This is a genomic window from Metabacillus flavus (assembly GCF_018283675.1).
GTDB classification, from domain to species: Bacteria; Bacillota; Bacilli; order Bacillales; family Bacillaceae; genus Metabacillus_B; species Metabacillus_B flavus.
Map to the genome: position 1 here is coordinate 1,204,178 of NZ_JAGVRK010000001.1, position 113,011 is coordinate 1,317,188.

Annotated in this window: 122 protein-coding genes, 1 tRNA gene, 1 pseudogene, 1 riboswitch and 1 other annotated feature (2 of these 126 cut by a window edge); of the genes and pseudogenes, 80 read left to right on the forward strand and 44 right to left on the reverse strand. The window is 43.6% G+C overall.

Annotated features, from left to right (window positions below; all coding sequences use genetic code 11):
• Both J9317_RS06220 and J9317_RS06225 read left to right on the forward strand, forming a co-directional pair.
• Window positions 1–386 carry the final stretch of a YitT family protein gene (locus J9317_RS06220; RefSeq protein WP_211557091.1) on the forward strand. Its footprint begins 457 nt before the window's first position, so only the last 386 of its 843 coding nucleotides appear in the window; the start codon falls outside the window, past its left edge; it ends in the stop codon at window positions 384–386.
• 10 nt (window positions 387–396) lie between these two features.
• Window positions 397–867: a BsuPI-related putative proteinase inhibitor gene (locus tag J9317_RS06225; RefSeq protein WP_211557092.1), complete on the forward strand. Its 471-nt coding sequence runs from the start codon at window positions 397–399 to the stop codon at window positions 865–867.
• Between the two features lie 29 nt (window positions 868–896).
• Here J9317_RS06225 and J9317_RS06230 read toward each other — a convergent pair whose 3' ends face one another.
• The 3 genes from J9317_RS06230 to J9317_RS06240 all read right to left on the reverse strand — a co-directional run bounded on the left by J9317_RS06230 (window position 897) and on the right by J9317_RS06240 (window position 2,149).
• Window positions 897–1,073, reverse strand: coding sequence for a DUF3813 domain-containing protein (locus J9317_RS06230; RefSeq protein WP_211557094.1), 177 nt, complete (start codon window positions 1,071–1,073; stop codon window positions 897–899).
• Window position 1,074: 1 nt separating this feature from the next.
• Entirely contained in the window at window positions 1,075–1,236 is a 162-nt protein-coding gene (locus tag J9317_RS06235; RefSeq protein ID WP_211562529.1) for a hypothetical protein, read from the reverse strand.
• 100 nt (window positions 1,237–1,336) lie between these two features.
• Entirely contained in the window at window positions 1,337–2,149 is an 813-nt protein-coding gene (locus tag J9317_RS06240; protein ID WP_211557096.1) for a Cof-type HAD-IIB family hydrolase, read from the reverse strand.
• A 171-nt stretch (window positions 2,150–2,320) separates the two neighbouring features.
• Here J9317_RS06240 and J9317_RS06245 point away from each other — a divergent pair, with 171 nt between their 5' ends.
• The 10 genes and pseudogenes from J9317_RS06245 (at window position 2,321) to J9317_RS06290 (ending at window position 13,603) form a co-directional block, all read left to right on the forward strand.
• Complete coding sequence (locus J9317_RS06245; RefSeq protein WP_431190673.1) at window positions 2,321–3,106, forward strand: prolyl oligopeptidase family serine peptidase; 786 nt, start codon at window positions 2,321–2,323, stop codon at window positions 3,104–3,106.
• A gap of 59 nt (window positions 3,107–3,165) precedes the next feature.
• Window positions 3,166–3,474, forward strand: coding sequence for a metal-sulfur cluster assembly factor (locus tag J9317_RS06250; protein WP_211557098.1), 309 nt, complete (start codon window positions 3,166–3,168; stop codon window positions 3,472–3,474).
• Window positions 3,475–4,051: 577 nt separating this feature from the next.
• A complete protein-coding gene (argC, locus tag J9317_RS06255) occupies window positions 4,052–5,080 on the forward strand; it encodes an N-acetyl-gamma-glutamyl-phosphate reductase (protein ID WP_211562163.1) in 1,029 nt (342 codons plus the stop codon).
• A gap of 95 nt (window positions 5,081–5,175) precedes the next feature.
• The gene (argJ, locus tag J9317_RS06260) at window positions 5,176–6,393 is read left to right on the forward strand and encodes a bifunctional ornithine acetyltransferase/N-acetylglutamate synthase (RefSeq protein WP_211562165.1); all 1,218 of its coding nucleotides are present in this window, start codon (window positions 5,176–5,178) and stop codon (window positions 6,391–6,393) included.
• 13 nt (window positions 6,394–6,406) lie between these two features.
• On the forward strand, window positions 6,407–7,186 hold the full coding sequence (gene argB / locus J9317_RS06265; RefSeq protein ID WP_211557100.1) for an acetylglutamate kinase: 780 nt from the start codon (window positions 6,407–6,409) through the stop codon (window positions 7,184–7,186).
• Window positions 7,183–8,337, forward strand: a complete 1,155-nt coding sequence (argD, locus tag J9317_RS06270) for an acetylornithine transaminase (protein ID WP_211557102.1) — start codon at window positions 7,183–7,185, stop codon at window positions 8,335–8,337. Before argB ends, argD begins: the two co-directional genes overlap by 4 nt.
• A 68-nt stretch (window positions 8,338–8,405) precedes the next feature.
• On the forward strand, window positions 8,406–9,458 hold the full coding sequence (locus tag J9317_RS06275; RefSeq protein ID WP_211557103.1) for a carbamoyl phosphate synthase small subunit: 1,053 nt from the start codon (window positions 8,406–8,408) through the stop codon (window positions 9,456–9,458).
• Window positions 9,451–12,452, forward strand: a pseudogene (gene carB, locus J9317_RS06280) (carbamoyl-phosphate synthase (glutamine-hydrolyzing) large subunit). The gene J9317_RS06275 and the pseudogene carB overlap by 8 nt, the downstream one beginning before the upstream one ends.
• The gene (gene argF / locus J9317_RS06285) at window positions 12,440–13,381 is read left to right on the forward strand and encodes an ornithine carbamoyltransferase (RefSeq protein WP_211557104.1); all 942 of its coding nucleotides are present in this window, start codon (window positions 12,440–12,442) and stop codon (window positions 13,379–13,381) included. Before carB ends, argF begins: the two are co-directional and overlap by 13 nt.
• Before the next feature lie 42 nt (window positions 13,382–13,423).
• Entirely contained in the window at window positions 13,424–13,603 is a 180-nt protein-coding gene (locus tag J9317_RS06290; protein ID WP_211557105.1) for a YjzC family protein, read from the forward strand.
• A gap of 135 nt (window positions 13,604–13,738) precedes the next feature.
• On the opposite strand, the gene J9317_RS06295 is transcribed toward J9317_RS06290, so the two are convergent.
• Window positions 13,739–13,924, reverse strand: coding sequence for a YjzD family protein (locus J9317_RS06295; protein ID WP_035409308.1), 186 nt, complete (start codon window positions 13,922–13,924; stop codon window positions 13,739–13,741).
• A gap of 210 nt (window positions 13,925–14,134) precedes the next feature.
• On the opposite strand from J9317_RS06295, the gene J9317_RS06300 reads away from it, so the two are divergent.
• From J9317_RS06300 to J9317_RS06310, 3 genes are all read left to right on the forward strand, one after another.
• Window positions 14,135–14,869: an alpha/beta fold hydrolase gene (locus J9317_RS06300; RefSeq protein ID WP_211557106.1), complete on the forward strand. Its 735-nt coding sequence runs from the start codon at window positions 14,135–14,137 to the stop codon at window positions 14,867–14,869.
• Window positions 14,870–14,906: 37 nt separating this feature from the next.
• Complete coding sequence (locus tag J9317_RS06305) at window positions 14,907–15,548, forward strand: hypothetical protein (protein ID WP_211557108.1); 642 nt, start codon at window positions 14,907–14,909, stop codon at window positions 15,546–15,548.
• A 78-nt stretch (window positions 15,549–15,626) separates the two neighbouring features.
• Complete coding sequence (locus tag J9317_RS06310) at window positions 15,627–15,812, forward strand: ComZ family protein (RefSeq protein ID WP_035409302.1); 186 nt, start codon at window positions 15,627–15,629, stop codon at window positions 15,810–15,812.
• A 235-nt stretch (window positions 15,813–16,047) separates the two neighbouring features.
• Here the strand turns inward: J9317_RS06310 and J9317_RS06315 are convergent, their stop codons facing one another.
• A complete protein-coding gene (locus J9317_RS06315; protein WP_211557110.1) occupies window positions 16,048–16,299 on the reverse strand; it encodes a hypothetical protein in 252 nt (83 codons plus the stop codon).
• 172 nt (window positions 16,300–16,471) lie between these two features.
• Here J9317_RS06315 and J9317_RS06320 point away from each other — a divergent pair, with 172 nt between their 5' ends.
• The 5 genes from J9317_RS06320 to J9317_RS06340 all read left to right on the forward strand — a co-directional run bounded on the left by J9317_RS06320 (window position 16,472) and on the right by J9317_RS06340 (window position 21,953).
• Entirely contained in the window at window positions 16,472–17,404 is a 933-nt protein-coding gene (locus tag J9317_RS06320) for a beta-ketoacyl-ACP synthase III (protein ID WP_211557112.1), read from the forward strand.
• Between the two features lie 40 nt (window positions 17,405–17,444).
• Window positions 17,445–18,683 (forward strand): beta-ketoacyl-ACP synthase II, encoded by a 1,239-nt coding sequence (fabF, locus tag J9317_RS06325; RefSeq protein WP_211557113.1) that lies wholly within the window; start codon window positions 17,445–17,447, stop codon window positions 18,681–18,683.
• A gap of 138 nt (window positions 18,684–18,821) precedes the next feature.
• A complete protein-coding gene (locus J9317_RS06330; RefSeq protein WP_211557114.1) occupies window positions 18,822–19,607 on the forward strand; it encodes a DUF2268 domain-containing putative Zn-dependent protease in 786 nt (261 codons plus the stop codon).
• A gap of 102 nt (window positions 19,608–19,709) precedes the next feature.
• Window positions 19,710–20,462 (forward strand): YjbA family protein, encoded by a 753-nt coding sequence (locus J9317_RS06335; RefSeq protein ID WP_211557115.1) that lies wholly within the window; start codon window positions 19,710–19,712, stop codon window positions 20,460–20,462.
• A gap of 150 nt (window positions 20,463–20,612) precedes the next feature.
• Entirely contained in the window at window positions 20,613–21,953 is a 1,341-nt protein-coding gene (locus tag J9317_RS06340) for an MFS transporter (RefSeq protein WP_211557118.1), read from the forward strand.
• A gap of 457 nt (window positions 21,954–22,410) precedes the next feature.
• On the opposite strand, the gene trpS is transcribed toward J9317_RS06340, so the two are convergent.
• Together trpS and J9317_RS06350 are read right to left on the reverse strand one after the other, a co-directional pair.
• A complete protein-coding gene (gene trpS, locus J9317_RS06345; protein WP_347880503.1) occupies window positions 22,411–23,400 on the reverse strand; it encodes a tryptophan--tRNA ligase in 990 nt (329 codons plus the stop codon).
• 74 nt (window positions 23,401–23,474) lie between these two features.
• Window positions 23,475–23,690 (reverse strand) — a binding site (T-box leader).
• Window positions 23,691–23,734: 44 nt separating this feature from the next.
• Window positions 23,735–24,088 carry a DUF3899 domain-containing protein gene (locus J9317_RS06350; protein ID WP_211557120.1) on the reverse strand — a complete coding sequence of 118 codons (354 nt, stop codon included), beginning with the start codon at window positions 24,086–24,088 and terminating at the stop codon, window positions 23,735–23,737.
• A gap of 379 nt (window positions 24,089–24,467) precedes the next feature.
• Between J9317_RS06350 and J9317_RS06355 the strand changes: the two genes are divergently transcribed.
• From J9317_RS06355 to J9317_RS06380, 6 genes are all read left to right on the forward strand, one after another.
• Window positions 24,468–26,156 (forward strand): peptide ABC transporter substrate-binding protein, encoded by a 1,689-nt coding sequence (locus J9317_RS06355; protein ID WP_211557121.1) that lies wholly within the window; start codon window positions 24,468–24,470, stop codon window positions 26,154–26,156.
• 130 nt (window positions 26,157–26,286) lie between these two features.
• Window positions 26,287–27,219, forward strand: a complete 933-nt coding sequence (gene opp3b, locus J9317_RS06360) for an oligopeptide ABC transporter permease (protein WP_211557122.1) — start codon at window positions 26,287–26,289, stop codon at window positions 27,217–27,219.
• Entirely contained in the window at window positions 27,216–28,241 is a 1,026-nt protein-coding gene (opp3C, locus tag J9317_RS06365; protein ID WP_211557123.1) for an oligopeptide ABC transporter permease, read from the forward strand. The genes opp3b and opp3C overlap by 4 nt, the downstream gene beginning before the upstream one ends.
• A gap of 15 nt (window positions 28,242–28,256) precedes the next feature.
• On the forward strand, window positions 28,257–29,300 hold the full coding sequence (locus J9317_RS06370) for an ABC transporter ATP-binding protein (RefSeq protein WP_211557124.1): 1,044 nt from the start codon (window positions 28,257–28,259) through the stop codon (window positions 29,298–29,300).
• A 1-nt stretch (window position 29,301) separates the two neighbouring features.
• Window positions 29,302–30,246: an ABC transporter ATP-binding protein gene (locus J9317_RS06375; RefSeq protein WP_211557125.1), complete on the forward strand. Its 945-nt coding sequence runs from the start codon at window positions 29,302–29,304 to the stop codon at window positions 30,244–30,246.
• Window positions 30,247–30,653: 407 nt separating this feature from the next.
• Window positions 30,654–31,856, forward strand: coding sequence for a putative glycoside hydrolase (locus tag J9317_RS06380; protein WP_431190698.1), 1,203 nt, complete (start codon window positions 30,654–30,656; stop codon window positions 31,854–31,856).
• A gap of 237 nt (window positions 31,857–32,093) precedes the next feature.
• Here J9317_RS06380 and J9317_RS06385 read toward each other — a convergent pair whose 3' ends face one another.
• A complete protein-coding gene (locus J9317_RS06385; RefSeq protein ID WP_211557127.1) occupies window positions 32,094–32,273 on the reverse strand; it encodes a hypothetical protein in 180 nt (59 codons plus the stop codon).
• Window positions 32,274–32,411: 138 nt separating this feature from the next.
• Here J9317_RS06385 and J9317_RS06390 point away from each other — a divergent pair, with 138 nt between their 5' ends.
• Window positions 32,412–32,990 (forward strand): GNAT family N-acetyltransferase, encoded by a 579-nt coding sequence (locus J9317_RS06390; RefSeq protein ID WP_211557130.1) that lies wholly within the window; start codon window positions 32,412–32,414, stop codon window positions 32,988–32,990.
• Window positions 32,991–33,237: 247 nt separating this feature from the next.
• A complete protein-coding gene (gene spxA, locus J9317_RS06395; protein ID WP_211557131.1) occupies window positions 33,238–33,636 on the forward strand; it encodes a transcriptional regulator SpxA in 399 nt (132 codons plus the stop codon).
• A gap of 40 nt (window positions 33,637–33,676) precedes the next feature.
• On the opposite strand, the gene J9317_RS06400 is transcribed toward spxA, so the two are convergent.
• Window positions 33,677–34,339: a TerC family protein gene (locus J9317_RS06400; protein ID WP_211557132.1), complete on the reverse strand. Its 663-nt coding sequence runs from the start codon at window positions 34,337–34,339 to the stop codon at window positions 33,677–33,679.
• A gap of 311 nt (window positions 34,340–34,650) precedes the next feature.
• Here J9317_RS06400 and mecA point away from each other — a divergent pair, with 311 nt between their 5' ends.
• The 4 genes from mecA to pepF all read left to right on the forward strand — a co-directional run bounded on the left by mecA (window position 34,651) and on the right by pepF (window position 40,825).
• On the forward strand, window positions 34,651–35,307 hold the full coding sequence (mecA, locus tag J9317_RS06405) for an adaptor protein MecA (RefSeq protein ID WP_211557133.1): 657 nt from the start codon (window positions 34,651–34,653) through the stop codon (window positions 35,305–35,307).
• Window positions 35,308–35,487: 180 nt separating this feature from the next.
• Entirely contained in the window at window positions 35,488–37,002 is a 1,515-nt protein-coding gene (cls, locus tag J9317_RS06410; protein ID WP_211557134.1) for a cardiolipin synthase, read from the forward strand.
• Between the two features lie 733 nt (window positions 37,003–37,735).
• Window positions 37,736–38,908, forward strand: coding sequence for a competence protein CoiA (locus J9317_RS06415; RefSeq protein WP_211557135.1), 1,173 nt, complete (start codon window positions 37,736–37,738; stop codon window positions 38,906–38,908).
• 99 nt (window positions 38,909–39,007) lie between these two features.
• Window positions 39,008–40,825, forward strand: a complete 1,818-nt coding sequence (pepF, locus tag J9317_RS06420) for an oligoendopeptidase F (RefSeq protein WP_211557136.1) — start codon at window positions 39,008–39,010, stop codon at window positions 40,823–40,825.
• 84 nt (window positions 40,826–40,909) lie between these two features.
• Here pepF and J9317_RS06425 read toward each other — a convergent pair whose 3' ends face one another.
• The 5 genes from J9317_RS06425 to J9317_RS06445 form a co-directional block, all read right to left on the reverse strand.
• Complete coding sequence (locus tag J9317_RS06425) at window positions 40,910–41,074, reverse strand: hypothetical protein (RefSeq protein WP_488656183.1); 165 nt, start codon at window positions 41,072–41,074, stop codon at window positions 40,910–40,912.
• Between the two features lie 487 nt (window positions 41,075–41,561).
• The gene (locus tag J9317_RS06430) at window positions 41,562–42,437 is read right to left on the reverse strand and encodes a ClpXP adapter SpxH family protein (RefSeq protein ID WP_211562167.1); all 876 of its coding nucleotides are present in this window, start codon (window positions 42,435–42,437) and stop codon (window positions 41,562–41,564) included.
• Entirely contained in the window at window positions 42,437–42,847 is a 411-nt protein-coding gene (locus J9317_RS06435) for a globin domain-containing protein (protein ID WP_211557138.1), read from the reverse strand. The genes J9317_RS06430 and J9317_RS06435 overlap by 1 nt, the downstream gene beginning before the upstream one ends.
• 218 nt (window positions 42,848–43,065) lie before the next feature.
• Complete coding sequence (locus tag J9317_RS20780; protein WP_211557139.1) at window positions 43,066–43,689, reverse strand: lytic transglycosylase domain-containing protein; 624 nt, start codon at window positions 43,687–43,689, stop codon at window positions 43,066–43,068.
• Window positions 43,690–43,704: 15 nt separating this feature from the next.
• The gene (locus J9317_RS06445; protein WP_211557142.1) at window positions 43,705–44,283 is read right to left on the reverse strand and encodes a CYTH domain-containing protein; all 579 of its coding nucleotides are present in this window, start codon (window positions 44,281–44,283) and stop codon (window positions 43,705–43,707) included.
• Window positions 44,284–44,451: 168 nt separating this feature from the next.
• On the opposite strand from J9317_RS06445, the gene J9317_RS06450 reads away from it, so the two are divergent.
• The 4 genes from J9317_RS06450 to J9317_RS06465 are packed head-to-tail and all read left to right on the forward strand — an operon-like array spanning window position 44,452 to window position 47,233.
• A complete protein-coding gene (locus J9317_RS06450; protein WP_211557143.1) occupies window positions 44,452–44,832 on the forward strand; it encodes a UPF0738 family protein in 381 nt (126 codons plus the stop codon).
• Between the two features lie 38 nt (window positions 44,833–44,870).
• On the forward strand, window positions 44,871–45,509 hold the full coding sequence (gene yjbM / locus J9317_RS06455; protein ID WP_211557149.1) for a GTP diphosphokinase: 639 nt from the start codon (window positions 44,871–44,873) through the stop codon (window positions 45,507–45,509).
• A gap of 37 nt (window positions 45,510–45,546) precedes the next feature.
• Entirely contained in the window at window positions 45,547–46,341 is a 795-nt protein-coding gene (locus J9317_RS06460) for an NAD kinase (RefSeq protein ID WP_211557151.1), read from the forward strand.
• A 10-nt stretch (window positions 46,342–46,351) separates the two neighbouring features.
• Window positions 46,352–47,233, forward strand: a complete 882-nt coding sequence (locus tag J9317_RS06465) for an RluA family pseudouridine synthase (protein WP_211562168.1) — start codon at window positions 46,352–46,354, stop codon at window positions 47,231–47,233.
• Between the two features lie 537 nt (window positions 47,234–47,770).
• Here J9317_RS06465 and J9317_RS06470 read toward each other — a convergent pair.
• The 4 genes from J9317_RS06470 to prpE all read right to left on the reverse strand — a co-directional run bounded on the left by J9317_RS06470 (window position 47,771) and on the right by prpE (window position 49,704).
• Window positions 47,771–47,950 (reverse strand): DUF1272 domain-containing protein, encoded by a 180-nt coding sequence (locus J9317_RS06470; protein WP_211557156.1) that lies wholly within the window; start codon window positions 47,948–47,950, stop codon window positions 47,771–47,773.
• Between the two features lie 7 nt (window positions 47,951–47,957).
• Window positions 47,958–48,146, reverse strand: coding sequence for a hypothetical protein (locus J9317_RS06475; RefSeq protein WP_211557159.1), 189 nt, complete (start codon window positions 48,144–48,146; stop codon window positions 47,958–47,960).
• On the reverse strand, window positions 48,139–48,888 hold the full coding sequence (locus J9317_RS06480; protein ID WP_211557161.1) for a class I SAM-dependent methyltransferase: 750 nt from the start codon (window positions 48,886–48,888) through the stop codon (window positions 48,139–48,141). Before J9317_RS06480 ends, J9317_RS06475 begins: the two co-directional genes overlap by 8 nt.
• Window positions 48,889–48,960: 72 nt before the next feature.
• Window positions 48,961–49,704, reverse strand: coding sequence for a bis(5'-nucleosyl)-tetraphosphatase PrpE (gene prpE, locus J9317_RS06485; RefSeq protein WP_211557163.1), 744 nt, complete (start codon window positions 49,702–49,704; stop codon window positions 48,961–48,963).
• 217 nt (window positions 49,705–49,921) lie between these two features.
• Here prpE and mgtE point away from each other — a divergent pair, with 217 nt between their 5' ends.
• From mgtE to fabI, 3 genes are all read left to right on the forward strand, one after another.
• Complete coding sequence (mgtE, locus tag J9317_RS06490; RefSeq protein ID WP_211557165.1) at window positions 49,922–51,289, forward strand: magnesium transporter; 1,368 nt, start codon at window positions 49,922–49,924, stop codon at window positions 51,287–51,289.
• A gap of 18 nt (window positions 51,290–51,307) precedes the next feature.
• Window positions 51,308–53,155: a monovalent cation:proton antiporter family protein gene (locus J9317_RS06495; protein WP_211557166.1), complete on the forward strand. Its 1,848-nt coding sequence runs from the start codon at window positions 51,308–51,310 to the stop codon at window positions 53,153–53,155.
• Between the two features lie 99 nt (window positions 53,156–53,254).
• Window positions 53,255–54,031, forward strand: a complete 777-nt coding sequence (fabI, locus tag J9317_RS06500; protein WP_211557167.1) for an enoyl-ACP reductase FabI — start codon at window positions 53,255–53,257, stop codon at window positions 54,029–54,031.
• A 40-nt stretch (window positions 54,032–54,071) separates the two neighbouring features.
• Here the strand turns inward: fabI and J9317_RS06505 are convergent, their stop codons facing one another.
• From J9317_RS06505 to J9317_RS06515, 3 genes are read right to left on the reverse strand one after another with little or no spacing between them, the layout of a single operon-like run.
• Window positions 54,072–54,269 carry a hypothetical protein gene (locus J9317_RS06505; RefSeq protein WP_211557168.1) on the reverse strand — a complete coding sequence of 66 codons (198 nt, stop codon included), beginning with the start codon at window positions 54,267–54,269 and terminating at the stop codon, window positions 54,072–54,074.
• Window positions 54,266–54,583, reverse strand: coding sequence for a DUF2178 domain-containing protein (locus J9317_RS06510; protein ID WP_211557170.1), 318 nt, complete (start codon window positions 54,581–54,583; stop codon window positions 54,266–54,268). The genes J9317_RS06505 and J9317_RS06510 overlap by 4 nt, the downstream gene beginning before the upstream one ends.
• On the reverse strand, window positions 54,576–54,785 hold the full coding sequence (locus tag J9317_RS06515; RefSeq protein ID WP_211562169.1) for a helix-turn-helix transcriptional regulator: 210 nt from the start codon (window positions 54,783–54,785) through the stop codon (window positions 54,576–54,578). The genes J9317_RS06510 and J9317_RS06515 overlap by 8 nt, the downstream gene beginning before the upstream one ends.
• Window positions 54,786–54,938: 153 nt before the next feature.
• Here J9317_RS06515 and purU point away from each other — a divergent pair, with 153 nt between their 5' ends.
• Together purU and J9317_RS06525 are read left to right on the forward strand one after the other, a co-directional pair.
• Window positions 54,939–55,841: a formyltetrahydrofolate deformylase gene (purU, locus tag J9317_RS06520; RefSeq protein WP_211557172.1), complete on the forward strand. Its 903-nt coding sequence runs from the start codon at window positions 54,939–54,941 to the stop codon at window positions 55,839–55,841.
• A gap of 73 nt (window positions 55,842–55,914) precedes the next feature.
• A complete protein-coding gene (locus J9317_RS06525; RefSeq protein ID WP_211557173.1) occupies window positions 55,915–56,493 on the forward strand; it encodes a CotO family spore coat protein in 579 nt (192 codons plus the stop codon).
• 45 nt (window positions 56,494–56,538) lie between these two features.
• On the opposite strand, the gene J9317_RS06530 is transcribed toward J9317_RS06525, so the two are convergent.
• From J9317_RS06530 to J9317_RS06550, 5 genes are all read right to left on the reverse strand, one after another.
• Window positions 56,539–56,985 (reverse strand): CotY/CotZ family spore coat protein, encoded by a 447-nt coding sequence (locus J9317_RS06530; protein WP_249292020.1) that lies wholly within the window; start codon window positions 56,983–56,985, stop codon window positions 56,539–56,541.
• Between the two features lie 386 nt (window positions 56,986–57,371).
• Window positions 57,372–57,866 (reverse strand): CotY/CotZ family spore coat protein, encoded by a 495-nt coding sequence (locus J9317_RS06535; RefSeq protein WP_211557174.1) that lies wholly within the window; start codon window positions 57,864–57,866, stop codon window positions 57,372–57,374.
• A 164-nt stretch (window positions 57,867–58,030) separates the two neighbouring features.
• Window positions 58,031–58,492 carry a spore coat protein gene (locus J9317_RS06540; RefSeq protein WP_211557176.1) on the reverse strand — a complete coding sequence of 154 codons (462 nt, stop codon included), beginning with the start codon at window positions 58,490–58,492 and terminating at the stop codon, window positions 58,031–58,033.
• Between the two features lie 92 nt (window positions 58,493–58,584).
• Window positions 58,585–58,863, reverse strand: a complete 279-nt coding sequence (locus J9317_RS06545; protein WP_211557178.1) for a spore coat protein — start codon at window positions 58,861–58,863, stop codon at window positions 58,585–58,587.
• A 36-nt stretch (window positions 58,864–58,899) separates the two neighbouring features.
• Window positions 58,900–59,298, reverse strand: coding sequence for a spore coat protein (locus J9317_RS06550; protein ID WP_211557180.1), 399 nt, complete (start codon window positions 59,296–59,298; stop codon window positions 58,900–58,902).
• 142 nt (window positions 59,299–59,440) lie between these two features.
• Here J9317_RS06550 and J9317_RS06555 point away from each other — a divergent pair, with 142 nt between their 5' ends.
• Window positions 59,441–59,794, forward strand: coding sequence for a DUF1360 domain-containing protein (locus J9317_RS06555; protein ID WP_211557185.1), 354 nt, complete (start codon window positions 59,441–59,443; stop codon window positions 59,792–59,794).
• Window positions 59,795–60,184: 390 nt separating this feature from the next.
• On the opposite strand, the gene J9317_RS06560 is transcribed toward J9317_RS06555, so the two are convergent.
• Entirely contained in the window at window positions 60,185–60,937 is a 753-nt protein-coding gene (locus tag J9317_RS06560) for a CAP domain-containing protein (RefSeq protein ID WP_249292022.1), read from the reverse strand.
• 226 nt (window positions 60,938–61,163) lie between these two features.
• On the opposite strand from J9317_RS06560, the gene J9317_RS06565 reads away from it, so the two are divergent.
• From J9317_RS06565 to spoVIF, 3 genes are all read left to right on the forward strand, one after another.
• Window positions 61,164–61,391 carry a hypothetical protein gene (locus J9317_RS06565; RefSeq protein WP_211557187.1) on the forward strand — a complete coding sequence of 76 codons (228 nt, stop codon included), beginning with the start codon at window positions 61,164–61,166 and terminating at the stop codon, window positions 61,389–61,391.
• A 71-nt stretch (window positions 61,392–61,462) separates the two neighbouring features.
• Window positions 61,463–61,585: a YjcZ family sporulation protein gene (locus tag J9317_RS06570; RefSeq protein ID WP_035409218.1), complete on the forward strand. Its 123-nt coding sequence runs from the start codon at window positions 61,463–61,465 to the stop codon at window positions 61,583–61,585.
• Window positions 61,586–61,719: 134 nt separating this feature from the next.
• On the forward strand, window positions 61,720–61,974 hold the full coding sequence (spoVIF, locus tag J9317_RS06575) for a sporulation-specific transcription regulator SpoVIF (protein ID WP_035409216.1): 255 nt from the start codon (window positions 61,720–61,722) through the stop codon (window positions 61,972–61,974).
• Window positions 61,975–62,018: 44 nt separating this feature from the next.
• Here the strand turns inward: spoVIF and J9317_RS06580 are convergent, their stop codons facing one another.
• From J9317_RS06580 to J9317_RS06590, 3 genes are all read right to left on the reverse strand, one after another.
• Window positions 62,019–63,407, reverse strand: coding sequence for a M28 family peptidase (locus J9317_RS06580; protein ID WP_211557189.1), 1,389 nt, complete (start codon window positions 63,405–63,407; stop codon window positions 62,019–62,021).
• A 363-nt stretch (window positions 63,408–63,770) separates the two neighbouring features.
• Complete coding sequence (locus tag J9317_RS06585) at window positions 63,771–63,956, reverse strand: hypothetical protein (RefSeq protein ID WP_211557194.1); 186 nt, start codon at window positions 63,954–63,956, stop codon at window positions 63,771–63,773.
• A 142-nt stretch (window positions 63,957–64,098) separates the two neighbouring features.
• Window positions 64,099–66,372, reverse strand: a complete 2,274-nt coding sequence (locus J9317_RS06590; protein ID WP_211557196.1) for an ATP-dependent helicase — start codon at window positions 66,370–66,372, stop codon at window positions 64,099–64,101.
• Window positions 66,373–66,524: 152 nt separating this feature from the next.
• Here J9317_RS06590 and J9317_RS06595 point away from each other — a divergent pair, with 152 nt between their 5' ends.
• Complete coding sequence (locus J9317_RS06595) at window positions 66,525–66,773, forward strand: hypothetical protein (RefSeq protein ID WP_211557198.1); 249 nt, start codon at window positions 66,525–66,527, stop codon at window positions 66,771–66,773.
• A gap of 30 nt (window positions 66,774–66,803) precedes the next feature.
• Complete coding sequence (gene csaA, locus J9317_RS06600) at window positions 66,804–67,136, forward strand: chaperone CsaA (RefSeq protein WP_211562174.1); 333 nt, start codon at window positions 66,804–66,806, stop codon at window positions 67,134–67,136.
• 69 nt (window positions 67,137–67,205) lie between these two features.
• Here csaA and J9317_RS06605 read toward each other — a convergent pair whose 3' ends face one another.
• From J9317_RS06605 to J9317_RS06620, 4 genes are all read right to left on the reverse strand, one after another.
• Window positions 67,206–67,880: a DUF421 domain-containing protein gene (locus J9317_RS06605; protein ID WP_211557200.1), complete on the reverse strand. Its 675-nt coding sequence runs from the start codon at window positions 67,878–67,880 to the stop codon at window positions 67,206–67,208.
• Between the two features lie 74 nt (window positions 67,881–67,954).
• Window positions 67,955–68,377 carry a GNAT family N-acetyltransferase gene (locus J9317_RS06610; RefSeq protein WP_211557206.1) on the reverse strand — a complete coding sequence of 141 codons (423 nt, stop codon included), beginning with the start codon at window positions 68,375–68,377 and terminating at the stop codon, window positions 67,955–67,957.
• Window positions 68,377–68,895, reverse strand: a complete 519-nt coding sequence (locus tag J9317_RS06615) for a YjcG family protein (RefSeq protein ID WP_211557207.1) — start codon at window positions 68,893–68,895, stop codon at window positions 68,377–68,379. The genes J9317_RS06610 and J9317_RS06615 overlap by 1 nt, the downstream gene beginning before the upstream one ends.
• A 32-nt stretch (window positions 68,896–68,927) precedes the next feature.
• Window positions 68,928–69,650 carry an alpha/beta hydrolase gene (locus J9317_RS06620; RefSeq protein ID WP_211557208.1) on the reverse strand — a complete coding sequence of 241 codons (723 nt, stop codon included), beginning with the start codon at window positions 69,648–69,650 and terminating at the stop codon, window positions 68,928–68,930.
• A gap of 537 nt (window positions 69,651–70,187) precedes the next feature.
• A riboswitch (SAM riboswitch) is annotated at window positions 70,188–70,297 on the forward strand.
• A gap of 86 nt (window positions 70,298–70,383) precedes the next feature.
• Here J9317_RS06620 and J9317_RS06625 point away from each other — a divergent pair.
• From J9317_RS06625 to J9317_RS06635, 3 genes are all read left to right on the forward strand, one after another.
• Window positions 70,384–71,508 carry a methionine biosynthesis PLP-dependent protein gene (locus J9317_RS06625; protein ID WP_211557210.1) on the forward strand — a complete coding sequence of 375 codons (1,125 nt, stop codon included), beginning with the start codon at window positions 70,384–70,386 and terminating at the stop codon, window positions 71,506–71,508.
• On the forward strand, window positions 71,495–72,700 hold the full coding sequence (gene metC, locus J9317_RS06630) for a cystathionine beta-lyase (RefSeq protein WP_211557212.1): 1,206 nt from the start codon (window positions 71,495–71,497) through the stop codon (window positions 72,698–72,700). The genes J9317_RS06625 and metC overlap by 14 nt, the downstream gene beginning before the upstream one ends.
• A 341-nt stretch (window positions 72,701–73,041) precedes the next feature.
• Complete coding sequence (locus J9317_RS06635; protein WP_211557214.1) at window positions 73,042–73,515, forward strand: DinB family protein; 474 nt, start codon at window positions 73,042–73,044, stop codon at window positions 73,513–73,515.
• A 255-nt stretch (window positions 73,516–73,770) separates the two neighbouring features.
• Here J9317_RS06635 and J9317_RS06640 read toward each other — a convergent pair whose 3' ends face one another.
• Window positions 73,771–74,991 (reverse strand): MFS transporter, encoded by a 1,221-nt coding sequence (locus J9317_RS06640; protein ID WP_211557217.1) that lies wholly within the window; start codon window positions 74,989–74,991, stop codon window positions 73,771–73,773.
• A gap of 184 nt (window positions 74,992–75,175) precedes the next feature.
• Here J9317_RS06640 and J9317_RS06645 point away from each other — a divergent pair, with 184 nt between their 5' ends.
• Window positions 75,176–75,565 carry a VOC family protein gene (locus tag J9317_RS06645; RefSeq protein WP_211557219.1) on the forward strand — a complete coding sequence of 130 codons (390 nt, stop codon included), beginning with the start codon at window positions 75,176–75,178 and terminating at the stop codon, window positions 75,563–75,565.
• Between the two features lie 35 nt (window positions 75,566–75,600).
• Here the strand turns inward: J9317_RS06645 and J9317_RS06650 are convergent, their stop codons facing one another.
• Window positions 75,601–76,140 (reverse strand): hypothetical protein, encoded by a 540-nt coding sequence (locus tag J9317_RS06650; protein WP_211557220.1) that lies wholly within the window; start codon window positions 76,138–76,140, stop codon window positions 75,601–75,603.
• A 25-nt stretch (window positions 76,141–76,165) separates the two neighbouring features.
• On the reverse strand, window positions 76,166–76,801 hold the full coding sequence (locus J9317_RS06655; RefSeq protein WP_211557222.1) for a DsbA family oxidoreductase: 636 nt from the start codon (window positions 76,799–76,801) through the stop codon (window positions 76,166–76,168).
• Between the two features lie 144 nt (window positions 76,802–76,945).
• Here J9317_RS06655 and J9317_RS06660 point away from each other — a divergent pair.
• Window positions 76,946–77,018: transfer RNA gene (locus J9317_RS06660), tRNA-Val, on the forward strand.
• 1,477 nt (window positions 77,019–78,495) lie between these two features.
• Window positions 78,496–79,746, forward strand: coding sequence for a hypothetical protein (locus J9317_RS06665; RefSeq protein WP_211557224.1), 1,251 nt, complete (start codon window positions 78,496–78,498; stop codon window positions 79,744–79,746).
• A gap of 404 nt (window positions 79,747–80,150) precedes the next feature.
• Here J9317_RS06665 and J9317_RS06670 read toward each other — a convergent pair whose 3' ends face one another.
• Complete coding sequence (locus J9317_RS06670) at window positions 80,151–81,647, reverse strand: FAD-dependent monooxygenase (protein ID WP_249292024.1); 1,497 nt, start codon at window positions 81,645–81,647, stop codon at window positions 80,151–80,153.
• Between the two features lie 299 nt (window positions 81,648–81,946).
• Between J9317_RS06670 and J9317_RS06675 the strand changes: the two genes are divergently transcribed.
• The gene (locus tag J9317_RS06675; RefSeq protein ID WP_211557229.1) at window positions 81,947–83,890 is read left to right on the forward strand and encodes a phospholipase D-like domain-containing protein; all 1,944 of its coding nucleotides are present in this window, start codon (window positions 81,947–81,949) and stop codon (window positions 83,888–83,890) included.
• Between the two features lie 94 nt (window positions 83,891–83,984).
• On the opposite strand, the gene J9317_RS06680 is transcribed toward J9317_RS06675, so the two are convergent.
• Window positions 83,985–84,350: a YidH family protein gene (locus tag J9317_RS06680; RefSeq protein WP_211557230.1), complete on the reverse strand. Its 366-nt coding sequence runs from the start codon at window positions 84,348–84,350 to the stop codon at window positions 83,985–83,987.
• Between the two features lie 199 nt (window positions 84,351–84,549).
• Here J9317_RS06680 and J9317_RS06685 point away from each other — a divergent pair, with 199 nt between their 5' ends.
• Together J9317_RS06685 and J9317_RS06690 are read left to right on the forward strand one after the other, a co-directional pair.
• Window positions 84,550–85,098 carry a GNAT family N-acetyltransferase gene (locus J9317_RS06685; RefSeq protein WP_211557231.1) on the forward strand — a complete coding sequence of 183 codons (549 nt, stop codon included), beginning with the start codon at window positions 84,550–84,552 and terminating at the stop codon, window positions 85,096–85,098.
• A 26-nt stretch (window positions 85,099–85,124) separates the two neighbouring features.
• The gene (locus J9317_RS06690) at window positions 85,125–86,054 is read left to right on the forward strand and encodes a GNAT family N-acetyltransferase (RefSeq protein WP_211557232.1); all 930 of its coding nucleotides are present in this window, start codon (window positions 85,125–85,127) and stop codon (window positions 86,052–86,054) included.
• Window positions 86,055–86,361: 307 nt separating this feature from the next.
• On the opposite strand, the gene J9317_RS06695 is transcribed toward J9317_RS06690, so the two are convergent.
• Window positions 86,362–87,243, reverse strand: coding sequence for a LysR family transcriptional regulator (locus tag J9317_RS06695; RefSeq protein ID WP_211557234.1), 882 nt, complete (start codon window positions 87,241–87,243; stop codon window positions 86,362–86,364).
• Between the two features lie 159 nt (window positions 87,244–87,402).
• Here J9317_RS06695 and hpaI point away from each other — a divergent pair, with 159 nt between their 5' ends.
• The 10 genes from hpaI to J9317_RS06745 all read left to right on the forward strand — a co-directional run bounded on the left by hpaI (window position 87,403) and on the right by J9317_RS06745 (window position 97,159).
• Complete coding sequence (gene hpaI, locus J9317_RS06700; RefSeq protein WP_347880504.1) at window positions 87,403–88,329, forward strand: 2,4-dihydroxyhept-2-ene-1,7-dioic acid aldolase; 927 nt, start codon at window positions 87,403–87,405, stop codon at window positions 88,327–88,329.
• 27 nt (window positions 88,330–88,356) lie between these two features.
• Window positions 88,357–89,868 (forward strand): 5-carboxymethyl-2-hydroxymuconate semialdehyde dehydrogenase, encoded by a 1,512-nt coding sequence (gene hpaE / locus J9317_RS06705; protein WP_211557238.1) that lies wholly within the window; start codon window positions 88,357–88,359, stop codon window positions 89,866–89,868.
• A 2-nt stretch (window positions 89,869–89,870) separates the two neighbouring features.
• Window positions 89,871–91,346, forward strand: a complete 1,476-nt coding sequence (hpaB, locus tag J9317_RS06710) for a 4-hydroxyphenylacetate 3-monooxygenase, oxygenase component (RefSeq protein WP_211557239.1) — start codon at window positions 89,871–89,873, stop codon at window positions 91,344–91,346.
• A gap of 15 nt (window positions 91,347–91,361) precedes the next feature.
• A complete protein-coding gene (gene hpaD / locus J9317_RS06715) occupies window positions 91,362–92,348 on the forward strand; it encodes a 3,4-dihydroxyphenylacetate 2,3-dioxygenase (protein WP_211557241.1) in 987 nt (328 codons plus the stop codon).
• A 21-nt stretch (window positions 92,349–92,369) separates the two neighbouring features.
• Complete coding sequence (locus tag J9317_RS06720) at window positions 92,370–93,185, forward strand: cytidyltransferase (RefSeq protein WP_211557242.1); 816 nt, start codon at window positions 92,370–92,372, stop codon at window positions 93,183–93,185.
• A 114-nt stretch (window positions 93,186–93,299) separates the two neighbouring features.
• Window positions 93,300–93,650, forward strand: a complete 351-nt coding sequence (locus J9317_RS06725) for a DUF485 domain-containing protein (protein ID WP_211557243.1) — start codon at window positions 93,300–93,302, stop codon at window positions 93,648–93,650.
• Entirely contained in the window at window positions 93,640–95,190 is a 1,551-nt protein-coding gene (locus tag J9317_RS06730; protein ID WP_211557244.1) for a solute symporter family protein, read from the forward strand. Before J9317_RS06725 ends, J9317_RS06730 begins: the two co-directional genes overlap by 11 nt.
• 19 nt (window positions 95,191–95,209) lie before the next feature.
• Window positions 95,210–95,989 (forward strand): fumarylacetoacetate hydrolase family protein, encoded by a 780-nt coding sequence (locus J9317_RS06735; protein WP_249292029.1) that lies wholly within the window; start codon window positions 95,210–95,212, stop codon window positions 95,987–95,989.
• Window positions 95,986–96,801, forward strand: a complete 816-nt coding sequence (locus J9317_RS06740; protein WP_211557252.1) for a fumarylacetoacetate hydrolase family protein — start codon at window positions 95,986–95,988, stop codon at window positions 96,799–96,801. Before J9317_RS06735 ends, J9317_RS06740 begins: the two co-directional genes overlap by 4 nt.
• Window positions 96,764–97,159, forward strand: a complete 396-nt coding sequence (locus J9317_RS06745) for a 5-carboxymethyl-2-hydroxymuconate Delta-isomerase (RefSeq protein ID WP_211557254.1) — start codon at window positions 96,764–96,766, stop codon at window positions 97,157–97,159. Before J9317_RS06740 ends, J9317_RS06745 begins: the two co-directional genes overlap by 38 nt.
• Window positions 97,160–97,179: 20 nt before the next feature.
• Here the strand turns inward: J9317_RS06745 and J9317_RS06750 are convergent, their stop codons facing one another.
• On the reverse strand, window positions 97,180–97,479 hold the full coding sequence (locus J9317_RS06750; RefSeq protein WP_211557256.1) for a DUF3243 domain-containing protein: 300 nt from the start codon (window positions 97,477–97,479) through the stop codon (window positions 97,180–97,182).
• A 197-nt stretch (window positions 97,480–97,676) separates the two neighbouring features.
• On the opposite strand from J9317_RS06750, the gene J9317_RS06755 reads away from it, so the two are divergent.
• Window positions 97,677–98,603: an acetamidase/formamidase family protein gene (locus tag J9317_RS06755; protein WP_211557258.1), complete on the forward strand. Its 927-nt coding sequence runs from the start codon at window positions 97,677–97,679 to the stop codon at window positions 98,601–98,603.
• A 23-nt stretch (window positions 98,604–98,626) separates the two neighbouring features.
• Window positions 98,627–99,508, forward strand: a complete 882-nt coding sequence (locus J9317_RS06760) for an NAD-dependent epimerase/dehydratase family protein (RefSeq protein ID WP_211557262.1) — start codon at window positions 98,627–98,629, stop codon at window positions 99,506–99,508.
• 20 nt (window positions 99,509–99,528) lie between these two features.
• Here J9317_RS06760 and J9317_RS06765 read toward each other — a convergent pair whose 3' ends face one another.
• A complete protein-coding gene (locus J9317_RS06765; protein WP_211557264.1) occupies window positions 99,529–99,966 on the reverse strand; it encodes a universal stress protein in 438 nt (145 codons plus the stop codon).
• Window positions 99,967–100,063: 97 nt separating this feature from the next.
• Here J9317_RS06765 and J9317_RS06770 point away from each other — a divergent pair, with 97 nt between their 5' ends.
• The 6 genes from J9317_RS06770 (at window position 100,064) to J9317_RS06795 (ending at window position 104,435) form a co-directional block, all read left to right on the forward strand.
• On the forward strand, window positions 100,064–100,573 hold the full coding sequence (locus J9317_RS06770; RefSeq protein ID WP_211557266.1) for a DinB family protein: 510 nt from the start codon (window positions 100,064–100,066) through the stop codon (window positions 100,571–100,573).
• A gap of 318 nt (window positions 100,574–100,891) precedes the next feature.
• The gene (locus tag J9317_RS06775) at window positions 100,892–102,091 is read left to right on the forward strand and encodes an MFS transporter (protein ID WP_211557268.1); all 1,200 of its coding nucleotides are present in this window, start codon (window positions 100,892–100,894) and stop codon (window positions 102,089–102,091) included.
• Between the two features lie 432 nt (window positions 102,092–102,523).
• Window positions 102,524–102,838: an ArsR/SmtB family transcription factor gene (locus J9317_RS06780; RefSeq protein ID WP_211557271.1), complete on the forward strand. Its 315-nt coding sequence runs from the start codon at window positions 102,524–102,526 to the stop codon at window positions 102,836–102,838.
• 134 nt (window positions 102,839–102,972) lie between these two features.
• Entirely contained in the window at window positions 102,973–103,401 is a 429-nt protein-coding gene (locus tag J9317_RS06785) for a DMT family transporter (RefSeq protein ID WP_211557273.1), read from the forward strand.
• 10 nt (window positions 103,402–103,411) lie between these two features.
• The gene (locus tag J9317_RS06790; protein WP_211557274.1) at window positions 103,412–103,864 is read left to right on the forward strand and encodes a DMT family transporter; all 453 of its coding nucleotides are present in this window, start codon (window positions 103,412–103,414) and stop codon (window positions 103,862–103,864) included.
• A 121-nt stretch (window positions 103,865–103,985) separates the two neighbouring features.
• On the forward strand, window positions 103,986–104,435 hold the full coding sequence (locus tag J9317_RS06795; RefSeq protein WP_211557275.1) for a hypothetical protein: 450 nt from the start codon (window positions 103,986–103,988) through the stop codon (window positions 104,433–104,435).
• A gap of 251 nt (window positions 104,436–104,686) precedes the next feature.
• Here the strand turns inward: J9317_RS06795 and J9317_RS20560 are convergent, their stop codons facing one another.
• Window positions 104,687–104,938, reverse strand: coding sequence for an NAD(P)H-dependent oxidoreductase (locus J9317_RS20560; RefSeq protein WP_249292032.1), 252 nt, complete (start codon window positions 104,936–104,938; stop codon window positions 104,687–104,689).
• A gap of 387 nt (window positions 104,939–105,325) precedes the next feature.
• Between J9317_RS20560 and J9317_RS06805 the strand changes: the two genes are divergently transcribed.
• The 6 genes from J9317_RS06805 (at window position 105,326) to J9317_RS06830 (ending at window position 112,838) form a co-directional block, all read left to right on the forward strand.
• Entirely contained in the window at window positions 105,326–106,279 is a 954-nt protein-coding gene (locus tag J9317_RS06805) for a diguanylate cyclase (protein WP_211557276.1), read from the forward strand.
• Between the two features lie 246 nt (window positions 106,280–106,525).
• Window positions 106,526–107,542, forward strand: coding sequence for a LacI family DNA-binding transcriptional regulator (locus J9317_RS06810; RefSeq protein WP_211557277.1), 1,017 nt, complete (start codon window positions 106,526–106,528; stop codon window positions 107,540–107,542).
• Between the two features lie 86 nt (window positions 107,543–107,628).
• The gene (locus J9317_RS06815) at window positions 107,629–109,752 is read left to right on the forward strand and encodes an amylo-alpha-1,6-glucosidase (RefSeq protein ID WP_211557278.1); all 2,124 of its coding nucleotides are present in this window, start codon (window positions 107,629–107,631) and stop codon (window positions 109,750–109,752) included.
• 15 nt (window positions 109,753–109,767) lie between these two features.
• Entirely contained in the window at window positions 109,768–111,018 is a 1,251-nt protein-coding gene (locus J9317_RS06820) for an ABC transporter substrate-binding protein (RefSeq protein WP_211557285.1), read from the forward strand.
• Between the two features lie 77 nt (window positions 111,019–111,095).
• On the forward strand, window positions 111,096–111,998 hold the full coding sequence (locus tag J9317_RS06825) for a carbohydrate ABC transporter permease (RefSeq protein WP_211557287.1): 903 nt from the start codon (window positions 111,096–111,098) through the stop codon (window positions 111,996–111,998).
• A 15-nt stretch (window positions 111,999–112,013) separates the two neighbouring features.
• Window positions 112,014–112,838, forward strand: coding sequence for a carbohydrate ABC transporter permease (locus tag J9317_RS06830; RefSeq protein WP_211557290.1), 825 nt, complete (start codon window positions 112,014–112,016; stop codon window positions 112,836–112,838).
• An 85-nt stretch (window positions 112,839–112,923) separates the two neighbouring features.
• Here the strand turns inward: J9317_RS06830 and J9317_RS06835 are convergent, their stop codons facing one another.
• A protein-coding gene (locus J9317_RS06835; protein WP_211557292.1) for a hypothetical protein crosses the window boundary here: on the reverse strand, window positions 112,924–113,011 show its 3' end. The gene runs 92 nt beyond the window's last position; 88 of the gene's 180 nt are visible here — the last part of the coding sequence; its start codon lies off the right edge, out of view; its stop codon occupies window positions 112,924–112,926.

Here is a 113,011-nt window from a genome sequence, read left to right on the forward strand (position 1 = left end):
CGTATTTTTTCATGCTGAATGCAGTCATCATTTTTTCAGCGGGTGTTTTGTTCGGCTGGGAAAAAGCCCTTTACACCTTAGTTGCTTTGTATGCATCAACACGCGTCATTGATGCAATCCATACACGGTATGAAAAATTGACGGCTATGATTGTTACGAAAAAAAGTGAAGAATTGAAAAAAGCCATTCATGCCAAGCTAGTCCGCGGGATTACGGCGGTTCCTGCAAAAGGCGGGTTTACAAACGAATCAAAGGAAATGCTGGTAATGGTCATAACAAGATACGAGCTGTATGACCTGGAAAAAACCATTCAGGAAGTGGATCCGCATGCCTTCACCAATATCGTGGAGACAACCGGGATTGTAGGCTCCTTCCGAAAAGACTAAGAGGTGTAAAATGAAAAAAACGCTCCTGCTTCTGTGCATAATCCTGCTCTCAGCCTGCACCAATAAGACGGATGAAGAAAAAGAGGTGACCGCACCCATGGAGAAAACGAACCAGGTGCTATTAAAAGCTTCAGCCGAGGAAAGCATTGACCAGGCTATATTGAAGCTGACCATCCATAATGATACGGACAGGAAAAAAATCTTCACCTTCCAGACAGGCCAAACCTATGAACTGACGGTATTGGACTCGGAAGGAAAAGAAATGTACAAATACTCTAAAGGTAAAATGTTTACGCAGGCGATAAGGGAATTAGCACTCCAACCCGGGGAGAAAAAGGTATATCAGGAAGTCTGGGGATATGACCAGCAGGGACAAAAGGCCTCACCCGGCGAATATAAAGTGATAGCGGTGTTCCTTGGTAAAGAAAAAGGCGGAGAGCCTTTAACGGCAGAAGGAACACTGGAAATACCTGAATCGTAAAAAACCGCCCGGGAATGGGCGGTTTTCATTTACTCTGTGCGGCTTTCTAAATCCTGCTGAAGCTCCTGAAGCTGGGCTTTTTCAGCCTCAGAGCAGTTGGCATATGCAGAAGATAGGGCATTTTTTGCACGATCGATTGAGGCCTGATCGTGAGGAGCAGCTTCATTTACGGATTCACGTGCTTTTTGAAATAATTTATTCCCCATCTTAAAACCCTCCAAGAGAAAGGTCTTCAGCGCGTTCCTGCTTGCGGCTGACCTGTTCCTCTGCTTCGGCCATTGTTAAATGGTAAGGAATGCGTTCATCATGCAATGCGACCGCATTTTTTCCTTGCTGAATAAAACGTCTCGATTTTCCGCTGCCCATCATTACCAGCTCCTCAGGGTTTAGAATAAAAGGGATTCCCCCGTGCGAAGGAATCCCTTTTATCTTTGGCTTTGGCCGCCATTTTATGGGTGGGAATTTAAGCTTACAAACCCAATTCTTTTTTCAAGTAAACCGCAATGCCATCATCCATATTGGAGAGGGTTTCTTTATTAGCCGTCTCTTTTAGAATGTCAATCGCATTTCCCATCGCGACACCATGACCGGCAAACTCAAGCATTTCCAAATCATTATCCTCGTCTCCGAACGCTATAACCCGCTCAGGCGGAATGCCGAAATGGTCCGTAAGCTTTTTAAGTCCGACCGCTTTATTGATGCCGGATTTAATAATTTCAATGACATGCCATGGTGCTGCCCATCTGCGGTGCTCGACCACTTCTGCATGAACGTCGGATAAATAAGAGCGGATCTTATCTACATTTTGCTCTTCAGCGTGGATGAGGATACTGGTAACATCCTCACCGAGGGTTTCGCCAAGATGGCCGATCGTCATTTCAGGATCGCCCATGCTGAACACATCCAGAAGCCGTTCATCATGTTTATGGAAATAAACGCGGTCCTTCACCTCTGCAAGCATATTATGTACACCATGATTATCCGCTGTTTTAATAATTTCCTGCACCACATCAAGCTCTAGAGTCGTATGAAACATTCCCCAGCTCTCATCCTTTGGATGATGAACGAACGCTCCATTAAAATTAACGATCGGAGTATCGAGCGCAAGCTCCCTGTAATAAAGCGAGCTGGAACGGTATGGCCTGCCTGTAGCGATGCAAACGATGTGTCCGGCTGCCCGTGCCTTTTGTATGATTTCCTTTGAATAGCTGGAAATGGTTTTATCATCCCGCAGCAATGTGCCATCTAAGTCTAATGCAATCAAATAAGGTTTGTTATCCATAAAATCTCCCTTAATCATCATTTTCTTAGTCCCTATATTTATTATATCAAAAATACTCCAGTCTTAACGAATTCTCAGTCTGTAATTTAGCCTGCGGATTTTTTTAAAAGAAACCAAAAGCATGATACACTATACTTGGATAAAGTGTTAGCACAACAAGGAGGATGCTGAGTGGTCATTGTGGAAAAAATTATGGCAGGCGGAGTACCGAGTCTGCATGTTGTAAAAGAAGAACTGAAAAATGAGCAGACCCCGTTTGTGCTGTTTGTACACGGTTTTACAAGCGCAAAGGAACACAATCTGCATTACGCCTACCTGCTTGCTGAAAAGGGAGCCAGAGTCGTTCTTCCGGAAGCTCTCTACCATGGTGAACGGTCTGAATCAATGCCCCCAATGGAATTGAATGTCCGCTTTTGGGACATCGTAATGAATACCATTCATGAACTGAAGGCAATCAAGGATTTCTTTGCAGATGAAGGTTTGATTGATGAATCCCGAATTGGCGTATCCGGAACATCAATGGGCGGAATTGTCACGCTTGGGGCGCTGACTCAATATAAATGGATCACAGCTGGAGTCAGCTTGATGGGAAGTCCATACTACGTCCACTTTTTACGAAAACAAGTGGAATACTTGAGAGATGCAGGGCATGTCCTGCCAATTTCAGACGAAGATCTGGAAGCGAAAATGCAATCGCTCGAGCATTTTGATCTGAGCTTACATAAAGAGAGTCTAAACGAACGTCCGCTCCTGTTCTGGCACGGAGAAAAAGACCAAGTCGTGCCTTTCAAGCCTACATGGGCATTTTATGAAGATATTCGGTCTGCATACGAAGCAAAACCTGAAAACATTCAATTCATACGCGACCCGAACGCCGACCATAAAGTATCCAGAGAAGGTCTGTTTGGACTTGTAAATTGGTTCGATACCCATCTTTACTTAAGCACGCGGGTTTAACAATTAACCAAAGTCCGTTATAATGCGAAAATAGGCACTGATTGAAGGAGTGAACCAAAATGGAAGAAGCATTAAAAGAAAATCTAATGGGCGCGCTTGAACAAGTCGTCGATCCTGAACTTGGAATCGACATCGTCAACCTCGGCCTCGTATACGACGTCGAGATGGATGAAGCCGGTGCAACCACAGTTACCATGACCCTGACATCCATGGGCTGCCCGCTCGCAGGAACAATTGTAGATCAAGTGAAAATCGCACTAAGCGATATCCCGGAAGTGAAAGAAACAGAAGTAAACATCGTCTGGAATCCGCCATGGTCCAAAGACCGCATGTCACGCTATGCGAAAATTGCGCTGGGCATTACCTGATTGTGAACAAGCACCGCTTGCCTTATAGGCAGGCGGTGTTTTTATGTTGGAACAGGGGATGCTGGAGATGCTGCTGAGCGTGTACATCGGACATTGTGGATGGGATATCGCACACTCAGTCCGAGATATCGGCCACTCGCAGGTATATCGGACACCTACCCCGTATATCGGACTTCTAACTGGCGGTCCCGTATCCCGCCAAAGTTGGCCCGCAAAACCTCGAACTTGGCCCGTATCCCGCCAAAGTTGACCCGCAAAACCTCGGACTTGGCCCGTATCCCGCCAAAGTTGGCCCGCAAAACCTCGGACTTGGCCCGTATCCACTTTAAGTAAGCCTGGATTTTTCCAGAACTAGCCCCCTCAAAAAAATTCTCCTCGCATGTCAAACAAAAATGCGATCCGTTCTCCTAAAATCATTCCCGCAAAAAATTCTCCGTCCCATACACCAACGCTGTAAAGGAGTTTAGGAGCTTATCTGCCAGAGTTCGTCAATAAAATTATAAATATACAGTTGATTTTATTTATATGCGTATTTATAATGGTAACTAATTCAAAGAAGGATACGGCGGGTGATGGTTTGAATATAGGAATTGTGGGGTCTACTGGTTATGGAGGTATTGAGCTTTATAGATTGCTAGTGAATCATCCTTATACAGATAAATGTATATTATATACATCCTCTCATGGCGGCAATCTCTATTCAGATGTTTATCCTCATTTGAACAGCATAGAGGATGAACCCTTGCGAAATGTGGACGAAGCGGAAGGAATCGATGTCATGTTTATTGCAGCTCCTCCAGGTGTATCGGTTGAATTGACGCCTAAGCTGTTGAATAAAGGGTTTAAAGTGATCGATTTATCCGGAGATCTCAGGCTGAAAAACAGCAGTGATTATAAGAAGTGGTATAAACGGCCTCCTGCGCCGGAAGAAATCCTTAAACATGCCGTATATGGATTGTCTGAATTGAACCGGGTGAATATCACTGATACAAGGATCCTTTCAAATCCCGGCTGCTATCCGACAGCCTCATTGCTTGGGCTTGCCCCGCTTGTTCACCAGCATGCAATCGATCCAGCATCGATTATCATAGATGCGAAGTCGGGTATTTCCGGGGCAGGAAGAAAGGCCGGTCTTGGGACACATTACTCCGAACTTAATGAGAATTTCAAAGTTTACAAGATTGGAGAGCACCAGCACATTCCTGAGATTGAGCAGCAGCTTGGGCAGTGGATGGGAGAGCCTGTCACAATCAGCTTTACCCCTCATCTCGTCCCGATGACAAGAGGGATTATGGCGACGATGTATGTGACGCTTACTGAAAAAATCAGTACAGAATTGCTGATCGAGAGTTATCAGTCTTTTTATGAGCAGTCTCCATTTGTAAGAGTGCGAAAGCCCGGAAGTGAACCGCAGACGAAGGAAGTAGCGGGCTCTAATTTTTGCGATATCGGGTTAAAAGTTGATGACCGCACAGGCAGGGTTGTGATTGCATCCGTTATTGATAACTTGATGAAGGGAGCTGCCGGGCAGGCGGTTCAAAATTACAATTTAATGAATGGATGGGATGAACAGACAGGGCTAAGGCTCGTTCCGATGTATCCATAAAGTCGTTAGAGGTGCCAAAAAATGGCTAGTTGATCTAACCGGGATTTTCCCCATTTAAAAATAAATTTTCGGGAGTGTTGAATGTGCAGGAAGTAATGGAGGCATCCATGACGATTGAAAAGCATGGGTCCGTCGTATCGCCGATAGGATTTAGTGCAGATGGGGTCCATTGCGGCCTTCGGTACTCCAAAAAAGATTTAGGCGTGATTTTCAGTGAGGTGCCTGCAAATGCCGCTGCCGTTTATACGCAAAGCCATTTTCAGGCCGCGCCGTTAAAAGTAACCCAGGAAAGCATTGCAGCAGGGAAAAAGATTCAGGCACTGATTGTAAACAGCGGCAACGCAAATGCGTGCACGGGAAAACAGGGGCTGGCAGACGCCTATCAAATGAGACGCGCGTGCGCTGAAAGGTTCGGCATTAATGAATACTTGATCGCCGTTGCTTCAACAGGGGTGATCGGCGAGCGAATGAATATGGAGAAAATCCTTGAGGGAATTCCGCTGCTGAACCCGGCAAGCACAGAAGAAAACGGCCATTCTTTTGAAACAGCTATTCTTACAACCGATACGGGCGTTAAGCATACGGGAGCAAAGCTTGCCATCGATGGAAAGGAAATATGGATTGGCGGGGCGGCAAAGGGTTCGGGAATGATTCATCCGAACATGGCAACCATGCTTGGCTTTATTACCACAGATGCCGCAATTGATCCTGTCCATCTTCAGCAGCTGTTAAGCGAGGCAACAGATACATCCTTTAATCAGATTACAGTGGATGGAGAAACATCCACCAATGATATGGTGCTTGTGCTGGCAAATGGAATGGCAGAAAATGATCCGCTTGCCCCGGACCATCCTCAATGGGGGGTTTTTAAAAACGGATTCCAGGAGGTTTGCAAGGACCTCGCCAAACAAATTGCTAAGGATGGAGAGGGAGCAACCAAACTGATTGAGGTTCAGGTTAACGGGGCTGCCTCCGTTCAGGAAGCAAGAGAGACCTCGAAAAAAATTGTTGGTTCCAGTCTTGTGAAAACAGCGGTTTTCGGAGAAGACGCGAATTGGGGAAGGATCCTTGGGGCCATTGGCCACAGCCGGTCATCCGTCAATCCGGATCAAACCGAAATCTGGCTGGGGGGACTCTGTCTATTCAGCAGCGGCGAACCGCAGGACTTTAGCGAAGAACAAGCAGCGGAGTATCTAAAAAATAATACGATTATCATTCGCGTGGATTTAGCGTCCGGAGATGCGAAAGCGACCGCTTGGGGCTGCGATTTAACGTATGATTATGTAAAAATCAATGCGAGCTACAGAACGTGAAGGAGGAAAAAAAGTGAGTCGAGTTGTGGTGATCAAATGCGGGGGAAGCATCATATCCGAGCTTTCAGAATCCTTTTTTTCCTCCATTCATTCTTTAAAGCACTCAGGATGGAACGTCGTCCTTGTTCATGGCGGCGGTCCCGATATAACCAATACGTTAAAGTTAATGAAGATTCAGACAGAATTTAAGAACGGCCAGCGGAAAACAACAAAGGAAGTATTAAATGTCGTTCAGATGATCCTTGCGGGAAAATTGAATAAGCAGCTCGCTGGTGAGTGCCAAAGACGGGGACTTTCCGCAGTCGGATTGTCGGGTCAGGATGCCGGTCTCCTTACTGCAAGGCTGCTTAATGAAGAATTGCTTGGATTTGTAGGGGAAATTGAGAAGGTTAACACGGATGTGCTTGAACTCTTGCTGAAACAGGATTACATTCCTGTCATCGCTCCCATCGGTGTTACCGAAGCATTTGAAACACTGAACGTAAATGCTGATACGGCAGCAGCTGCCATTGCTCAGGCGCTAAATGCCGATAAGCTGCTTTTTGTTACAGATGTGGATGGAATTCTAAATAACGGTGAGCTTATTTGCGAAACGGATCCGGCTGAGATCGAAGGCTGCATTAAAAGGGGCATCATCTCAGGAGGGATGATTCCAAAAACAGAAGCTGCAATAAATTCGTTATCAGGGACGCTCAAAGAAGTCATGATCGTAAACGGAAAGAAAGCTTTTCTAAAGGATAATGAATTTTTCGGCACAAAAATTTGTCCCAACAAGGAGGCGGCGGCAGGATGAGTTCTTTATTTCCTACATATGCGCGGTGGAATCTCACCATTGAAGAAGCAAAAGGCGCCTGGGTTAAGGATAAGGAGGGGAATAAATACCTCGATTTTATCTCAGGGATTGCGGTGTGCAACCTCGGCCATCAGTTTGAGCCTGTTAAGCAAGCAGTGGCGGAGCAGCTGGACAAAGTATGGCATGTTTCAAACTTATTCGGGATTGATCTGCAGGAAGAAGCTGCCAGACTTTTAACTAAGCATTCGTTTGCTGATGCGGTATTTTTTTGCAACAGCGGTGCAGAGGCGAATGAAGCAGCGATCAAGCTTGCGAGGAAACATACGGGAAAAGGAAAAATTGTCACCTTCAAGCAGTCCTTCCATGGCCGGACATTTGCCACTATGGCCGCTACTGGCCAGGAAAAAGTCAGAACAGGATATGGAGAAATGCTCCCGTCCTTTGAATATTTGTCATACAACGATACAAAAGCGCTGGATGAGCTAGATGGAGAGAACTGTGCGGCAATCATGCTTGAAATCATTCAGGGTGAGGGCGGGGTGGTACCGGGGACGGAAGTTTTTTTTCAAAAAGTTCAGGAAACTTGTCATTCATTAGGCTGCTTGCTGATTGTGGATGAAGTCCAAACAGGGATAGGCCGTACTGGTAAATTGTTTGCACATGAAGGGCTATTAACGCCTGACATCGTGACTTCAGCTAAAGGTCTAGGTAATGGATTTCCGGTTGGGGCGATGCTAGGCAAGAGTGAATGTATCCCGTCCTTTCAGCCCGGTTCGCACGGATCAACTTTTGGAGGCAATCCACTGGCAATGGCTGCGGTGAAGGCCGTTTTGGAAACCGTTCTTGAAGATGGGTTTCTGGATGCTGTTCAGAAAAATGGAGAGAGTCTAATGGACGAACTTAAAAGCGAGCTGGAGATCCTTCCTATGGTAAAGGAGGTCAGGGGACAGGGAATGATGATTGGCATTGAATGGAATGGTCCTGTTACAGGCATCATTTCAGAGCTTAGAGAAAATGGGCTGCTCGTTCTTCCTGCAGGCGAGAACGTCATCCGGCTGCTGCCGCCTATTAATAGTACAGAGGAAGAATGCAGGATGGCTGTTACCATGCTGAAAGCGGTTCTTGGCACTCATTCCAAAGCAAGCGTCTAAATTTTTTTAACAACAAATGAATAAAAATACAATAATTCTTATTAATATACAAATATGAGGTGAGCGGAATGAAAGGATATATCAAGCTAGAAAACGGATTGGAATTAGCAGGGGAGCTTGGAGATGAAGCTCAGCCGGAAGCGGAAGGCGAAGCCGTATTTTTTACAGGTATGACGGGTTATCAGGAGGTTTTAAGTGATCCATCCTATCAAAACCAAATCCTAGTCTTTACGTATCCGCTTATCGGAAATTACGGCATCAATTTAGAGGATTTCGAAAGCAAACGACCTCAAATTAAAGGGGCCGTATTTTATGAATGCTGCGAAGCTTTCTCTCATTATGAAGCTGTATACAGCCTGCAAGCATACTTGAAAAAGTGGAAGATTCCGTTCCTGCAACATGTTGACACGAGATTTTTAGTGAAAAACATCCGGTCTTCCGGAACGATGAACGCTAAAATCACGTCAGTTCCCGAAACCAATGTCCCTCCAATCAAACTTCCGGAGCATTGCAGTGGAGATACATCTACACATGGTGAAGGTGCACAGCATACCGTTCTCATTGATTTTGGATTTAAAAAATCCATCCTGACTGCTTTGGTTGAACGCGGTCAGAAGGTTACCGTTCTCCCTTATGAAAAAATGGAGGCGGTGTTTGACCTTCATCCGGATGGCGTTGTTTTATCCAATGGTCCCGGAGATCCGAAACAGCTTGCAGGGTATTTACCGGCCGTTAAAAAAATCGCACGTGCCTTCCCGGTACTCGGCATCTGTTTAGGGCACCAGCTCCTTGCACTTGCCCATGGGCAGGATACTGAAAAGCTGCCATTCGGCCACCGCGGCGCGAATCATCCTGTTCTGGACAGGGAAACGGGAAAGGTATTCATGACCTCCCAAAACCACAGCTATGTCGTTAAAAGAAACCATGGCACCCAGGAGCTTAATGTTCGCTTTGAAAATGTAAATGATGGAAGTGTAGAAGGGTTATTCCATCCGGAAAAAAGAATTCTTTCCGTTCAGTTTCACCCTGAGGCGAATCCTGGACCTCGTGAAAGCGAATGGATATTTGACGAATACACAGCGATGATGAATCAGACAGGGAGAGTTGCTATTTATGCCTAAGGATCAAGCCATTAAGCGGGTTCTTGTTATCGGGTCCGGCCCAATTGTGATCGGCCAGGCTGCAGAATTTGATTATTCCGGGACGCAGGCCTGTCTCGCTTTGAAGGAAGAAGGCTGCGAGGTCATTCTGATCAATAATAACCCCGCGACTATTATGACGGACCCGGATATTGCCGATACGGTCTACTTTGAACCGATGACTGCATCATCCGTCGAGAAGATTTTTGAAAAAGAAAAACCGGATGGTCTGCTCCCGACAGTAGGAGGGCAAACCGGATTGAATCTGGCACTTGAACTGGACGAAAAGGGCGTGCTTGACCGTTACGGAGTCAAGCTGCTTGGAACCTCGGCAGCCTCGATTAAAAAAGGGGAAGACCGGGAGCAATTCCGAAAACTCATGCATGACATGAAAGAGCCGGTTCCTGAAAGCATGATTGTAAATGATGTGGCGAAGGGTGCTGATTTTGCCAAAGAAATCGGATATCCCATCATTATCCGTCCCGCCTATACTCTTGGCGGCAAAGGCGGCGGTATTGCCGGAACGGAGAAAGAGCTTGAACAAATGCTGCTTCATGGATTAGAAGCAAGTCCGATTCATCAATGCCTGGTGGAAAAAAGCATTGCCGGTTTTAAGGAGGTGGAGTACGAGGTCATGCGGGATGCGGCGGGTACATCGGTCACCATCTGCAATATGGAAAATTTCGATCCTGTCGGAATTCACACGGGAGACTCCATCGTTGTTGCGCCATCCCAGACACTAACGGACAAAGAATACCACATGCTTAGACAGTCGGCTTTAAGAATTATTGGAGAGCTTGGCATCATTGGGGGCTGCAACATTCAATTTGCCCTCGATCCGGAAAGTAAGCAGTATTTTGTCATTGAAGTGAATCCAAGGGTGAGCCGTTCATCGGCCCTTGCCTCGAAGGCAACCGGTTATCCAATTGCCCGGATTGCTGCAAAGCTTGCACTCGGTTTTACCCTAAATGAATTAAAAAATCCGTTAACCGAGACAACATACGCAAGCTTTGAACCGGCACTTGATTATGTGGCAGTCAAATTTCCGAGATGGCCCTTTGATAAATTCAAAGACCTGGACCGTCTGCTCGGAACAAAAATGAAAGCAACCGGAGAAGTCATGTCGCTTGCTAGAAACATGGAAGCAGGTTTTTTAAAAGCCCTTGATTCTCTTGAGCTTGATACGATGGGTGCCTATTCCCCTGAAATGGCAGGGAAAACGGATGAAGAGCTTGTAAATCTCATCAATCATCCGGATGACCGCCGATTTTTCGCCATTGCTGAGAGCATGAGAAGAGGGACTTCCCTGGAAGACATTCATAGTATGACGCAAATTGACCGCTATTTCTTGGCTGTTGTCCAACTCATTATAAAAATGGAAAAGGAAATGAAAACTGCAGCCGTTTTTGAAAAGGAACAGCTTGCACGCTGGAAGGAAAAGGGCTTTTCAGATCAGTCAATTGCGCTATGGGCTGGCTGTCAGGAGAGTGAAGTCAGAGAGCTTCGCAGAAAATGGGGTATTAAAGCGGTCTATAAAATTGTCGACACGTGTGCGGCAGAATTCGAAGCAAGGACCAATTATTTTTATTCGGCGTATTTCGGCGAACAGGAGCTGATTCCGGAAAAGAGCGGGGCGAAACGTGTCCTGATCATTGGTTCCGGACCAAATCGGATCGGGCAGGGAATTGAGTTTGACTATAGCGCCGTTCATGGAATAAAAGCATTAAAGAAAATGGGCTGTGAAGCCATAATGATCAACAGCAATCCAGAGACAGTGAGTACAGATTATGAATTGGCAGACCGGCTCTATTTTGAACCGCTCACCTTTGAATATGTCATGAATGTAATAGAACATGAACAAGCAGATGCTGTAATCGTGCAATATGGAGGACAGACGGCGATAAATCTTGCCGAAAAGCTTGAAGAGGCAGGGGTCACACTGCTTGGAACCGATCATCAGACGCTTTTTAAATTGGAAGACCGAGACGCTTTTTATCAGCTTCTTGATGAATGCGGCATCGCCCGCGTGAAAGGGTCAACTGCCCATACAGCATCGGAAGCGGAGGCCGCAGCAAAAGAGATTGGATTTCCGATTCTTCTACGTCCTTCCTATGTAATTGGAGGTAAGGGAATGGCTGCGGCTGAAAATGAAGAACAGCTAAAAGCTCTCCTTCAAAAAGCAGGGCCGGATGCATTCCCGGTTCTTGTGGACCGATTTGCTGTAGGAAAGGAAGCGGAGCTTGATCTTGTTTCAGACGGAAAAAATGTATGGATTCCTGTTGTCATCGAGCATGTGGAGCGCGCAGGGGTGCACTCTGGAGACAGTATGGCGATTCTTCCCGCTCAATCCTATTCCGAAAAACAAATCCATGCTTTAAAGGACTATGCTTCAACAATCGCCCGCTCTATAGACTTTAAAGGAATTATGAATATTCAGTTCATCATACAAGGAGAGCAGATTTATGTGCTGGAAGTGAATCCCCGGGCAAGCAGGACTGCACCAGTTGTCAGCAAGGTGATGCAGCGCTCCTTGATTGAAGCTGCTACGAAGGCGCTGCTCGGGGGGAATTGATGGAGCAGAGCAATGATCCTGCATTTACAGCTGTAAAATTCCCTGTATTCTCTACACATGCTCTTCACGATCAAAAACTGGACCTGGGACCGGAGATGAAATCTACAGGAGAAGGAATGTGCATCGGAAAAACCCTTGAAGAGGCCTTCAGCAAGGTATTTGATGACGGCAAGGAAAAGCAGCTGCTGACGGACGCGCAAACCTTGAGCTATGAGCAGCTGAAATCCTGTGTGTTATACAGTCCAATCGGGAACGAGGAAGCAAGAACCACTGCACTTGCATACGGACAGCGGGTTATGACAGAGGAAGAGACGTATTTGGCATATGTAAAAGGGAAGGCGGCGGTATCAGCCGGGCCGATTCCCATCCAAAGCAGAAAGGGAGTGGGCGCATGCACGCCTTAACGAATGAACAGCAAAGCTTGAAGGGGCAGGATTTTTTAACCCTTTTAGAGCTGGATACAGATATCATCCATGCTCTTCTTGATGAAGCAGCGGCTTTGAAAAAAGCACCGATTGAGTCATCTCTGAAAGGAAAAATGCTAGCCATGATTTTTGAAAAATCTTCAACGAGAACACGCGTATCTTTTGAAGCTGGAATGCTTCAGCTAGGCGGGCATGCCCTGTTTTTAAGCAGCAGCGATCTGCAGCTTGGAAGAGGAGAAACCATCGCTGATACTGCGAAGGTGCTTTCAGCATACGTCGATGCGATTATGATCCGGACATTCGAGCATGAAAAGGCAGCCGAACTGGCTGCGCATGCATCGGTTCCTGTCATTAACGGGTTAACAGACTTATTCCATCCTTGTCAGGCATTAGCAGATTTATTGACGATTCAGGAGCTTAAAGGCAGCTTTATCGGCAAAAAAATTGTATACATAGGGGACGGCAACAATGTAGCACATTCCCTTATGATTGCATGTGCAAAAATGGGGATGGATTTTGCCCTTGCGGCACCTAAAGGGTATGAGGCTGATGCATCAGTTATAAATGAAGCAAAAAAGATTTCGAGCAGCACCGGCTCAAAACTTGAATTTACAAGCCCTCCTCGAGAAGCTGCAGCAGGAGCGGATATCCTTTATTCCGATGTCTGGACCAGCATGGGACAGGAAGGGGAGTCATTGAAGAGGCTAAAGGATTTTGAGGGCTTCCAAGTGAATGCGGAACTGATGAAGCATGCGAAGCCTGACGCCCATTTCCTGCATTGTCTTCCGGCTCATCGGGAAGAGGAAGTCACCTCAGAAGTGATTGATGGACCGCAATCCGCTGTCTTCCAGCAGGCTGAAAATCGTCTTCATGCTCAAAAAGCTCTTTTAAAAATGATTCTCTGCTAAACGGGCATACTATGCAGGAACTTTGTATTAGGAGGGTTTGACATGGGACAGCAGCATCGTTTTCGTGAGGGCCAAAAAGCGCCCAATAACGGCGTTTATGTAGAAATCGGAGAAACGGGAGACAACGTTATGCATCCAAAGCAAATTAAGCTGAATGCCGGCGATCATTTTCCCGAAACTTCGAACCATAACAGGCAATGGACATATAAAAGAAAACCGTAAGAGCAGTACATTGACTCATTGCAAGGAATTATTCGGAGCTGTTCTGCCGTTTTTCCTGTATTCGGAGTGCCGGGCGCTATGAAATTCTTGCCAAAATAAAAAAGACCTGTCCGGATGGAAGGTCTTTTTTGCTTATTAATGCTGATCATTCACAGGCTCGTTTGGAATCAAAGCAGCTATAGCGAAGATCAAAATGGTTACGACAACTGATAAAATGGTTGCTGTCATGAAATCGTATGCGCTTCCAACCATTGACGAAGTAACGTAAGTAAGCATATGTACTAACAGAAACGCCCAGAAAAACGTCCAAAAATAACGCAAAATTTTCCCCTCCATTTGCACACAATTCTTCTTTTATGATATCACACATAAATTAGACAATAAAGGTTAGAAATGAAACATTTGTGACAAGGATTTGTCCGTTAGCCATAGAATTTCCTAAAGAGAGGGTGGGCTCCTTCCCACGCCATTTGTTTTCTCTGTCATAAGATAAAGCGGGCACATCTCTCAATAGGAAAGGCGGTGAGCAGCATGGAAATTTATGATCGTTTTTTTCAGTATGAGTCAGAATGGACGGTTATTCATACTCCTTATCAGCCAAATGGTTTTGGAATATTGATTTTAGGCGATAAAAATCATTTTGTGGATGGGCAAACAAGTTTCTGGATGCAGCATCTTGGGCGCAAACAGCTGCTTGCCGCTTTGAGAAAAGCTGGCTTTACTCTCATTCAGTCCAATCTCCATGGCAGCCATTGGGGATCGCCTAAGGCAGGGGATCTGGCAGAAAAGCTCCTCCATCTTTTTCCTAAAAAAGAAATTATTAATGACAAGGTCCACCTTCTCGCAGAAGGAACAGGGGCGCTTGCAGCACTTGAATTAATGGAAAGAAGCCCTGAAAGGCTGCGTTCAATCGGACTCTTTAACCCGTGTTTAGATCTTCAAAGCTATATCAATGATGAGAAGATGAATAAGCTTTTTTATAAACGCCTTACTAGAGAAATTGCAGCAGCCTATGAGATCGATGTAAAGGAATTGGAGCATTATTCCTTCAGGTCCATTAACCAGCTGGAATCCACGGTACCGGTAAAAATTTGGGACCGGATGAGCGGGACGCCATTTCCCTATCAAAAACACAGCAAAGCTTTTGAAGAGCAGCGGAAAGAAGAGGGCTATCCGATTGAATTGATCCTGCATTTAGGCGAGCAGCCATACCGTATCCACCAATCTGTTATTAAGTACTTTTCGCTGCATCAGAAAAATTTATAGCATGGTGAGCATCATTATTTCTTAGAGGAGGGAAGCCATGAAGAAGGCAGCCGTATTGGGAGCTCATACGTTTCTTGGTTTCGCGCTGTGCATGGAGTGGCTCGAAAAAGGTGTTGAAGTTCTGGCTGTATATGAAAAAGCAAAGAACAGTCTGGAAGAAAGGCGAATGGAAGAAATGTGGATGACAGTAGGAAGGAACGCGCTGTTTGAGCTAGTGTGCAAGGAAGAAAATCCTGACTTGCAATCATGCGATGCAGCGGTTTGTGAAACGGAATGGCTAGAGCATCATAATACAATAGATATACCCCTGCTTATTATTGAAAAAGGAGGCAAAGCAAGAAAAGAGGTTAGTGATCACAATGGTGTAATTTATGCAGGCAAAATGTACGGACCATGGCAGCCTGCAACGGAGGAGCTTACAAATTGGAGGGCTGAAGATTTTGCAGTCCCGCCATTTAAAAAAGATCCTGGACTGTATATTGAAGATGCAGCTAAAACCATTGCAGAGTTGGCAGCCAAGGATTTCAAAGGCCAATCATTTTATCTCCCGGGAAATGGTGTGCGCAGAGAAGAACTATATCCTCTCGTTCAGGAAACCCCTATAAAGAAGGGGCTGGAAGAACTGAAAAAGCATATGGAGCAGTATCCTTTTCTTTATGACTCTTCCGCGCTTGTCTAATGAAGGGTTTGCGAATATAGTTATAAAAGAAACCCGCTGGACAAGCAGGAGTATTTAACAAAAAGGAGACACTAAAATATGGATCAGCACGAAAAACAAATGGAATTCATGCAAATAGCGATGAAATATTTTCCTGAAGCAAAACAGCAGCTTGATGAACTCGGTCTGGAGCTGTCTATGGAACACATTCAGCCTCTACTAGGTTTGTTCAATAAAGTAATGGCTGAGGCGTATGATTTAGGTAAACAAGACGCTTTAAAATAATGGCTCTGTTAAACTTGGCTGTTGATTGCAGCTAGCAGGCGTTCGCTTATCCTTGGGCGGGCGGTGAGCCTCCTCGCCGCTTTGCGCCTGCGGGGTCTCACCTGGCCCGCTGCTCCCGCTGGAGGCTCACGCCTTCCGCTCCAATCAACAGGTGTTAATAAATCAACTTAATGCTTTAACAAAGCCAAAATAATAGAAAGGCTTGAACCCGGAAAAGGCAGTTCAAGCTTTTTTTTCATTCTTCACTAAATTTCTTTTTTATAATATCCAGCATCGGTGACAGTTTTTTAAACATGGGTTTCATTTCTTTAAGGGACCCCATGATATCATCAACCTGCATCATAATTTTCATGTAATCAAGCTGGTCTTCGTCTTCATTGGATTCAAGGGTGGATTCTTTAGGCGCTTCAACCATTTTTTCATCCATTTTTTCCTGACGGCTTCCGAACATCAGTTGATCAAATTTATTTTTCTGGGGACTTGCCATTCTTTTCACCTTCCCGGCAATGTATTTCTGCTGATATTAATCTATGAAATGGAGACAATTGTGCATGGACGAATGCATCAGTCTTATTGATAAATTAAAAGAGATAAGCTAAAATTAGTACCAAGTCATAATATATGATGTTAAAAATTATAATACTAAAGGGGCTGCACATATGAACGCTGGAATTATCGGAATTGGCCGGTATATCCCTGAAAATGTGATTACCAATCATGACCTTGAGAAACGGATGGATACGTCGGATGAATGGATCCGTACCCGAACTGGAATAGAAGAAAGACGCATTGCAAGCGATGATATTGATACATCTGATATGGCGTTTATGGCTGCAGAAAAAGCACTTATAGACGCAGGAATTACGGCTAAGGAACTGGATATGATCCTTGTAGCAACGGTTACGCCTGATCAGCCGTTCCCTTCGGTTGCATGCCGCATACAGGAGAGACTTGGTGCCGGCCAGATCCCTGCAATGGATATAAGCGCTGCATGTGCAGGATTTATGTATGGGCTTGTTACTGGAAAACAGTTTATCGAAACCGGTGTTTATAAAAATATTTTGGTAGTAGGCGTTGAGAAGCTTTCAAAGGTGACAAACTGGGAGGACCGGAATACGGCGGTTCTTTTCGGAGATGCAGCAGGTGCCGCAGTTTTAGGGCCTGTTTCTGAAGGGAAAGGAATTCTTTCTTTCGATTTGGGAGCAGACGGATCAGGCGGCAAGCACTTATACCAGGAAGAATATATTATCATGAACGGCCGCGAAGTTTTCAAGTTTGCCGTTAGACAAATGGGCGAATCCAGCGTTAAAGTACTCGAGAAAGCAGGATTGACAAAGGCTGATGTAGATATGCTTGTTCCTCACCAGGCGAACATCCGTATCATGGAAGCATCGAGAGAACGCCTTGAGCTTCCGCCCGAGAAAATGTCCAAAACAGTAAATAAATTCGGAAATACATCCGCAGCTTCTATTCCGCTAAGTATTGTAGAAGAGCTGGAAGCTGGTAAAATAAAAGACGGAGATCTGCTTGTCATGGTAGGATTCGGAGGCGGCTTAACCTGGGGCGCCATTGCCATGAGATGGGGACGTTAAAACGATAGATTATTCTAATTTAAAATGAGGTGTTTTCTATATGGAAAAGAAAAGAGTAGTGGTTACAGGGCTGGGGGCTGTCAGTCCTCTTGGATTGGATGCAGAAACAACCTGGGAGAACGCGATTAATGGCGTTTCCGGAATCAAGCCGCTTACGCGTGTAAATGCGGATGACTATCCAGCAAAAGTAGCGGGAGAAATTACAGATTTTGATCCTGAACAATTTATGGATAGAAAAGAAGCTAGAAAAATGGACCGCTTCACGCAATATGCTGTAGCGGCGTCAATGATGGCTGTAAAAGATGCAAACCTTGAAATTACAGATGAAAATGCTCCTAGAGTGGGAGTATGGGTAGGTTCCGGTATCGGAGGAATGGAAACATTCGAAACCCAGCACAGGATTCTTATGGAAAAAGGACCTAAACGCGTAAGCCCGTTTTTTGTTCCGATGATGATACCTGACATGGCAGCCGGCCAGGTATCCATTGCACTTGGAGCGAAAGGATTTAACGCTTGTACAGTAACTGCCTGTGCTACCGGTACGAACTCCATTGGTGATGCCTACCGTGTAATTGAACGCGGCGATGCAGATGTGATGATTTCCGGAGGAGCAGAAGCACCGCTGTCACAAATGGCATTTGCAGGTTTCAGCTCAAGCAAAGCGCTATCCACAAATCCGGATCCTGCTAAAGCAAGCCGTCCGTTTGACGCAGATCGTGATGGTTTTGTAATGGGTGAGGGCGCAGGAATACTTGTTCTTGAAGAGCTTGAACACGCTCTTGCACGCGGTGCTAAAATTTATGCGGAAATTGTTGGCTACGGTGCAACGGGTGACGCTTATCACATTACCGCTCCGGCTCCGGGTGGAGAAGGCGGGGTCCGTGCGATGAGACAGGCAATTGAGACAGCGAATCTTCAGCCAGAAGATGTGGATTACATTAATGCCCACGGAACAAGCACACCGTATAATGATAAATTTGAAACACTGGCTATTAAAGAAGTATTCGGAGAGCACGCGAAAAAAGTTGCAATCAGTTCAACGAAATCCATGACTGGACATTTGCTTGGAGCAGCTGGCGGAGTTGAAGCCATCTTCTCAGTACTTGCGATTAAGGAAGGAATTATTCCTCCTACAATCAATCTGGAAAATCCTGATCCGGAATGTGATCTTGACTACGTTCCGAATGAAGCCCGCAAGACAAAAGTGAATGTCGCACTAAGCAATTCACTTGGCTTTGGCGGTCATAACGCAACGATTTTGTTTAAAAAATACGTATAAGTAAAAAGCTGCCGATTTATTCGGCAGCTTTTTTGTGTTTCTGCACTGATTCACTGCCTGCTGCAGGGCCCAATTCCACTGAAAATTCTCCTCCCACTTTCAGCCGTCCCTTCATACATTAATAGAGGGGTGATAGAGATGGGTGTGATGAGAACGGACCAATGGTTTGAAAAGGAGCTGAGCCTGAACGAGCTAGCCAAAAAGCTAAAACCGTATTTCCCGGACAGGAGCGAAAAAACACTTGTTAAGTCGCTGCTGCCGTTCGGGGTTTACCGAAATGGCCAATCTGCTCTGAAGACTATGCAAACCATCAAGGAAGAGAAAATCCTGCCTTATATTAATAAAGAGTATGAAGATCTTCGGAAGAAATGGTCGGGCCCGGATGCGCCAGTCTTTATTTTGCCCGGTGATTTATCAAACGGGAAAATTAAGCGGGAATATGGCGGGAAGTCCGGACTTGCTTTTCATGATAAGCTGTTTCTTTTTTTGGCCCCAGATGTTCCAAAGGAAGAGGTAAAGGCCCTGCTGATTCATGAATATCATCATATTTGCCGCTTAGCCAAGGATCCTAAGAAAGAAAAAGATTATACGCTTGCAGATGTGGTAATCATGGAGGGACTTGCTGAAAATGCAGTAAGAGAACTGCTTGGCGAGGATAAAACGGCAAGCTGGACCAGGCTTTACCAGGATGCTCAGCTTCGCCAATTTTGGAAAAGACATATCCTTCCCAACCAGACCATCAAGCAGGAGGACCGGCATTTCGATAAAATGATATACGGTCTTGGCATGTATCCGAAAATGCTTGGCTATACAGCCGGGTATTATGCTGTTAAATCCTATATGAAAGATACTGGCTCAATGACGGAGAGTCTTTTCAAAACGCCTTCCGAGCGCATTATAAAGGCTCTTAAAATAGAGGAATAAATACGAAAGAAAATCCGCCCATAATCTGAAGAAACTGGAATATTTTCTGCTCGTCCTGCCTATACTGATTGACAAACAGATTGAGAAGGTGAGGGGTAAGAAATGTTGTTTCTTCATGATGTATGGGTAAATTGGTTTGAGGGAGAAGAAAATGGATACAATGTGTGCCATTTCCATGAATGGCGAAAGGATGACAGTGTTGAGCTGCTGGATCAGGTGCCGTTGCTCAAAGTCAATCAAGTGCTGTTCAGGTACATTGAAAATGATCTTTCCGAGATACCGCAAAGCCTCCTGAAAGACATTCATCAGAAAGCCTACATCCGGAAAAATCATGAAAGAATACAACTTGATTACTGCTTCGTCATCACAGATGGCCAGGGAATTATCGCAGTTGATACAATCGGCTACAGCATCCCTGTACGGAAAAGCCGTTTGATTCCAAGGCAGGAACAGCTCGTTTATGAAATGGTTAAGGACGTAGATGCGGATGACTATCCTTTTCACGGGCCGCTGCATGGGGAAGAAAAGGAATTTCATATTCTGTCTCTTGCTCCTGACCACATGAGAGGACTCACCCGTAAGGAACGGCAGCTAAAGCAGCTTCTATTCATGGCATTGGATCAGCTGCAAACCACAAAAAATACGGCAGAAATAAAATATTGGTACACAGAATGGAATCCGCAGGAGTATGAACAAATCCGTTCCATGGAATTTCATGATGTCTTCCAAAAGCTTTACAGCGAAACCGTAAATGGGTGGTCCCCGAAGCATATGTCGCTATGCGAGCATCTAGTAAAAGGACAACCCTTCTTTGAAAAACTATGGGATACCGAGCACGAATCGAAAGTAAATTGAATGCAATGGACAAGCCTCCTGATAACCCCGGCTGAAGACTGGGTGAAGGGGGTTTTTGTGTGTTTAGGCTTACAGTCAGCTTCTAGGTGGTACGGTATAATAGAAGGTAAAGCGCTTTCTTTTTAAAAACCGCTTCAAGGAGGTATAATTATGGCAAAAGCAGCAGACCACGCAAGTACAAAGCGCATAACAGGCAATATTTTTAAAGGATCGGTCGGAAATTTAATCGAGTGGTATGACTGGTATGTATACTCCGCTTTCGCTGTGTATTTTTCAGCAGAATTCTTTCCTGCAGGAGATTCAACGAGCCAGCTGCTTAATACCGCAGCCATTTTTGCTGTAGGATTTTTAATGCGGCCGATTGGCAGTCTCATAATGGGAAGATATGCGGATCGTCATGGGAGAAGGGCTGCGCTGACGCTGTCCATCACCATTATGGCGGCAGGATCTTTGATCATTGCCTGTACGCCGGGCTACAGTTCGATCGGTGTAATGGCTCCAGTCATACTTGTTCTTGCAAGGCTTCTCCAAGGACTTTCATTGGGTGGAGAATATGGTACATCAGCTACATACTTATCTGAAATGGCCAGTTCGGGCCGCCGCGGATATTATTCAAGTTTTCAATACGTCACGCTGGTTGCCGGACAGCTTACCGCGTTAGGCGTTCAAATTATTCTTCAGCAAGTTCTTAGCGAACCAGATATGAATGCTTGGGGCTGGCGCATTCCGTTTGTTATTGGAGCGATGGGGGCCCTCGCGGTTTTATGGCTGAGGCGATCCATGGATGAGTCCGATCAGTTCGAAAAAATGGGCAAAGAAAAAAGAACGAATGCCGGGACCCTCAAGGTGCTGATGAAGTATCCGAAAGCAGTATGGACAGTAGTCGGTCTGACACTCGGAGGAACGGTTGCATTTTACACATACACGACCTACTTGCAAAAATTCATGATTAATACATCAGGCATTCCAAAAGAAACCGTGAGCTGGATCAACTTTGCTGCACTTTTTATCTTTATTATTTTGCAGCCGCTAGCGGGAATGCTTTCAGACCGAATTGGAAGAAGACCTCTACTCATGTGCTTTGGCATACTGGGAACCATTCTTACCGTTCCGATCTTCCTGCTTCTCGAGCAAACGCAAAATCCAACCGGCGCGTTTTTGCTTATGATGACAGGGCTTATTATTGTGACCGGCTATACATCCATCAATGCAATCGTAAAAGCCGAGCTGTTTCCTACCCAAATCCGGGCACTGGGTGTTGGATTCCCTTATGCTTTAACAGTGGCAATCTTTGGTGGAACCGCCGAATTCATTGCTTTGTGGATGAAGAGTATGGGAGTGGAATGGCTGTTTTACGCCTATGTCGCTCTCTGTATTGCCATTAGTTTTTTTACTTATTGGAGGATGACAGAGTCATCAAAGGATTCCCATTTGGAATCAGAGCTGAAGGCGGAGAAAGTGGAGATTTCCGATTCTGGTCACTCGATGTAAACAAACGGTGATGCCTGGTCTCGCGGCCGGGCATCTTTTTGAGTTTTGGAACAGGGTCTTTTTGCTTTAGAGCCGTTTGGCATGCGGTTATCAGGAAATTGATAAGTGGAAAAAAGACCAAAAAAAAGTGCTTCCTCTCTTAGAATTTAGATTGGTTTTGGCTGATTTACGCTGCAGGATGCTTGCTTTCCGCGGGGCGGGCGGTGAGCCTCCGCGGCGCAAGCGCCTGTGGGGTCTCACCTGTCCCGCTGCTCCCGCAGGAGTCGCGCACCTTCCGCTCCAATCAGCCTAACCAGAATTGTTCTAAGTACCTATATAAAATTACACCCATGCGAATGCTTTCACAACGTCAAGGGGTTTCGATCATTTTCTATCAGTAAGACTTTTTAGACAGTCTCTTTTTTTCCTCAAACCTGCTCGTATAAAAAAAGCCCAGCTAGGCTGAGCTTCCTTCTAATTATTTGCGTTTTCTTCCTAATCCCATTGCATTTTCCATTTTCCGAAGCATTTTATTAGCTGCGCGATTCGCGCGTTCTGCTCCTTCATCAAGAATACGGTCAAGTTCATCGGATTCCATCAGCTCGTAATATCGCTCTTGAATCGGGGCAATCTCACCAACTACGACCTGAGCCAAATCTCCTTTGAAATCTCCATAGCCTTTTCCTTCATACTTCACTTCCAGCTCTTCAATCGTTAATCCTGTGAAAATAGAGTAAATGGAAAGGAGATTGGAAACCCCTGGTTTGTTTTCTTTGTCAAATTTTACAATGCCTTCTGAGTCAGTCACGGCACTTTTGATTTTCTTCTCAATCTGCTTAGGCTCATCAAGAAGGGTAATAAATGCCTTCTGATTCGGATCGGATTTGCTCATTTTCCTTAAAGGATCGGCTAAAGACATAATGCGTGCTCCTACTTTTGGAATTCTGACATCCGGTACCGTGAAAATATCATTGTACTTGCGGTTAAAGCGCTCAGCCAAGTCTCTGGTCAATTCAATGTGCTGCTTTTGATCTTCTCCAACCGGTACAAGATCAGTTCCATATAGAAGGATGTCTGCAGCCATCAATGGCGGATACGTTAGCAAACCGGCAGCAACTGCTTCTTTACCTGAAGACTTATCTTTAAATTGCGTCATGCGCTCAAGCTCGCCGATATACGCAACGCATTGAAGCATCCATCCGGCCTGAGCGTGCGCGGGCACCTCCGATTGGATAAACAGGGTCGCTTTTTCTGGATCCAGTCCGATTGCAACATACAGGGCTGCAAGGCTGCGGATGCTTTGGCGTAATTTCTCCTTATCCTGATGAACCGTGATTGCATGCTGATCGACGATGCAGAAATAGCTGTTGTAATCATTTTGAAGCTCGATAAATTGCTTCATGGCGCCGATGTAGTTGCCTAATGTTACGACTCCGCTCGGCTGAATGCCTGAAAAAATGGTTTTCACTGGAAACATCTCCTCTATTACATTAAATTACGGCTCTGTGTTAAGCCAATAAAAAAAGGCCCACTCATCCCTGAAGAAGGGACGAATGAACCGTGGTGCCACCCTGATTGCTCTCCGATCCAACGGAAAGCCGCTTAAAATCCTTTAACGCAGGACATACGGCATTGCCTAATTCTATTTCGGCATGCGGCTCAAAAGTCCATTCCACGAAGTTCAATGCCTGATTTCCAGCAGCCTCAGGCTCTCTGCAAATGAATAATCCGTGTACTACTCTTTATCATAGCCGGTACATTTAACTGATACATATTATAAAAAAGAAATGCTTTTCGTGCAACTATACATAGTATAGGCCAAGCCCGATCATCATTAAACCTAATAAGGCCAAACTGGCAAACAGGAGAGGGGAAACGGAAAAGGAAACGAGCTCGGAAAATGGACGCATGCTCTGCGCTTCTTCTTTATCCATATCTTTCCCGTTAATTTTAAACGTCCTTCTCATCCCATAAGTAGCAGCATCGAAAAATCCGCTCTGCGCAACCGTCCCGAATAAAGAAGCGAACAGTAGAAAGCCGCCAACAATAAAAGAGGAATTAATAAAACCAAGAAGAGTCAGCTCTCTATAGTATAGAAAACATCCAATGAGGGAAATGGCCAATCCACCCAGGAAAATAAAGACGCTTTTTTTCAACTGGAATCACCGCTTTCTAATGAATAATACTAGTATAACCATAATATTTCGTGTGAGGTTCATTATATTTGAAAAGTAGCACACACATTTATATCCCTATATTTTACCATTATGCATAGGGAATCTTACACTCTCTTTACATAAACATTAATTATTTTTTACAGACACCCTGCTTGTCAAGGCTAAGCTAGCAACTTTTTAAAAATTCTCTGAAATATAAAACGAAACAACTAGGTACAAAGAACTATTTTTATAGGCCTGAATTATTAGTATTATTGCATTTGTGTAAATTTTTTTAAAAAAACACATGTACAAATATTTAAAAGCTTGTATAATAATCCTTGTAAGAATTATCAGAAAATAAAAGGGGGTCAAACAAGTGAAAAATTCTAAATTTTCACTTCTAGTAGTACTTACTTTAGTCCTTAGTTTGTTCTTGACTGCTTGCTACGGCGGCAACAAAAACGAATCAAGCACTACGCCTAAGGATAACGGTAATGGCGAAAAAGCAGAAACACCATCTGTACCACAAGAACTTAAAGTTTTTGAAAGTGCTGAGCTTCCGTCCATGGACAGCGTTATGGCTGAGGATGCAGCAAGCTTCGAAATCATCAATAACGTTAATGAAGGACTTTACCGCTTGGATAAAGACCAACAGGCAATCCCGGCTGTTGCTAGTGAAGATCCAGCTGAAAGCGAAGATAAGCTAACTTACACTATTAAACTTAAAGATAACGCTAAATGGACAAACGGAGATCCTGTAACAGCAAACGATTTCGTTTTTGCATGGCAGCGCGCTCTTGACCCTAAAACAGCTTCTCCTTACGGCCCATACATGATGATCGGCAAAATCGCTAATGCTGACAAGGTTTATGACCAATCTGCTAAACCTGAAGAGCTTGGTGTTAAAGCAATCGACGATCATACTCTTGAAGTAAAACTTGTAAAGCCTATCACTTATTTCAAAGAATTGATGGCATTCCCATCCTTCTACCCGCAAAACAAAAAATTTGTTGAAGAAAAAGGCGACAAATTTGGAACAAATGCAGAAAACCTAGTATTTAACGGACCATTCAAAATGACTGATTGGGGCGGACCTACTGCATCCTCTTGGAAACTTGAGAAAAATGCAGACTACTGGGATGCTGCTAATGTAAAACTTGAAACTATCCAATTCAACGTTTCTAAAGATCCTCAAGCATCTGTAAATGCTTTTGAATCTGGTGAAGCGGATAAAACTCCTAAACTTGCAACTGCTGCTATCATCTCTCAATACGAGAATGACGACCAAATGGAAAGATTCCTTGAGCCATCTGTATGGTGGATCAAGATGAACCAAAAGAATCCTGCACTTAAAAATGAAAACATCCGCCGCGCAATAGCGTTAGCTGTGGACAGAAAAGCGCTTGTTGATGATGTACTGCAAAATGGATCTATCATTGCTGACGGTATCGTTCCAAAAGAATTCGCAGCTGATGATTCTGGAAAAGACTTCCGTGAAACAGGCAAATACCTTGAAACAAATAAAGAAGAAGCGAAAAAACTTTGGGCACAAGGCTTAAAAGAGCTTGGCGAATCTAAACTTAATCTTGGATATGTGAGCCAGGATACTGAAACAGCTAAACTAGAAGCTTCTTTTGTAAAAGAGCAGCTGGAAACAACTCTTGAAGGACTAACAATTGAAGTGAAGAGCGTACCTTTCAAAATCCGTTTGGATCTTGAAGACAAAATGGATTACGACCTATTGAATGGCGGATGGGGCCCTGATTACCAAAATCCAATGACATACATGGATCTTTGGATCACTGACGGAGCACAAAACAAAATGGCTTATTCTAATCCAAAATTCGATGATCTAATCAAACAAGCTGACAAAGAAACTGACCTGAATAAACAATTCGAAATCTTCGCTCAAGCTGAAAAAGTTCTTCTTGAAGAGGATGTAGCACTTTCTCCACTTTACCAGCGTTCAGTAAACGTACTGGTAAAAGAAAAAGTTAAAGGTCTTGTTCACCACAACATCGGTGGTGAGTACAGCTACCAATGGGTAACAATTGAAGGCGAATAAGCAAATTAAATAGCAATAAACTATTTTTCTATGAACAGTAGAAGAGAGTATAGAAATATACTCTCTTTTTACCTATCGTCAAATTGTCGAAATTCGTTGAATATTGCATTAATTAGGAGGTGTCTGCATCATGACAAAATACATCTTGCAACGTATTGTTTATATGATAATCACTTTGTTCATTGTTGTTTCTGCAACCTTTTTCCTCATGAAACTAATCCCTGGAAGTCCATTTAACTCTGCAGAAAAATTATCAGAGGCACAGCTGCAGATTATGAATGAAAAATACGGACTGAATGATCCCGTGCCTGTACAATATGTAAAGTACATGGGCGGAATGCTGAAAGGCGACCTGGGTACATCCTTCCAATTCAATAACACTCCCGTAACCACTATCCTTGCCGATGGAATTGGTCCTTCTGCCACACTTGGTTTACAGGCAATGTTCTTTGGAACAATTATTGGTATTTTCCTCGGGGTTATCGCAGCTCTGAAACAAAACACATGGATCGATTACGGTTCTACTTTTTTGGCGGTTGTTGGTAAATCAATACCATCATTTGTTTTTGCTGCATTGCTTCAGTATTATATCGCACGAGAACTTGGCTGGTTTCCGGTTATGCTATGGAACGGACCCGAGTACAGTGTTTTGCCGACTGTTGCCCTTGCCATGTTCCCAATTTCAATTGCCGCACGGTTTATGCGTACTGAGATGATCGATGTACTGAACTCAGACTATATTACATTAGCCAAAGCCAAAGGTGCCAGCAGTTTTCAAATATCTATGAAACATGCTCTTCGAAACGCGCTTATTCCAGTTGTTACTGTACTTGCTCCGTTAGCTGTCGGATTAATGACTGGTTCGCTTGTTATTGAGAAGATTTTTGGTATTCCTGGAATCGGGGAGCAGTTCGTTAAATCCATCGTTACGAATGATTATCCGGTAATTATGGGAACTTCAATTCTTTTCGCAACATTATTTGTGGTGGTAATTCTATTAGTGGACATTCTATATGGCGTAATTGATCCGCGTATCCGTGTGAGTGGGGGGAGCAGCAAATGATAAACACAGAAAAGAAATCACAGGACTTGTTCGTCCCTGCCCCGCTTGATTCTACAAAAAGCGAACGTATTGAAAAACCGAGTTTAAACTATTGGCAGGATAGCTGGCTGAGAATTAAGAAAAATAAAGCCGCTATTGTAAGTTTAATTGTCTTATTTCTAATTGTGATTATGGCATTTGTCGGACCTTTCATGACCCCGCACAGTGCACGTGAACAAAATACAAAGCATTCCAATTTGCCACCTCGTATTCAAGGAATTGAAAATGTAAGCTGGCTTCCATTTGATGGAGAACTTAAGAAAAAAGATGGTACTATAATTCAGCCTTATGAGCAGCGCGAAGTTAAAGAGTATTATTGGTTTGGAACAGATCAGCTTGGACGTGACATCTTCGCCCGTATTTGGAAAGGAACACAAATTTCTCTTTTAATTGCCTTTGTCGCATCATTGATTGATTTGCTGGTTGGGGTGGCATACGGTGCGATCTCCGGTTATATAGGGGGAAAAGTAGACGGCTTTATGCAGAGGATTATTGAAATCCTTGTAGGGATACCGAATTTAGTCGTTGTAATTCTTATGATTTTGATCCTTAAACCAGGTATCATTCCTATTATTATTGCTTTGACCATTACAGGATGGACAACAATGGCTCGTGTCGTACGAGCATCTGTATTAAGGATGAAAAACCAGGAGTTTGTGCTTGCCTCCAGAACATTAGGAGCTTCTGATGCTAAAATTATTTTCAGACATATGCTTCCAAACATGTTTGGAGTTATGATCATTAATACAATGTTCAGTATTCCTAATGCCATTTTCTTTGAAGCTTTCTTAAGCTTTATCGGGTTAGGTCTTCAGGATCCAAATGCATCACTCGGAACGCTTGTAAATGATGGTTTTAGAAGTATGATTTTATTCCCATATCAAATGATGATTCCGGCAATTATGATTGCCCTTCTAATGGTAGCATTCAACTTGATTGCAGATGGATTGCGTGATGCGCTTGATCCAAAAATGCGCGACTAAGGCAGGTGAACGATAATGGAAAAAGTATTAGAAGTTAAAGACCTTGAAATCTCCTTCCATACGTTTGGCGGAGAAGTTCAAGCCATACGTAATGTGAGTTTTGATTTATATAAAGGGGAAACTCTTGCGATTGTAGGAGAATCCGGTTCCGGAAAATCAGTAACAACTAAATCCATTATGAGGCTTCTTCCTGAAAGCAATTCTGAAATTAAGAATGGCAGCATTCTTTTTGAAGGCAAGGATTTAACGAAGCTAAAAGAAAAACAAATGCAAAAAATCCGCGGAAAAGACATCTCGATGATTTTCCAGGATCCGATGACTTCCTTAAATCCAACCATGACAGTCGGCAAGCAGATTATGGAGCCGATTATCCGTCACCAAAATTTGAGCAGGGGAGAGGCTAAACGCCGTGCGATTGACCTGCTGAAGCTGGTAGGGATCCCGATGCCTGAAGAACGCTTTAAGCAATATCCCCACCAATTTTCAGGCGGTATGAGACAGCGTGTGGTCATCGCGATTGCTCTTGCCTGCAACCCTAAGGTTTTGATTGCAGATGAACCTACAACTGCTCTGGATGTTACCATTCAAGCTCAAATTCTTGATTTAATGAAAGAACTGCAAAAGAAAATTGATACGTCGATTATCTTTATTACCCATGACCTTGGTGTAGTAGCAAATGTAGCTGACCGTGTAGCTGTTATGTACGGTGGTAAAATAGTGGAATACGGTACAGCTGACGAAATTTTCTACAATCCAAAACATCCTTATACTTGGGGACTAATCAGTTCCATGCCGGATTTGGATTCTAAAGAAGATGAGTTGTTCTCCATTCCGGGAACACCGCCTGATTTGCTGGCTCCGCCGAAAGGGGATGCATTCGCTGCCCGTAATCCTTTTGCGCTGAAAATTGATTTGGAAGAGCAGCCGCCTTTCTTTAAAATTTCGAATTCTCATTATGTTGCCTCCTGGCTCTATCATGAAAATGCACCGCAAGTTGAACCGCCGGAAGCGGTCAAAAAGAGAATGCGTCAGTTCCCTGAAATTAAGGAGGGAAAATAAAATGGCAAAAGAAAAATTGCTCGAAGTTAGAAATTTAAAGCAGTATTTCAATAAAGGAAAATCCAACGAAGTAAGAGCAGTTGATAACGTCTCATTTGATATTTTCAAAGGGGAAACACTTGGACTGGTTGGGGAATCCGGATGCGGTAAATCCACAACAGGCCGTACAATCATTCGCCTGTACGATGCTACAGGCGGAGAAGTATTATTTGACGGAGAGAACGTTCATGGGAAAAAGAATAAATCCCAGCTGAAGAAGTTCAACCGTAAAATGCAAATGATCTTCCAGGATCCTTATGCTTCTCTAAATCCCAGACTGAAAGTATCAGAAATCATTGCAGAAGGCATTGATATTCATGGGCTTGCTAAATCATCCAAAGAACGTATGGACCGAGTAGTTGAGCTATTGGAAACAGTCGGATTAAACCGGGAGCATGCGAACCGTTATCCGCATGAATTCAGCGGCGGACAGCGGCAGCGGATTGGAATTGCACGTGCTCTTGCAGTGGATCCTGAATTCATCATCGCTGATGAGCCAATCTCTGCATTGGATGTATCCATTCAAGCTCAAGTTGTAAATCTGCTTAAAAAGCTTCAAAAAGAAAAAGGCTTAACGTTTTTATTCATCGCCCATGATTTATCCATGGTGAAATATATTAGTGACCGTATTGGGGTTATGTACTACGGAAAATTAGTAGAACTTGCGGAAGCGGATGAGCTTTATAAAAATCCAATTCACCCTTATACACAAGCGCTATTATCTGCAATCCCTCTGCCCGATCCCGATTATGAGCGCGCACGTGTAAGAAAGGCGTATGAGCCTTCTAAACACAAATTGCAGCCCGGTGAAGAGATGGAGCTTCGCGAAGTAAAACCAGGACACTTCGTAATGTGCTCAAATGAAGAGTTCACTCAATATCAAAAACAATATGCTGCTACTATTTAATAGAAGGCTCTGTTAAAGCCTGATGTTGATTTTTAACACCTGTTGATTGGAGTGGAAGGCGCGAGACTCCTGCGGGAGCAGCGGGACAGGTGAGACCCCGCAGGCGCAAAGCGGCGAGGAGGCTCACCGCCCGCCCCGCGGAAAGCGAGCGCCTGCAACGGAAATCAACAGCCAAGTTTAACAGAGCCTAATAGAAAGAAAACGCACTGACCTTAACGAGTCAGTGCGTTTTTTATTCTGTGCAGGTATCACGGCATTCAGAATAGCAAATTTCAGCCTTTTAATAGGCGGATTGGCTCATTTTGTATTTTTGCATAATGTGCGGTATATCCTCTATCAACCTATGTAAAACTGCCCTATACTTTTATATAGAGTGATTAATAAGGAGGAACCGGAGCTTGAAAAGATTGTATAAAAAGAAAATAATTGGTCTGGCTAGTGTGTTAATCCTGGCAGGAACCGCATTCGCAGCTCAGCCTGTTCAAGCAGCCAGTGGCTCTTCGCTTGCGCTGAATGAGGTCATGATTCCAGAAAAGAAATTGCCCGATACCATGCCGAGATTTGCTTATGAATCTGGCTACAAATTTGAATATCCGGACGCGGTAAGAGGGGTGTATGTCACCGGGACATCCGCTGGGGGAGAAAAAATGGATTCCCTCATTAAACTGATGGATGATACGGAATTGAACAGCATGGTGATCGATGTCAAGGACGATTCCGGTAACTTTACGTTCCATCCAGATAAAAAATCTCCATTTTACAGCATTAGCAAATCCTACATAAAAGATCCAAAGGGCATGATGAAAAAGCTTGAGGATCATAAAATTTATCCGATTGGCCGCATTGTGGTGTTTAAAGACAATGTCCTGGCAGATAAGAAGCCTGAGTGGTCCTATAAGAAGGGCGAACAGGTTTGGGAGAACGGCACAGGCGCTAAATTCGTGAACCCGTTTGTAAAAGAGGTCTGGGATTACAATGTACAGGCAGCAATTGAAGCGGCAAAAATGGGTTTTAAAGAAATTCAGTTTGATTATGTCCGTTTCCCGGAGGGTTTTGAAACGAAGGATAAAGAGCTCTCCTACAGTGAGGGAGATTATGAAAAGGACAGCCGTGATAACACGCAGAAGCGAGTGCAGGCTGTAACAGACTTCACCAAGTATGCACGTGAGAAGCTGAAGCCATATGGTGTAAAAGTGTCAGTTGATATTTTCGGATATTCTGCTACACTGCCTGAAGCACCAGGAATTGGACAGAACTTCTCCAAGATTTCGGATAATGTAGATGTCATATCATCTATGATCTACCCAAGCCACTGGGGACCATATTTTGGCATTGAAAAACCTGATACAGAGCCATATAAGCTCGTGAAGGAATATGCAAAACTTGAGAACGACAAACTTGGGAAATTGAAAACAAGACCAGTTTCACGTCCTTGGCTGCAGGATTTTACCGCTTCTTATTTAGGAAAGGGCAACTACTTGAAATATGGCAAGCCGGAGGTAGAAGCCCAAATAAAAGCGCTGAATGGGGAAGGAATTAATGAATTCCTTCTTTGGAATGCTGGCAACCGCTATACAGAGGGAGTAGACTATACCCCTGTAAAGAAATAGCTGCAAAAAGTGGGGCTATCTAATAAGTCTTGCATAGAGGAAATGATTGAAGCCAAAACCCCCTGAACGCTTTGTTTGAGCACTCATGGGGTTTTGGCTTTTACATAGGTACTTTAAACATTTATGGGTTAGGCTGATTGAAGCGGAAAGCAAGCAGCCTGCAGCGGAAATCAGCCAAAACCAATCCAATTTTAAAATGCGAAAGGAGCTTTGAAAATTGACTTACTGGACAGCCCCTTATTTGCGTTTAACTGGATTCCAGCCTTTTTGCGTTTTGGAGGATTGTTCATAAAATGCATTTTTTGTTTTGCCTCCGAACAATCCGGATCCGATTCCATTCGCTAAAACACCCATTGTAGCAGTGAGCCCAATTACAAAAATGGCGAAAAGGGCGAAATCAGTAAAATAGCTGATCAAACCAATCAACTCCTTGTTCCTATTATACATAAAAAGTATTCAATTTTCAGTTAATTTAACTAAATACCCTCTATCATGTTTATGCAAAAGCAAAATGGGTAAATTACCAATACAACTACATTTAACAGGAGAGAAAGCATGAATTGGTACGAGAAGCTGAGTCAGTATTTTCCGATTGAGGAAATGAAATCACGTGATCATATAGAAGGTCTTTTAAAAGACAGAGGCGACATTTATTACAAGGATGAAGGACCGAAACATGTGCTTATGTATGCGGAGCTGGATGATTTTCTTTTTATAGATTACATATATGTCTCCAAAGATGCGCGCGGTGAAGGTCTTGGACATAAGCTTATTGCAAAGCTGAAAGAGAAAAACAAACCCATTATTTTAGAGGTTGAGCCTGTTGATGATTCCGATCAGGATACGGCAAAACGTCTTAAATTTTACCAAAGGGAAGGTTTTCATCATGCAAGTTCTATAGGGTATTCGAGAAGATCGTTAGCAACGAATGAAGTGAATCATATGGAAATTCTCTATTGGTCCCCAAATGACCGTCCGGAATCTGAAATTTTTTCTGCAATGAAGGAAACCTACAAGCACATTCATACGTATAAGGATAAAGAGTGGTACGGCCGTTCGTATGAAGATGTGAAGAAAGTACTGAAGATCCGCAGCGAAGAAGAAGCGACTAATATTTTCGATGAGAAAAACTAATTGAGAATGGCTCTGTGAATGATACGCCTGAAGTTAGTAAGCCTGTGCCCTGAATAGTACGTTAATGAAGTTGTCAGAATGTTAAACTAATATGATGAATACTGATTTATTGGGAATTGTAACGAATTCGTCAAACTTTTGCGGAAAAGATATTCACTTACTTACTTTTTTATAGTATAATGAGCAATAGATATTACTTGTTTAAAGTAATTTTATTTTAAACTACGTACAGAGGAGTGAAAGTTCCATGGTAACCTTATATACATCACCAAGCTGTACTTCATGTAGAAAAGCAAAGGCGTGGCTGGAAGAGCATGATATTCCATATACAGAAAGAAACATTCTTTCCGATACAATGTCTATCAATGAAATCAAAGAAATTTTGAGGATGACAGAAGACGGAACAGATGAGATCATTTCCACGCGGTCTAAGATTTTCCAAAAACTAAATGTTAATCTTGAGAGCATGCCTCTTCAAGACTTATATCAGCTGATTCAGAATCATCCTGGACTGCTTAGAAGACCAATCATGATTGATGAAAAACGCCTTCAAGTAGGCTACAATGAAGATGAAATTCGCCGCTTTCTTCCTAGAAAAGTACGGACTTATCAGCTGCGTGAAGCACAGCGCCTAGTAAATGAATAAATCATTGATAAAAGCCTGCCATTAAAAATGGGAGGCTTTTTTACATGCTTGTTCTCATTTTTTTCATCAGAATCCCGCTTAAAACAAAGATGAGTACAGTAAAGAAGGGCAGACCCTCAAGGAATAGTGGTTTATTGGCCAGAAATTGAAGTTGATCCTCATGCGAAATCATTTTACCAGCAGTATAAGCAAGCATTCCTCCTCCGACATAAATTAAATAAGGGAATCGGTCAATCAGCTGCAGAACAAATTTGCTTCCCCAGATAATTACGGGAATAGAGATGAAAAGTCCCGTGACTACGAGCATGGTGTGTCCGTTTGCTGCCCCTGCAACGGCTATAACGTTATCCAGCCCCATTAGGACATCCGCTGCAACAATTGTTCTTACCGCCTTCCACAAACTCCCGTGACTTTTTATGTTCTCATTTTCCTCCTCTTTTCCAGCCATTAAGCCGAAAGAAATATACAAAAGGAATATCCCGCCTGCCAGCTGGAGATAAGGGATTGTCAGAAGATAAACAGCAACCGTCGTGAGAGCGGTTCTAAGTGTAATGGCAAGCAGCGTACCAATAATAATTGCCTTTTGCCTTTGCTTTTCTGGAAGCTTCCTGCTGGCCATAGCAATAACAATGGCATTGTCTCCTCCAAGGATCAAATCAATGCCAATAATCATTAATAATGAAATCAGAAACTCCTGCTCCATCCAATACCCCCGTTTGCTTCGCATTAAAGGTTCGTGCTTGTACCAAATATATGAAAAGCAGGCTCCAATATGCCTCTTCGTAGGTTAATAACTGTTTTCGTTCTTTTCAGGGTTTTTTTATTTCATTTATGTCCGATTTATCATAAAATAGGAGTACAAGATTCTCTAAGCTAAGGTTGACTACTATGAGGGTGTTGTGGTAAGCGAAAAGGCGGTTAAAAAGACAGGCTTTGGGGTAAAGTGTAGGAAAGTGCAACTATCGGGGGTTTAGTTGTCCCTTCAACATCAAAAAAAGAAGGGAAGTGTAATCCATGGAAATCGAACGAATTAATGAGCATACCGTGAAATTTTACATTTCATATGGCGATATAGAAGAGCGCGGCTTTGACCGGGATGAAATCTGGTACAACCGTGAACGTAGCGAAGAACTTTTCTGGGAAATGATGGATGAGGTGCACGAGGAAGAAGACTTTATGATGGAAGGACCACTCTGGATCCAGGTTCAGGCAATGGACAAAGGTCTGGAAGTTGTGGTCACTAGGGCACAGATGTCGAAGGATGGACAGAAGCTCGAACTGCCGATCAGTGATGATAAGTATCACGAAATTCCCGTTGATGAAAACATTGATAGCTTAATGGATGAGCATTTCTCCAAATCCCCTGCTGAAGGCGAGGAACAGCCTCCGCAGCTTGAATATGTTATTCACTTCGGTGATTTTGAGGATCTCATCTCCTTAGCAAAAACAAATCTATCCGGATTTTCAAATAGCCTTTTTGCGCTGAACAATCAATATTATTTGTATGCTGAATTTACCGAGGAGCAAGCTGCCGAGGAAATGGATAATGTACTCAGCATTATTTCGGAGTATGGAAGCCAATCCAAGGTTACGGTTCACAGGCTTGAAGAGTACGGAAAGAAAGTAATGGACGAACATGCTTTGCATACACTGCGAAAGCATTTTGATTAAACTTTTCGGAGCCGATTTCAAATGGAATCGGTTCTTTTTTTTTGAATTTTTCCAGGGCATGATAAGTAGGCTATAATAAAGCCATATCATATTTTCAAATCTGGTATGATTATGAATGAAACTTTTAGGGAATGTAATTCGTACTATATTTTAAGCTGCAGAAAAGTCAGGTGATAGCGGATGAAAAATTTTATACAAGTCATTATTTTTTCTTTATTTGTTACAGGGGTTATTCTTTTAACGAAGAATTATTGGGGAGATTGGATTTTAGCTGCATTGAGCATCATTTTTACACTTTCCATCGTTTTTATCGGCTTTGTCATTTTTATGGAAAACCGAAAACCCAATCAGACCTTAACATGGCTGATCGTCCTCGGCGCATTTCCGATTGTCGGTTTTTTATTTTATCTGCTTTTTGGACGAAATGTCAGAAAAAGAAGGCTATTTGAAAAGAAAGCGCTTATCGATCAGCAAGTGTATTTGCAAATAGAAGGAGATCATAAGGATTATGAAGAACGGGCAGCACAAATGGGAGACCACCAGAAGCTCATGTTCAAGCTTGCTCACAATCTGAGTCACAGTCCTGTTTCTTTTGCGTCAGAAACATCCATCTTAACGAATGGGGATGAAAAGTTTCCAGCTATTCTAAAGGAAATTAAAGAAGCCAAAAAGTACATTCATTTAGAGTATTATATAGTCCGTCATGATGAAATCGGTCTTCAGCTTCAGGACGCTTTAATTGAAAAAGCCCGTGAAGGGGTCAAAATCAGGTTTTTATATGATGCAGTAGGAAGCTGGAAGCTTTCCAAAGGATACATTAGCAAAATGCACCGGGCAGGAATTGAAATGGTGCCATTTCTTCCGGTAACCCTTCCTTTCCTAAGCAATAAGATTAACTTCAGGAACCATCGTAAAATTATTATTATTGACGGTAAAATTGGATTTATGGGCGGCCTAAACGTCGGAGATGAGTATTTAGGAAAGGTCGACTTCTTTGGCTTTTGGCGTGATACACACCTGATGGTAAAGGGAGAAGAGGTGCGGACGCTGCACATGATTTTCCTTCAGGACTGGTATTATATGACCGGCAAGGAGCTTGATACAGAAACCTATCTTAAAGCAGACCCAGCAGATTTCCCTGAGGGCAACGGCGGTGTTCAGATGATAGCCGGAGGGCCTGATAATAAGTGGGAAAACATCAAAAATTTATTTTTCTCGATGATTGTCTCAGCTAAAGACTCCATCTGGATTGCCTCTCCTTATTTCATTCCGGATGAGGACATCCTTTCAGCATTGAAAGTCGCAGCGCTTAGCGGTGTAGACGTACGCCTCCTTGTTCCGAAAAGACCTGATAAAAAGCTGGTCTTTTACGCATCAAGATCCTATTTTGCTGAACTGATGGAAGCCGGAGCGCAAATTTACGAGTATGAAAAAGGATTCATGCACAGCAAGATCGTCATTGTGGACTATGAGCTTGCATCCATTGGTACAGCCAATATGGATATGAGGAGTTTTCACTTGAACTTTGAGGTGAATGCATTCTTATACAGAACAGACAGTACGGTCACTCTTGTAGAAGAGTACGAAAAAGACCTGCTGGAATCTAAGAAGCTTGATATGGAAGACTTCGTTAAACGGAGCTTTTTCCAGCGTGTTTTCGAATCATTTGCAAGGCTGCTTTCGCCGATGCTTTAAGGTTAGGCATATAGGAAAAGAGGCTTTCAAGAAAGTCATTTTTCGAAGCTCCTTTCGCATCTTTAAATTCGATTAGTTTTGGCAGATTTCCACTGCAGGATGCTCCCTTTCCGCGGGGCGGGCAGTGAGCATCCGCGGCGCAAGCGCCTGCGGGGTCTCACCTGTCCCGCTGCTCCAGCTGGAGTCTCGCACCTTCCGCTCCAATCAGCCTAACCCATTTTTGTTTAAAGTACCTATGTAAAAGCCAAAACAGCCGGGATGCTTACAAAGCATCCCGGCTGTTTCAATTTCAATCGTCCTGGTGGAATATACCACTTCAATTGCGGTTCCAGCCAAAAACAGAGCTTTTCCAGCCAAATTGATTATTCCAGCCAAATTGATTATTCCAGCCGATTCACTTCTTTTACCAGCCGTGTTCGCTTACATTTCAGCCAGTTCAGTCGCGGTTCCAGCCCAAAACAGGGCATTCCAGCCAAACTAATTATTCCAGTTGATTTACTTCTTTTTCCAGACGAAATCGTCTATTTTTCATCCCCTTCGATTTTTTTGCTTAATTCCAGCCAACAGAACCAGCATCGTTACCTAGCTGCTTTATGAGTGCCTTGGAATGCCAACTTCTAACCACTGAAAATTCCCTTTTCAACCCCGGAAATTCAATCTTCTCTCATAAGAAGGATTGTCCAAAGCCCTTGTAGAATGGGTATTTGCAGTCCATTAATAAGGAGGAAGATCCGTGCTAACATCATTAACTGAATCAGGAGCATTTTCTTTACTCAGCAGGGTTTATTCATTTGAGGAGCTAGATCAGCTCCGGACCACCGAATCGTTTTACTGTCCAGCTTGCAGACAGAGCCTCGAGCTTAAACTCGGTAAGGTAAAGAGATATCATTTTGCTCATCGGAAAAAAACCGCCTGCCATTTTGAAGCGGAACCGGAGAGCGAACGGCACTTGCTTGGAAAAGAGCAGCTCTTCAATAGGCTGAGGCAGGAAGGGAAGGCAGAGGTGGAACCGTATCTTCCGGCAATCAGGCAGCGGCCGGATATTATGCTGACGATTAATAAGAAGAAGTATGCCATTGAATACCAATGTTCGTCCATCCCGCATGAACTGGCAATCCGCCGCAGCAAAGGCTATAAGAGTCTTGGGATAGAACCCGTCTGGATCCTCGGATCTAATCAGCTTCAACGAACCGGAGCCTCTGAGTACCGCCTAAATGCCTTCCACTGGCTTTTCGCCAAAAACTTCTCCTATTCTTCGCTTCCTTACCTTCTATTTTATTGCCCCGAAAATAAACAGCTCCTCCGCTTAACCAGATTTTTCCCTTTTTCTAAGCAGATTTTTCATGCAAAAGCCGAAGTGATTGAACTAAGCATGGATTCTCTTACTCCGCACAAATTCTCTGCTCCAAACGGATATCCAGTCAGCTGGCTGCAAAGCAAGGTTCTGAGATTTAGAAAATATCCTCCTTCAAAACAGATCACCTCCCTGCAGAAGGTACTTTATTTAAAAAAGCGTCTTCCCATATCTCTTATCCCTGCTATCGTTTTCATGCCATCCCATTTTGACTTTGCAATTGAAACGGAGCCATATGTATGGAAAACACGGCTGCTTTTATGGGTAGAAGCCCGTACGTTTTTTTCCAAGGAAGAAGTACTCCGGTATTTTTCTTTTCTGGAGATGGAAGGGCATATAACTAGGCGCAATCTCCAAACCATTAATCCTTCACCTGAAGAGATTCTTTATGAATGGGGAACTATGCTGATAAAAGCAGGATTTTTGACCTCAATGGAGAAAAACAACATATATACACACGCACCGATTAAATGGTCAGCCAATATTGCGGATGTTCTGCAAGAGGATTGTGAATTTTTCAGGCTAATTTCGGGGCTGGAGCATAACCTATAGGCATGTGCGGCAAATCAATTGACTTCATCGGGGAATTTAGACAAGATGAGTTTAAGGCTGATATCAGCTTGTTGTAAATTTGTATAAGGGGGAAAAGACATGTCAGAACAGCAAACGGTTAAGAAATTACCGCTAAGAAGCGATATTGCGGCGGAGGATACATGGAGACTGGAAGACATTTTTGCAAGCGATGAGGCTTGGGAAAAAGAATTTTCGGAAATAAAGTCAGCCATTCCTAAAATTGCAGACTACCAAGGCAAGCTTGGGGATTCTGCTCAATCTTTATATGATGGTCTTTCCTATCAGGATTCAGTTACCGAGCGCCTTGGCAAATTGTATACATATGCACACATGAGATACGATCAGGATACAGGTAATTCACTATATCAGGCTTTGAATGACAGAGCAGCAAGTCTTTATACAGAAGCATCCAGCATCTCATCCTATATGGTTCCAGAAATCCTTGCTATGGACGAGGGGACACTCAAACAGTATGTGGAAGAAAGCGAAGACTTAAAGCTCTACCGCCATGCATTAGAGGAAATCAACCGTGAACGTCCTCACGTTCTGTCTGCTGAGCAAGAGGCACTGTTAGCTCAGGCATCAGAAGCGCTTAGAGCTTCCAGTGATATTTTCGGCAAGCTTAATAATGCAGACATGGAATTCCCCGCGATTAAGGATGAAAACGGAGAAGAAGTAGAAGTAACACATGGCCGTTTTATCACCTTTATGGAGAGCGAAGACCGCCGGGTAAGACATGACGCGTTTAAAGCGGTATATGATACGTATGGAAAATTCAAAAATACGCTGGCGAGCACCTTGTCCGGGGCAGTGAAAAAAGATAATTTCTATGCAACGGCAAGAAAATACAGCTCAGCAAGAGAAGCGGCACTAAGCAGCAATAATATTCCGGAAGAAGTATACGATAACCTCGTCTCAACTGTAGAGAAAAATCTGCATTTGCTGCAGCGTTACGTAGAACTTCGTAAAAAAGCGCTTAATCTTGATGAGGTTCACATGTATGACCTGTACACACCTCTTGTCCAAAACACAAAGATGGAGATCCCTTATAAAGAAGCAAAGGAATATCTTCTAAAAGGTCTCGCTCCGCTTGGAGAAGATTATTTGGAAATTTTGAAAGAGGGCTTTGAAAACCGCTGGGTCGATGTTCATGAAAATAAAGGGAAACGCAGCGGTGCATACTCATCCGGGACGTATGGAACGAATCCTTACATTTTGATGAACTGGCAGGATAATGTGAACAACCTGTTTACACTCGCTCATGAATTCGGTCACTCCGTTCACAGCTATTACACCAGGAAAAATCAGCCTTACCCATACGGCGATTATTCAATCTTTGTCGCAGAAGTGGCTTCGACAACGAATGAGGCTTTGCTGAATGATTATATGCTGAAAACGATTGATGATAAGAAGAAGCGGATGTACTTGCTGAATAACTATCTTGATGGATTCAGAGGCACGGTATTCCGCCAAACGATGTTCGCTGAATTTGAACATGCTATTCATAAACGTTCCCAGGACGGCGAGCCGCTGACACCGGAGCTTTTGACAAAAATGTACTATGATTTAAACAAAAAATACTATGGCGAGAACATTACAGTCGATGAAGAAATCGGCCTGGAGTGGGCGCGGATTCCTCATTTCTACTACAATTATTATGTATATCAGTATGCGACTGGCTTCAGCGCAGCCGCTGCCCTCAGCAAGCAGATCCTTGAAGAGGGAGAACCGGCAGTAAAACGCTACATCGAATTCCTTAGTGCAGGAAGCTCGGATTATCCGATTGAAGTCCTGAAAAAGGCAGGAGTTGATATGACATCATCCCAGCCGGTAGAAGAAGCGTGCAAAGTATTTGAAGAAAAGCTGAATGAGCTCGAGAAATTAATGAACGAATAAAGAGAAAGGCCGCTCCTTAACCGGGGAGCGGTCTTTTCTATAGCCCTATTTAAAAGCAGAACATTTCACGAAAACAGACGATCCTTAAAAGCCTTTAAATGTTTTTTTGCGCGTCATCCCATATATACTGCCCGCGATGATAAAAAAAAGGATGAGAGAAGAGAGGATGACTGGAATTAGGTTCATCAGACCCAGGATTTGAAGAAAGAATGCCCCGCCAAACAGGAGAGTCATTAAGATAATTACCATCGGATTCAAAGGAAAACCACCCCCGTCCTTCTTTATATGAAGGCACATGATAAAATATGTATGTGACGAAATTGTGAATTAAGAACTAAGCACTTGTCAAAACTCGACATATTCTGATATACTCAGGGTGTGAAATTGATCACATAACAAACATTTACCCCTTTGTTTGACCGTGAAAAATTTCTCCCATCCCCTTTGTTGTCGTTAAGACATACAAGAAGAGACCATGCTTATCCCGGCATGGTCTTTTTTAATTTATTTAATAAAGTAAGCGGTTACAAATTGGTTAGGAGAACGGCCAGAAAACGGGGTAGGTTGGACAGAAAAAAACGAACGGCTAAATTAAAGTATGGGACGACAAATAAAGAGTCGGAATGGACAGATTATGTCGTAGTAGATGTTTCACCGTGCCGAATAGCCAGATAAATCCATCCAGTCCCGACACTAACCAAAAAACCGCCAAGACCTCTAAGGGTATGGCGGTTTTTCAGTCTAATGCTCTCCAAAACGTTCCGTGTTTGACGGGCACCCGTTCAACTTTTTGAGCAAGCTGGTATTTTTTCATTTCACGATCCGCTTCTTCTATGCTCATGTCGTATACTAGAGCGATTTCTTTAGAAGCGACGAACCGGAAGTAGGATAAGAATACCTGCAGCGGAGGCGGTTCGGATGGCGGCGGGATTTCACCCAGCATTTCGAACAGTACTTCTTCGTACATTTCATACGGATAATAGCCGGCAATTTTCAAGCCTTCTTCTTCGACCCGTTCATTAAAGAATGCAATTGTAGGCATCTCGCTGACTTCCATCTCAGCTGTGATTTTCATATCGCACTGCAGAGCTTTTACTGCACTTTCAGAGTGAAGGTCCTTTATGAATTCATCCTTATCCAGACCGGTAATACCTGCAATTTCAACGAGCACCTTTTCATCTGAGACATCTTGCTTTTCAGTGAAAAGGACTTCCTGCAGCTTGCGTAGGAATCGGATGCCGGATTTTCTTCCCTGTAGTTCTGCTGCTTTAATCGCTACTGAAGGTGCGTAGGGAGAAGAAATAGGATTATCAAACCAAATGGATCCGTCGCATGACATTCCTGTGCGGCATGCTGTATTATCCCAGGAAGCTGCCATATTCTCAGGCCGTTTCTTTTTAATTGCATTTAAAGATGCCAGATTGCCGCTGATAATGTGCTTTAGCGTAAAAAAGCGTCCGTATCTCATCAGCAATTTTTTGATAATGGGTTCAAGCGCCCAGCACTCGGGACAAAGAGGGTCAACGAACAAGTATATTTCAAGCGGTTTTTTTGCATTGCCGTGGCAATGGGAGAAAAAATGCCCGATATTCTTTTTCTCGCCAAAAGGCATTAATTCCATTCTCCTTTCTCATCGAGCGCACTGCCTGGAGTATTCACCATATGATGCGCCGTTAATGTAAGCCGCTCGAAAAAGAAACTGCGAATATCTCCCTCTAACCCAACCTCGTCCATCGCTTTGTCCATACAATTCAGCCAGGCTTCCGCCCGATCTTCTGTTATAGGAAAAGGCAAGTGCCGCGCCCTCAGCATCGGATGACCATGTTCATCTGTATAAAGAGAGGGACCGCCTAAGTATTGCGTCATAAATTGTTTCTGCTTTCTTGCCGTTTCGCTTAATTCGTCTGGAAAAATAGGCGACAGCAAGGGATGTTTTCCTACATTGGAATAAAAAGCATCAACAAGCTGGGAAAGAAGCTCTTTTCCAATCGCTTCGTACGGAGTTGCAAAAGATTCTGCCATGTTGATAACTCCTTTATCTTAAATTCTTTTGATTTTGAGTAAGATTATTCTTAGATAAGTCTGTAAAATCGCGTTATGCAAGGGTTTTTAATTCCAACCTGCTCATGTAATAAACTTATTTTAACAATGAGATTCATATATCTCAAACAAATCGCTCTAAGTTTCACTTGAAAATAAAGTTTTCAATAAAAAAATCAGTCCGCAATGGACTGATTTGCCTACGCGAAATAAGAGGCTGAAATTTTCTCGACATAATTTCGCGTTTCTTTAAAAGGAGGAATCCCTCCATATTTATCAACGTTTCCAGGTCCAGCATTGTATGCTGCAAGGGCAAGTTTAACGTCACCATCATACTTTGCCAGCATCTGCTTTAAATACTTCGTTCCGCCCATTACATTTTCTTTTGGGTCAAAAGGATTTTCGACTCCAAGTCCCCGTGCTGTAGCAGGCATTAGCTGCATCAGTCCCATAGCTCCTGCTCCGCTTTCAGCATTCGGATTGAAATTTGACTCCTGTTTAATCACAGACCGGATCAATTTAGGGTCGACGCCATACGCCTCGGAAGCTTCTGAAATAATGGTCTCAATGGAAGCGGGACCTGATGGAAGCTTAACAGCAGATGCTTTGATTTCATCTAATGAAGGGAGCACTTGTGTATAGAGGGGCCGCTGCCGTCCCGCCGAAGCTGATGCCGTCTCCGGGGGATTGCCGGTATAAAATTGAAGCATCGTATCGAGCAGGTCGCTGAACATTTCGCTTGCTGATTGGCTCTCTATCTGTTTATTGGATTGAAAATCAAGGGAGCGAAGTTCCATCATCGTCTGAAACTGCTTTATTTCCATTAGGAATAATCTCCTCTATTCTTGATATTTTTGCTCATAAAAACGGCGAACCTTGTTTTTTGTTTCACGGACTGGAATCTGATGCATCTCAAGCAGCCGGCTGAAATACAGTTCTCCTGCTGCAGCTTCTTCCGCTTCATATTCCAATTCAAAGTCCTCTATATATAAGTATCGGCTCCGATCAAGAACGATTAAGCCGTTTTCTGCTTTTTTTTCAGCACGGAAGGTTGTCAGTGAACCAAAATAGTGAATGGCGCTTGCTTCAATTCCGATGATTTTAAGCTGATCGATGACGGTGCCATCTGGAAATTGGTGATCTTCCATCAATAGTTTTGCTTCTTCGTCTGTTAAAACCTGCTCGGTTTCAAGGAGTCCTGTTTCAGCCGGCTCTTTAAGCGTGAGCACCCACTCTCCGTGTTTATAGCGGGTTCTAAGAGCGGACTTCTTTTCTTTTATTTGAAAATCACTGGTGTCAAAATAATGATTGACCTGTTCGTGAAAATCTTTTTCATCAAAGCTGAAAGCAACGGCTAACCGGCTGAATTCATCTTCGGTAAGCATGTTTTTAAACTCAATTTCGATATGCTGAGCCATGGTGATCCTCCAATAGTACATGTTTCTTCTATTATCTCTCTTTAAAGCGGCCAGAGCAATGAAGAAAAGTTTGAAAAGCAGAGCCAAGCAGCCGAGCTTCCATTTTATTAGAGAGGGGACTGTATGGTAAAATGGATGTGCAGTATTGGATTGGAAGGAGTTTTGATAATGAACAAGAAAATTGAAGTAATGGAAGCATCAGCTAAAGAGGGGAAATTGGTGCTGACAGGGAATTCTTATAATGGCGAGGCTTCCGAATTGGAGGCAAAGGGACAGATTCTGGCAGATTCCGATCACCTCGCATTTATATACATATTGGAAAACCCCGAGCATTTTACATACTTAAGCATTCCGGCTGCACATTGGCCAGAGATTGAAAAAGCAAGAACAGCGTCATTAACCGTTTGGGCGCGGATAAATGAAAAGGAAATAGAGCTTGAGCATTTCTTTGAAGAGCTTGAAGAGCTGGTTCAAAACATAGCAGGCAATGCGAATTACGGAGATGAAATGGAAAGCAAAGTTTCCGAAGTGTTTGCTACCTTAGCGTAAAAAAAGAATCTGAACATTTCATGCTGGGGGCGATGGTAATGAATGAGAGAGAATGGGAGCTGTTCCTGGCTCCATATCAGCAGGCGGTTGACGAATTAAAGGTCAAGTTAAAGGGATTAAGGTCAGAATATGAGCTAGAAAGCTCACATTCTCCTATAGAATTTGTGACGGGGAGAGTCAAGCCGATTGCGAGTATTCTCGATAAGGCTAAACGAAAAAACATCCATTTGGATATGCTTCACAGTGACATGCAGGATATCGCGGGGCTAAGAATGATGTGCCAGTTCACAGATGATATCCGGGCAGTAGTGAACATGCTGAGAAAACGGAAAGACTTGGAAATTGTTGAGGAAAGAGATTACATTTCCCATAAGAAAGAGAGCGGATACCGGTCATACCATGTCGTCGCACATTATCCGGTTCAGACAATAAGCGGCGAAAAGAAGATTCTGATTGAAATTCAGATCCGGACATTAGCAATGAATTTCTGGGCAACAGTAGAGCATTCTCTTAATTACAAGTATAAAGGGAATTTCCCAGATGCAATCAGGATCCGTCTTAAGCGGGCAGCGGAAGCCGCATACAGGCTGGATGAAGAAATGTCACTGATAAAGGGAGAAATTCAAGAGGCCCATGCCATTTTCTCAAGAAAAACGGAAACAAACGAGTCGGATTAGGAGCGGTATACAACCTATAGAAAAGGGGCCTAGGAATATGAGATTCGCAATTACGTCTAAAGGCGATAACAAATCCAATACACTGATGCAAAAAATGAGGACTTACCTGAGTGACTTTGATCTCGAGTATGATGAAGATCGTCCCGATATTGTCATCTCTGTAGGCGGCGATGGCACCCTTCTTTACGCGTTTCACCGTTATCGCAGCCGTCTTGATAAGACCGCTTTTATAGGAGTGCATACAGGCCACCTCGGTTTTTATGCCGACTGGGTTCCGGATGAAATTGAAAAGCTGGTTATAGCGATTGCTAAAACTCCTCATCAGATTGTGGAATATCCAATCCTTGAGGTTATTATCCGGCATAATGACGGGGGGAAAGAAGCGCGGTACCTCGCTTTGAACGAGTGCACAGTGAAAGCGATTGAGAATTCCCTTGTGATGGATGTCGAAATCAAAGGCCAGAGGTTTGAAACGTTCCGAGGTGATGGATTGTGCATCTCCACCCCATCCGGAAGCACGGCATATAATAAAGCCTTGGGGGGAGCTATACTGCATCCGTCCATCCGGGCCATACAGCTTGCCGAGATGGCTTCTATTAATAACCGTGTGTTCCGTACAGTAGGCTCTCCGCTTATTTTGCCTGACCACCACACCTGCCTGCTTAAGCCTGTCAATGATGTGGATTTCCAAATCACGATCGATCATTTAACCCTGCTGCATAAAGATGTGAAATCTATTCAATGCCGCGTCGCAAAGGAAAACGTTCGCTTCGCCCGATTCCGTCCATTCCCTTTCTGGAAACGTGTAAAGGATTCCTTTATTGGCCAGTAAGCAGTTTCAGATGGAATGGACCGTTTCGAAGCAGGAGTGCGGTATGCTGGTGAAAGAATTTTTACAGCAAAAGCAGCTGACGAAACGTGCGATCATTGATATTAAATTCAGCGGCGGAAGCATTACTGTGAATGGAATTCAAGAGACAGTCAGAAGGAAGGTGGCAGCCGGGGACATAGTGGCTGTTCTTTTTCCTGTGGAAAAACCGAGTGAAAGTCTGATTTCTCAAGAATTAGAGCTATCAATCGTTTATGAAGATGATCACTGTATCGTTCTAAACAAAGCGGCAGGAATGCCGTCCATACCATCCAGGCTTTATCCGCACAGCACACTTGCTAATGGATTGCTGCATCATCTCCAAAATCAGGGACTGTCTTCTACCATCCATATTGTTAATCGGCTCGATAAGGACACCTCTGGCCTCATGCTCGCAGCCAAACACCGCTTCAGCCACTCGTTATTTTCCAAACAGCAGAAACAAGCCGGGATTCATCGAACGTATATGGCAATTGTTCATGGAAGAGTAGATTTGAATGGAGGGGTTATTGACAGACCGATTGGGAGGAGTCCCGAGAGCATCATAGAAAGGCAAGTTCGGGAGGATGGACAGCACGCTGTGACGGCTTATCGGACCATAGCCAGAAGGGATTCATTCAGCCTGGTATCCTTAAAGCTAGAAACCGGCAGAACACATCAAATTCGAGTCCATATGAGCTATATTGGCCATCCGCTTGCGGGAGATACTCTTTACGGGGGAGTTAATGATCAAATGAGAAGACAGGCTTTGCATAGCGCGGAGCTTTCGTTCTGGCATCCGTTTATGGAAAAAGAAATGAGATTTGAAAGCAGTATTCCATTGGATATGCTTAATTTTTGGGAGGAAACAGAATAGATAGGAAAGGAAGCTCTGGCAGCAAAAAGCCGGGGCTTTTTTCAGCAGAGGGAGATATGTTTAACCTTACTTTTGCCAATAAACTCTAAGCTAAAATTAAAAAAGCAGCGGCAATTGAAACGAATGCGCCCCACAAGATCCAAGCTGCGCCAAGACCTGCTTGAGAAATATCCGAACCGTTAAGAGGAGTAATCCATGTGATAGCAATTCCGTCACAAAAAGTTGCAGCCGCAAGCCCAAGGCTTATACAGGGAATTATTTGTTCGGCATTGAGTATTGCTTTATCGATCCATTCAAGGTGATGGCCAAGAGGAAATAGAACAACTATCAGCTCTTGCTTTGGCAACGGTTGAGGAATTTGTTATACTGGACGCGATTGACCAGAATTTTAAACAAAAAGCTTTTTAAAACCTAAAAAAATGAGCGTACCGATGGAAAGAGAATCGGTACGCTCATTTTTTTAAAATTGTCTGTTTATAAAGATTCCCGATTTGAAAAACGCTGTAAAGGGGGTTAAATAAATGACGATGTTTTTGATTAGTGAACCCTCGGCCTAGGCCGCTTCACTAATTCCCCGCTGCAATTGGGGCAAACCTTCATCAACTCTTCTGTGCATGGTTCGCAGAATGTGCATTCGTGTACACATATGTAGGCAGGGGACTGAGCATTCAGGGTTTCACTGCACCGCTCGCATTGCTTTCGCATCTCAAGTGGCATGACTGTTTCAGCTCCTTTTCAATTTTTCCTTCTGCAGGAATTTCATAATGAAAGCTGTTCCGGCAATGTTAAAAATCAGACTGGGTACGAGAAATGCAGCCAGCAGCATGCCTTCTGGTTTTAATGCAATTGACAGCATTAAAAAGCACATGCCTGTCATGACAAATAGTAATCCAGATGCGTATATTCTATCCAATGAAGTCCTCTCCTTTTACGCAAGAGAATAAGAGGAAAAGCGGAATCCGCATGCGGCGTTTGTATTCCTCCGGATTTGAAAATTGCTCAGGATCCGGCTTTGGTTCTGTGAGACTTTCAATCTTAAATCCTGCATTTGCAAGGGCCGAAAAGTATTCTCCTGTTGAGCGGTGATATTTAACGACCTGTTCACCCATCCAGTTCTCTACTCTTTTTCCACTATAAAAATAATCATCAACGATCCAGCTGCTGCGGCTCTCTCCGGATTCGCTGCTTTTGAATGATGAGGTTAGAAGCGGGTGCTGTACACTAAAAACGAGTCTGCCGCCGGGCTTTAAAGTCTGGAAGATCGACTGAAAGAGGGTTTCCATGTCCTCCACATAGTGAATAGCCAGCTCGGAAACGGCTAGATCGAATGCTTCGGGAGGATAAGAATAGTCTTCCATTGATGATAATTCCATCTTTCCTTTCGATGCTTCAAGCAGCTGAATCGCTTCTTCGAACATTTTATTCGAGCCTTCGATTCCTAAGTAGGAGGAGCAGCCTTTTTCAAGTAAATCCAGCCCCAGTGATGCATCCCCGCAGCCAAGGTCGAGAACCGAGAATCCCTCAGGATTGCCGATCAATTGGAGAATCGCCGGTTTCTCAATCCTTAAATTGGGACTGTCTGTTCTATTCCTTCTTTTCATAAATTGCTGAAAAAACGCTTCTTCGTCATATGCCTTAGATCCTTTAAATTCCATCCCAATCCCCCATTCAATAAAACCTGCATCTTGAAAATTTTACTTGAAGTATCATATTTTTACAATAAAAATTCAGGAGCCGGGATACTCTCTGAATCTTGCCGCGTCGAAAGGCATGGAGGAAGGAACGGAAATCGTTTCTTCTTCAGGGTACCGAAAAGCGGTCAGCTTCCCTCCAAATACCGCCCCCGTGTCGATGTTAATGGTTTTGTTAATGGATCTGGGGCTTTTCACCGGTGTATGGCCGTAAACAATCAAGCGCGTTCCTTTATAATGAAGCGCCCAGTCTCTTCTCTCAGGCAGCCCATTTTCCATTATCTCGCCAGTAACATCTCCGTAGAATACAAATTCCTTGATCCGCTTCGTATAACGGCCAATATCCTTTTCCTGAATTCCTGCATGGGCGACAATCAGTTTGCCGCCATCCAGCTCCTGATAAATAGGGGCTTCTTCATAAAGCTTCATAAATGTATCGCGAAGTGTTTTTCTGTCCCGCTCATTTAATTGCTCTAATTCTTCAACAGTTGTCTCCAAACCGTGCTTGATCTGTACTTTATTGCCTTTCAAATAGCGATAGAGCTTGTCACAGTGATTACCGGGAGAGTAATACCCTTTTCCTGCGTCAATAATCCGAGCCGTTTTTTCGATGACTTTTAATGAGTCTGGCCCCCGGTCTGTTAAATCGCCGACAAAAGAAATTTTTCTTCCTTCAGGATGGATGGGTACACCATCATAATCCTTATACCCAAGCTTGTGCAGCAACTCGTCCAACTCCTTATAGCAGCCGTGCACATCTCCAATCACATCTATTTTCATCTATCATCACTCCATGCGGGTTTTCCGATTATTTTCCAGCCGTTATCACAAACTATACATAATGCGAGACTCAGGTTTCAAGGCGTAAGGGAATATTACGGACGGAAACGGGTAAGAAGGGTTATGGGTGGAAGAAAAAAAGGGAATGCGTTATTCTAATCACTATGTTATTATGCTGTTTTCAAAGCGTATGAAATTTGAAGGGAGGGGGCTGCTCATGGCGGAATTGCAAAAAATGGATGAGCTTGAAGAAGAGCTTCTTATTACCGCTTTAAGAGAAGATAGGATGGATGCTTTCAGGGATTTGTTCTTCGACCGTCATTCCTATGATCAAGGAAGATGGTTCGTTAAGCTTGAACCTGAGGACCGGGCTATTCTTTACCGCTTTCTCTCACCCGAAGAAATGGCTGCAATCTTTGAGAATATTGATGCGGATGAGGAAGAGGTTGAGACGTACCTTTCTGAAATGGATTCCATATATGCTGCGCAAATGCTCGCTCAAATGTATGCCGATGATGCGGTTGATGTTCTGAATGAATTGGATCAAGGTAAAGTAGCCGGTTATTTAACTTTAATGGAGGAAGATGCGGCTAAGGAAATACGCGAACTACTTCATTATAAAGAATTTACAGCCGGAAGCATTATGACAACAGAATTTGTTGCCATTCATGCACACCAGACCGTCCGCTCGGCTATGCAAATATTAAAAAGCGAAGCGCCGAATGCTGAGACGATTTACTATACGTTCGTCGTTGATGAGGACAGACGGCTTGTCGGAGTCGTTTCATTAAGAGATTTAATCATCTCGGAGGATGAAACGATGATCACCGAGATTATGAACGAACGAGTCTATTCGGTATTGGTATCCGTTGATCAGGAGGAAGCAGCGAGAAAAATCAGGGATTATAACTTCCTGGCCCTTCCGGTTGTGGATATTAACGATCGGCTGCTCGGCATCATTACCATTGATGATATCGTTGATGTTATCGATGAAGAAGCCTCTGATGATTACTCGAAGCTCGCTGGGATTTCCGACGCGGACTCATCAGATAAAGGGCCATTTTCAGCCGCGAAAAAGAGACTTCCGTGGCTGATTATCCTTTTATTTCTCGGAATGCTCACAGCAAGCCTGATTGGCCGTTTTGAAGAAACATTGGATCAGGTGGCGATTCTTTCTGTGTTCATCCCGCTGATTGCCGGGATGGCCGGAAATACTGGAACGCAGGCCCTGGCTGTTGCCATCAGAAGAATTGCTTTAGGAGAAATCGAAAAGGAAACGTCCTTCAAAATTTTGTTCAGGGAAGCAGGTACCGGCCTGATTGCAGGTACAGTATGCGGGGTCCTTGTAACAGGCGTCGTGTTTGTATGGAAGGGAGACCTCCTGCTCGGAATGCTGGTCGGAACGGCGATTCTCTTTTCGCTTATAGTCGCCGCTGTTGCTGGAGCCATGGTTCCAATCGTGATGCATCGCTTTAAAATAGATCCAGCCGTTGCATCAGGGCCATTTATTACAACGATTAATGATATTATCAGTATTCTTATTTATCTTGGACTTGCATCCTTATTCATTCAAAATCTTCATTAGCAGACAGGAGGGAAAGAGATGGAACACGAAGCTTCCGTAACATCATTGGTCATAGTCGTCCTGGTCGCCTTTATGACACCGATCCTCATGCACCGGTTAAAGCTGAATTTTATGCCTGTCGTTGTTGCCGAAATTTTAATGGGGCTTGTTATTGGCAAAAGCGGTTTTGACATCGTTGCACAGGACACCTGGCTGCAGACTCTCTCATCATTGGGCTTTATTTTCCTTATGTTTTTAAGCGGACTGGAAATTGACTTTAGTGCGTTTACAGGAGGAAAAAGAAAAGAAAAGCTTCCAAACGGGAAGCCGGTCCCCAATACGTTCATCGCTTCAGGTGCTGTATTCGCGGGAATCTTTGTTCTTTCCATTCTTCTGTCCCTGATTTTCGTTTGGACAGGCTTTATAAAGAATGCTTTCCTGATGACTTTGATCATTTCTACAATTTCGCTTGGGGTAGTGGTTCCCACCTTAAAAGAAGGCGGCATCATGAAAAGCAACATTGGCCAAATCATTCTGCTTGTCGCGGTAATCGCTGACTTGGTCACTATGATTCTGCTTGCCGTCTTTGCCTCCATATATGGAGATGGCGGCGGCAGCATTTGGCTACTGCTCATCCTGTTTGCAGCGGGAGTGGTTTTATACTTTGTAGGGAATCGATTTAAAAACCGCTCATTCATCGATTCAATGTCAAAAGGAACGATTCAGATTGGTACGCGGGCAATCTTCGCGCTCATCATCATTCTGGTTGGAATCTCAGAAACCATAGGAGCAGAAAACATTTTAGGAGCCTTCTTGGCGGGAGTGCTTGTATCCCTGCTGTCACCGAATAAAGAAATGGTTCAAAAGCTGGATTCCTTTGGCTACGGGTTCCTCATACCCATTTTCTTCGTGATGATTGGAGTGGAGCTTGATTTATGGAAGCTGTTCGAGAACCCGAAAATCCTGGTGCTGATTCCGCTTCTTTTGATTGCTCTGTTTATTTCAAAACTTCTCCCCATTCTTTACTTGCGAAAATGGTATGACATGCGCACGACCGCGTCGGCAGGATTTCTGTTAACTGCAACACTGTCACTTGTAATCGCGGCCACCACGATCGGTCAAAAAGCGAACGTGATTGATGAGCAGATGTCGGGAGCCCTCATTCTCGTTGCGGTCATTTCAAGCATCATTTCGCCGATTGGATTTAAAAAGCTGTTTCCTAAACAAAAGCTTGCGGATCAGAAGCTGCAGGTAGCGCTCATTGGAGCCAATCAGATGACACTCCCGGTTACAAGAGAGCTTAATCCTGATTATTATCAGACTGTCGTCTTCCACACGTTTCAGGACAAAATGGATGACCAGATTGCTGAATCTTTATTCGAAATCAAGGAGCTCGAGGATTATTCAATGGAAAGTCTGCAAAGCAGTCATGTTTTTGATGCAGATATTCTTGTTGTCGCTACAGGAGAAGAGGAAAGAAACGCTGACATCGCTATTTTTGCAAAAGAAAAAGAAGTACCTAGGGTAATCGCAAGCATTGCTTCTGCGGAGCTTGGGGAAAAGCTGAAGGAGCATGATGTCGATCTTTTCTCTGTCCTGCTTTCAACGACGGTATTGCTGCAGGCCCTGATTGAATCACCGGATATTGTCCGCATCCTGACAAACAAAGAGACCGGGCTGTATCAAGTTACGATGAACAATGCAAAATATTCAGGCATTACGCTAAGAACCTTCCCATATACAGGAGACATCATTTTCGTCCGGATTTTCCGTGGGAAAGATTCGATTGTACCCCATGGAGATACAAATCTTCGGGTAGGGGATCGAATTCTTGTTACGGGATCGGCTGAATATGTGAAGGAACTAAGAAGAGAATTGCAAAATTAACTGCAGGACAGGCATCAATGGTGCCTGTTTTTTTCTGCGGGGAGATGCTATAATTGGAACCAGGTACTAATAACATGTATAAAACAGGAGGCACGCCCGATGAACTTTTCTTTAAAAGGCCGGAATATTGTGGTCATGGGAGTAGCAAACAAACGCAGCATCGCTTGGGGAATTGCGCGTTCTCTTCATAATGCAGGCGCCAGAATTATTTTTACATACGCAGGAGAGCGCTTTGAAAAACCGGTGAAAGAGCTTGCTGAAACACTGGAGCGCAATGACTCTCTTTTTTATCCTTGCGACATAACCAATGATGATGAAATAAAAAAATGCTTTGCTGACATAAAGGCGGAGGTAAACGTTCTTCACGGCGTAGCTCACTGTATCGCATTCGCCAATAAAGAAGACCTGGCTGGCGACTACATGGATACAACCCGCGAAGGCTTCCTTCTTGCGCACAACATAAGCTCTTATTCTCTGACTGCTGTAGCAAAAGAAGCGAAAGGCTTGATGACAGAAGGTGGAAGCATCGTTACCTTGACCTATCTTGGAGGCGAGCGTGTTGTTTCCAACTACAACGTAATGGGTGTAGCCAAGGCATCCCTTGATGCAAGCGTCCGCTATCTGGCTGAAGATCTGGGGAAAGAGAAAATCCGCGTAAATTCGATTTCTGCAGGCCCAATCCGTACGCTATCTGCAAAAGGAATCAGCGATTTCAACTCCATCCTTAAGGAAATTGAAGAAAAAGCACCGCTTCGCCGTACGACAACTCCAGAGGAAGTAGGAGACACGGCTCTATTCCTATTCAGCGACCTTTCCCGCGGCATGACAGGCGAAAACCTGCATGTGGATTCGGGGTATCATATTATTGGCGGTTAACTGCCGCACAAAGAGCTTGAGGAAAATTCCCCAAGCTCTTTTATTTTGTGTTTTTCTGTTTTCTAATTTGCTGAAAGGTGAACAAAAGGCCTGTAAATCCGGCAAAAAAGGAAGGTAAAAGGGAGAAAAGAAAATATCCCCACTCGCCAGCAGCGAGCGAAACAGCAAGAAAAAGAAGCGGAAGCCCAATCATAGCAATCAACGATGCCAATAGTCCGGCTTTTGTCTGATTTGTCATCCGCCATGCCTCGAAAAATAAGCCGCTGACAAAATAAGCGACAAGCAATGAAGGACATAAATTCCAGTTAAAATAAAGAATGAAACCGAAATCCCTTCGAATAGAATGACTAAAGCCCAGGCTATTAAAATTACAACGAATGTAATATTCCAGGAAACCGCCTTCGCGTTTGACATCAAATAATGATAGCGTTCATCTAAACCTCGCTTCTTCTTACTGGAACGTCTGCCGAGAAACATGGCGGTCCCAGCAAGGATTACACCCGCAATCAGCCCGAAGAGGCCGATCCAATTGTTGAATATTGCTTCAGTCAATATTCTCATCCCCCTCAAAAATAAATAAATCCTCAATGCGGCATTTGAAAACCTGAGCAAGCTTGTGTGCTAAAACAAGGGAGGGTTTATACTTGCCCTTTTCCAATGAAATAACTGTTTGCCTTGATACATTTAATACTTGGGACAGCTCTTCCTGCGTGATATTGCCTTCTGTTCTTTTTTCACGAATGAGCGATTTCAACATCGGCCTCCTTGATAGATATGTAAAGCTTACTGTACATAAAGCTTACTTTGTTATTATTTGGAAGTCAAGTTCGCTTTACTTTTTTCTTTTGAGGAATTTCATTATAATAAGGGACAATTCTTATTTACATAGAGAGGCGGGTAACTTCAGATGCAGACATTTAACAAAACTCAATTGAAAAAATTTAAAGGAAAATACGAAAATCGTGGCAGGATCCTGCTTAAATGTGCAGACCGGCCAGGAATCGTGGCAGCCGTATCAAAATTTTTATTCGGCCATAACGCGAATATCATTGAATCCAGCCAATACTCATCTGATCCGGAGGGAGGCACCTTTTTCCTGAGGATTGAATTTGAATGCCCGGATTTAGCAGAAAAGCTTTCCACTATGAACACATACTTTAAACCGATTGGATCGGATTTTCAGATGGAGTGGAAAATTGTCCAGGTGACGGATCTGAAAAAAACAGCGATATTTGTTTCGAAGGAACCGCACTGTCTGCTCGAGCTTTTATGGGCATGGCAAAGCGGAGACATCATGGCGGATCTATCCCTTGTTCTAAGCAATCATGAGGACTGCCGGGAAATTGTAGAATCGCTCGGCATCCCTTTTTATTATATTCCTGCAACGAAGGACATCAGGCAGGAAGCGGAGGCCAGGCAAATGCACCTTCTGAATGAATACGGAATTGAACTCATCATCCTTGCCCGCTACATGCAAATTCTGACTGAGGAATTTGTTGCGGCCAATCCTAACCGGATTATTAACATTCATCACTCGTTCCTGCCTGCCTTCATCGGGGCAAGACCATACGAACGCGCCTATCAGCGCGGCGTAAAACTGATCGGAGCGACCTCCCATTATGTAACAAATGAGCTCGACGAAGGACCGATTATCGAGCAGGACATTGAGAGGGTATCCCATCACGACCATGTAGATGAATTGAAGCGGATCGGGCGCTCCATCGAACGAAGTGTACTTGCACGTGCGGTAAAATGGCACCTCGAGGATCGGATATTAGTGGATGGGAACAAGACAGTCGTTTTCTCCTAATCTTTAAAGGTCATGAAATGGTACGAAGGCGAATAAACTGTCTTGAATAGTTTATGACCCGGAGGTGGGAGATTTGAGCAAAAAAAATGACAAGCGGCAGCAGCCGCTCATGTATATTGTTCAGCCCGAAAACATGCAGCCCCAAGCACAAATGCAGCAGGTGGCCGTCAAAAAAAACCCTGTAAAGGCGAAGATTGACAAAAAAGAACCAGAAGCCAATCAAATCGATTCCATTGTAGAAACACCTGCAGAAGCCGCCCTTGACGCTCCGAAAACCATACCTGAAGAACAAGGAGCTGCCGAAATAAAACTGAATCAGCAAGCAGATGAAGCCGTTCTGGCAGAGACAGTGAAAACAGAAGGAAATGAGGAGGCAACTGAAGCCATCGTTGAACCTCCTAAACCTGTGTACGAACGCAAAACAAGGAAAGTGCTCAATCAAATGAGTGTGGTTGAGAAAATTGCGTTCTTCGCCAACCTGCCCGGCAATATCCCTAGAACGCTCTGTCAGGTTGAACTGGCAGACCAAACCTATAGAGGCATCATTATCGGCGAAACAGACGGCGTCGTTCATCTCAGAACAACCGCAAGCTCCCAGCCGGTAAACATCAAATCTGAAGATATCCAGGCCATCCAGCCGCTGGGCTTCTAATAAAAAGAGCTGAATCGGGATCATCCGAATTCAGCTCTTTTTTTATTAATTCTGATGAGTCCGATTGATCAAACGCGGGTTCAAGCACTGAATGGAACAGAAGCAGTTCAAATCCACTTCAATACAAGAATCTGTTTTTTCCAAACGGAAAACGTCACACGCGCTGTCTTCATGGAAATCCAGCACATCTTTCTTTTCGCTGAATGCGATTAGCAGGCGAAGAGTAGCGCAGCAGCCATTAATGTGTTCTACACGAAAGAAGATCGTATTGAAGCAATCTCCCGCGGAAAACCCTCCAACATTCCCAAACGCTTTGAAAGGAGTCCCTTTTTTCGTATATAGAATGAACGGAATTGTATCTCCTAATGTATTAACTGGGGAAAGAAGATTGCTGTAACAGCTAGTAGAGCACTGCTCCTCAACCGCATTCTGGAGATCGTTGATGTTTTCAACCGCATCGCATACACAGCTAAGGTCTTTTTGACGGATCATATTTTTCCCTCCCGATTAAGGATTTTATCTATACTAGGATAGGCAGGTACAAGACTAAATGTGCTAGTAAAAACGCCTATTATGGAAAAAAATTTAGATGATCCTCTTTGGGACCTATGGACTGGTTGGATTGCGGTAAGGGGGAGGGGAGGCGACAGTTAGAATGCTGGCGGCGGGAAAGGGATTGATGCCGGGCATGGAGGGGAATAGAGGAATGTCAGGTGAATGCTGCGGTCATGCAGTAGTCGCCAAACATTGAATTAGTGCGTTTGTCAGCCAAAGTTGTCAGACAAACCCCAAAAACCCAACCCCAGATACCCCATAATCACCACACAACCTCCAACCTCCAAAAAAAATAGACTACCGGTTAGGCAGTCTATTCAATGTTATCCATGGTGGTGCTTCTTTTTACTCATTGGGGATACGCGGTTCACTAGTTCAGGGGATAGACATTGGATTGCACAGAAGCAGTCAAGATCTACTTCGATGCAGAAGTCGGATTTTTCTAGTCCGAAGAAGTCTTCTGCACAAGGGTCGCACACACTAAGTGTGTCGCCTTCTACATCTACTGGCTTCAAAAGTTTAAGAGTTGCGCAGCAGCCTCTCAAGGCTTCTACACGGAAGAAGATGGTTTCGAAGCAAGTCATATCATCCAGGAATCCGCCTACGTTTCCGAATGCTGAAAATAGTTTTCCTTTTTTATCATACAACAAGAACGGAATCGTATCTTTTCCCGGCAAAGCGGATGGGCTTAGCAAGTTGCTGTAGCAACTGGTGGGGCAGTTTTCCTCAACTGCTTCTTGTTCTGCGAGGATGTTTTCAACTGCTTCGCATACGCAGCCTTCGATGTCGCGTTTTCCATTGTTTTTTCCGCAGCTCATGTTTTCATCTCCTTAATAATTGGTTGATTGACATTAGTCTTTAACAACATATGTGCGGACGTCTTTATTGGTGTGGGTGAACATCACGAATATCTGGATGAGTGCGGAAAAAGAAAAAGCAGGCGGGGAGCCTGCTTTTTCCTTTGGTGTTATTTTGGGGGAGATTACAGAATGTCGATAGATACAACAAGCGCAAGCAAGATTTGGATAAGCAATTGAAGAGATACAGCTACGTCTGTGTCAGTAGTTTTTACATTTACGTTGCGGGAGTTTTCGATAACCAATTTTTGAGCACTTGCTTGAGTAATTGTAGCTTTTTGAAGAAGATCTTGAGTGACCATTTCAGCACGTGCACTATCAGCGATTGTAAGGTTGATTACAAGAGCGATGGCTACTTGAAGAGCTGCTTGAAGGGATACAGCGATTTGCGTTTCAGTAGTTGTTACTTCAATGTCACAAGAATCCTTAATGATGATGGTCTCAGAAGAAAGCTGAGCAGTGTTGCTTACTTGATCAAAGTTTTGATCTACCTCACCATCTTTGCTGCACATATTGCCTAGTCTGCTGCTGTTTTCAGTTGGATGAGAGCAGCTTCTGTCGTTCGCTACCCATGTGTAATTTGACATGTTCTTTTTCCTCCTTTCATTGTAATACTATTAAATGTTGAATTTCTGTTTTGGTTTAGACAAACATCATGATTCAAACACCTATTTTTTGGTTAATCGTTGTTTTTTTTGTTTTTTAACATGTCTCTTAGTGTTGTGTTTTTAGGTGTTTCAACAGGGGCTTTTTCTGCTTCTTCGGCTTTTTTGTTTTGGGCTGCTAGAAATTCATCCACTTTTGCCTGAAGATCGAGGACGACTGCTTTGATTTTCGCTTTTTGATCTTCGCTTAGTTCTTTTTTCGTTTCATCTGTAATGTTGTTTTTACTGAATACATCAGAAACGAAAAGCTGCATAAGTTTAGCGGAAATTTCGTTGAGGTTTTCTTTTGACATGGTTGTCACTCCTTTTAAGAAATTTAAGAAAGGGTACTACAGGATATCGATCTGCAGCAGCAGAGCCAGCAAAATTTGAATGAGCAGCTGCAGGGAAATTGCAACATCTGTATTTGTGGATTTAACCGTAACGTTTTCTGAATTTAGTACGATAATGCGCTGCTTTTTTGTTTGCTGAATGATAGTGTTGTTTAAAAGCTGCTGGGTCACTTGTTCCGCGCGAGCGCTGTCTGCAATCGTTAAATTGATTGCAAGGGCGATGGCCACCTGGATGGCAGCTTGAATGGATAGAGCAAGCTGAGTGTCAGTTGTTTCGATTGTGACGCAGTCGGAATTTTTGACGTAGATTCCTTCGTCGGAAAGCTGAAATAAGGATGTGTTTTGCTCGGCGTCCTGGCTCACTGCTTCATCCATGACTGACCATTCATTAGACAAATGATTCACTCCTTTCCCATATATAGCTAGTAAATGCAGGTTCGTTCCATTTGGACTGATGAAAACATACAGATTCCTCCCGATTTTTTTCATATCTGATCTGGCCGTTCATATCGTAATAGTAGAATGGCAGGTGAGAGAAATGCTTGAGAGCTGGTTAACGGTTACATTGTTTGCATTGGCGATTTTTCGCCTGACTCGTTTGATTGTGTTTGATAAAATTACAGATTGGCTGCGCAGACCGTTTCATGAGGAGTATGTTGTGAAGGGTGAATCAGGTGAAGAAGAGGTTTATATAAAAATGAAGGGAACAGGAGTCAGGAAGTGGATTGGAGAGCTGCTAAGCTGTTATTGGTGTACAGGGGTTTGGTGTACAGCTTTTCTTTATGGAAGCTTTCGGGTTTGGCCGATCGGTGCTGAACCGCTTGTCTGCGTACTTGCATTGGCAGGCTTTGCAGGAATCATCGAAACCGCGGTATCAAGGCTTTTAGATTAGGTTTTTGACTCAGTACGCATTCTGACAAACCTTCATAACATAATTTATCCCCGAATAAGAAAGGTGGAGCGGTAATGAATAAGCCATATTTGCATGCTTATCCAACAAATGCTGCGAAAACCCAGCAGAATTCAAAACCAGTGAAGAAAAAAGGCTGCGGCTGCGGAAGCAAAAAACGCTAAGGTTGGAAAGTGAAAAAAACGGGAGCATCATGGACATCAGAAAAAAAGAAGGGAAGCTCCTTTTAAAAAGATGAACCCTGTATACCACAGGGTCATCTCCCATTGGCAATGGATATACAAAACTTTCTGTGTCAGATTTACATAGCAATTCGCCCCTCTGGATGCCAAATAAAAAACCGGGAATGCATCGTACGCATTCCTGGTTGATTTACTTACTTATAAACATCTGTGTCCAGTACTGCCCCTCTTCGTTGTATCCAACGCCAATCTCGGTGTAGGTTCCGTCTAGAATATTTTTACGGTGGCCTTCACTGTCCATCCAGGCTTTTACGACTTCTTCTGGAGTTTTCTGGCCCATCGCAATGTTTTCACCGGCTGTTTCGTATTGAATCCCAAAGCGCTGCATCATATCAAATGGGGAGCCGTATGTTGGATTTGTATGAGAGAAGTAATTTTTCTCCTCCATATCCTGCGATTTTTCCCTTGCTACATTGCTGACCTGTTGGCTGGATTGCAAAGCGGGCAGGCCACTCTTTTCTCTTTCTTTGTTCGTGAGGTCGATTACCTGGGCTTCAATGCCGGTGTTATCGCCTGTTGCAGGAGGCTCATTCTGGGACGGTGTGCCATTTTCCGTTCCATTCTGCGGCTTGTTTTGACCCATGCTGCCTTGGGGCGGTGCAGGCATCACTCCTTCATTAGGAGGAACAGCTGAACCCGATCCATATTGGTACATAGAGTCACCTTCATTTTGCACCGGCTTCAAAGATGAAGATTTTGAGCTTGGCTTTTCTGTGCTGTAAGGTTTTTTATCAACCGTTATAAAACCGCCTTCACTCTTCAAGACACCCTTGTTGTTTACCTTTGTTATTCCCTGTTCCTTATTTGGAGCACCTTCTTGGTTTCCGCAGGCAGTAAGCATCAAGATGACTGCAGGAACCAGTAAATATGCTGTTTTCTTCATTTGCACCCTCCTTTTTCATTTAGCCTTTAGTTTGCTCCATATGGCGCAGAATATTTAATATTTAGGGCTGTTAACGGAAAAAGAACGAAAGCAGGATTTCAGAAGATCTAACGAAAATAAGCTCCTTTAAACTCTAAAGTGCAGCTATGATTGTTTTGACCCATTTCCTTTGCTTTTTTGTGGCGTTAAAAGGAGCACTCCGTATTCTATAGAAGGGAGTGATGACATGGGGAAAAAACTCAGCAAGGAATTTGAAACATTTATAGGTAATCGAATGAAGGGCCACGATGGGGTTATGAAAAAGAGTGACAGCTGGCTTAAGGGCAAGGATAGAGATTTACGTAAAATGGAGACAGCAGCCGATGGTTTTGATGCACAAATGGAAAAATTAGCGGGGATATTCAGAAATGGATTAGCAGCAAAAATCATAAAAAATAATTCTGATCATAATTGAGCGAATGTCCATACCCTTTCTGGCCGATCTTCATATGTTGTAGAGAAGAAGGAAAGGGAGGTGCTTGGCTAATGTCTTATGGTTATGGATGCGGTGGCGGCTACGGCGGTGGCGGATACTACGGTTCTACTTTCGTGCTTATCGTAGTTTTGTTCATTCTTTTGATCATCGTTGGTGCTTCTTTCTACAACTAATAAAAACTTGCAGTCTCCTTCAAAGATGTGCAAACAGGAAAGTACGGGCTCATGGTCCGTACTTTCTCCGTTTTGGAAACGCACCATTTTTTGGGCACCTTCATAGGATAAATCAACAGTAAGGAGGCAGAAAAATGGATAACAAATTCTTTAAAAATATTGAAAAGAAAACAGGCGTAAACATGAATGAAATCCTCGCTCTAGCCAATTCCCTTCAAAATGCAAACTTCCGCGATGAAACAACAGTCCGAAACGTGATTCGCAAGGTTGCCCAAATCGCTAACAAGAAAGTACCGAAAGAAACAGAAGACAAAATTGTGAACTCGATAGTGAATGGAAAAGAAAAGCTGGACTTTAACACAATCTCTAAAATGATTAATAAGAAATAAACAAAAGCCTTTCGTCCGGATGGATGAAAGGCTTTTGTTTTGACTTAGTTCAGTTCCTGCTCCTGAACCATTTCAGGTGCCGCTTTCACTTTCGGACCATTGAAGATCTTCGGCCATTTAATGTCGAGACGGGCACGCTCATAGACGGAGGTGCTAATGATTTCAGCTACATCCTGAAGCTTGTCCTTGCTGATTTTATCAATGGTATCCTGAGGATTATGATACCATGGCTCAGTCGGATTATGGATAAAGAGTGCTGCTGGAATGCCTGCTTCCGCAAATGGAACATGGTCACTTCGGCCGCCTTGTCCGAATGGTGTCGCCTCTCCATTCAGTTTTTCACTTTTATTTTGGGCAAGCTCTGTAACTAAATTCGATTTGCCGTCAAGGGTCAGCATTACAAGATCCCCTGCATCCTTGCTTCCGACCATATCAAGGTTAAAGTTCGCGATGGTCCGGCTGATTTCATCATCTGAAAGATTCTCAACGTAATGATAAGAACCGAGAAGTCCGACTTCTTCTGCCCCGAAGGTCACGAATCTCAGCTCTGTATCTGTTGGCACATTTTGATAAATACGGGCCATTTCAAGAGTCATTGCGGTACCGGAGGCATCATCATTCGCACCTGGAGCTCCTTCGACCGAATCATGATGAGCGCCGATGACAATCACATCACTATTTTTATCTTTTGAAACGACCGGTTTCTTAGTTGCGATGACATTATGAGAAGTGCGGGTCTCTACTTTTCCGCCTTCTACATTCAAATCGGCCTTTAATGGTTCGCCGCCGCTGATTTTAGCTGCAAGCGCTTCACCTTCTGCTTTTGTCAGTGCTACAGCAGGTATATATTTATCGCTCGCTGCTCCTAATGTACCGCTCAATGCACCAGTTGAATTGTTGTATATGATAACTCCGGCTGCTCCTTTTTCCGCCGCATTCAATACCTTCTCGGCAAAACTGATTTCGCCGCGTTTAATCAAGGCAATTTTTCCCGTCAAATCAGTATTTAGAAGCTCTTCCTTTTTTCCAAGACCTGTAAGAACGAGTTCTCCTGATACCTTCCCGCCAACTGTATATGTAAAGGAGCCCGGCTTAAAGCTTTCTGATCCCACTGTCAGCTCAATCTTAGTCGGTGCAGTATAACCTTCAAATGTAAAAGGCTGAATTTTGGTTTTGTACCCATAAGATTCAAATTTTTTCTTTACATACTGAACAGCCTTCCATTCGGACTCAGTCCCCGCTACACGAGGTGTTTTGGAAAGCTCTGCAATCGTGCTGTAAATTTTTTCAGCATCAATCTTCTTCAGGATTTTTTTCTCTGTTACATTCAGCTCATACGTTTGCTCTGCAGGTTTTGCAAAAGCCGTTTGTGTGCCTGCTGCACTTAATGCAAGAGTAGCAGCGAGTAAAGAAGTAAGAATAGGTTTCTTCATCATAGACCCCCTAAATGATAGACTTACAGTTTTATTTTATATTGTTTCGATACACGAAATAAGTGACTAATTTACCGAACTAAAGTAGTTTGAATTTTCTATTTTTTAGTAGAATATAGATAAATTGATATTTTTGGCACAGGACTAAATATCTCTTTTATACTAAGTGGTCGTATTATGAAAGATTTGAAGTATCTGAATATAGGGAGGAGTTTCCGATAACTGGAGCGGAGTGTGCGGTATATGGAGGGTTGTCCGGTAGATGCAGAGGAATGTTTAATATAAGAGGCGGTGTCCATGACGTTTTACCACATCAGCCAAAAAAAGAAGAAGCAGAGCCTCCGAAGTGCTCTGCTTCTCAAGCTATATACTGACCGCAAACGCGTAAAGCAGGTAAACGACCAGAGCAATCGCAAGGACAATTTTGGATACATCCAGTACTCTTTTGCTTGGAAACGTGAGATTTAAAAGATAAAAGAAGCCAACAGCCCAAATCCCGTTTTGGAAAAAAGTGAAGAAGATGTTCCGCAGCACTGTGAGAGATACCAATTTCCACAACTCCTTTCCGCAATGTACTATATATGTATGGCTGTTTCCTTTATTCATTCGTACTATTTAATTGGGACATGGCTATTTGATTTTTTGACATCTGCTTATAAAAAAGACGTGCAGGCAAAAGCACGTCTTTTTCCTATTCAATCGCCTGAAAAAACCTCGAAGGCGCGCTTTTCTTTCCCCGTCTTGTTTGCGGGGCGGACAAATAGAGTTCGTATTGAGCACGGGTCATGGCGACATATAGGAGGCGCCGTTCTTCCTCAAATGAAGTAAAATCTCCGTTGCGGGCTGATTCAAGCGAAAAGTCATGGGGAATGCTTCCGTCTACAGCACCTAGCACATATACATACGGAAATTCCAGTCCCTTAGACCGGTGGATGGTCATGAGCCGGACACCGTTTGCCTGGTTGCGGCCGCTCCTTTTAATGTCTGCTGAAAGGGCGGTCATGTGGTCAGCATGTTCAATGAGTTCGGCGATTGTACCGAACTTTTTGGCTGCGACTTTTAGGTCTTGCAAATCGTCTGAGCCTTTCTCCATTTTGTTTCCTTCATTGCCGCGCTTCTTGATGGCGTCCGCCAGTCCCATTTTCTTCTCGATTAAACTTAGGGCATCCAGGGGAGCCATTTTGCTGATTTGTTTAAAATACGGGAGAATGTCCCGGATTTTTTTCTGCTGGAAGGGCTTAATATCCTGTACGTGGAGTAAAGCCTCCAAGAGAGTGCAGTCATTTATGATGGATAGGGCTTTTACATCTTGAAGAACCTGGGATTTCAAAAATAAGGCAAAAATCAGGTCTTTCATCGCTTGCCCATCATCTTGATTTACCGCTAATCTTAAATAAGCGAGTGGGGTACGCACCATTTTACGCTCGTAAAAAGATCCGGTTTCCTGATCGACAGCGAAGGGAATGCTTGATTCGCTTAGACGTTCAAAGATTGCTCTTCCGCCGGTATGGGTGCGGTACAAAATCGCGAACTCCTCAGGCTTCCGCCCGTTAAGCATCTTCTCCTTCAGGTCATTGACAATCAGCGTTGCTTCTTCCTCTTCATCGTATGGATAGAAGAACAGCGGTTTGATTCCGTTTGTGAAGGTGGCGTCCATTTTCTTCTTGTGCCGCTCGCGGTTTTTCGCAATCATTTTGTTCGCGGTTGCGACAATTTCATGGCTGGAGCGGTAATTGGAAGCAAGATGAATCACCTTTGCATCCGGGAAATCTATCGTAAACTGAAGCAGGAATGCGGGATTGCTTCCGCGAAAAGCATAAATTGACTGGTCGTCGTCACCGACAGCAAAGACAGACTGGTGCTTGGCAGATAATAGCTGAATGATTTCGTACTGCACCTGGTTAATATCCTGGAATTCGTCAATCAAAATGGATTGAAAACGATTCTGATAAGCTTCACGGATTTGCTCGTTATTTTCAAGCAAAAGCAGGCACTGCAGAAGCATATCATCAAAATCAAATTGCCCGTTTGCTTCCTTAAATTCCTCATATTTGCGGTAAAGGAATGCAATCTGTTCCTCCCATTTATCCTGCGGCTTAATGTCGGAAGGAGAGAGGCGGGTATTTTTCCACAACCCAATTTGCTGAAGGGCCTGGTCGAAAGGAAACTCGGTTTCATCCAGCTTCAATTCCCGGCCCGCTTGTTTCACATACTGCTCACGCTGCCATTCTTTCAGCAAATGCCTTGAGTCCCATCTGCTCCGGTCATGGTGTGTAAGAATTCTATAAAAAATACCATGGAATGTACCGGTTACCATTTGGTTCACCTGCTGCAGTGACAGGCCATAAAGGGAAGCCATACGCTCTTTCATTTCCTTCGCTGCTTTAACGGTGAAGGTGATGAGCATGATTGAGGATGGATCTGCCCCGTTTTCCAGGATTAAGTAAGCGGCTCTTGATGTGAGCACTCTTGTCTTCCCGCTGCCTGCTCCAGCCAGAACAAGGGTAGAGGCGGCATTAGATGTGACGGCTTCCGCTTGAGCTTTGTTTAAAGTAATGTCGTCAAAAAGGGTAATCAAAGGATCCTTTTTTTCAGCAAACGGGGTGATAATCCCCGGGAAATTCGGATTTTTCCAAATGATTGAAGGTTTAGGCAGATCCGTATCAGTAATGGACCTGTTTTTAGGAATGCGAAAGGCTCCTGACGTTTCGTCTTCCGGCTGTTCTTTTTTCTCTCTTATAGGCTTGTTAGCCGGCTTGTAAGCGTTTAAGCATGCTTCAGAATCTGATTGATCCTTATGAACAAACTCAGGCTTGGATGAAATCCGGAACTGCAGCACAACAGGACGGCCGCAAACAGGACATGTTAGTAGACCAGCTTTGCCTAAGTCATATACCTTTTGATAATCTTCTCTGGGATAAGTAGGAAGTTCTATTAATCTATCAGAATATTTTGCGAAAAACATCAGGTTTCCTCCCATAAAATCTCTTTTGGGCGCGTAAACTATATGTAAAATAGACAAGAACCATCTTAACAGACTCACAGAGAAAGAAAAAGGTGATTATGGCGTTTTTGATCTGAAAAATGGGGTATATTTTATAAAAGGGGAGTGGGAAGATGAGCTGGGTAGCACCTATTCAAAACGATCAGTACATACAATATGCCAATCGATCCGTTCAGGTAAAGGATGACTATGCATCGCTTGACCGCGTCTCAAAAATCCATCTTCAGCGCGATAAAATGGAGGAAGAACGCAAGTACGAAGAAAGCCGGTTTTCAAGAATATTGGAACGGGTAAAACGGACTTCCACTCAAGCTTTGCCTTCGGAACCGGGAAAAGGTTTGTCATTTGACGCGAGGATATAAGTGAAGAAGTCAGAATGTTCGATGAAAGGAATGGCATCAATTGAGGATTTTTTGAAATTGGATATCCGTATTGGTACGATTATAGCTGCTGAGGATTTCACAGAAGCTAGGGTTCCGGCTATTAAGATGAAAATTGACTTTGGAGCGGAAATCGGAGTAAAGCAATCAAGTGCTCAAATTACAAAACGGTATTCACCAAGCCTTCTAATCGGAAGGCAAATCGCAGCTGTTGTGAACTTTCCGCCGCGCAAAATTGCCGGCTACCGTTCTGAAGTGCTTGTACTTGGCGGTGTTTCAGGCGAAGGGGATGTTGTCCTGCTTAACACAGACGTTCCCGTTGTAAATGGTACCCGAATTGCATAATCACCTTAAAAGGGGGGAGGCCGTTCTGAACGCCCAAGAGCGGCCCGTCAACAGACCATAAACATGGTCTTATTTTTTTTGGATATAAAGACCTTCTCCCTTGCGCCATTCGGCATATAGCACATGCTGATAGGAGTGGATGCCCTGGTTAGAAAGCTCGTTTACGAGCCATTCTTCTTTAAGCCCTGCTTCTTTAAGGTTGTCTCTCTGCACAGCTCCGTCCAGCACCAGGCTGTATGGAAGCACAGGCATGGAGCCCATCATCGAAAAATCGGTTCGGACCGGCATGTCAAATTGGGGCTTTTTTAAGATGCTCACACTGCCATCGGTTTCTAGAATCGCAAATTCAATTTCCCTCATGGAAAATGTTCCTTTGGATCGGATCAGATGCTGAAGCTGATTAAGATCAAGCTTTTCTTTTTTTAGCTGCTCCCTCAAAATTCTCCCGTTGCGGATGATAATTGTGGGACTGCCCTCCATCATAATCCTCGCTTTGTTGGATTTCTGAGTCAGCCACTCAATAAAATATATAAGCACTCCCCATATGGCAATAGCGAAAAGAATATCCATTAATCCGATTTCATCATCATACACAGCGTTCCCTACAAGCTCTCCAAGAACAAGAGCCGAGATAAAGTCAAAGGTCGTGATTTGCGTTATTTGAGTTTTGCCAAGCAGTCTTGACATGAGAAACAATCCGAAAAATCCAACAACCAATTCTGTTGATATTCTATACATGTCCATTGCGATCACCCTTTATAGATTGCACACATAAAAAGGTTTTCACTCAAAAAAACAGACAGCATTTTCGCTGTCTGTCAAATACGGCTTTTGATCATCGTTACATGAGGTATACCCGCATCCATAAATACGCCCGAACGCACTTCATAGCCAAGCTTTTCATAAAAGGGAATCGCTTGGGTCTGTGCATTCAGCTTAAAATTCTCAATGTTTGGAGCAGCTACAATCTCAAGTTCTTTCATAATCAGGCTGCCTGCGCCTTTTCCGCGGTGAGAGGGGAGAATGCAGATTCGCTCGAGCTTTCCGTAGCCATCCACTTCACGGATACGGCCGGTGCCAACAGGCTTGCTTTCATCGTAAAGAACGACGTGCACGGACATTTCCTCGTTGTCATCTACCTCTTCCTCTGCCGGGACTTTTTGTTCTTCAACGAACACCTTCATCCGGATTGAGAAGGCATCCTGCATTTCTTTTTCCGTCTGTACAACTTTTGCGAGCATTAGAGTTCTCCTTTTTCAAGGATGAACGTTTCATAAACAGTCCAAGCTCCGTTATCAAGCTGATAGAGCAGGTGGAAGCGGTCAACCAGCTCGATGTGATGGTTATCCTGCATCTTCAGCTGTCCAAGAACATCCGCCATCTCCGCATCGGACAGCTTCTGGCCAATTGTGATGTGCGGAACAAAGGAATATTCAGGCTTGGAATCAAGGGAACCTGAATGAAGCTCGGTATGAAGCTCCATCAGTTCATCATTAGGCTCCACTTTTAGATAAATCACGTTGTTGACAGGAGAGAAAGAACTAATTTTCTGCACCTCAAGCTTAATCGGGCTCAGCTTGTTTGCAACAGATCTGAGTTCTTTGGAAATCGCCTTAACTTCTTCATCTGACGCTTCAAATGGCGTCTTCAGAGTCAAGTGCGGCGGAATGAGCGCGTAATGAGGGTCATAGCGTTTTCGGTAGGAATTCGCCAGATCTTGAAGTTTTTTTGCCGGAAATAGGACAATTCCATATTTCATACAGGTTCCCTCCAGTAGTAGGTAGTATTTAATTAAAACATGGCTTTAAGCGCCTTAGGAAGCAGAGGCTGCCAATGTGTCCATGTGTGGTCCCCATCAAATTCTTCATATGTGTAAGGAAATCCTTTTTTTTCGATCGCTTTTTGCAATTTGCGATTCGGTTCGATGAAATTCTGCACTTCTCCAGCTGTGGTTTTGACTTCTGTTTCCTTCTCGCCCACCTGATGATAGATGGTCAAACTCGGATCTGCATCATATTGCTCCACAGCATTCAGAACCTTCTCGTCTGCATAAGGAGACTGCATAATGATTTTACCAAAAATACTCGGATAGTCGAGTGCTGTCATAAATCCGACTGTGGCAGCAAGTGAATCCCCAATGAGTGCGCGGCCCTGTCCGACTTGATATGTAGGGAACTCCCGGTCAAGAAACGGGACTAGTTCATGAGCAAGAAACCGTTTATAAGCAGAAAATTTTTCGCCATCCGGATGATATTTTGCGCGGCGGTCCTGTACGTTCTTATATGGGATGCCGACAATGATGACATTTTCAGTTTCGCCGTTTTCAAGCAGTGATTCATACTGGCGGGCAATGCGCCCAAGCCTGAAATAATCCTGTCCATCCTGCGCAATCAGCAAACTGTACTTATACAGCGGTGAATAGCTTTTAGGCAGGTATGTAAGAACAGTCAGTTCTTCGTTCAATGCTTCTGAAAAAAAGGAAGATTCTTTGACAATTCCAGTTTGCTTCTCCACAGGTAAGTCCTCCAGGTGAGTTAAGTAAGGTTTGTACTTAGTTTTTGCGTCTAGCTCCGGCGCCTAGCCCCTCGAGGTCATAAGCCACTCAACCTCCGAAAGGAAAAAACACCTTTCTCCGGCTGATTGTCTTATGCTTGTCGGGGGCCTGCAGGAGGCAGGTCAGTTCTGCGTTGCGGCAGGACGCCGCGCACTTAGCAGAACATCCTTCCTTGAGGAGCCTCCGCTTTTGGAATGTGATGGATAAGTTGTTTCTACTTTGTTTTTGCGTCTAGCTCCGGCGCCTAGCCCCTCGAGGTCATAAGCCACTCAACCTACGAAAGGAAAAAACGCCTTTCTCCGGCTGATTGTCTTATGCTTGTCGGGGCTGAGCAAGGCGCCTCCGCTTTTGGTTTTTGTATTCGCTTCCACCTATTTTATCATGATTTAAGAAAAAATGCTTTTCCGGAGAAATCAGGAAAGTTTACATGAATCGCTTGTAAAATTCATAGAATTGCGTTAAAGTTATAAAAAATTCATAATATTTCGGACGATTTATTCTTATCCAGAGAGGTGGAGGGACTGGCCCTGCGAAACCTCAGCAACCGGCAGAACGCTCTAGGCGTGCCAAGGTGCTAAATCCAGCAAGCGAGCTTGGGAGATGAGAAGAAGAACTGTTAAGCGACAAGCCTTCTTCTTATTTTTAAGAGGAAGGCTTTTTTGTATTCTTATTCTGCAGAAACGAGGGTGTAAAATGACAAAACATACTGAAACGATCCTAGCCCAAATCGGCAACCGCAGTGAACAGACAACTGGCGCGGTAAATCCCCCCATTTATTTAACGACGGCTTACCGTCATGCGGGAATCGGGGAATCGACCGGTTTTGATTACATACGAACCGGCAACCCGACCCGGTCCATTGCGGAAAAAGCATTAGCCGATTTAGAAGGAGGAGACCAGGGCTTTGCTTTCAGCTCTGGGATGGGGGCGATCCAAACGATTATGGCCCTATTCAAAACCGGAGATGATTTGATCGTTTCTTCCGATATTTATGGAGGAACGTACCGGCTGTTTGAACAGGAATGGCGCAAATATGGGCTAACCTTTCAATACGATACCTTTACAGATCTTGAAAGCGCAGAAGCACGCATCCTGCCGAATACAAAAGCCATTTTTCTGGAGACGCCAACCAACCCGCTCATGCAGGAAGCGGATGTTGCTGCAGTAGCAGAAGTGGCGAAGCGCCACGGCCTGCTGCTGATTGTAGATAACACGTTTTACACACCGGTCATTCAGCAGCCGCTAAAAAGCGGAGCCGATATCGTCATCCACAGTGCAACAAAATACCTTGGAGGGCACAATGATCTCCTTGCTGGGATCGTTGTAGCAAAAGGGCAGGAGCTTTGTGCGGAACTCGCTTCCCATCATAATGCGATCGGTGCGGTTCTTGCACCGTTTGATTCATGGCTTTTGATCCGCGGATTAAAAACGCTCGCGCTTCGGATGAGGCAGCATGAACAGAATGCAGCTGAAGTAGCCGGATTCCTGGAAGAAGCCCCGGAGGTAACCGATGTACTTTATCCGGGCCGAGGAGGCATGCTGTCGTTCCGGATCGCGAAGGAGGAATGGGTAAATCCATTCTTAAAAAATTTGAAGACGATTACGTTCGCAGAAAGTCTTGGCGGAGTTGAGAGTTTGATGACGTATCCGGCCACACAGACGCATATGGATATACCAGAAGAAATTCGTACGGCAAACGGTGTCTGTAATAGGCTTCTGCGTTTCTCGGTAGGAATCGAGCACGCAGAAGATCTCAAAGCTGATTTGAATCAGGCATTCCAGGCTGTGAAGGAGGAGGAAAAAATTGAGCAATACTGATTGGTCCATCCAGACAAAGCTGCTGCACAATAGCCATAAAACGGATAAAGAAACGGGAGGGGTGAGCGTTCCCGTACACTTATCGTCCACCTTTCACCAGTCTGATTTTGATCAATTCGGAAAATACGATTATGCCCGATCAGGGAACCCGACGAGAGAAGTGCTTGAGAACGCAATTGCCGATCTTGAAGGCGGAACGAGAGGATTTGCATTTTCATCCGGTATGAGCGCGATTTCGACTGCCTTTCTTTTATTATCAAAAGGAGATCATGTCCTGGTGACGGAGGATGTTTACGGCGGAACGTACCGGATGGTGACGGAGGTTTTGAGCAGGTTTGGAATCGAATATACATTTGTGGATATGACCGACCTTCACAATGTTGCGTCGAAAATCCGTCCGAATACAAAAGTGATTTATTTAGAAACGCCATCCAACCCGCTGCTGAAAATTACGGATATCCAAGGAATTGTAAAGCTTGCGAAAGCCAATAACTGTTTAACGTTTCTGGATAATACGTTTTTAACACCTGCTTTGCAGCGTCCGCTGGGGCTAGGAGTAGACATTGTTCTTCACAGCGCCACGAAATTTTTAGCGGGACACAGTGATGTCGTGGCAGGGCTCGCTGCTGTAAAAGATGAAGAGCTTGGAAACCAGCTGTACAAACTCCAAAATTCCTTTGGAGCCATTCTCGGGGCACAGGATTCCTGGCTTGTGCTGAGGGGCCTGAAAACTCTTCACGTCCGTTTGAAGCAATCGACCGAATCTGCCCATAAGCTGGCCGCATTCTTGTCAAGGCATCCGGCTGTAGAAGAAGTCTATTATCCGGGTCTTTCCTTCCATCCCGGCTGTTCCGTACAGCGTTATCAGGCAGATGGACCGGGTGCCGTGCTTTCCTTCAGGCTGTCTGATGAGGATGCCGTTCGAAAGCTCGTCCAAAACGTCCAGCTTCCGGTTTTTGCAGTGAGCCTCGGCGCCGTAGAAACCATTCTCTCTTATCCTGCTAAGATGTCACATGCGGCAATGCCGAGGGAAGAGCGGTATGCAAGAGGAATTACCGACGGATTGCTCCGAGTCAGTGTAGGGCTTGAGAAAGCGGAGGACCTGATTCAGGACTTTGGATCAGCTCTGGATTTGCTGCCGAAAACGAAGCCGCTGCAGTACGCGCGTGTTCAGGGAAGCGGGCGTGGGTGAGGGGCTGAGGTGCTAGCTGAACGGGGTGTCTGGTGGTGGCTGACCCTCACTCTGGTAAAGAAGTAAAGCTCCGGCACCATATCGTTTAAACCTTACTGCGGCAAGGTCTGGCAGAGAACAGTCTTTGTCCCCTGCTGCGGTGAAGAATGTGGGGACTGGCACGGTGCCAGTCCCCTTAAATTTTACCGGACTAAAGCTCCGGTACCAAATCTGCAGACCGCTTCTGCGCATGGTTTTCAGAAAGCAGCCCTCTGTCCCCTGATGCGGTGAAGCAGTAAGGGTCAGGCACCAAATTTTTGATCATTATGATAAATTCCAGAAAGAACGATAGGTGAAGAACCATGCATCAAAATATTCTATTAAGTTCAATCTTTAGCCAGCTTGAAGTTGCAAATCGCTCTATTATAGAAATGGCCGTGCTTTTAGATGAGGATGATTTAAACTGGAGATACCAAGATAAGAAGCGATCCCTGGGTGAATTGCTGAATCATCTATCCCTTCTCTATCGCGCTGATTATTTAATTATGGAAGAAGCCTCAAAGGATGAGATGGGGGACTATTATCAATCTAATCCATTTAGAAGTACTGAGGATGTAATCAAAACGCTCCAAGTGAATTTTGAGGCTCTAAAAGCAGCCTATTATTCTTTCAGAGAAGATGAGCTGGAGGAAATGAAAATTTCCTATTGGGGGACTGCATACTCACGATATGAATGGCTCCTTGAAATCCTGGGGCACATGTACCATCACAGGGCTCAGCTGCATTTTTATTTAGAAGCGCTTGGGAAAAGCCCTCAAGTCCGATTATTTGAGTGATGGGCAAGAACCTCTCTTCAGCCACTCCAAACCTGTAGATACTGTGATGATATATGCTTGTTAAAGAGGAAAAACCGCGGAACAGGTTATCCGCGGTTTTTAAATGGTTTCCTTCTTATTTATTTCCTCCAGCACGTAGATGATTTTGTTATTTTGCTCTATGATTTTTTTGTTTTGGTCTCTTAACTTGGTGAAATCATATAAGAATACAATCAAAATAATCGTGATTAGAAATGTCAGTTCCACACCTCACTATTAATTGGCTGCTTCCCCTGCCGTGTCCATTTTGTCCTTAAACGCGGAAGAGGGCCTCATAGCCGCTGTGAATAGCAGCAGGGAGAGAAACACCATAAAACCTGACCCCGAAATAATCACGATTCTCAAAGAAAACCAATCCCCGGCTAGTCCAATTCCAAATACAAAAACCACTTGAATGAGCGAGATCACCATGCCAAGCGCACTTCCCACCCGTCCCATGATGTCTGACGGAACGTGATCCTGATAAAACGTCCAAATACCTGTGTTCGCAAACGCCATAAAGAAGGCAAGAATGAAAAAACCGATGGCCGCCCATAAAAATGAGGAGGAGAGGGAGTAAATAAGGTACCCTCCTGCAATCATCAATCCTCCGCAGGCGATCAGTACAGATGGGGACAGTTTTCTTACGGCAAACCGATTAATAAAAGATCCCATTAGTAATCCTATGCCGGAAATACTGACAAGCAGACCATAAGCGCTGTCAGAAAGCATCAGGATTTCCCGGGAAAACACCACTTCCTGCGAATCGAGAGCGGCCGCCATCATCATGAGTCCGTTAAAGAGGAGATACACACTCATGACGTAGCGTGCTGATTTCATATAACCTATGACCATCCGCCAGTCATCTGCCAAGACGGAAAAAGAAACTCTTTTTTTAGGAGAATGCCCAGCCGTTCCGAGATGAGGCAATAGGAAAAGAAGAAGCGCAGAAATCATAAAAGTAAAAGAGTTAGCTAAAAAGGCAAATTCCGGCTGTCCAGTCATGAACAGCAGTCCGGCAAGAGCCGGGCCGAGTATAAATGAACCGGACCATGCGAGGCTCTTATATGAATTAAAAACTTGCCGGTCTTTAGAAGGAATCAGCCTGGCAGAGTATGCTGTTGCAGCAGGATCATAAACCGCATCTGCCATGCAAATGAGAAAGACTAGCACATAAATAGTGGGAAGGGTAGGTGCGGCTAAAATAAGCAGCTCAAGCACCGCTCTCATGAAATCCAGTCCAATCATTAGATTTCTCTGAGAATACCGGTCTATTAAGCTGCCTGCCCAAAACGAAGTCAGGATACCTGCAAGAGGACGTATTATATATAGTCCGGCGACAGCAGCTGCGGAACCAGTCATGTTGTAAACCATCATGTTCAGGGGGATGAAATAGATCCAGTCTCCGAGATTGGAGATGCCGGTTGAGGTTAATAGAAGGGCTGTTTTTTTATTCATCTCATTGCCCCCTTTAAAGGATATTTTAACCACTTTATACCATTGGAAGGTAGGAAGCAATGGGAAAATGAAAAAACTGGCAGTCCATCTTTAACTTTGCAGGGAAAAAAGAATAGCAGAAGGAAAGCCTATTAGGGGAATAGAAGTAATTAACGGAATCCATATGTTCTTGAGGAGGAAGAAAATGAAGGAAGATTGGAAACCTGAAGGATATTCCAGCGTCTCTCCGTATCTCATTGTTTCAAATGCACAAGCAGTGATTGAGTTTGCCGAAAAAGTATTGAATGGAACAGCCCACCGCCGCAAAAATAGACAAGATGGCTCAATAATGCATGTTGAATTGAAAATTGACGATTCAGTTGTTATGTTGGGGGAAGCTACAGAAAATTGGTCAGGGGCTCAAAATCATCTTCACGTATACGTTCCGGACGTTCATGCAACCTACAATCTTGCTGTTGAAGCAGGCTATGAATCTGTACAGGAACCGGAAATCCATGGGGATGAACCCGATAAGCGGGCAGGAATATTGGATCCCTGCGGCAATACATGGTGGATTGCCACACAGGTAAAATAAAAACGGACTTCCATATCAAGAAGTCCGTCTTTTTTCTAATTCAATTCTAAAAAGTCATACACATCTCCGCCATCAAACCCTGCTCCAAGGATGACACCATCCGGGAAAAGCTCCGCATGCTTCGATACGAACTCTTTAACGAAAATGATCATCGTCGCCGCACCTAAAAATAAGCCAGCCGGGAGATGCTCCTCTAATAGCTGATAAATTGGCTTGTAGACAGGAAAATAAGGTTCGACTGACAGTGGTGCATAATCCTTTGCCAATGCCCAGTCACCTTCCTCATCCCATTCCTCTGACCCTGCCACATACAAACTGATTGTGTCAGCCGTCTCATAGAGCGAAAAGGTTATCGCTTCTAATGAAGCAGGAGGTTTTTTTTCTGAGAGAAGCTCTGTCAGCCATACTTCGAATTCCTGAAAACTCGCATCAAACTCGTTCTCGATTTCCGCGAGATGGCTTTTAATCCCCAGCTTCCCTGACCGTGTCACAATCCATTGCTTGCCGTCCTGTACACCAGCCACCTCATCAATGGCATCATATATAGCGTCGGTAAAAGCTTCTGTTTTAGCCATTCCCATTCACTCCTAATTTAATAGTTCAGCAGCCCTCGGGTCCGCAAGAGGCTCCCTCAATCATACCGCCGTTCGCCTCATCCTCAATTACTTGTTCAATCGATTCTTTTGAATGGAGGCCCTGGAGCTTTTGGGTCCCAATAATAAAGGTCGGAACCGCTTGAATTTCCTTTGTTCTTGCCAGATTCAGTGCTTCTTTATGATCCTGCACATACGTGCCGCCAGTAATCGCATCCTGAAAAGCTGCTTCATTTAAGCCAAGCTCGCGGACAATTCCGGTCAGAACATTCACATCCCCGATATTCTGGCCCTCCTGCCAATAAGCCTTAAACACCGCATCCACATATGCCTGACCCTCGCCATGCTCCTTCGCAAACTGATAGCCCTGATGCGCAAGATGCGTATGCGGAACCGGATCCAAATCCATCGGAAGCTCCATCTCCACACCAAACCGCTGTGCCAGCGGCTGAACCGACTGCTTATATGCCTGCTGAATATAATCGCTATTCGGAGACATCCCCTCCATCGGATAAGGACGAAGCTCAAAAGGCATAAACTCTACCTCTACATCCTTCCCTTCCACCGCTTGCCGAAGCGGCTCCTCTCCAATAAAACAGAAAGGGCATACAAAATCCGAAAAAACCTGTATCTTAACCGTCATCTGAAGTTCCTCCTCGTCATTGATAGACTCATTGTAGCAAAAGGGCTTAGAGAAGACGATTTATTTGGATAAGTTATTGACAGGGCAGGGGCGGGGAAATATAATAGAGAAAGTCAGCTGAGAGATGCTGCAACTACATATTACGATTCCTTAGCTCAGCTGGGAGAGCGCTACCTTGACAGGGTAGAGGTCGCTGGTTCGAACCCAGTAGGAATCATTCTAGGAAGAGTTGCTTTTAGGAGCAACTTTTTTTGTTTATGGCTTAGAGGCAAAATCTTATTTAATTGCACATTTTTGATTAAAGAGGGCGAGGCAAAAGCAGATAAAAGAAGAGGGTTCGAATCCCTCCCAGATCATATGGGAATGGAGTTGCTTTTGAAGCAGCTCTATTTTTATTTGGTAACTTGAGCCTTTTTATTTCAGGTGGAAGAGCGCTGCCTTAACAGGGTGGAGGGCGGGGGTTCAATCCCCTTTCAAGTCACCATACATAAAATACCTAAACCTCATGTCCCGATTGTTTTGAAAAATTTCTTAATAAATTAATAAATCTAACTAAAGGTGCTATAAATATTACTTTTGTGAAATTCAATTCCCTGAGGATAAGATTCCTCTCCTTAAAGATCAATTAAGAAGTCTTTCCAATTATGAAATAATTACGCAATCGATCAGTTAAGAAATGCATCCTTAAATAAGGAACTATGAAAGGTAGTTTCCACAGAGAGCTAAGTAAAAAAACATTAAAGATGAATGATAATTCAATGCTTCCATTAATACCAAATGGAGCAAGCCAAGAGAAAGGATTAATTCTTCTTGAGGCCAAAGCACATACAAGAGAGACTCATTCAAAGATTCAAGCAACATCGCTTACGAGCATAACGAAAATTAAAGAAGCGATAAAGATGATATAAGTAGAATTTGGCTTAGTTCCTCAATTGACCCATGGATCAATAAATACTATCAACTTGCAAACAGATATATTTATAAATTCTTAATGGAATAATAGAAATCCCAACATGACTATTATTTATTAATTTTATAAAAGATAAAACTCATATCCAAACTTCAAAAGAGGAATGGATCAGACCTTATCATAAAGTTTTTCAAGAGTTAGATATTAAACACGAATCCAAATTGCTTTCAAAAGTGGTTTCTCTTTACCTTCCGTTGATTGTCTAGATGTATTTATTTAGGCATTATAAAAGTTATTGTTTTTTTCTAATGTAAATCATTCAGAAGAACAAAACACGGAGAATAAATAATGAAAAATACAAGAGGAACATAGCAGAGGATTGTCCTAATTTAATTGAAGATTGGCATTCAACTGAAAATAAAAAAATACTCCTTACAATGTAAGTTCTGGATGAGACAAAATGATAGTTTGATGCTGCAAGAAGTGTTCACATATCTGGAAAAGTAAGCTAAAAACAGAGCTATTAGAAATACTGGGTGTCCCAAATGCCATGACATTTCCGCAATGCCTTTCCTGCCTAAGTTTCCAATGATGTATTATTTGAACGGATAGCCTGCATATTTTTCCTAGTTTGCTCATTTGTCCTTTTTTTTCTAGTTCGGTTTTATTTAACTAGAGTAGAAGCGGCTACCTATTGCTCCATAGTCCCAATATTAACCTGTTTCTAAATAGCCTTTTATCCTGTATCCTTCCTAATATGTTAATTAGAGAGGATGAGTTCATTATGCAATTAAATTTTTTAAGAGAAATGACAAAAGAGGAATTTTTAATGCTATTGTCATCTTTTTTAGAAAAGTGGGTGAATCATTCCTCCACGAAATTAATGATAAAAGAAATGAAAATGAGTTTAGTGGTAGATGGCGTTGAATATGATATAAACAAGGGTGGAGAAGAAGCAGTTTTTAACCTTTTTAATGAATTGGAAGAAGATGCGGAATCATCTGAGGTTGAAGTAATAAATCCGAAAAGGAATATGCCAAAATCAAAAAGGAAAGATAATTTAATAAAATATGATAGTCTTTCGGAATGGATGTTTACGAAAGGAAATCCTTTTCGTATTCCTCTTGAAATAGAAAAGGAATTGGATTATATCGGTGAAACCAAACCGCCCTTTAATAGAGATGCTTTACCTGTTTATTCTATTGAATCCTATTGTCGTACGAGAGGGTTAGTATTTTTAACAAAAGAGGATTTTAAATACGTGCAGAAGTCCGTAGCAGCTGAACTGATATCTCAAGATTTAATAGATAAATTTGAAACGAGTGCTATATATAAAAGTTGGGAAGGTTTAAGTGAATGTATAAAACTATCTGAATTAGAAATGGCATATAATCAACCTATATTAAAATATCGAGGAAATAGAGATGTTGGTTTTCCGTATGTTACAGAAGATAATATTCATACGATTCTACCTTATTTAAACAAAGTAAAACCGGTAGGAAAACAGTATAAATATTTTGATTACTCTTTTGAAAATGTACTTTTTAAAGATTTGTATGATTTAAATCAACTTATGGAAGAAAATGAGCTTTTTGTTATAACCAACGATGAGTACATTCGAAACCATTATGTTGAGTATTTATCAGAGCATGATCTAAAAACTTTCCCTAAAGAAATGCAAATTAAAGAAAAAGCTGTAGTCTGTGGAAGCTTTATTGATAATTCAAGCTTTAATGTAAAAATTAAACCCTTGTTTAAATTAGAACAAATCTTAATGGGTTATTCTAAGATCCACGAAGGGAATCTCAAGGAAGAGCATCTTAGTTGTCCAATTCGTCACTTGCCAAAATTAAAGAAGGAATTAAAGAAAGAAAATGATATCGATTTTAACAAATTGATTCCTATCGGATTGGCAACACAAAACAAGCTTGTCTTCGAAAAAATACCTGTTCAAGTAAAAGAAGAAATGGAAAGGTATATTATGTTAAAGGAAAAAGAAGATGAAATACAAATATTAAAGAGGGGTTTTAAATAATAGCGGGTACAGTTCAGTCCTCCTTCTTTATATTTAAGTAAACAGAATAGGTTGTTACCTTTTGGATAGTTGCTATAATTGTTATAGACATACAAAAAATCTGCCAATCAAGTTCTCTTAGCTTAAGCTTAGAAATTCAACAAGCCATCCATTTTTTTCTCTATCCAGGCGAACGCATTCATCATTGTGGTAACATCTGTCTTAGTTTTAAGTTGGTACAGTAAAAGAAATAAAAACTAAAATATGAAAGTACCCCGGTGCTCCAATACCAAGGTTCCGATTTAATAATTGTCTCCCTGCAAGGTGGAAGGCTTCAATCAGAATAGGAAAGACCACCCTAATCGCCGCCACAGCTCAAAGGGGGGTCTTACTTGTTGTCTATAAGGTGTTGTTCTAATCAAAATTTACTTCAAAATAAAATCCCGTACCTCTTGATCCCGCCCCTTCCCAAAAGCAAACCCCACATGCCCATCCGGCCTTACCCAATAAACCGCATCCTGTTCAAATCCAGCCTTTGCTATCTCGGAATTCCACTCAAACTCAACCAGTTCAACATCTTTCGCAACGGCAAATTCCTGCAGATCCTGGCTGGCCTCCCCATACACATGAATCTGCCACTCCATGGACTTCAGCGGCTCATAGTTATCCCCACTATTTGTCTTCACCCAAGGCAATCGGTCCCCGCCATGAATGTATCCGGCTTTCCCATCGCTGATTTTGCTGCCTCTGTAATGAATCCGGGTTTGAGAGAGCAGGTTAAACGCTCTTTTACGTGCATTCGATAACTTAAGCAGAGCTGGAATGACGATAGGGAAGAGGACCTTCCGGATTAGCTTGCTTTGAATGCCTCTGCCGACAAGCGGCTGGAAGGCCCTGTCGGTTGTGGAGACGAGCAGCCGTGCGAAAGCGATGCGTTCGGTTTCGTACGTGTCCAGAATATCCGGGTCTGCTTTTCCTTTCAGGACGGCGGCGAGCTTCCAGGAAAGGTTGACGGCGTCGCCGATTCCGGTGTTCATCCCTTGACCGCCGGCGGGACTGTGGATATGGCCGGCATCTCCTGCGATAAATGCTCTGCCTTTACGGAAGTGCTCACTGACGCGATGATGTACCCGATAGGTGGAGAACCAGTTCACATCGAGAATAGATAAACCAACTTGTTTTTCGACGATTGGCCGTAAGTTTTCAAACGAAAGATCCTGTGAAATTCTCATTTCTTTCGGTACAATTCCAACGACTCTCCTCATTCCGGTTGTCCGGACCGGGATAAACGCACAAAATCCGCCTTTGTCGATGAACATATAAAATCCGTCTTTTTGAACCCCGTCATCTGCTGCTTTTACATCCGCTACATAAAACAACTCTTCGTACGTCCCGCCGGGAAAGTCGAAGTTCAGTGCTTTCCGGACCGTACTATGGGCTCCGTCGCAGCCGCAAATGTAGTCAAAACGAGCGGATTCCTCTTTGCCATGTTTTCTTATCACTGCCTGAACGTTTTCTCCATCATCGGTAAATGAAATGAGCTCAGTCTCCCATTCCACTTCAAAACCCTGCTGTTCCAGTTTTTTGACTAAAAATTGTTCGTGAACATCCTGAGCAAGACTCAAGATAAAGGGAAAAGGACTTAGTCCAGCCCCTAAATCAGCCAGCTCAAGCTCAGCCTTTTCCTGGCCGTTTTCAAGGAGGTGGATGGATTTCATTTTGATTCCGAGTTCGACAAGTTCATCCGCAAAGCCGAGCTGCCGGTAAAATTCAAGTGTTCTGGCGTGAACGACGAGAGCGCGGGATGATTCTCCAGGGCCTTTGTTTTGATCAATGATACGGAAAGAGATTCCATGCCTGGCCAAACGGAGAGCAAGGACTAGCCCGGTTGGACCGGCACCGGCGATTAATACTTGAGTCATTAATAATTCCTCCCTTTTAGCAGACATTTCAATAAACGGATGATGATTTCCTCTTTGGCTTAAGAATAGCATAGAATAGCTGTTAAAAAGAGGGAATTCCTGATGAACAAAGAGGAGAATCGTATGATTGCAAATCTCCTGGTTTACAGCTTGTTTACAAACTCTGTCCAAATTGATCTGTTTTTCTTTACGAAATCCTAATAAAGGATGGAACAATCGGCCCGTTCAACCATTGCCTATCCCATGCTTTAATTGTTAAGGGACTAACGTGTCCAAATTAAAGGAAAGCAGGGAAAAAAGTGAAAGTTTTGCAATCCGTCCTCATATCTTTAGCGATACTTACAGGTACCAGTGTTACGCAAAGTTCTATTCCATCAGCTTCAGCAGCCGCTGTAAGAGACATTGTGATCAATGAAGTGGCTTGGATGGGTACAACAACATCTTATAATGATGAGTGGATCGAGCTTTATAATCCCACCACAGCAGACATCAGCCTAAACGAATGGACATTAAAAACGGCAGATGGATCTGTAGCGATTTCTTTAACTGGCACCATTCCGGCTAAAGGGTATTTTCTTGCTGAGAGAACGGATGACACTACCGTTCCAAACATCACAGCGGACATAATTTACAGCGGTACCCTTGAAAATACGAATGAAACACTTGAACTATATGATACTGCGGGCAATCTGGTTGATAACACTGGCAGCTGGTATGCCGGAGATAATACGGCGAAAGCAACGATGGAAAGAAATGATCCTGCTGTTGACGGGAACAGTGCTTTAAACTGGAGCAGTTCCACCTATTCTTACAGCGGGGGATTCGGAACACCCAAGGCTGTGAATTCAAAATCAGTGAAAACAGAAGAACATTTGAATCACGTGAGTGAAGATTTAAATGCCATTAATGTTTATTTTAATAAAAGCGCGCAACCGCAATTTGCTTCAGCAGGAAATGAAGCAAACTATAATGTAAACCTTGAAAACCGTTTAATCAAACGGCTGAACAGTGCGAAAACGTCGATCGATTTTGCGACGTATGAAATTAATCTGCCCCGTGTAGTCGATACGCTGATGCAGAAAGCCGCTCAGGGTGTTCAAGTACGCGTTCTTGCAGATGCAAAAGATTCAGCAGACCCGGATTATGTTGAGCGCTATGAGACGATGCGTCTATATCTGGAGAGATTAGCCAGAGGAGCAGATGGGAAGATTGGTACGGGGGATGATGTGCATATTTTCTCTGATTCTCCGATGTTTGCTGTGGAAGATGCAGCAAATAGATCAGCAAATGGACTTCCTTCCGATTTATCTGATATTCCGGTAAAAACCGTTGAAGTGGGAAGTGCTTTACAGTCTGGGCATTTATTTGTAAACGGGGAAGAAAAAGCTTCAAACAGCTATTATTCCCCTAATAACCAAATGCACAATAAGTTTGCGATTGTAGATAACACATGGGTGTTTACAGGAAGCTGGAACTTTACAGTGACTGGACTTTACGGGGATGAAGCAAATATGAGTCAAGGGATTTTGGACGGAAATCAGAATCATTCAGTAGAGTTTCATTCTCCTGAATTAGCTGGGGTTTATCAGACTGAATTCAATGAAATGTGGGGAAGCGGCACTGCTCAGCCGGCTCCGTCAGCTGCCAACTTTAACTCTAGAAAAACGGATAATACACCACACGTATTAAACATTGGCGGAAAAAAAGTAGAAGTTTATTTTTCAGGCGGGGATGATGCACTCGGAAAACTGGTGAACCTAGTCAAAAATGAAGCCGACTACAGTGCGTATTTCACCATTTTCGCATGGAGTGATCAAGCACTTGTCAATGAACTGAAGAACAAATGGGAAGGTTCCTATGAAGATCAGACAGGAACACTGACAGGGTTTGATGTAAAAGGAGTATTCGATTCAAGCTATTGGAACCAATGGTGGTCAGCAAGTGTTGAAATGCGCGGTGTCACCGCATCTCAGTCCAGTACAGATAATCCAAATATCCGCTGGAAAAATCCAGCACCTGTTTATCAGGATGCGGAATCCAGAAAGCTTCATGCAAAAACAATGATCATTGATGCGGACACCTCAAGCGATCCGACGGTTGTGGCAGGATCGACAAACTGGAGTACAAACGGGAACAGTGAAAACGACGAAAATATGCTGTTCATTCATGATGCCGCCATTGCCAATCAATTTGTTCAGGAATTTAATGCGCGCTATACGAGTGCGGGAGGACAGGTGAATTAAGAATAATGAAGGATGCTTCTTCGGAGGCATTCTTTTTTTGTGGAAAAAGGACTGAAAGAGAGGGGGAAATAAACGGCATCCCCCATTTTTCGGACTAAAGAATCAGAAAGAAATAAAAAGAGAACATCAAAACAATGACGGCAAGCAAGGCAGAAACCAGAGTCACAATATGTTTGGAAGGACGAAAAGTCTGCTCATCGATTTGCTTTGTTTTCCTTCTATAATCAACAGTAGAAAAAAGTATTAGGAAAAATCCGCAAATAATGGAAAAAAGCCCAATGGCCACGGTTAGCATGTTTGCTTCAGGATTTGCTTTTTCCATAAAGTTGAAGTGGAGATTTGTTATTAAAAAACCGATTCCGACAATCGCGATTGCCGTCCGGACCCATGCCAGATAAGTCCGTTCATTTGCCAGGTGCTGCTGGATGTATTTTGAACTGATTGTTTTTTCTTTTTCCATTGGATCTCCTTAGAAATGAAGGTGTGTTGGATGAATTGGAGGAGTTTTGAAAATCTCCTTATTCCTATTGTGAGCGTCCATCTTTTCTTTTGCAATAGTGTTCCTTAGGCAGGATCCAATTTAAAATTTATTGCCCAATACCTGGAACTTACCTTAATATGTAAAAGCAGAGGTTAACCTGTTAATAAAGGAGAATCCCATGAAAATAAAAAATCAAGATTTTGAGGTTAAGGGTCTTACATATTCGATTAGGTCTGCAATCATTGAAGATGCAAAGAAGTTGTCGGAAGTAAGGGTCCGTATTGATGGAGAGACAGAGAATTTAGACCGGGATAAGGGAGAGGGACTTATTAATATAGCAGGCTTTGAACAGCTGATCAAGAATGATACTGAAATGCCGAGCAATCTATTTTTAGTTGCCGTCGTAAAAGGGGAGATTGTCGGGTTTTCGAGGTGTGAAGGCAATCACTTGAAAAGATACTCTCACAAAGTAGAATTTGGAGTTGGCGTGCTAAAGGATTTTTGGGGTTACGGGATTGGAGAAAATCTATTAAAAGAATCGATATCCTGGGCAGACTCCTATGGTATAAAGAAAATGAATCTAAAGGTAACAGAAACGAATGATAGGGCGTTAAAAATTTATAGCAGACTGGGATTTGAAACAGAAGGAACTTTAAAAAAGGATAAGCTTTTATCAGACGGGAAATTCTACAGCACGATCATCATGGGAAGATGGAATGAGTCATAATACATAATAGGGAGATTAATAGAAATATGTCCAACATAACGATAAAAAGAGCTTCCTTATCGGACGCTGAAACTCTGACAAGCATCATGCAGGAAACCTTTGATGCAGAAGCAATAAAATGGCTGAAAGAGGAGGATAATATCATAGATTACAATATCCAGCCGCCAGGATATCAGTCCATTCATATGACGGAGTACAGTATTCGGGAGTTAGTCTATTACAAAATTCTCGAAGATGAAAAGATAGCAGGCGGAGTGATTATGACACTTACAGGCAATTTGCACGCTAGAATTGATCGTATTTTTGTTAGCCCTTTCTTGCAGGGGAGGGGAATCGGATCAATCGCACTTAAATTTGTCGAAGAGGAGTTTCCGCAGGTCACATCATGGGAACTGGAGACATCCAGCAGGCAGCTCAATAATCATTATTTTTATGAAAAAGCAGGTTTTAAAAGAGTGTATGAATCCGAAGATGAGTTTTGCTATGAGAAGCGTATAAATACGAATGATGAAACGGAAAAAGTACAGAATCGGGATTTTTCGGGCACTTATTATGAAAGCTGCGGGATGGACGAAAGTGACTTCTTTAAGGTGAATTTAGCCGGAAGCTCCATCAGCAACAGCAATGTGATGAACAGCCATTTCAGCAATTGCAATTTGAGCCAGTCCAAGTTTCAAAATATTAATTTCAGAAACAGTCTGCTGGCTGATTTGAATTTATCCGGCAGCCGAATCGATCACGTGACGATGGGCGGGGTTCAGTTTAAGGATACAAGCCTTGGTGAGAATCGGCTGTCTGTCACATTTGAACGGTGCGACCTGAATGGCAGCCGCTTTGTGGAGTGCAATCTGCAAGACGTGGAGATTCAGCAAAGTGATTTGTCAGGGATGCGGATTAACGGGGTTTCAGTGAAGGAATTGTTTGATGCGTATGAGAGGAATGTAAAACACACCTGATTTTGGGTGTGTTTTTTCTATGGGGGTGCCAGTCCCCTAAGATTTTACCGTGCTAAAGCTTCGGCACCGTAGCTGTGAACCTTTGGGACGTAAGGCTTTACACGCCATAGTCTCTGTCCCCTTATGCGGTGAAGGAGGACGGGACTGGCACCGTGCCAGTCCCCGAAAATTTTACCGAACTAAAGCTCCGGCACCATTGCCGGAAGCCTTTGAGCCACAAGGGTTCACAGCCTGCAGTCTCTGTCCCCTTTTGCGGTGAAGCATGTGGGGACAGGCGCCACCATCCCGCTCAGTCTAAGCACCCCGCTCAGTAGTTCCCCTCCCCCAAAAAAGTCTCCCGAAACCGCACCGCTTTCTTCGATAAGTACCGGTCCTTCAGCCAAATCAGCGCACAGTCTGATAGAAGTTCACTATTTTTAATAGGGACAGCCTTCAGTCCGCTATTTGGAAAGGATTGGAGTGTGGACTCGGGCAGGATAGCAACCCCGACGCCTTCCCTGACAAGTGACATCAGCATCGCTGCATCAGGGCATTGGCAAACAATTTTGGGCTCTAAACCTAGCTTTTGAAATTCGTTCACTACTAACTCAAATAGCCCGATTCCGCTGACCCGGTGAAGCAGCATAAGCGGCAGCTCGGCCAGATCTGCCATATCAATGGTGCTGTTCATTTTCGAATGTTCGGGTACGACAGCGGCGAAAGGGTCTTTGGAAAGAGGGAGGCAGTCAAAATCGTTTAAGTCTAGAGGCAAGCGGACGATAGCCAGTTCAATGCTTCGGTTTCGCACATCCTCCGCTAGCCGGTAGGAATCTCCTTCATGCAGCCGAAACGAGACGTTCGGATACTGTTCACGAAAAAAGCGAATCCGCTCTGGGATATAGGAGAAGCAAGTTTTTACACAGCCGATAGAGAGCAGTCCGGATAAGCCTTCACCTGCCTCTTTCACCTCGGATACAGCGGCTTCCATTTGGAGCAGAAGCGAGTTCGCCCGTTCGTAAAGAATGGTTCCGGCTTCGGTCAGTTCCATTTTTTTGCCGTTCCTTTCCATCAGTAAAACACCGAGTTCTTCCTCGAGCGACTTAAGCTGGTAGCTTAGCGGAGGCTGGGCCATGTGCAGTTTTTTTGCAGCACGCGTCACTTGGCCTTCTTCTGCGATAGTACAAAAATATCGGAGCTGTTTTAGATCCAAACCACTCACCCTATCCATACGTTTTTTGTATCGATACTCTATTTTTTATGTATTTTCCATATATGGTAGCACATGTTAGATTAATTTTGTAAGCGTTTTCAATTAAATCTGAAAACAAATTAGATCGGATGATAGTTTTACAAAAAGGAGAGAATGCATGTGACTGGATATGAGGAAGTAAAAAAGAGATTAAGAGGATCCATTGCCCCGATTATCACTCCGTTCCATGAAGATGGTTCGATTGATTTTCAAACCCTTGAAAAACTGATTCATTGGCATATTGAGAGCGGAAGCCATGGTATTTCTGTGACAGGAACGACCGGCGAACCGAGTTCTTTGACAGTAGAGGAACGCGTTCAGGTGATGGAAATCGCAGCAAAGGCGGTCAACAAAAGGGTTCCTTTCGTACCGGGTACAGGGTCGGCGAATCATGAAGAAACTCTTTATTTAACTAAAAAGGCTCAGGAGCTAGGTGCAGATGCAGCTATGGTCATCGTGCCTTATTACAATAAGCCTTCACAGCACGCTCTTTACAGACATTTTAAAGTGGTGGCTGAATCTGTAGAAATACCAATCATCATCTACAATATTCCGGGCCGGACAGCGGTTAACCTGGAAGTGAAAACGATGGCCCGTCTGGCAAAGGATGTGCCGAATATTATTGGTGCAAAAGAATCCAATAAAGATTTTGAACACATTAACCGTGTGCTTTTAGAATGCGGAAGAGATTTTCTTCTTTATTCCGGTATTGAATTGCTTTGCTATCCGATGCTTGCAATTGGCGGAGCGGGCTACATCAGTGCTACAGCGAACGTCGAGCCGAGAAAAGTCGCGGATGTTTACAACGCTTGGAACGAAGGAGATATTACCCGCGCGCTTAATCTGCATTATGAGCTGATGCCGTTAAATGATGTTCTGTTCAAAGACACAAATCCGGCACCGCTCAAGGCTGCTCTCGGGATGATGCACAAAATCAAGCCCGTGCTCCGTATGCCGATGGATCTTCCAACAAAAGAGCTTCAGGATGAAATCAGAAATGTACTGAAAGCGTACGTAGAACTTCCCGAAGAGGCAGGAACGATTTAAGAAAATTGGAGGAGGCCATGAAAAGATATGAAGACACAATCAAGTAAGTCGGCTGCAGAGCATAAACAGCTCGAGGCTATTATGCAATATATTAACGGGGAATTTCTGAATTCGGACCAGACATTTGAAAATGTAAATCCTTATACGAACAGCAGAATTAATGAAGTAGCGGAGGGACGGAAGGAAGAAATCGATCAAGCCGTCGCTTCTGCTAAACATGCCTTTGTTCATTGGGGTTCCATGAAAATAGAGAAACGGATGAAGTTCATTGAGCGGATTGCCGCATTGATTGATGAGGAAATTGAGGAGATTGCCTACTTAGAATCTCTTGATACCGGCCTGCCCATCAGCCAGACAAGAAAAATGACTTCCAGGGCAGCGGAGAATTTCCGGTTTTATTCACGGATGGTTCAGACGAAGCTGCATGGAGAGTCGTATGCGGCAGACGATGAGTTTATAAACTACACCGTGTATAAACCCCTTGGTCCCATCGGTCTTATTACTCCGTGGAATGCGCCGTTTATGCTGGAAACGTGGAAGGTCGCTCCGGCGCTTGCGACTGGAAATACCGTCATTTTAAAACCTGCAGAGCTTTCACCGCTTACGGCTAATAAGCTTGCAGAGATTATTCATAAAGCAGAGCTTCCTCCAGGCGTTTTTAACGTCGTGCATGGATTTGGAGAAACAGCCGGGGCCGCGCTTGTCGCTCATCCTGATGTGAAGGCCATCTCGTTCACAGGGGAGACAAAGACCGGATCAATCATCATAAAAAATGCAGCCGACAGCCTGAAAAAAACGTCGATGGAGCTTGGCGGAAAGTCTCCTCTTATCGTTTTTGACGATGCGGACCAGGAAAGGGCGCTGGACGCGGCGGTTTGGGGGATTTTTTCTTTTAATGGAGAACGATGCACAGCGAACTCCCGCTTATTTTTGCAAAAGAACATTAAAGAATCTTTTATTGCAAAGCTGAAAGAGCGTGTCCAAAATCTTGTAGTCGGTGACCCGCTGGACACGGGAACTCAGCTTGGACCGCTTATTGAAAAAGAACATTGCAGCAAAGTACGCTATTACATTGATTTAGCGAAAGAAGAAGGCTGCACGGTTTTTCAGGGGGAAATGCCGGAGGAGCTGAAAGCAGGGAATTTCGTGCCGCCCACCTTGCTTTTGAATGCACGAAATGACATGAGAGTTTGCCAGGAAGAGATCTTCGGGCCGGTTATGTCTGTGATTGAATTTGAGACAGAGGAAGAGGCGGTTGAGCTTGCAAATGATGTTCCTTATGGCTTGGCAGGTTACGTGTGGACAAATGATTTAAAGCGGGGACACAGGGTTGCACAGGCGGTAGAGGCGGGAATGCTCTGGGTAAATTCACAAAATGTACGCGATCTCCGCATTCCTTTCGGAGGAATGAAAGCAAGCGGAATCGGAAGAGAAGGCGGCCATTACGCGATGCTGGAGTTTTACTGCGAGCCAAAAGTTATTCACGTCGCACTCGGCGATCATCACATTCCGCAATTCGGAAAAAGAAAGGGGAGTTAAGCATGCCGGCAAAAACGGGAAAACAGTATATTGAACGCGTAGACAAAGCGGAGGCGGAAATCTGGATTGACGGGGAGCAGGTTAAAGGCAAGATCTCTGAGCATCCGGCTTTTAAAGGGGTGATGAAATCACAGGCTGAGCTGTATGATATGCAGTTTGATTCTGATAAGAAGGATTACATGACGTATGTGTCGCCATCAAGCGGAGAAAGGGTTGGTACATCCTTTATGCAGCCTTCCACAAAGGAAGAGCTTGTGATGCGCCGCAGGATGATGCAGGAGTGGGCCCGATATAACGGGGGAATGATGGGGCGCTCTCCTGATTACATTAACGCTGGCCTTATGGCATATGGCGCGGCATCCGAAATGTTCGGCAGCCAGGATCCGATGTATGCGAAAAATATGCAGAATTACTATGAATACGCCCGCGAGAACGATTTATCTCTCACCCATACGCTCATTCAGCCGCAGGTCAACCGGGGAGTCAATGCGTCCCAGCTGCCGGATCAGTTTATTGCAGCGAGAATGAAAGAAAAAACGCCGGATGGAGTTGTCATTAAAGGAGCAAGACTGCTTGCAACCCAAGGCGGAATTACGGATGAAATCATGGTTTTTCCTTCTACGCTGCTTAAGCAGACGGACGAAGAAAATCCATATGCCTACGCATTTTGTATTCCAAACAATACGCCTGGCCTAAAATTCATTTGTCGCGAATCATTTGACTATGGAAAAACAAGCTTCGATCATCCGCTGGGCTCACGTTTTGAGGAGATGGATACAATCGTCGTTTTTGATGACGTCACCGTTCCATGGGACAGAGTCTTTTCCCTCGGTGATGTGTCGGTGTGCAATCAGGCATATAACGAGAGCAGCGCCGTCGTTCATATGACGCATCAGGTTGTAGCGAAAAATATTGCCAAAACGGAGTTCGTTCTCGGCATTTTGCAGCTCATGGCTGAGACGATCAACATTGGACAGTATCAGCATATTCAGGAAAAAATATCGGAGGTCATCATTGCTCTTGAGACGATGAAAGCATATGTTACGGCATCAGAGGCCAATGCGCAGCCCGACCGCTGGGGCACGATGACGCCGGATTTCGCTCCGCTGAACGCAGCGCGTAATTATTTTCCGAAAATTTATCCGCGGTTCACAGAAATTATGCAGCTTATGGGGGCAAGCGGGCTGATGGCCCTTCCTTCTCAAGCAGATTTCCAATCGGCAATCCGTCCTGACCTGGATAAATTCCTGCAGTCTGCAACCGGTGATGCAGAAAGCCGCGTCAAGCTGTACCGCCTTGCATGGGACGTTTGCATGAGCTCATTCGGCTCAAGGCAAATACTGTACGAGCGCTTTTTCTTTGGCGATCCGGTCAGGATGGCAAGCGCGCTCTACACCGGATACGACAAGCAGGAGCATGTGGACCGGGTAAAAGCATTCCTGGACCGGTCAGAGGAACTGATTAAAAATAATGGATGAAAAGAGGAATCGTCATTGACGGACTTTAACATTATTCGAGTTGCCAGAACGGTTTTGAACGTAAAGGACTTGGACCGTTCCCGGAAGTTTTATGTGGACGCCCTTGGATTCATTGAAACAGAGCGGACAGATGAGGCCATTTACTTAAGAGGCTTGGAAGAGCATACCCACCATAGCCTTGTCCTGAAAAAATCCGAACAGTACGGTGTTCATGCCCTTGGATATAAGGTGGAATCGAATGAAGATCTGGACCGGCTTCAGGCACTTTTCCAATCAAAAGGGCTGAAAACAAAATGGCTGGAGGAAGGGACCCAGCATGCACTTGGAAGAGCCCTTCATGTTCATGATATTTCCGGCATGCCGCTCGAATTTTTCTGCAAAATGGATGCGGCTGAGAGAATGCTGCAGCGTTACGATCTTTATAAAGGAGCGAAAATACAGCGCATTGACCACGTTAACTGCAGTGTTCCGGATGTGGAAAAAGCGTATAACTTCTTTGTAAATGAACTAGGGTTTGCGTGCTCGGAATATACCGCGACCGATCAGGACCGGATTTGGGCAGCATGGCTGCACCGCAAGCAAACGGTTCATGACCAGGCTTTTATGAATGGGGAGGGACCTTGTCTCCATCACATTGGCTTTTGGCTGCCGGATCCGATGGCGATTATTCATTGCTGTGATGTCCTGGCTTCTCTTGGGTATGCTGCAATCATCGAACGCGGTCCGGGGCGCCACGGATTATCGAACGCCTTCTTCCTATACTTAAGGGATCCAGATGGATACCGCATTGAGCTGTACAGTGGAGACTATTTAACAAGCGATCCAGATTTCAAGCCGATCCGCTGGGATTTAAACGACCCGAGACGCCAAACGTTCTGGGGAACGAAAGCACCGGACAGCTGGTTTAATGAGACGGCTCCGTTTTTGGATATCGAGACGGGGGACCCGGTTGGAACCTCTGCCCCGACACTTGAACAGAAGAAGCCAGAATTTATGATTTGATGAAAGGAGGGGAACCCGGGGATGGAAACAATCTATTTATCTAAGCCCCCAGTAAAAGCAAGTGCTTCGGAAGAATGCGTTCTTGCGTTCGGGTTTTTCGACGGCGTTCACTTTGGACACAAAGGGATTCTTGAGAAAGCAAGATTAATAGCGGCGGGAAAAAACTGTGCATTTGGAGTGATGACCTTCTATCCTCACCCCTCCGATATTTTGTTCCCTGAAAGGAAGCCGATGACCTACTTGACACCGCTCTCTGTAAAAATCAAACGGTTTGAGCAGCTTGGGGTGGATAAGCTATTTGTAATCGAGTTTAATCCGGAACTTGCCCGGCTTTCTCCAGAAGATTTTGTTGAACAATATATAAAATCTCTTCGCTGTATTCATGCGGTAGCGGGGTTTGATTATCATTACGGCTTTAAAGGGGAAGGAAGCATGAAGACCCTTCCCATCCATGGAGCCGGTTCTTTTGAGGTGACGTCTGTAGAGAAGATTGAAAGGGAAGGGACGAAGATTAGCTCCACTGAAATTCGCCGTCTTTTAGATGCCGGAAAGGCAGAAGCAATTCCTGATTATTTGGGAGATTACTTTGAAGTGGAGGGGGTCGTGACACAATGCTCCCGCCTGGCTGATCACGAACAATTTGCATCAGTTGCACCCGATCCGGATTACCGCCTTCCGAATAAAGGAGTCTATCAAATAAAGGTGCAGATAGGCATCCGTACTTACTTGGGAATCTGTCATCAAATAACCAATCAAGTGAACCGATCCAGCCTCCTTCTTCAGGTGAAAAACTGCCCCGAAGACATCCGGAGCAAGCGATTAAAGTTAAATGGCTGAAGCATCTTTACTCAGCATCAATTGAAGCAAGAGGTTTCTATGATTATACGTCTATAGAAGAGATGGTCATGTAAGCCTCCTTGAGTGAAAATAAATAAAAAGGTGTGAGGATGAATGGGATTACAAGTGAAATCATCTGATGATTTTCGGCTGAATTACGAGAGGATTGCAGGTTCACCAGAGTTCAAGCAGCTGATTGCTGCAAAGAAACGGTTTACGATCGGAACGACGCTGTTTTTCCTTTTCTTTTCCCTGCTCCTTCCTATTCTAGCCTTTTACACAGATGTATTGACCATCCAGATCGCGGGCTCCATTACGTGGGGATGGATTTTTGCTTTTAGCCAATTTGCGATGACGTGGTCCGTTTGCCATCTATATGTAAAGAAGGCGGGAGAGTTTGATGATATGGCGAAGCGAGTACTGGAAACTGAGATTAAAAGGAGCAAAGTGAAAAATGGATATTAAAGTTGTTTCTCTTTTTCTTTTTGTAGTCCTCATTACTTTATTTATTACGTTTTACGCTTCAAAGCGCACCAATAATGCAAGCTCTTTTTATACAGCCGGAGGCGGACTGAACGGCTGGCAAAACGGGTTCGCGATTGCGGGGGATTTTATGTCTGCCTCTTCCTTTCTGGGGTTGATCGGTGCCATCTCTCTAGTTGGATATGATGGGTTTTTCCTCATGTACGGTGCGCTTGTTTCCTACTTGGTTGTCTTGCTGCTCGTTGCGGAACCTCTGAGGAACTTAGGGAAATACACGCTGGCAGATATGATCACCGAACGGTTTAATTCAAAGAAAATCAGGGGTGTCACTGCCTTTAATGCGCTAACGATCTCTGTTTTTTACATGCTTGCACAGCTTGTGGCGGCAGGAGCGCTGTTTAAACTGCTTCTTGGAATACCTTATGAACTATCCGTAGTGATTGTCGGGCTTGTCATGCTCGTTTTTGTTATTTTCGGGGGAATGACTGCGACAAGCTGGGTGCAAATAACGAAGGCATTCCTCTTGCTTGGCGGAACACTGTTTGTTTTCATTTTGGTCATGACCAAATTTGATTTCAACATCATGCTGCTTTTCGATCAGATGAAATCGGCCACACCCCTAAATGAAGCGTATTTGAACCCGAGAGCGAAGTACACGAATGGGCTGGATGCAATATCCCTTACACTGGGACTCATCCTCGGTACAGCAGGCTTGCCGCATGTATTAAGCCGGTTTTTAACGGTACCTGATGCTAAGGTTGCGCGGAAATCGGTTGTGTATTCTATATGGATCATCGGCTTGTTTTATGTCATGGTCATTTTCTTAGGCTTTGCAGCTGCAAAATTTGTTGGAGCGGAAGCGATTATGGCTGCCAATCCGGCAGGAAACATGGCGGCCCCATTACTTGCAGAAATTTTGGGCGGTGATATTCTGTTTGCGGTTATTTCAGCGGTAGCGTTTGCGACTATACTTGCAGTTGTAGCAGGAATCGTTGTAACCGGGGCTACGGCATTCTCCCATGATTTTTACAATGAAATCATTAAAGATGGAACCGCAACAGAAAAGCAGCAGATGAGAATGGCAAGATTCGCTTCAATCGCGATTACGGTTCTCTCCATCATCATGGCCCTATTCGTTCAAAAAATGAATGTAGCGTTCCTTGCATCATTAGCCTTAACGGTTGCAGCCAGCTCTAATTTGCCGGTTATTCTTTTTACAGTCTATTGGAAGCGTTTTAATACAACTGGAGCGATCAGCGGTATTTTGACAGGCCTGATTTCCACTATGCTATTCGTTGCGTTAAGTCCAAATGTATGGAATCCTGTGGCCGGGGCAGCTTTGTTCACTGGTGATCCGATATTCCCGCTTACCTCTCCGGGAATCGTTTCAATTCCTCTTGGTTTCTTAGGGGCTTACGCTGGAACTATGCTTTCAAAAAGGAAAGCTGCGACGGGGAATTTTCAGGAGATCTTGGTTAAAACCAACACGGGCAGTGACGTAAAAGGGGTTACCCATCAATAAAACATTGGGAGGAATGGAATTGAAGACAGCCCTATTGAAAATGGCAGGAACCTCCGGGCTCAAATTGGTGCAGGTTCGGGGGGAAGAATTCGTCTACAAGGAGAAAACTTATCAAACGAATGACCTGATTCTTGAAACGCCCATATCAGGTACGGTTTATGGAACAGTACTTAACTATAAGGGCGAACTGGAGCTGCTGGGAGATGCTGTTCATGAGCCTCCCTACAAAAAAACTCCGGCCGCACCCGTCCTATACATTAAGCCGGCGAACACAATCTCTGGCCACGGCATGCTGATTCCGCTTCCGGAAGGGGTAGAGGAATTACAGGCTGGCGCTGCTCTTGGAATTGTCATTGGCAAAAAAGCGGTCCGGATAAAGGAAGAGGAAGCCCTCGAATATGTCGCAGGATATACAGTGGTAAATGATGTGAGTATTCCGTATTCGAGTGTATACCGGCCTCCCATTATGCAAAAGTGCAGAGATGGTTTTTGCCCGGCAGGTCCCTGGATTGCAGCTCGTGAAGATGTGGAAAATCCGGATGCATTATCGATTCGAGTTTTTGTCAATGAAGTTCTGCAGCAGGAAACGACGACGGCGAATCTCATTCGTCCTGTTTCAAAATTGATAGCTGATGTAACAGAATTTATGACGCTGGAAGAAGGAGACATTCTGCTGGCAGGGGTTTCTGAAAATCCTCCTCGTTTGAAAGACGGAGATACGGTCAAAATTTCCATAGAAAGTGTAGGTTCGCTGCAGAACCGAGTGGCAAAAGAAGAGGAATGGATGGTGCAGCTATGAAAAGAGCGAGGGTAGCCTATGCAGGAGCCGTTCATGAAGCCGTGGAAACAAATGGTCAGGTAAAACTGGATGACGGACGTTTGGTTAAGGAAAATGAAGTTGTATGGCTTCCTCCAGTCAACCCCCGTACCGTATTTGCCCTCGGACTGAATTATGCCGATCATGCGAAGGAGCTTGACTTTCAAGCGCCTGCCGAGCCGCTCATATTTTTAAAAGGGCCTAATGCATTCGTTGGCCACCGCGGCCAGACGAGACGGCCGGCAGGAGTTGAATACATGCATTATGAATGTGAGCTTGCTGTTGTAATCGGGAAAAAGGCGCGGCACGTAAAGCGTGAGGAAGCGTATCAGTATGTGAAGGGATATACGATTGCCAATGACTACGCCATTCGTGATTATCTCGAAAACTACTTCCGGCCGAATTTGCGTGTAAAAAACCGGGATGGCTGCACACCAATCGGGCCATGGCTGACGGATGCGGCAGATATTGCGGATCCTATGAATCTGGCACTCCGCACATTTGTAAACGGGAAGCTGACGCAGGAAGGAAATACAAGGGATATGGTGTTTGATATACCGGACTTGATCGAATACCTCAGCAGGTTTATGACCTTGGAAGAAAACGATATCATTCTCACGGGAACCCCGGAGGGACTCTCGGATACTGCTGCGGGGGACATCGTTGTAACAGAAATTGAAGGAATAGGAAGATTGGAAAATACGATTGTCAACGATGAAGTATTTGGCATCCAAGATGTAAAAAAGGAGGAGCCCCATGCCGCACATCGTGGTCGAATACACAAAGAACATTAAGGATCAGGCGGACATTCCTGAGCTTTTGAAAAAAATAAACGGCATCCTCCTATCAAGAAGCGATCTATTCCCAAAAGGCGGGATCCGTTCCAGAGCGATTGAGCTTCAAGACTATTTTATTGCAGATGGTCAAGAAGACGATGCTTTTGTTCATATCTCAATGAAGATTGGAGCCGGGCGTTCGGAAGAAGACAAAAAGGATGTTTGTGATGAGCTGTTTGAGATGGCGAAACATCATTTTCAAATGCTGTTTTCATCACGATATCTGGCCTTGTCGATGGAACTCGCAGAATTCAGTGAAGCGGGGACCTATAAGCATAACAATATCCATGAGCGGTTTAAAAAAGCACCCCGGTAGTTTTCAGGGGTGCTTGACTTTTATTTTACGAGTTTCACAAGCATGTGAGCCAGTGCGTGCTGCTGTTCCTTGTCTCCCACTTTCCATAACTCATTCAATAAGTATTCTTCTGAATTACGGGGCTCTTCATGTTTAGCTAAGTGATCAGCCACTTTCTCCGCTGCTTTAGCAAGCTGTTCTTCACCTAAACCAAGCTTTTCACCTTTGCTTACCTTATCAGACAGATAACTTTTGAACGTTTCAAAGTCTTGTAAAATACGATCTTTTTTCTCGGAGTCCATTTGATCAACTTTTTCATCAACATTATTAATGTTTGGCATTTCAATTACCTCCTTGAATTTGGTATATGTAACAATACCCGGTGTTCAAGTATATAAACGTATAAACTTTTAAAATTTTCTTACAATGATTATACAAAGATTATACATAGTGTATTTTTGTAAAACATTTCAGAAAAGTTGAAATTTTCAGCTGTGAAAAGTAGTCTGTAATTATAGTAGTTGAAGGGGTGAAGCAGATGAATAAAGTAGGGAAACAGCATTTAGTATATGCCATGGGACCGAACCGGGAGCCTGTTCTTAGGGTTAAGTCAGGAGAAAGAGTGGTGTTTGAGACGTGTGACTGTTTTGAGGACCAAATCACTTCTGTGGATACTGCGTTTGATTCATTGAATTGGGAGCGGATTAATCCGGCTACCGGACCGGTGTTTGTAGAAGGAGCGGAGCCGGGAGATATTCTATCAGTCACGATTGAGAAAATAACGATTGCAGACCATGGAGTAATGGTCACGGGACCTGATTTAGGTGTGCTGGGAGGGGAGCTTAATACCAATTCAATCCGAATTCTCCCTATCAGGAATGATTATGCTTATTTGAATGATTCTCTCAAGGTCCCAGTCAATAAAATGATCGGAGTTATTGGAACGGCTCCTGCCAGTGAAGAAATTTCCTGCGGAACACCTGATCTTCATGGCGGAAATATGGATTGCAAGGAGATTAAAGAAGGAGCCACGCTTTTGCTTCCGGTAAATGTGGAAGGAGGCTTGCTTGCACTCGGTGATCTTCATGCAGCGATGGCAGATGGTGAAGTGGCGGTGTGCGGCGTGGAAACAGCGGGAGAAGTAACTGTTACAATCCATGTTATAAAAGGCAAAAGACTGCCGTTGCCAATGCTGATAAATGATTCGGCCATCATGACCATTGCATCCAAAAAGGAATTGGACGAAGCAGCCAATCAGGCAGTGAAAAATATGGCGGAGTTTTTAGTAAGCGAACTGAATTTCGAAAAGGATGAAGCCATTTTCCTATTATCATTAGCAGGAGATTTAAAGATTTGCCAGGTTGTTGATCCGAATAAAACCGCGAGAATGGAACTGCCATTGAGGTATGTTGAAGATAAGTATGACTTACAGATTCTTATAAAGGGGCAGAAAATTTTAAGTTAAAGCCAAGATAGGAGAAATGTCAAATGAGGGAAATTCTCGTACTCGGAGGTACTAAATATTTCGGCCGGAAATTGGTTCAGCGGTTAATAGAAAACGCTGATCGGGTGACCCTTGCAACGAGGGGTTCACACGATGACGGATTTGGAAAGCAAGTGGAGCGATTGAAGATCGACAGGGAAGATAAATATTCCATGATGACCGCGTTCGAGGGCAAAAGCTGGGATCTTGTTTATGATCAATCGTGTTTAGCTTCACAAGAAGCATGGGATGCAGCGGTAACTCTTAAGGGAAAATGCAGCCGGTATATTTTCACTTCTACTCAAGCTGTTTATGAATATGGAACCAATCATAGGGAAGAGAGTTTTAACCCGATGTCCTTCACCTATCAGCTTAAGAAAAGGTCTGGTTATCAAGGATATGAAGGCTATCAGGAGGCAAAGCGGGCTGCTGAAGCTGTCCTGTTCCAACATGGGTCTTTTAAAACAGCCGCGGTTAGAATGCCAATCGTAGTATCAGAAGATGATTATACTGAAAGGCTTAAATTTCATGTGGATAGAATTAAGCAGTCAAAGCCAATCGGAATGGCGCATCTGGAATTTCGCTACAGCTTCATCCACGCGGAGGAAGCTGCTGATTTTCTTTTTGAAGTGGGAAAGAGCGATTTCGCAGGTGGCATTAACCCCGGATGCAGTGAAGATATTAGTTTAGATGAACTTGTCCAGAAAATTGGCAGGATTGTTGAGAGGAAACCACTAATTGAAAGCAATCAAACGGATGATAATGGATCCCCTTACGCCCTTCCTGGCTCCTGGTCCATTGATACGGTCAAGGCCCGGAGCCTGGGCTATAGGTTCTCAAGCCTTCATGAGGTTTTGGATCCATTAATCCGTTTCTTTCAAAAGTAAAGAATCCGGCGGAGGTTCACTTATTTAACGATATAGACAGGACACGGTGATTTCTGACTGACGTAATGACTGACGCTTCCTAAAAACAATTCCTTCAGCTCTGTAAGGCCGCGGCTTCCCATTATAATGAGTTCAGCATCTTTCTGTATAGCGTATTCAACAATTGATAAAGATGGCGTCCCCAGAAGAACAGCGGTTTTAATGGTGTTCGGAAGCGAGCTCAGGTTACTTTTTGCCTCATCCAAATGTTTTCTGGCTTCCGCTAGCAAATCCTCTCGAATTTCCTTTACTGAGAGGAGATCCGAATAGGCTTCTGGTGAATTAGGTTCCACAACCGTAATAATGTTCAGTTCAATTCTTTCATCTGCCTGTGCAAGGGATGCAGCTTTCGCCAGTGCTTTTTTGCTTGATTCAGAGTGATCATAGGGAACGACTATTATAGAAACAACCGTAATCATATGCATACCCTCCCAAGCCGATTTTTAATGGTCTTTTCCCCATGGAAAGTTTTGCAAAACGGATTCGGAAATTTTACTTATTAAGGAGCGGAAAAAAATGAGTATGTTAAGTAATCAGTATAAGCTAGTGAAGCAGACAAGGGAGCTCCTGTTCGAGTTTTGTGAAGGTTTAGATTCGAGCCATTATACACAGGAGCTCGAAGCATTCGGATGGGGATCCATAAGGAACCTGCATGTACATGTTGCGATGTGCTATCAATCCTGGCTGAAAAGATTCGGGTTAAAACAGGAGCATGCCGATATCAAAGAAGGACAAATAAAGAATGTTGAAGAGATGCGGCGTTTATTTGAGAAGGTGGACCGGCTCGTTCTTCAATTTCTAATAAAATATGAAGATGCCCCTTATACATTGCTAAAAGGCAAGGTGTCCTGGCAGGAAGAAGAGGAAGAACTGTCCGTTCTCTGGCTGCTGACTCATACGATGACGCATGAATTCCACCACAAAGGACAGATTGTGTCCATTGCCCGTCATTTGGGCTACACTCCCGCAGATACGGATCTTATCATTCCGGCAGATAAAGGACGGTTAATTGAACAAAAACATTGAAGCTGGGCCGGTTTGAAAAGTTGATTTGCACAAAAGAATAAGGTATCATAAAGTCTACAAATAATGGAAGGGTGACCCTATCGCCATGATCAGCTAATCCTATTTCTAAAAACATTCGTATACGAGACGAATTCTTTTCTGGATAGGATCAGTGTGTCCATAAATCATAAGCAAGATTTTTAATTTCTTCCTTAAGGGAGGAATGCGCTTTTTTGCTTTTGTAAGACCTGCTATCCTGAATCTGATAGCGGCTTTTTTATTTTATGGGGAACATGCAGAAAGTCATCAAGTTCGACCTAGAAAGAAGGGATCTTCACCATGTCAGGAAATCAGCGAAAGCAGCTTTTTATTTTGATGATCAACATGTTTATTGCCATTGGCAGCTTTGGAATCATCATCCCGATTTTGCCAGCTTATTTAAAATCAATTAATCAGGGGGGCATGGCTGCCGGTCTTATGATTGCCATTTTTGCCGGGGCACAGCTCGTTTTTTCTCCGATTGCAGGAAGATGGGCTGATCAGCACGGACGGAGAAAGATGATCGTATATGGCCTCGCAGGTCTTACTTTGTCCATGTTCATCTTTTACGCCACGGATTCTATTCTTTGGCTATATGCCTCACGGGTTATCGGAGGAGTCGGGGCAGCGCTATTGATTCCAGCTATTTTTGCTTACATTGCAGATATTACAACCATTGAGCAGCGGGCAAAGGGAAACAGCTATATCTCAGCCGCCATGTCGCTGGGAATTGTAATTGGACCAGGAATTGGCGGGTTTTTGGCTGACTATGGCCTTAAGGTGCCATTTCTCGTCTCAGCGATTGTCTCTCTGGCTGCTGTTATTTTTTCCGTTGTGGTTTTGAAAGAGAGCGAGTCCATTCAAGACCCGGATCAGCAAATCGTCCATGCAGATACAGAGTCGATGTTGAAAAAGCTGGCACTGTCTGTTAGAAAGCCATACTTCATTCCGCTTGTTATCACACTAATTATGAGTTTCGGTTTAATGGCATATGAATCGGTACTTGGCCTTTTCGTTGATAATCAATTCGGAGCCTCTCCTCAGGAAATTGCATTAATGATTACCTCAACAGGGATTATTAGTGTAATTGTTCAACTCTTTATTGTGGATCGGATTGTACAGAAATTCGGCGAACAAATTGTCTTAAACATTTTCATAGGATTAGCCGCTGCAGGATTTCTTTTTAGCCTCTTTGCGAAGGATTACGTGCTTTTCTTCGGCATCACATTGCTCATTTTCCTGGCTACCTCCATTTTAAGGCCTGTGCTTAATACACTGATTTCTAAAATGGCTGGAAATGAACAAGGCTTTGCAATGGGATTGAACAATTCTTATATGAGCATCGGGAATATTTTAGGACCAACACTAGCAGGGATTTTATATGATGTACAAATTCTCTATCCATTCATGCTTGGTTTTGTCCTGCTGCTAATAACGCTGTTTATCACCATAGGGTGGCAGAGACAGACACACAATAAGAGGGTACCGGTTAAATCATAGGCTTCTTAGGATACAGGTGAAGACTTTTGAGTCAAGACCGTCAATTCAGCATAAATCATTAAAAAGTCAGCAAATCCACCTGAAAAGTCAGCAATTATTTAAAAGGGGGCACAGCAGGTTTTCTGCAGTGCCCCCTTTGTTAGTCATATTTAGGTTCTCCTTTTTTACTGAGATGTCTTTAAAAGAGCATGGGGAGGTAAGACTGTTGTATATTATATGATTCCCAGACTGAATCCTGATATTTACCTCATTGTACTAATTAAGCCTGTAGTGGATGATCAGGGGAATGTCTTGTTTATTAGAGGGAGATGCGCCTGTGTGGAAAAAAGTGAATTAGAACTGCTGCATTTAAATTCTCCAGCAGATTATAAATCCTTTAGTTAGAAGAGGTCTGTATTTGACTTCCCGCTTAAAACCATTAAAATAAAATCCATGGACCTATTAACCATTTTTAAAGCACTTTCAAATGATACACGTTTAAATATATTAGAGTGGCTTCGTGAACCGGAGAAGCATTTTCAGAATAAGCAAGCTCATCTGCCAAAGGAGGTTTATAAACAGGGGGGAGTTTGCGTAGGGGATATTCAGGAAAAAGCAAACCTTTCTCAGTCCACTGTTTCGAATTATTTATCCATGCTGCAAAAAGCCGGCCTCCTTCAATCAGTCCGGCACGGCCAGTGGACCTATTATCGCAGGAATGAAGAGCTTATTCAGGAGCTCTCGAAATATATTTCGAAAGATCTTTGATTTAAATACTGAATAATAGACACTTCCTGATCATCATGTTAATCTTGCTGGGAGCTATTGCAAATAGCTCTATAATTTTTATCCTATATATCGAAATTTTTAGATATATAAATATAAAGATGGGAGATTGTTGAATGAAAATTATATTTTACACGGCTGCATTACTTGCAGGAGGTTCCCTTGCATTCGAAGGGGCGATTGCAGGCCAGCTCGGAACGGTCATCGGTGAACTGGAGAGCAGCTATTATATTTTTATGATGGGAACGATTCTTCTTGGGCTGATCACATTATTTTTCGGGAAAGGAAACCTGTCGAATATTTTTAAAGCCCCAAAGTGGAACCTGACAGGCGGATTGCTCGGGACCGTATACTTAACGATTCTTGTCATAAGTATTCCTTTCGTAGGAATTGGTGTATCCATGGTTTCGGTTATTGTTGGCCAAATGATCACTTCCATGGTCATCGAACATTTCGGCTGGCTTGGGAGCGGAAAAATAACGATCAGCAAGGAACGAATTGCAGCGATTGTCTGTATGGGCGCTGCGCTGTTCTTTATATTCTAGGAGGGAAATCATGAGTATCATAATGGCGGTTTTGGCTCTTTTTGGGGGAGTAACGTTAAGTGCGCAATCCTCCATAAATGGAGCATTCAGCAAGAAGACCGGAACATTCGAAACATCATTCTTCACATTTTTAACAGGATTCATGTTTTTAACGGTTATTGTTGTTTTCTTTGGTGAAGGGAACATTTTGAATATAGTTGAAGTTCCGAAGTGGCAGCTTATTTGTGCGATTCTCGGAACGGCGTATATGTTTTTGACAGTTCTTTCTGTGCCGTTTATCGGCGTAACCGCTGCAAGTATAGCGACTGTTATCGGACAGCTGGGAGGGAGTATGCTAGTCGATCACTTTGGCTGGTTTGGAAGCAAACAAATCCCGTTTGAATGGGACCGTGGTTCTGGTGTTCTGCTTATGATCCTGGCCTTGTTCTTTATTTTTAAAGGGAATAAAAAAGCATCAAAATAACCGGAAACCTCAAAAAAGAGGTTTCTTTTTTTGACCACAAAAGCATGTATGGGCATAACGTATAAGGGCGGTGAAGTATTTGTTTCCTTCTTTAGCCTGTTTAAAGAGAGGAGAAATGACGTTGTTTACTAAGTTCAAGGAAAGATTAGCCGTTGTTTCTGAACATGGATTGGGAGTACCGATAACGAGTCAGATGCTTGAAAAAGCCATTCAAATGAAAGCGAAAGACGTTCAGGATGTGAAGGTGGAAATAGTCGGTCATCTCATCATTCTTCATGGGAGAATCACCGTAACGAAAATGATGATGAAGAAGGATATCGTGTTCAGTGTTACCCTGAAGCCTATTAGTTTAGAAGGAAGAACCATACTAATGGAGCTTGAGGATGTTAAGCCCTTAAACATCAGCTTAATTAACCGCGGGATATTGAATAAACCTCCGTTTGCAGAATATAGACAGAAAATGATCAAACTTGATTTAAATGCCTGGGAGAAAATAAAAAATGTGCCTTTTGGAAAGCTGAAGTCCTTTGAGATGAAGAAGGACGCCATTCTAGTAAGGGTTTGGATTTAGCAGTATTGTGCCTTTTCTATAAGACCATGATATCATCAAAGATCGATTATGAAAGAACAAGCTTGAGATATCTTAAGCTTGTTTAATTCTGCTAAAATACCCGGTTCAAATGCGCCCTTAATTCCCTCTGCATCTTATCAACGTGAGGATTTTTCACTACATCATAACATGCGAATGTTGGCAGGGGTTTCATTCCCATGAATTCCTGCATTTTGTGAAAATGATATAGTGTCTCATCTACGCTTTTCCCTTCAAAAAATCATTTTCTTTATTAAATGCATTTTCATACGCATTCGATGTAACTGAAAACATATCATGCTTCTCCGTAAACTGTCCGCCTTGTCCATAGAAGTCAGAGCCTTTAAGAAAATATTATCCATATAAACTTGATCAATGGAATGTTTAAACAGGCCGGGGATGCTGAACCAATAGATTGGTGTCTGGAAGATTACAGCGTCTGCCCGCTGCCATTTGTAAATCTCTTCCTCTGGATCATAGCCCATTTGGACAATGGTCTCCTGAACATCAAAACGATCATTGAGTGTTTCCCGAATGGTTTAGAATAAAGCTGAATTCAGATTGCCTTTGGATTTTCTGTAATATTTTACTTCAAAGTTCAATAGGTACCTAAAAGTAACAATCGAGAGCGGCACAGGCGGACTATAAAAGCGCCTTGCAGCCATCAAGCCGATTGAATGGGAATCGGCCAAGTGTCGCGATAACAGCATTTTAAAAATTAAGCACATTAATCCGTTAGATTAAGAGGCGAAACTGGGTATATATAGTAAATAACAATTATTTTTCAAATGGAATGATCCAAATACATAATATAAACGTTATACAAAGATAAGAGTCTGTTTGCGTAATAGGCAGCAAGGGAGTGGCAGGATATGAGGATTTTGCATATTGGAAATGAAGAAACAAAAATACCGATTACAGGGTTGGATTGGCTAAGTGAGATTATTACCGCGTCTTCAATGTCGGAAGCCTTTAATCAAAAAGAAAGTGGCTGCAGTTTATTCGACCTCATATTGATTTCCGAGGAAATATGGCTCGAAAGCCCAGCGGAGGTCATTCTTAAACTCAAGAGGGGATTTCTTAAAGAGGATGGGTGCATTATTGCCATTCTTGAAAACGAGACTTCTGAAAAGGTAGAGCAGCTGTATTGTGCTGGAGCCAATGATTACCTTGTAAAACCTATAACGGAAAGCAAGCTGCTTTTCCGGTTGAATCGCATCTCCTCTGGAAAAACAGATCTCGACCGTGAAGAAGAACTGCTGAAGGCTATTCGGCAGCTTGAAAAGACAAATGAACGGCTGAAAAGCCTGACTGACTTGGACTCCCTGACGGGGATTTTTAACCGGAGATACTTCCACACTTATATTTCAAAAAAATGGGACAATCCAAAGAAGAATCATAACCGTATTTTTATTATGATGGCAGATATTGACGCTTTTAAAGCATTCAATGATACGTACGGTCATGTAAAAGGTGATCAATGCTTAAAGCAAGTAGCTGAATGCATGAAAGATTTATCCCAAAAGCTTAATGGCATAACAGCCCGTTATGGCGGAGAGGAATTTATCGTCGTTATTGAAAACCATGATGAGAAGAAAGTTGTGCAGCTGGCAGAGGAAATTAGGAGCGAAGTAGAGAAACTGAACATCCCTTGTGAATCTGGGGAAAAAGCAAAGGTAACCATAAGTATAGGGGTTGCCGGCGGGTGTAAGGATGAAATCACGGCCTATAAAGAACTGATTGATGAGGCAGACCAAGCTTTATACCTTGCCAAAGATTTAGGCGGCAATCGGGTAATGAATGAAAAAGCAAAAGCGAATGCTTAGAGATGAAAAGCCGGACAGGGAGAAATAGATTTTCCCGACCGGCTTTCTGTATTACTTTAATAAATCAGCTCGGTCGTGTGAATGCCTGTTATGGAATGCAGATGAGAGAAAGGGAGGAGACATCAGCAGAGGAAATTAACAGAGCATTTTAACTGATACTAATGAAAAAAAACAGTTGCAATCGCTTGCAAACGAGAGTATGATGGACCCATAAACGGTATCCGAAACGTTTTGGAGGTTTTTGGATTGACGACGATCAAAGATATTGCCAAAGCGGCGGGGGTATCAGTTACAACGGTTTCTAGAGCCTTGAACGGATATTCCGATGTAAATGAAAGAACCAGGAAGAAAATAATTGAAATTTCAAAAGAGCTGAATTACAGCCCGAATATTCTCGCAAGAGGTCTCGTAATGAACAAATCCAAAACTATCGGATTGCTCGTTTCTGGATTTAATAAAGAAAGCATTAAAGACAATTTCACCTTTGAAGTTCTATCCGGCATTAACCAGTATGCAGCAGAAACAGATTACGACCTGGTACTGTTTAATACAAATTCCACGAAACAGCGGGAAAAAACATATGCACAGCTGTGCCGCGAGAGACGGGTAGACGGTGTTATCGTGCAGGGGATAAAGACGGATGATCCTTATTTACAGGAAGTAGTTGAAAGCAACATCCCATGTGTACTCATCGATATTCCCGTTCAGACAGAAAATGTCGGGTTTGTTACGACTGATAACATTGCTGGTGCGAAAAGCGCCGTAAGTTATTTGATTGAGCTTGGACATAAGAACATTGCTATGGTTAACGGGCATGATTTAGCTTTTGTAAGCCAGGAGCGCTTAGAAGGATATAAGCGCGCACTTTCCGAGGCGGCGGGATTATCCTTCAGGGAAGAACTGGTGGTAAATGGGAGCTTTGAAGAGGGAAAATCAGAAGCAGTAACTTTCAAACTTTTGAATGCTTTCCCTGAGGTTACCGCTATTTTTTGCGCAAGTGACTTGATGGCGTTAGGATCGATCAAGGCTGCTGGAAAATCCGGCAGGAGAGTACCTGAAAATTTATCGATTATCGGCTATGATGACATATTGCTTTCTTCTTACGTTTCACCAAGGTTAACCACTATCGCACAAAACAAACAAAAGCTTGGGTTCCATGCCGCGCAGCAGCTGATTGAGATGCTTGAAAAAGAAACAGCCCCTGCACATATTATTCTGGAGACTGAGCTTAAAATTAGGGAATCTACTGCAAAAATTAAATAACTATTCATTAAGTGCATTTATTACACCTAAAATCCGAAACGTTTCGGTTTTTTCCAAAACGTTTCGGTTCAGCCAGGAGGAGACAGATGGACTACCTTGTAATCAAAGAAAACGATCTATTTTTATTATCTGAACCGAACGGAGATATTACAGGAAACCATTCTTACGGATTAGGACTTTACTCAAAAGACACCAGATTTTTAAGCAAGCTGGAGCTGACAATTAACGGGGAAAAGCCAATCCTTCTCTCATCAGATGGTTCAGACAACCGGATCTCCAAAGTTCTTCTCACAAACCCTCATATGGAGAAAAATGGTGAATTAATACTTTGGAGAGAATCCATTCAGTTAGAAAGAGAGCGCTTTATATCTGAAGATACTTTATATGAAACCATTCGTCTTAAAAACTATTTTCCAAAGCCAGTTTCATTCTCAATCGAAGTTTCTTTTGACGCAGATTTCAGCGATATGTTCATAGTAAGAGGATTTCAAACAGGTAAAGTTGGAGAGAGAACGGGCCAGGAATTCAATGAAAACGCCTTCAAAATAATGTATGAAGGTTCTGATAAAATCAAGCGGGCTACAAGAGTTTCCTGGGACCGGCAACCTGGCGAAATTCAGGAGCATGGGCTGATTACCTATGTTTTCGATTTGGAACACGGCCAGGAGGATTCTTTTACCATCATGGTTGAGCCTTTAGCCGGTGACGAGGATAAAACAAATGCTGTTCAGCCGCAAAAAGCCTTGCAGAAACTAACCTCTTCTTATGAAGAGTGGAAGAACGCTTCCGCCTCCATTTCTACAGATCTCTTACCTTTGCAAAAACTTGTAGACAGAGGAATGGCGGATTTACGAGTATTGATGACTGACATCGGGCATGGGATGTTTCCGGTCGCAGGCCTTCCGTGGTTTGGGGTTCCATTTGGACGTGATAGTTTAATAGCTGCGCTGCAAATGCTTGCCTTCAACCCGGAAGTAGCAAAGGGCACATTGAAGACAATGGCAAGTACACAAGGCACAAAGGTGGATCCATGGCGGGATGAGCAACCGGGGAAAATCATGCATGAAATGAGATTCGGCGAACTTGCCAATACGGACCAAATCCCGTTTACTCCTTACTACGGAACGATTGATGCAACACCTTTATATCTAATTCTGATGACTGAGTACGTAAAATGGACTGGTGATTTGAAGCTTGCAGAAGAACTGATGGACAGTGTCGATAAGGCCCTGAAATGGATTGATGAGTACGGGGACCGCGATGGCGACTTATTCGTGGAATACCATCAGGAGTCAAGCAAGGGAATAGCGAACCAAGGCTGGAAGGACTCGGGAGACTCGATTGTTCACCGAAACGGGGATTACGCAGAAACTCCGATTGCTCTTGCTGAAGTTCAAGGATATGTTTATCAGGCTAAAATCGGTATAGCTGAGATTCTTGAAGCGCTCGGACAGGCAGAAAAAGCATCCGAATTGAAACGCCAGGCCCAAGAGCTTAAACAGAAATTCGAGAAAGAATTCTGGATGGAAGATAAGCAATTTTACGCAATTGCGCTGGATCAAAATAAAGAACAGGTTGGAACGATTACCTCCAACCCGGGCCACGTTCTTTTTTCAGGAATGCTTGAGAAAAATCGAGCGGATGCTGTGGCGGAAATGCTTACTTCAGAAAAGATGTTTTCCGGATTTGGAATCAGGACAATGGGTGAAGGAGAAGCAGGATATAATCCGATGAGCTATCACGATGGAAGCGTATGGCCGCATGACAATAGCATGACCCTGATCGGCATGAGCAAGCTAAAACAGCAAATCCATGCAAAAACGGTTATGTCAGGGCTGATTAAGGCAGCAGATCATTTCGAATATGAACGGCTTCCTGAATTGTTCTGCGGATACCCTGCATCGATAGGCAAAGCAGTGAAATACCCTGTAGCATGCTCTCCTCAAGCATGGGCAGCGGGAACACCGCTCGTTTTTATCCAATCCATTCTCGGACTGTTCCCGGATAGTCTGAATAAAAAAATTGATTTGTCTCCAAATCTATTAGATGAAATGAATGAACTGCTAGTCAGCAATATTTCAATTGGCAATGGAATTTTATCACTTTCACTCAGACGTTCAGGAGAAACAACAGAGTGCGAAATAATAGAGAATACGACCGGTTTTGAAGTCGTTACTGCGGGAATCGCTTCACCCGTCCAAAACAAATAAAAAGGGGATAGGTATATGAAAATCAGAAAAATGCTTGCAGGAATGAGTATGACAGCCTTGCTGCTGGGTACGGCACTTACGGGATGCAGCGGAGACAAAGAAAAGACGGCATCAAATGGTGAAAAGACAGAAATCACACTTGCGGGGTGGGGATCCTCTCCTGAAGAGACAAAACTCCTGGATGAAATCCTGAAAGATTTTGAATCCTCTCATCCAAATATCAAAGTGAAGAGAGAAACCATTGCTGATCAGTATATGGATGTGATTAAGACCCGGCTGATTGGCGGAGAGGGACCAGATGTATTTTATCTGGACGCTTTTGAAGCACCCGGTCTCATTTCCACTGGGACTGTCCAGCCGCTTGATGAATACATCAAAGAAGATTTCGATTTGAAGGATTTTGAGGAACCTTTAATCAAAGCATTCCAAAAAGAAGGCAAAACGTACGGTGTACCTAAAGGCTATTCCACACTTGCGATGTTCTACAATAAAAAAATGCTGGAAGAAGCAGGCGTTGAAGTCCCTAAAACATGGGAAGAGTTCCAGGCTGCATCAAAAAAACTTTCTAATGGAAAAGGGGTATACGGTTTCGGAGCATCTCCAGAGCTTGCCCGTCTTTACCATATTGCTCAGGCAAAAGGCGGAAAAGTAGCGACGGATAACAAAGCAACCTTTGCGGATCAAAAAGTAGTAGACAGTTTGCAGCCGATTGTGGATATGCACAATGTTGAAAAATCTGCAGCTGAACCGAAAGAAACAGGAGCAACATGGACAGGAGAAATGTTCGGTCAGGGTAAAGCGGCATTTGTATTTGAAGGAAACTGGGCTATTCCATATTTGAAGGCAACCTTCCCGGAACTGGAGTATGGTACAGCTGAGCTCCCTGAAATTGACGGTAAAAAAGGAACGATGGCCTATACCGTTTCCTACGTAATGAACGCAGCATCCGAAAAGAAAGAAGCTTCATGGGAATTGATATCTTACCTCACTGGTAAAGAAGGAATGGAAAAATGGACGTCAAAAGGTTTTGAACTTCCAAGCCGGAAATCTGTCGCAGAAAAATCCGGTTTTGCTGAGGATGAAATCCGCGGACCACTAGTAGCGGGAGCGCCTTATGCTACAGTTTGGGCAGATGACACCAACCTGCCAATCATTTTCAATAACTTTAATAATCAGTTTATCAGCTCCTTCCTTGGTGATCAGCCGCTTGATAAAGCACTGAAAGCTGCTGAGACGCAAGCCAATAAAGAAATTGAAAACCAATAAGGTGCAATAAAGAAGGAAAGAGGAGACCATCCTCTTTTCTTTGTTCCTGCTCATTAAGGAAAAGGAGTGGTTTACACATGAGCAATCGAAACTTTTCAAAAGCAAAAGCAAGAGAAGCCGGTCAAGGTTATGTATTTATGAGTCCGACATTGCTTGTCCTGCTTTTGTTTATCATCGGACCTATTTTATATGCCATCTTCCTTGCCTTCCACAAAGTACAGCTGCTCGGCGCAGCTGACTTTCAATACGTCGGCTTTGATAATTTTACGAAAATCATGAATGATGAAAAAGCGAAAATGGCCCTTTGGAATACATTCAAATATGTAATAATCGTTGTGCCGGTCCAAACAATCTTAGCCTTAGTGCTGGCCGCTACATTAAATGCCGGAATAAAAGGACAGAAGTTCTTCAGAATTATCTACTTCCTTCCGACATTAACGTCATCAGCTGTTTTAACGCTGATCTTCATGTGGATGTATAACCAAAACGGTTTGTTTAATAAATTTTTATCCATTTTCGGATTGCCTGGCTACAATTGGATTGGAGATCCATCCATTGCATTGAATGCCATCATGATGATGAATATCTGGTCGACTGCCCCATTCTACATGGTCATTTACCTGGCGGCACTTCAGGATATTCCCGAATCATTGTATGAAGCAGCTGAACTGGACGGCGCAAATGTATTTCAGAAATTCTTATTTATTACCGTCCCGAATCTGCGTCCTGTCACTTCATTTGTCGTAATCATGGGACTGATTGGAACATTCCAGCTTTTTGATCAATCATACATTTTCTCAGGAGGTTCTGGAGGGCCAAACAACTCCACGTTAACAGTGGTTCTGCTTATTTACCAATATGCATTTAAGAGCATGGGAACGATGGGATATGCAGCCGCCATCGCTTTTGCACTCGCCTTAGTCATTCTGATCGCAACACTCATCCAAAGAAAATTTTCAAAAGAAGAATCACTATACTAAGAGGAGGGACAGTCAGTGAAAAAATTCAAGCCTGGAAAACTCTTGCTGTATGCAATCCTTATCCTATACGCAATCGTCACGCTTATCCCATTCCTATGGGCACTCGGCTCTTCGTTTAAAACGCTTGGAGAAATCGTGAGCGGATCCATCAATTTTTTCCCGAAAGAGTTTACATTTGATAACTATAAGCAAATATTTCTTGAGCAAAAGCTATTTCCAAGATGGCTCTTTAACAGTTTATTCATCGGAGTAGCCGGCACCCTGCTGAATCTCCTGTTCAACAGTATGGCGGGCTATGCTCTGGCAAGACTGAGCTTTCCTGGAAAGAAGCCGCTGTTTATTTTAATCCTTGCCATTTTGATGATCCCTGCTCAGGTCACAATGATTCCGAACTACTTAATACTTAAGGAATTTGGCTGGCTTAATACGTATCAGGGAATGATTATCCCTGCGATGATCAACGTTACCTTTATCTTTATGATGCGCCAGTTCTTTATTAACTTCCCTAAAGAACTCGAAGAAGCTGCAGAGATTGATGGTCTGAACCGTTTCGGTGTTTTCTTCCGGATCGTGCTTCCGCTTGCAAAACCTGCACTTGCTGCCCAGGCAATCTTTGTTTTCATGGGCTTCTGGAACGACTTTATGAGACCGCTGATTATCATGTCCGATCCAACAATGTTTACGCTGCCGCTTGGTCTTAATACATTTAAAGGTCAATATATTTCCTACTGGAACTATATTATGGCAGCATCAATGGTATTTACTCTTCCTGTTTTGCTTCTGTACGGATTCTTTAACCGGTATTTTATTAAAGGAATATCCTTTACAGGGGGAAAATAAGACTTAATGGCAGACTGGATTGCTCCACTATCCTTTCCATAATACCGAAAAAGAAGCTGACCCAAAAGGTTTAATACCTTATTGGTCAGCTTCTTTCGCTGTGATCATGTTCATTTTTAAAAGCTTCAATTTTTTTTACTGCTGCATGAAGTGCTCGTATCGTTAATAGCGTA

Excerpts from the sequence above, each read along its gene's own strand:
- J9317_RS06225 (WP_211557092.1), top strand. The coding sequence starts at position 397 with ATGAAAAAAACGCTCCTGCTTCTGTGCATAATCCTGCTCTCAGCCTGC.
- J9317_RS06230 (WP_211557094.1), bottom strand. The coding sequence starts at position 1,073 with ATGGGGAATAAATTATTTCAAAAAGCACGTGAATCCGTAAATGAAGCT.
- J9317_RS06235 (WP_211562529.1), bottom strand. The coding sequence starts at position 1,236 with ATGATGGGCAGCGGAAAATCGAGACGTTTTATTCAGCAAGGAAAAAAT.
- J9317_RS06240 (WP_211557096.1), bottom strand. The coding sequence starts at position 2,149 with ATGGATAACAAACCTTATTTGATTGCATTAGACTTAGATGGCACATTG.
- J9317_RS06250 (WP_211557098.1), top strand. The coding sequence starts at position 3,166 with ATGGAAGAAGCATTAAAAGAAAATCTAATGGGCGCGCTTGAACAAGTC.
- argJ (WP_211562165.1), top strand. The coding sequence starts at position 5,176 with ATGGAGGCATCCATGACGATTGAAAAGCATGGGTCCGTCGTATCGCCG.
- argD (WP_211557102.1), top strand. The coding sequence starts at position 7,183 with ATGAGTTCTTTATTTCCTACATATGCGCGGTGGAATCTCACCATTGAA.
- J9317_RS06275 (WP_211557103.1), top strand. The coding sequence starts at position 8,406 with ATGAAAGGATATATCAAGCTAGAAAACGGATTGGAATTAGCAGGGGAG.
- argF (WP_211557104.1), top strand. The coding sequence starts at position 12,440 with ATGCACGCCTTAACGAATGAACAGCAAAGCTTGAAGGGGCAGGATTTT.
- J9317_RS06290 (WP_211557105.1), top strand. The coding sequence starts at position 13,424 with ATGGGACAGCAGCATCGTTTTCGTGAGGGCCAAAAAGCGCCCAATAAC.
- J9317_RS06300 (WP_211557106.1), top strand. The coding sequence starts at position 14,135 with ATGGAAATTTATGATCGTTTTTTTCAGTATGAGTCAGAATGGACGGTT.
- J9317_RS06305 (WP_211557108.1), top strand. The coding sequence starts at position 14,907 with ATGAAGAAGGCAGCCGTATTGGGAGCTCATACGTTTCTTGGTTTCGCG.
- J9317_RS06310 (WP_035409302.1), top strand. The coding sequence starts at position 15,627 with ATGGATCAGCACGAAAAACAAATGGAATTCATGCAAATAGCGATGAAA.
- J9317_RS06315 (WP_211557110.1), bottom strand. The coding sequence starts at position 16,299 with ATGGCAAGTCCCCAGAAAAATAAATTTGATCAACTGATGTTCGGAAGC.
- J9317_RS06320 (WP_211557112.1), top strand. The coding sequence starts at position 16,472 with ATGAACGCTGGAATTATCGGAATTGGCCGGTATATCCCTGAAAATGTG.
- fabF (WP_211557113.1), top strand. The coding sequence starts at position 17,445 with ATGGAAAAGAAAAGAGTAGTGGTTACAGGGCTGGGGGCTGTCAGTCCT.
- J9317_RS06330 (WP_211557114.1), top strand. The coding sequence starts at position 18,822 with ATGGGTGTGATGAGAACGGACCAATGGTTTGAAAAGGAGCTGAGCCTG.
- J9317_RS06335 (WP_211557115.1), top strand. The coding sequence starts at position 19,710 with ATGTTGTTTCTTCATGATGTATGGGTAAATTGGTTTGAGGGAGAAGAA.
- J9317_RS06340 (WP_211557118.1), top strand. The coding sequence starts at position 20,613 with ATGGCAAAAGCAGCAGACCACGCAAGTACAAAGCGCATAACAGGCAAT.
- opp3b (WP_211557122.1), top strand. The coding sequence starts at position 26,287 with ATGACAAAATACATCTTGCAACGTATTGTTTATATGATAATCACTTTG.
- opp3C (WP_211557123.1), top strand. The coding sequence starts at position 27,216 with ATGATAAACACAGAAAAGAAATCACAGGACTTGTTCGTCCCTGCCCCG.
- J9317_RS06370 (WP_211557124.1), top strand. The coding sequence starts at position 28,257 with ATGGAAAAAGTATTAGAAGTTAAAGACCTTGAAATCTCCTTCCATACG.
- J9317_RS06375 (WP_211557125.1), top strand. The coding sequence starts at position 29,302 with ATGGCAAAAGAAAAATTGCTCGAAGTTAGAAATTTAAAGCAGTATTTC.
- J9317_RS06390 (WP_211557130.1), top strand. The coding sequence starts at position 32,412 with ATGAATTGGTACGAGAAGCTGAGTCAGTATTTTCCGATTGAGGAAATG.
- spxA (WP_211557131.1), top strand. The coding sequence starts at position 33,238 with ATGGTAACCTTATATACATCACCAAGCTGTACTTCATGTAGAAAAGCA.
- J9317_RS06400 (WP_211557132.1), bottom strand. The coding sequence starts at position 34,339 with ATGGAGCAGGAGTTTCTGATTTCATTATTAATGATTATTGGCATTGAT.
- mecA (WP_211557133.1), top strand. The coding sequence starts at position 34,651 with ATGGAAATCGAACGAATTAATGAGCATACCGTGAAATTTTACATTTCA.
- cls (WP_211557134.1), top strand. The coding sequence starts at position 35,488 with ATGAAAAATTTTATACAAGTCATTATTTTTTCTTTATTTGTTACAGGG.
- pepF (WP_211557136.1), top strand. The coding sequence starts at position 39,008 with ATGTCAGAACAGCAAACGGTTAAGAAATTACCGCTAAGAAGCGATATT.
- J9317_RS06425 (WP_488656183.1), bottom strand. The coding sequence starts at position 41,074 with ATGGTAATTATCTTAATGACTCTCCTGTTTGGCGGGGCATTCTTTCTT.
- J9317_RS06430 (WP_211562167.1), bottom strand. The coding sequence starts at position 42,437 with ATGCCTTTTGGCGAGAAAAAGAATATCGGGCATTTTTTCTCCCATTGC.
- J9317_RS06435 (WP_211557138.1), bottom strand. The coding sequence starts at position 42,847 with ATGGCAGAATCTTTTGCAACTCCGTACGAAGCGATTGGAAAAGAGCTT.
- J9317_RS20780 (WP_211557139.1), bottom strand. The coding sequence starts at position 43,689 with ATGGAAATAAAGCAGTTTCAGACGATGATGGAACTTCGCTCCCTTGAT.
- J9317_RS06445 (WP_211557142.1), bottom strand. The coding sequence starts at position 44,283 with ATGGCTCAGCATATCGAAATTGAGTTTAAAAACATGCTTACCGAAGAT.
- J9317_RS06450 (WP_211557143.1), top strand. The coding sequence starts at position 44,452 with ATGAACAAGAAAATTGAAGTAATGGAAGCATCAGCTAAAGAGGGGAAA.
- yjbM (WP_211557149.1), top strand. The coding sequence starts at position 44,871 with ATGAATGAGAGAGAATGGGAGCTGTTCCTGGCTCCATATCAGCAGGCG.
- J9317_RS06460 (WP_211557151.1), top strand. The coding sequence starts at position 45,547 with ATGAGATTCGCAATTACGTCTAAAGGCGATAACAAATCCAATACACTG.
- J9317_RS06465 (WP_211562168.1), top strand. The coding sequence starts at position 46,352 with ATGGAATGGACCGTTTCGAAGCAGGAGTGCGGTATGCTGGTGAAAGAA.
- J9317_RS06470 (WP_211557156.1), bottom strand. The coding sequence starts at position 47,950 with ATGCCACTTGAGATGCGAAAGCAATGCGAGCGGTGCAGTGAAACCCTG.
- J9317_RS06480 (WP_211557161.1), bottom strand. The coding sequence starts at position 48,888 with ATGGAATTTAAAGGATCTAAGGCATATGACGAAGAAGCGTTTTTTCAG.
- prpE (WP_211557163.1), bottom strand. The coding sequence starts at position 49,704 with ATGAAAATAGATGTGATTGGAGATGTGCACGGCTGCTATAAGGAGTTG.
- mgtE (WP_211557165.1), top strand. The coding sequence starts at position 49,922 with ATGGCGGAATTGCAAAAAATGGATGAGCTTGAAGAAGAGCTTCTTATT.
- J9317_RS06495 (WP_211557166.1), top strand. The coding sequence starts at position 51,308 with ATGGAACACGAAGCTTCCGTAACATCATTGGTCATAGTCGTCCTGGTC.
- fabI (WP_211557167.1), top strand. The coding sequence starts at position 53,255 with ATGAACTTTTCTTTAAAAGGCCGGAATATTGTGGTCATGGGAGTAGCA.
- J9317_RS06505 (WP_211557168.1), bottom strand. The coding sequence starts at position 54,269 with ATGACAAATCAGACAAAAGCCGGACTATTGGCATCGTTGATTGCTATG.
- purU (WP_211557172.1), top strand. The coding sequence starts at position 54,939 with ATGCAGACATTTAACAAAACTCAATTGAAAAAATTTAAAGGAAAATAC.
- J9317_RS06530 (WP_249292020.1), bottom strand. The coding sequence starts at position 56,985 with ATGATCCGTCAAAAAGACCTTAGCTGTGTATGCGATGCGGTTGAAAAC.
- J9317_RS06535 (WP_211557174.1), bottom strand. The coding sequence starts at position 57,866 with ATGAGCTGCGGAAAAAACAATGGAAAACGCGACATCGAAGGCTGCGTA.
- J9317_RS06540 (WP_211557176.1), bottom strand. The coding sequence starts at position 58,492 with ATGTCAAATTACACATGGGTAGCGAACGACAGAAGCTGCTCTCATCCA.
- J9317_RS06545 (WP_211557178.1), bottom strand. The coding sequence starts at position 58,863 with ATGTCAAAAGAAAACCTCAACGAAATTTCCGCTAAACTTATGCAGCTT.
- J9317_RS06555 (WP_211557185.1), top strand. The coding sequence starts at position 59,441 with ATGCTTGAGAGCTGGTTAACGGTTACATTGTTTGCATTGGCGATTTTT.
- J9317_RS06560 (WP_249292022.1), bottom strand. The coding sequence starts at position 60,937 with ATGAAGAAAACAGCATATTTACTGGTTCCTGCAGTCATCTTGATGCTT.
- J9317_RS06565 (WP_211557187.1), top strand. The coding sequence starts at position 61,164 with ATGGGGAAAAAACTCAGCAAGGAATTTGAAACATTTATAGGTAATCGA.
- J9317_RS06570 (WP_035409218.1), top strand. The coding sequence starts at position 61,463 with ATGTCTTATGGTTATGGATGCGGTGGCGGCTACGGCGGTGGCGGATAC.
- spoVIF (WP_035409216.1), top strand. The coding sequence starts at position 61,720 with ATGGATAACAAATTCTTTAAAAATATTGAAAAGAAAACAGGCGTAAAC.
- J9317_RS06580 (WP_211557189.1), bottom strand. The coding sequence starts at position 63,407 with ATGAAGAAACCTATTCTTACTTCTTTACTCGCTGCTACTCTTGCATTA.
- J9317_RS06590 (WP_211557196.1), bottom strand. The coding sequence starts at position 66,372 with ATGTTTTTCGCAAAATATTCTGATAGATTAATAGAACTTCCTACTTAT.
- J9317_RS06595 (WP_211557198.1), top strand. The coding sequence starts at position 66,525 with ATGAGCTGGGTAGCACCTATTCAAAACGATCAGTACATACAATATGCC.
- csaA (WP_211562174.1), top strand. The coding sequence starts at position 66,804 with ATGGCATCAATTGAGGATTTTTTGAAATTGGATATCCGTATTGGTACG.
- J9317_RS06605 (WP_211557200.1), bottom strand. The coding sequence starts at position 67,880 with ATGGACATGTATAGAATATCAACAGAATTGGTTGTTGGATTTTTCGGA.
- J9317_RS06610 (WP_211557206.1), bottom strand. The coding sequence starts at position 68,377 with ATGCTCGCAAAAGTTGTACAGACGGAAAAAGAAATGCAGGATGCCTTC.
- J9317_RS06615 (WP_211557207.1), bottom strand. The coding sequence starts at position 68,895 with ATGAAATATGGAATTGTCCTATTTCCGGCAAAAAAACTTCAAGATCTG.
- J9317_RS06625 (WP_211557210.1), top strand. The coding sequence starts at position 70,384 with ATGACAAAACATACTGAAACGATCCTAGCCCAAATCGGCAACCGCAGT.
- J9317_RS06635 (WP_211557214.1), top strand. The coding sequence starts at position 73,042 with ATGCATCAAAATATTCTATTAAGTTCAATCTTTAGCCAGCTTGAAGTT.
- J9317_RS06640 (WP_211557217.1), bottom strand. The coding sequence starts at position 74,991 with ATGAATAAAAAAACAGCCCTTCTATTAACCTCAACCGGCATCTCCAAT.
- J9317_RS06645 (WP_211557219.1), top strand. The coding sequence starts at position 75,176 with ATGAAGGAAGATTGGAAACCTGAAGGATATTCCAGCGTCTCTCCGTAT.
- J9317_RS06650 (WP_211557220.1), bottom strand. The coding sequence starts at position 76,140 with ATGGCTAAAACAGAAGCTTTTACCGACGCTATATATGATGCCATTGAT.
- J9317_RS06655 (WP_211557222.1), bottom strand. The coding sequence starts at position 76,801 with ATGACGGTTAAGATACAGGTTTTTTCGGATTTTGTATGCCCTTTCTGT.
- J9317_RS06665 (WP_211557224.1), top strand. The coding sequence starts at position 78,496 with ATGCAATTAAATTTTTTAAGAGAAATGACAAAAGAGGAATTTTTAATG.
- J9317_RS06670 (WP_249292024.1), bottom strand. The coding sequence starts at position 81,647 with ATGACTCAAGTATTAATCGCCGGTGCCGGTCCAACCGGGCTAGTCCTT.
- J9317_RS06680 (WP_211557230.1), bottom strand. The coding sequence starts at position 84,350 with ATGGAAAAAGAAAAAACAATCAGTTCAAAATACATCCAGCAGCACCTG.
- J9317_RS06685 (WP_211557231.1), top strand. The coding sequence starts at position 84,550 with ATGAAAATAAAAAATCAAGATTTTGAGGTTAAGGGTCTTACATATTCG.
- J9317_RS06690 (WP_211557232.1), top strand. The coding sequence starts at position 85,125 with ATGTCCAACATAACGATAAAAAGAGCTTCCTTATCGGACGCTGAAACT.
- hpaE (WP_211557238.1), top strand. The coding sequence starts at position 88,357 with ATGAAGACACAATCAAGTAAGTCGGCTGCAGAGCATAAACAGCTCGAG.
- hpaB (WP_211557239.1), top strand. The coding sequence starts at position 89,871 with ATGCCGGCAAAAACGGGAAAACAGTATATTGAACGCGTAGACAAAGCG.
- J9317_RS06720 (WP_211557242.1), top strand. The coding sequence starts at position 92,370 with ATGGAAACAATCTATTTATCTAAGCCCCCAGTAAAAGCAAGTGCTTCG.
- J9317_RS06725 (WP_211557243.1), top strand. The coding sequence starts at position 93,300 with ATGGGATTACAAGTGAAATCATCTGATGATTTTCGGCTGAATTACGAG.
- J9317_RS06730 (WP_211557244.1), top strand. The coding sequence starts at position 93,640 with ATGGATATTAAAGTTGTTTCTCTTTTTCTTTTTGTAGTCCTCATTACT.
- J9317_RS06740 (WP_211557252.1), top strand. The coding sequence starts at position 95,986 with ATGAAAAGAGCGAGGGTAGCCTATGCAGGAGCCGTTCATGAAGCCGTG.
- J9317_RS06745 (WP_211557254.1), top strand. The coding sequence starts at position 96,764 with ATGCCGCACATCGTGGTCGAATACACAAAGAACATTAAGGATCAGGCG.
- J9317_RS06750 (WP_211557256.1), bottom strand. The coding sequence starts at position 97,479 with ATGCCAAACATTAATAATGTTGATGAAAAAGTTGATCAAATGGACTCC.
- J9317_RS06755 (WP_211557258.1), top strand. The coding sequence starts at position 97,677 with ATGAATAAAGTAGGGAAACAGCATTTAGTATATGCCATGGGACCGAAC.
- J9317_RS06760 (WP_211557262.1), top strand. The coding sequence starts at position 98,627 with ATGAGGGAAATTCTCGTACTCGGAGGTACTAAATATTTCGGCCGGAAA.
- J9317_RS06765 (WP_211557264.1), bottom strand. The coding sequence starts at position 99,966 with ATGATTACGGTTGTTTCTATAATAGTCGTTCCCTATGATCACTCTGAA.
- J9317_RS06770 (WP_211557266.1), top strand. The coding sequence starts at position 100,064 with ATGAGTATGTTAAGTAATCAGTATAAGCTAGTGAAGCAGACAAGGGAG.
- J9317_RS06775 (WP_211557268.1), top strand. The coding sequence starts at position 100,892 with ATGTCAGGAAATCAGCGAAAGCAGCTTTTTATTTTGATGATCAACATG.
- J9317_RS06780 (WP_211557271.1), top strand. The coding sequence starts at position 102,524 with ATGGACCTATTAACCATTTTTAAAGCACTTTCAAATGATACACGTTTA.
- J9317_RS06785 (WP_211557273.1), top strand. The coding sequence starts at position 102,973 with ATGAAAATTATATTTTACACGGCTGCATTACTTGCAGGAGGTTCCCTT.
- J9317_RS06790 (WP_211557274.1), top strand. The coding sequence starts at position 103,412 with ATGAGTATCATAATGGCGGTTTTGGCTCTTTTTGGGGGAGTAACGTTA.
- J9317_RS20560 (WP_249292032.1), bottom strand. The coding sequence starts at position 104,938 with ATGGGCTATGATCCAGAGGAAGAGATTTACAAATGGCAGCGGGCAGAC.
- J9317_RS06805 (WP_211557276.1), top strand. The coding sequence starts at position 105,326 with ATGAGGATTTTGCATATTGGAAATGAAGAAACAAAAATACCGATTACA.
- J9317_RS06815 (WP_211557278.1), top strand. The coding sequence starts at position 107,629 with ATGGACTACCTTGTAATCAAAGAAAACGATCTATTTTTATTATCTGAA.
- J9317_RS06820 (WP_211557285.1), top strand. The coding sequence starts at position 109,768 with ATGAAAATCAGAAAAATGCTTGCAGGAATGAGTATGACAGCCTTGCTG.
- J9317_RS06825 (WP_211557287.1), top strand. The coding sequence starts at position 111,096 with ATGAGCAATCGAAACTTTTCAAAAGCAAAAGCAAGAGAAGCCGGTCAA.